Source organism: Enterobacter cloacae complex sp. SHL020, from assembly GCF_049236945.1.
In the GTDB taxonomy this organism is placed as follows: domain Bacteria; phylum Pseudomonadota; class Gammaproteobacteria; order Enterobacterales; family Enterobacteriaceae; genus Enterobacter; species Enterobacter dykesii.
The window spans coordinates 57,672-167,437 of the sequence record NZ_JBMKJF010000008.1 but is presented as its reverse complement, the minus strand read 5'-3'; the positions used below and the strand labels follow the sequence as shown (position 1 = coordinate 167,437).

Annotated in this window: 105 protein-coding genes (1 of these 105 only partly in view); 51 read left to right on the top strand and 54 right to left on the bottom strand. The window is 57.3% G+C overall.

What is annotated here, in order from left to right:
* The 9 genes from ACOTZB_RS18415 to fkpA all read right to left on the bottom strand — a co-directional run.
* Positions 1–629 (bottom strand): GTP-binding protein (locus tag ACOTZB_RS18415; protein ID WP_421628068.1); only part of this gene is annotated, 629 nt, incomplete at its 3' end.
* 69 nt (positions 630–698) lie between these two features.
* The gene (gene fusA / locus ACOTZB_RS18410) at positions 699–2,813 is read right to left on the bottom strand and encodes an elongation factor G (RefSeq protein ID WP_033146789.1); all 2,115 of its coding nucleotides are present in this window, start codon (positions 2,811–2,813) and stop codon (positions 699–701) included.
* A 96-nt stretch (positions 2,814–2,909) separates the two neighbouring features.
* The gene (rpsG, locus tag ACOTZB_RS18405) at positions 2,910–3,380 is read right to left on the bottom strand and encodes a 30S ribosomal protein S7 (protein ID WP_004106370.1); all 471 of its coding nucleotides are present in this window, start codon (positions 3,378–3,380) and stop codon (positions 2,910–2,912) included.
* A gap of 96 nt (positions 3,381–3,476) precedes the next feature.
* A complete protein-coding gene (rpsL, locus tag ACOTZB_RS18400) occupies positions 3,477–3,851 on the bottom strand; it encodes a 30S ribosomal protein S12 (protein WP_000246815.1) in 375 nt (124 codons plus the stop codon).
* A 124-nt stretch (positions 3,852–3,975) separates the two neighbouring features.
* The gene (tusB, locus tag ACOTZB_RS18395; protein WP_024907951.1) at positions 3,976–4,263 is read right to left on the bottom strand and encodes a sulfurtransferase complex subunit TusB; all 288 of its coding nucleotides are present in this window, start codon (positions 4,261–4,263) and stop codon (positions 3,976–3,978) included.
* A 1-nt stretch (position 4,264) separates the two neighbouring features.
* Complete coding sequence (gene tusC / locus ACOTZB_RS18390) at positions 4,265–4,630, bottom strand: sulfurtransferase complex subunit TusC (protein ID WP_421628066.1); 366 nt, start codon at positions 4,628–4,630, stop codon at positions 4,265–4,267.
* A complete protein-coding gene (tusD, locus tag ACOTZB_RS18385) occupies positions 4,630–5,016 on the bottom strand; it encodes a sulfurtransferase complex subunit TusD (protein ID WP_033146792.1) in 387 nt (128 codons plus the stop codon). The genes tusC and tusD overlap by 1 nt, the downstream gene beginning before the upstream one ends.
* Entirely contained in the window at positions 5,016–5,738 is a 723-nt protein-coding gene (locus ACOTZB_RS18380; protein WP_014171909.1) for a helix-turn-helix transcriptional regulator, read from the bottom strand. Before ACOTZB_RS18380 ends, tusD begins: the two co-directional genes overlap by 1 nt.
* Positions 5,739–5,905: 167 nt before the next feature.
* Positions 5,906–6,724, bottom strand: a complete 819-nt coding sequence (gene fkpA, locus ACOTZB_RS18375; RefSeq protein WP_023309460.1) for an FKBP-type peptidyl-prolyl cis-trans isomerase — start codon at positions 6,722–6,724, stop codon at positions 5,906–5,908.
* A 238-nt stretch (positions 6,725–6,962) separates the two neighbouring features.
* Between fkpA and ACOTZB_RS18370 the strand changes: the two genes are divergently transcribed.
* Positions 6,963–7,181 carry a protein SlyX gene (locus tag ACOTZB_RS18370; protein ID WP_023309461.1) on the top strand — a complete coding sequence of 73 codons (219 nt, stop codon included), beginning with the start codon at positions 6,963–6,965 and terminating at the stop codon, positions 7,179–7,181.
* 55 nt (positions 7,182–7,236) lie between these two features.
* On the opposite strand, the gene slyD is transcribed toward ACOTZB_RS18370, so the two are convergent.
* The 4 genes from slyD to kefG all read right to left on the bottom strand — a co-directional run bounded on the left by slyD (position 7,237) and on the right by kefG (position 10,495).
* Positions 7,237–7,827 carry a peptidylprolyl isomerase gene (gene slyD / locus ACOTZB_RS18365; RefSeq protein ID WP_014833521.1) on the bottom strand — a complete coding sequence of 197 codons (591 nt, stop codon included), beginning with the start codon at positions 7,825–7,827 and terminating at the stop codon, positions 7,237–7,239.
* 94 nt (positions 7,828–7,921) lie between these two features.
* Positions 7,922–8,122: a YheV family putative zinc ribbon protein gene (locus ACOTZB_RS18360; RefSeq protein ID WP_421628063.1), complete on the bottom strand. Its 201-nt coding sequence runs from the start codon at positions 8,120–8,122 to the stop codon at positions 7,922–7,924.
* A gap of 13 nt (positions 8,123–8,135) precedes the next feature.
* A complete protein-coding gene (kefB, locus tag ACOTZB_RS18355) occupies positions 8,136–9,941 on the bottom strand; it encodes a glutathione-regulated potassium-efflux system protein KefB (protein ID WP_421628061.1) in 1,806 nt (601 codons plus the stop codon).
* Entirely contained in the window at positions 9,941–10,495 is a 555-nt protein-coding gene (kefG, locus tag ACOTZB_RS18350) for a glutathione-regulated potassium-efflux system ancillary protein KefG (RefSeq protein WP_021242220.1), read from the bottom strand. The genes kefB and kefG overlap by 1 nt, the downstream gene beginning before the upstream one ends.
* 135 nt (positions 10,496–10,630) lie before the next feature.
* Here kefG and ACOTZB_RS18345 point away from each other — a divergent pair, with 135 nt between their 5' ends.
* From ACOTZB_RS18345 to ACOTZB_RS18330, 4 genes are all read left to right on the top strand, one after another.
* A complete protein-coding gene (locus ACOTZB_RS18345) occupies positions 10,631–12,535 on the top strand; it encodes an ABC transporter ATP-binding protein (protein ID WP_421628058.1) in 1,905 nt (634 codons plus the stop codon).
* Between the two features lie 112 nt (positions 12,536–12,647).
* Entirely contained in the window at positions 12,648–13,670 is a 1,023-nt protein-coding gene (locus ACOTZB_RS18340) for a hydrolase (protein ID WP_198886793.1), read from the top strand.
* Positions 13,667–13,885 (top strand): YheU family protein, encoded by a 219-nt coding sequence (locus ACOTZB_RS18335; RefSeq protein WP_047652866.1) that lies wholly within the window; start codon positions 13,667–13,669, stop codon positions 13,883–13,885. The genes ACOTZB_RS18340 and ACOTZB_RS18335 overlap by 4 nt, the downstream gene beginning before the upstream one ends.
* A gap of 30 nt (positions 13,886–13,915) precedes the next feature.
* Positions 13,916–14,785 carry a phosphoribulokinase gene (locus ACOTZB_RS18330; protein WP_023309465.1) on the top strand — a complete coding sequence of 290 codons (870 nt, stop codon included), beginning with the start codon at positions 13,916–13,918 and terminating at the stop codon, positions 14,783–14,785.
* 66 nt (positions 14,786–14,851) lie between these two features.
* Here ACOTZB_RS18330 and ACOTZB_RS18325 read toward each other — a convergent pair whose 3' ends face one another.
* Positions 14,852–15,256, bottom strand: a complete 405-nt coding sequence (locus tag ACOTZB_RS18325) for an OsmC family protein (RefSeq protein WP_023309466.1) — start codon at positions 15,254–15,256, stop codon at positions 14,852–14,854.
* A 310-nt stretch (positions 15,257–15,566) separates the two neighbouring features.
* Here ACOTZB_RS18325 and crp point away from each other — a divergent pair, with 310 nt between their 5' ends.
* Both crp and ACOTZB_RS18315 read left to right on the top strand, forming a co-directional pair.
* Positions 15,567–16,199: a cAMP-activated global transcriptional regulator CRP gene (gene crp, locus ACOTZB_RS18320; RefSeq protein WP_000242758.1), complete on the top strand. Its 633-nt coding sequence runs from the start codon at positions 15,567–15,569 to the stop codon at positions 16,197–16,199.
* Positions 16,200–16,256: 57 nt separating this feature from the next.
* Positions 16,257–18,344, top strand: a complete 2,088-nt coding sequence (locus tag ACOTZB_RS18315) for a YccS/YhfK family putative transporter (protein ID WP_421628083.1) — start codon at positions 16,257–16,259, stop codon at positions 18,342–18,344.
* Here the strand turns inward: ACOTZB_RS18315 and argD are convergent.
* From argD to ppiA, 4 genes are all read right to left on the bottom strand, one after another.
* Positions 18,341–19,561 (bottom strand): bifunctional acetylornithine/succinyldiaminopimelate transaminase, encoded by a 1,221-nt coding sequence (gene argD, locus ACOTZB_RS18310; RefSeq protein WP_187360836.1) that lies wholly within the window; start codon positions 19,559–19,561, stop codon positions 18,341–18,343. The genes ACOTZB_RS18315 and argD overlap by 4 nt on opposite strands.
* Before the next feature lie 87 nt (positions 19,562–19,648).
* The gene (pabA, locus tag ACOTZB_RS18305) at positions 19,649–20,212 is read right to left on the bottom strand and encodes an aminodeoxychorismate synthase component 2 (protein WP_421628055.1); all 564 of its coding nucleotides are present in this window, start codon (positions 20,210–20,212) and stop codon (positions 19,649–19,651) included.
* Between the two features lie 30 nt (positions 20,213–20,242).
* Entirely contained in the window at positions 20,243–20,827 is a 585-nt protein-coding gene (locus ACOTZB_RS18300; RefSeq protein WP_421628053.1) for a putative adenosine monophosphate-protein transferase Fic, read from the bottom strand.
* Between the two features lie 106 nt (positions 20,828–20,933).
* Positions 20,934–21,506 carry a peptidylprolyl isomerase A gene (ppiA, locus tag ACOTZB_RS18295; RefSeq protein WP_014885514.1) on the bottom strand — a complete coding sequence of 191 codons (573 nt, stop codon included), beginning with the start codon at positions 21,504–21,506 and terminating at the stop codon, positions 20,934–20,936.
* 278 nt (positions 21,507–21,784) lie between these two features.
* Between ppiA and tsgA the strand changes: the two genes are divergently transcribed.
* Positions 21,785–22,969 carry an MFS transporter TsgA gene (gene tsgA / locus ACOTZB_RS18290; protein ID WP_421628051.1) on the top strand — a complete coding sequence of 395 codons (1,185 nt, stop codon included), beginning with the start codon at positions 21,785–21,787 and terminating at the stop codon, positions 22,967–22,969.
* A gap of 3 nt (positions 22,970–22,972) precedes the next feature.
* Here the strand turns inward: tsgA and ACOTZB_RS18285 are convergent, their stop codons facing one another.
* Complete coding sequence (locus ACOTZB_RS18285; protein WP_421628049.1) at positions 22,973–24,289, bottom strand: cytosine deaminase; 1,317 nt, start codon at positions 24,287–24,289, stop codon at positions 22,973–22,975.
* Positions 24,290–24,528: 239 nt separating this feature from the next.
* Between ACOTZB_RS18285 and nirB the strand changes: the two genes are divergently transcribed.
* The 4 genes from nirB to ACOTZB_RS18265 all read left to right on the top strand — a co-directional run bounded on the left by nirB (position 24,529) and on the right by ACOTZB_RS18265 (position 29,218).
* Entirely contained in the window at positions 24,529–27,072 is a 2,544-nt protein-coding gene (gene nirB / locus ACOTZB_RS18280; protein WP_421628048.1) for a nitrite reductase large subunit NirB, read from the top strand.
* A complete protein-coding gene (gene nirD, locus ACOTZB_RS18275; RefSeq protein ID WP_023309475.1) occupies positions 27,069–27,395 on the top strand; it encodes a nitrite reductase small subunit NirD in 327 nt (108 codons plus the stop codon). The genes nirB and nirD overlap by 4 nt, the downstream gene beginning before the upstream one ends.
* A gap of 135 nt (positions 27,396–27,530) precedes the next feature.
* The gene (gene cysG, locus ACOTZB_RS18270) at positions 27,531–28,904 is read left to right on the top strand and encodes a siroheme synthase CysG (protein ID WP_421628046.1); all 1,374 of its coding nucleotides are present in this window, start codon (positions 27,531–27,533) and stop codon (positions 28,902–28,904) included.
* A gap of 143 nt (positions 28,905–29,047) precedes the next feature.
* Complete coding sequence (locus ACOTZB_RS18265) at positions 29,048–29,218, top strand: YhfL family protein (RefSeq protein WP_047646835.1); 171 nt, start codon at positions 29,048–29,050, stop codon at positions 29,216–29,218.
* A 101-nt stretch (positions 29,219–29,319) separates the two neighbouring features.
* Here the strand turns inward: ACOTZB_RS18265 and trpS are convergent, their stop codons facing one another.
* From trpS to ACOTZB_RS18205, 12 genes are all read right to left on the bottom strand, one after another.
* Positions 29,320–30,324 carry a tryptophan--tRNA ligase gene (gene trpS / locus ACOTZB_RS18260; protein WP_121426113.1) on the bottom strand — a complete coding sequence of 335 codons (1,005 nt, stop codon included), beginning with the start codon at positions 30,322–30,324 and terminating at the stop codon, positions 29,320–29,322.
* Positions 30,317–31,078, bottom strand: a complete 762-nt coding sequence (gene gph, locus ACOTZB_RS18255) for a phosphoglycolate phosphatase (protein ID WP_024907924.1) — start codon at positions 31,076–31,078, stop codon at positions 30,317–30,319. The genes trpS and gph overlap by 8 nt, the downstream gene beginning before the upstream one ends.
* The gene (gene rpe, locus ACOTZB_RS18250) at positions 31,071–31,748 is read right to left on the bottom strand and encodes a ribulose-phosphate 3-epimerase (protein WP_024907923.1); all 678 of its coding nucleotides are present in this window, start codon (positions 31,746–31,748) and stop codon (positions 31,071–31,073) included. The genes gph and rpe overlap by 8 nt, the downstream gene beginning before the upstream one ends.
* 41 nt (positions 31,749–31,789) lie before the next feature.
* Positions 31,790–32,602 carry an adenine-specific DNA-methyltransferase gene (gene dam / locus ACOTZB_RS18245; protein ID WP_033146808.1) on the bottom strand — a complete coding sequence of 271 codons (813 nt, stop codon included), beginning with the start codon at positions 32,600–32,602 and terminating at the stop codon, positions 31,790–31,792.
* 67 nt (positions 32,603–32,669) lie between these two features.
* Complete coding sequence (damX, locus tag ACOTZB_RS18240) at positions 32,670–33,968, bottom strand: cell division protein DamX (RefSeq protein WP_421628043.1); 1,299 nt, start codon at positions 33,966–33,968, stop codon at positions 32,670–32,672.
* Between the two features lie 92 nt (positions 33,969–34,060).
* Positions 34,061–35,149: a 3-dehydroquinate synthase gene (gene aroB, locus ACOTZB_RS18235; RefSeq protein WP_193805227.1), complete on the bottom strand. Its 1,089-nt coding sequence runs from the start codon at positions 35,147–35,149 to the stop codon at positions 34,061–34,063.
* A 57-nt stretch (positions 35,150–35,206) separates the two neighbouring features.
* Positions 35,207–35,728 (bottom strand): shikimate kinase AroK, encoded by a 522-nt coding sequence (gene aroK, locus ACOTZB_RS18230; protein WP_003861630.1) that lies wholly within the window; start codon positions 35,726–35,728, stop codon positions 35,207–35,209.
* 286 nt (positions 35,729–36,014) lie between these two features.
* Positions 36,015–37,238 (bottom strand): DNA uptake porin HofQ, encoded by a 1,224-nt coding sequence (gene hofQ / locus ACOTZB_RS18225; RefSeq protein WP_421628082.1) that lies wholly within the window; start codon positions 37,236–37,238, stop codon positions 36,015–36,017.
* Positions 37,168–37,569 (bottom strand): HofP DNA utilization family protein, encoded by a 402-nt coding sequence (locus ACOTZB_RS18220; protein WP_421628041.1) that lies wholly within the window; start codon positions 37,567–37,569, stop codon positions 37,168–37,170. Before ACOTZB_RS18220 ends, hofQ begins: the two co-directional genes overlap by 71 nt.
* Positions 37,559–38,014 carry a HofO gene (locus ACOTZB_RS18215; protein ID WP_421628040.1) on the bottom strand — a complete coding sequence of 152 codons (456 nt, stop codon included), beginning with the start codon at positions 38,012–38,014 and terminating at the stop codon, positions 37,559–37,561. The genes ACOTZB_RS18220 and ACOTZB_RS18215 overlap by 11 nt, the downstream gene beginning before the upstream one ends.
* Before the next feature lie 3 nt (positions 38,015–38,017).
* Positions 38,018–38,512: a PilN domain-containing protein gene (locus tag ACOTZB_RS18210; protein WP_421628038.1), complete on the bottom strand. Its 495-nt coding sequence runs from the start codon at positions 38,510–38,512 to the stop codon at positions 38,018–38,020.
* Positions 38,509–39,285, bottom strand: a complete 777-nt coding sequence (locus ACOTZB_RS18205) for a DNA utilization protein HofM (RefSeq protein ID WP_421628037.1) — start codon at positions 39,283–39,285, stop codon at positions 38,509–38,511. The genes ACOTZB_RS18210 and ACOTZB_RS18205 overlap by 4 nt, the downstream gene beginning before the upstream one ends.
* Before the next feature lie 120 nt (positions 39,286–39,405).
* Here ACOTZB_RS18205 and mrcA point away from each other — a divergent pair, with 120 nt between their 5' ends.
* A complete protein-coding gene (gene mrcA, locus ACOTZB_RS18200; RefSeq protein WP_045357640.1) occupies positions 39,406–41,958 on the top strand; it encodes a peptidoglycan glycosyltransferase/peptidoglycan DD-transpeptidase MrcA in 2,553 nt (850 codons plus the stop codon).
* A gap of 87 nt (positions 41,959–42,045) precedes the next feature.
* Here the strand turns inward: mrcA and nudE are convergent, their stop codons facing one another.
* On the bottom strand, positions 42,046–42,606 hold the full coding sequence (gene nudE, locus ACOTZB_RS18195) for an ADP compounds hydrolase NudE (protein WP_421628036.1): 561 nt from the start codon (positions 42,604–42,606) through the stop codon (positions 42,046–42,048).
* Between the two features lie 449 nt (positions 42,607–43,055).
* On the opposite strand from nudE, the gene ACOTZB_RS18190 reads away from it, so the two are divergent.
* From ACOTZB_RS18190 to pckA, 5 genes are all read left to right on the top strand, one after another.
* Positions 43,056–45,191: an intracellular growth attenuator family protein gene (locus tag ACOTZB_RS18190; RefSeq protein WP_337281198.1), complete on the top strand. Its 2,136-nt coding sequence runs from the start codon at positions 43,056–43,058 to the stop codon at positions 45,189–45,191.
* A gap of 67 nt (positions 45,192–45,258) precedes the next feature.
* Positions 45,259–45,942 (top strand): GMP/IMP nucleotidase, encoded by a 684-nt coding sequence (yrfG, locus tag ACOTZB_RS18185; RefSeq protein ID WP_421628034.1) that lies wholly within the window; start codon positions 45,259–45,261, stop codon positions 45,940–45,942.
* The gene (hslR, locus tag ACOTZB_RS18180; RefSeq protein ID WP_029740483.1) at positions 45,939–46,340 is read left to right on the top strand and encodes a ribosome-associated heat shock protein Hsp15; all 402 of its coding nucleotides are present in this window, start codon (positions 45,939–45,941) and stop codon (positions 46,338–46,340) included. Before yrfG ends, hslR begins: the two co-directional genes overlap by 4 nt.
* 17 nt (positions 46,341–46,357) lie before the next feature.
* A complete protein-coding gene (gene hslO, locus ACOTZB_RS18175) occupies positions 46,358–47,242 on the top strand; it encodes an Hsp33 family molecular chaperone HslO (RefSeq protein ID WP_161495995.1) in 885 nt (294 codons plus the stop codon).
* A gap of 357 nt (positions 47,243–47,599) precedes the next feature.
* A complete protein-coding gene (pckA, locus tag ACOTZB_RS18170) occupies positions 47,600–49,219 on the top strand; it encodes a phosphoenolpyruvate carboxykinase (ATP) (protein WP_047652888.1) in 1,620 nt (539 codons plus the stop codon).
* A 90-nt stretch (positions 49,220–49,309) separates the two neighbouring features.
* Here the strand turns inward: pckA and envZ are convergent, their stop codons facing one another.
* Positions 49,310–50,656, bottom strand: coding sequence for a two-component system sensor histidine kinase EnvZ (gene envZ / locus ACOTZB_RS18165; RefSeq protein ID WP_010436407.1), 1,347 nt, complete (start codon positions 50,654–50,656; stop codon positions 49,310–49,312).
* Positions 50,653–51,372 (bottom strand): two-component system response regulator OmpR, encoded by a 720-nt coding sequence (ompR, locus tag ACOTZB_RS18160; protein ID WP_001157751.1) that lies wholly within the window; start codon positions 51,370–51,372, stop codon positions 50,653–50,655. Before ompR ends, envZ begins: the two co-directional genes overlap by 4 nt.
* Before the next feature lie 232 nt (positions 51,373–51,604).
* Here ompR and greB point away from each other — a divergent pair, with 232 nt between their 5' ends.
* From greB to feoC, 5 genes are all read left to right on the top strand, one after another.
* Positions 51,605–52,078, top strand: coding sequence for a transcription elongation factor GreB (gene greB / locus ACOTZB_RS18155; protein WP_023309495.1), 474 nt, complete (start codon positions 51,605–51,607; stop codon positions 52,076–52,078).
* A gap of 89 nt (positions 52,079–52,167) precedes the next feature.
* Complete coding sequence (locus tag ACOTZB_RS18150; protein ID WP_421628031.1) at positions 52,168–54,498, top strand: Tex family protein; 2,331 nt, start codon at positions 52,168–52,170, stop codon at positions 54,496–54,498.
* Between the two features lie 275 nt (positions 54,499–54,773).
* A complete protein-coding gene (feoA, locus tag ACOTZB_RS18145) occupies positions 54,774–55,001 on the top strand; it encodes a ferrous iron transporter A (protein ID WP_008503050.1) in 228 nt (75 codons plus the stop codon).
* Positions 55,002–55,031: 30 nt separating this feature from the next.
* Complete coding sequence (gene feoB, locus ACOTZB_RS18140; protein WP_421628030.1) at positions 55,032–57,350, top strand: Fe(2+) transporter permease subunit FeoB; 2,319 nt, start codon at positions 55,032–55,034, stop codon at positions 57,348–57,350.
* Positions 57,351–57,360: 10 nt separating this feature from the next.
* A complete protein-coding gene (gene feoC / locus ACOTZB_RS18135) occupies positions 57,361–57,597 on the top strand; it encodes a [Fe-S]-dependent transcriptional repressor FeoC (protein ID WP_041911908.1) in 237 nt (78 codons plus the stop codon).
* Between the two features lie 33 nt (positions 57,598–57,630).
* Here feoC and ACOTZB_RS18130 read toward each other — a convergent pair whose 3' ends face one another.
* Both ACOTZB_RS18130 and bioH read right to left on the bottom strand, forming a co-directional pair.
* Positions 57,631–57,900 (bottom strand): YdgH/BhsA/McbA-like domain containing protein, encoded by a 270-nt coding sequence (locus ACOTZB_RS18130; RefSeq protein WP_023309499.1) that lies wholly within the window; start codon positions 57,898–57,900, stop codon positions 57,631–57,633.
* 111 nt (positions 57,901–58,011) lie between these two features.
* Positions 58,012–58,785: a pimeloyl-ACP methyl ester esterase BioH gene (gene bioH / locus ACOTZB_RS18125; RefSeq protein WP_047652891.1), complete on the bottom strand. Its 774-nt coding sequence runs from the start codon at positions 58,783–58,785 to the stop codon at positions 58,012–58,014.
* 36 nt (positions 58,786–58,821) lie between these two features.
* On the opposite strand from bioH, the gene gntX reads away from it, so the two are divergent.
* The 3 genes from gntX to gntT all read left to right on the top strand — a co-directional run bounded on the left by gntX (position 58,822) and on the right by gntT (position 61,786).
* Positions 58,822–59,505, top strand: a complete 684-nt coding sequence (gntX, locus tag ACOTZB_RS18120) for a DNA utilization protein GntX (RefSeq protein ID WP_421628027.1) — start codon at positions 58,822–58,824, stop codon at positions 59,503–59,505.
* 61 nt (positions 59,506–59,566) lie between these two features.
* Positions 59,567–60,142, top strand: coding sequence for a Fe-S biogenesis protein NfuA (nfuA, locus tag ACOTZB_RS18115; protein ID WP_008503055.1), 576 nt, complete (start codon positions 59,567–59,569; stop codon positions 60,140–60,142).
* A gap of 327 nt (positions 60,143–60,469) precedes the next feature.
* Complete coding sequence (gene gntT, locus ACOTZB_RS18110; protein ID WP_024907902.1) at positions 60,470–61,786, top strand: gluconate transporter; 1,317 nt, start codon at positions 60,470–60,472, stop codon at positions 61,784–61,786.
* A gap of 47 nt (positions 61,787–61,833) precedes the next feature.
* Here gntT and malQ read toward each other — a convergent pair whose 3' ends face one another.
* The gene (gene malQ / locus ACOTZB_RS18105; RefSeq protein ID WP_421628024.1) at positions 61,834–63,909 is read right to left on the bottom strand and encodes a 4-alpha-glucanotransferase; all 2,076 of its coding nucleotides are present in this window, start codon (positions 63,907–63,909) and stop codon (positions 61,834–61,836) included.
* A 9-nt stretch (positions 63,910–63,918) separates the two neighbouring features.
* Positions 63,919–66,312: a maltodextrin phosphorylase gene (gene malP / locus ACOTZB_RS18100; RefSeq protein ID WP_421628022.1), complete on the bottom strand. Its 2,394-nt coding sequence runs from the start codon at positions 66,310–66,312 to the stop codon at positions 63,919–63,921.
* A 586-nt stretch (positions 66,313–66,898) separates the two neighbouring features.
* On the opposite strand from malP, the gene malT reads away from it, so the two are divergent.
* Complete coding sequence (malT, locus tag ACOTZB_RS18095; RefSeq protein WP_421628021.1) at positions 66,899–69,604, top strand: HTH-type transcriptional regulator MalT; 2,706 nt, start codon at positions 66,899–66,901, stop codon at positions 69,602–69,604.
* Positions 69,605–69,654: 50 nt separating this feature from the next.
* Here the strand turns inward: malT and ACOTZB_RS18090 are convergent, their stop codons facing one another.
* From ACOTZB_RS18090 to glpE, 3 genes are read right to left on the bottom strand one after another with little or no spacing between them, the layout of a single operon-like run.
* Complete coding sequence (locus tag ACOTZB_RS18090; RefSeq protein ID WP_008503060.1) at positions 69,655–70,413, bottom strand: DeoR/GlpR family transcriptional regulator; 759 nt, start codon at positions 70,411–70,413, stop codon at positions 69,655–69,657.
* A gap of 16 nt (positions 70,414–70,429) precedes the next feature.
* The gene (gene glpG / locus ACOTZB_RS18085) at positions 70,430–71,260 is read right to left on the bottom strand and encodes a rhomboid family intramembrane serine protease GlpG (RefSeq protein ID WP_023309506.1); all 831 of its coding nucleotides are present in this window, start codon (positions 71,258–71,260) and stop codon (positions 70,430–70,432) included.
* 47 nt (positions 71,261–71,307) lie between these two features.
* Complete coding sequence (gene glpE, locus ACOTZB_RS18080; RefSeq protein ID WP_006177908.1) at positions 71,308–71,640, bottom strand: thiosulfate sulfurtransferase GlpE; 333 nt, start codon at positions 71,638–71,640, stop codon at positions 71,308–71,310.
* 188 nt (positions 71,641–71,828) lie between these two features.
* Here glpE and glpD point away from each other — a divergent pair, with 188 nt between their 5' ends.
* On the top strand, positions 71,829–73,337 hold the full coding sequence (gene glpD, locus ACOTZB_RS18075) for a glycerol-3-phosphate dehydrogenase (RefSeq protein ID WP_421628018.1): 1,509 nt from the start codon (positions 71,829–71,831) through the stop codon (positions 73,335–73,337).
* Positions 73,338–73,432: 95 nt separating this feature from the next.
* Here the strand turns inward: glpD and glgP are convergent, their stop codons facing one another.
* The 6 genes from glgP to asd form a co-directional block, all read right to left on the bottom strand.
* Positions 73,433–75,880 (bottom strand): glycogen phosphorylase, encoded by a 2,448-nt coding sequence (gene glgP, locus ACOTZB_RS18070; protein WP_047652897.1) that lies wholly within the window; start codon positions 75,878–75,880, stop codon positions 73,433–73,435.
* Positions 75,881–75,898: 18 nt separating this feature from the next.
* Complete coding sequence (gene glgA, locus ACOTZB_RS18065) at positions 75,899–77,332, bottom strand: glycogen synthase GlgA (RefSeq protein ID WP_023309509.1); 1,434 nt, start codon at positions 77,330–77,332, stop codon at positions 75,899–75,901.
* Positions 77,332–78,627 carry a glucose-1-phosphate adenylyltransferase gene (glgC, locus tag ACOTZB_RS18060; RefSeq protein WP_023333724.1) on the bottom strand — a complete coding sequence of 432 codons (1,296 nt, stop codon included), beginning with the start codon at positions 78,625–78,627 and terminating at the stop codon, positions 77,332–77,334. Before glgC ends, glgA begins: the two co-directional genes overlap by 1 nt.
* 17 nt (positions 78,628–78,644) lie before the next feature.
* Complete coding sequence (glgX, locus tag ACOTZB_RS18055) at positions 78,645–80,618, bottom strand: glycogen debranching protein GlgX (protein ID WP_421628016.1); 1,974 nt, start codon at positions 80,616–80,618, stop codon at positions 78,645–78,647.
* Entirely contained in the window at positions 80,615–82,801 is a 2,187-nt protein-coding gene (gene glgB / locus ACOTZB_RS18050) for a 1,4-alpha-glucan branching enzyme (protein ID WP_029740652.1), read from the bottom strand. Before glgB ends, glgX begins: the two co-directional genes overlap by 4 nt.
* A 249-nt stretch (positions 82,802–83,050) precedes the next feature.
* Positions 83,051–84,154: an aspartate-semialdehyde dehydrogenase gene (asd, locus tag ACOTZB_RS18045; protein ID WP_024908885.1), complete on the bottom strand. Its 1,104-nt coding sequence runs from the start codon at positions 84,152–84,154 to the stop codon at positions 83,051–83,053.
* Between the two features lie 177 nt (positions 84,155–84,331).
* Here asd and yhgN point away from each other — a divergent pair, with 177 nt between their 5' ends.
* Complete coding sequence (gene yhgN / locus ACOTZB_RS18040; RefSeq protein WP_003861574.1) at positions 84,332–84,925, top strand: NAAT family transporter YhgN; 594 nt, start codon at positions 84,332–84,334, stop codon at positions 84,923–84,925.
* 62 nt (positions 84,926–84,987) lie between these two features.
* Here the strand turns inward: yhgN and tusA are convergent, their stop codons facing one another.
* A complete protein-coding gene (tusA, locus tag ACOTZB_RS18035; RefSeq protein ID WP_008503071.1) occupies positions 84,988–85,230 on the bottom strand; it encodes a sulfurtransferase TusA in 243 nt (80 codons plus the stop codon).
* A 167-nt stretch (positions 85,231–85,397) separates the two neighbouring features.
* Here tusA and ACOTZB_RS18030 point away from each other — a divergent pair, with 167 nt between their 5' ends.
* Together ACOTZB_RS18030 and ACOTZB_RS18025 are read left to right on the top strand one after the other, a co-directional pair.
* Positions 85,398–86,063 carry a 7-cyano-7-deazaguanine/7-aminomethyl-7-deazaguanine transporter gene (locus ACOTZB_RS18030; RefSeq protein ID WP_032648297.1) on the top strand — a complete coding sequence of 222 codons (666 nt, stop codon included), beginning with the start codon at positions 85,398–85,400 and terminating at the stop codon, positions 86,061–86,063.
* 72 nt (positions 86,064–86,135) lie between these two features.
* On the top strand, positions 86,136–86,693 hold the full coding sequence (locus ACOTZB_RS18025; protein ID WP_023309515.1) for a DcrB family lipoprotein: 558 nt from the start codon (positions 86,136–86,138) through the stop codon (positions 86,691–86,693).
* Between the two features lie 4 nt (positions 86,694–86,697).
* Here ACOTZB_RS18025 and ACOTZB_RS18020 read toward each other — a convergent pair whose 3' ends face one another.
* The gene (locus ACOTZB_RS18020; protein ID WP_421628014.1) at positions 86,698–87,915 is read right to left on the bottom strand and encodes an MFS transporter; all 1,218 of its coding nucleotides are present in this window, start codon (positions 87,913–87,915) and stop codon (positions 86,698–86,700) included.
* A 145-nt stretch (positions 87,916–88,060) separates the two neighbouring features.
* On the opposite strand from ACOTZB_RS18020, the gene ACOTZB_RS18015 reads away from it, so the two are divergent.
* From ACOTZB_RS18015 to acpT, 20 genes are all read left to right on the top strand, one after another.
* Entirely contained in the window at positions 88,061–89,110 is a 1,050-nt protein-coding gene (locus ACOTZB_RS18015) for an AI-2E family transporter (RefSeq protein ID WP_045909021.1), read from the top strand.
* 335 nt (positions 89,111–89,445) lie between these two features.
* Complete coding sequence (locus tag ACOTZB_RS18010) at positions 89,446–89,835, top strand: hypothetical protein (protein WP_126330612.1); 390 nt, start codon at positions 89,446–89,448, stop codon at positions 89,833–89,835.
* Positions 89,836–89,902: 67 nt separating this feature from the next.
* Positions 89,903–91,006, top strand: coding sequence for a methyltransferase (locus ACOTZB_RS18005; protein ID WP_421628012.1), 1,104 nt, complete (start codon positions 89,903–89,905; stop codon positions 91,004–91,006).
* A gap of 28 nt (positions 91,007–91,034) precedes the next feature.
* Complete coding sequence (locus ACOTZB_RS18000) at positions 91,035–91,757, top strand: beta-ketoacyl synthase chain length factor (protein ID WP_421628010.1); 723 nt, start codon at positions 91,035–91,037, stop codon at positions 91,755–91,757.
* Complete coding sequence (locus ACOTZB_RS17995) at positions 91,754–92,569, top strand: lysophospholipid acyltransferase family protein (RefSeq protein ID WP_032662215.1); 816 nt, start codon at positions 91,754–91,756, stop codon at positions 92,567–92,569. The genes ACOTZB_RS18000 and ACOTZB_RS17995 overlap by 4 nt, the downstream gene beginning before the upstream one ends.
* Entirely contained in the window at positions 92,550–92,807 is a 258-nt protein-coding gene (locus ACOTZB_RS17990; protein WP_008503081.1) for a phosphopantetheine-binding protein, read from the top strand. Before ACOTZB_RS17995 ends, ACOTZB_RS17990 begins: the two co-directional genes overlap by 20 nt.
* A gap of 10 nt (positions 92,808–92,817) precedes the next feature.
* The gene (locus tag ACOTZB_RS17985) at positions 92,818–93,069 is read left to right on the top strand and encodes an acyl carrier protein (protein WP_008503082.1); all 252 of its coding nucleotides are present in this window, start codon (positions 92,818–92,820) and stop codon (positions 93,067–93,069) included.
* A 6-nt stretch (positions 93,070–93,075) separates the two neighbouring features.
* Complete coding sequence (locus ACOTZB_RS17980) at positions 93,076–93,663, top strand: hypothetical protein (protein WP_421628080.1); 588 nt, start codon at positions 93,076–93,078, stop codon at positions 93,661–93,663.
* Positions 93,656–95,017 carry an AMP-binding protein gene (locus ACOTZB_RS17975; protein ID WP_421628007.1) on the top strand — a complete coding sequence of 454 codons (1,362 nt, stop codon included), beginning with the start codon at positions 93,656–93,658 and terminating at the stop codon, positions 95,015–95,017. Before ACOTZB_RS17980 ends, ACOTZB_RS17975 begins: the two co-directional genes overlap by 8 nt.
* Entirely contained in the window at positions 95,004–95,357 is a 354-nt protein-coding gene (locus tag ACOTZB_RS17970) for a hydroxymyristoyl-ACP dehydratase (protein WP_421628005.1), read from the top strand. The genes ACOTZB_RS17975 and ACOTZB_RS17970 overlap by 14 nt, the downstream gene beginning before the upstream one ends.
* Complete coding sequence (locus ACOTZB_RS17965; RefSeq protein ID WP_421628004.1) at positions 95,348–97,039, top strand: glycosyltransferase family 2 protein; 1,692 nt, start codon at positions 95,348–95,350, stop codon at positions 97,037–97,039. The genes ACOTZB_RS17970 and ACOTZB_RS17965 overlap by 10 nt, the downstream gene beginning before the upstream one ends.
* Positions 97,040–97,042: 3 nt before the next feature.
* Positions 97,043–97,465, top strand: a complete 423-nt coding sequence (locus ACOTZB_RS17960) for an acyl-CoA thioesterase (RefSeq protein ID WP_023309526.1) — start codon at positions 97,043–97,045, stop codon at positions 97,463–97,465.
* Positions 97,462–98,067: an outer membrane lipoprotein carrier protein LolA gene (locus ACOTZB_RS17955; protein ID WP_023309527.1), complete on the top strand. Its 606-nt coding sequence runs from the start codon at positions 97,462–97,464 to the stop codon at positions 98,065–98,067. Before ACOTZB_RS17960 ends, ACOTZB_RS17955 begins: the two co-directional genes overlap by 4 nt.
* Positions 98,036–100,360, top strand: coding sequence for an MMPL family transporter (locus ACOTZB_RS17950; protein ID WP_421628002.1), 2,325 nt, complete (start codon positions 98,036–98,038; stop codon positions 100,358–100,360). Before ACOTZB_RS17955 ends, ACOTZB_RS17950 begins: the two co-directional genes overlap by 32 nt.
* Positions 100,357–100,935, top strand: coding sequence for a DUF3261 domain-containing protein (locus tag ACOTZB_RS17945; protein WP_421628001.1), 579 nt, complete (start codon positions 100,357–100,359; stop codon positions 100,933–100,935). Before ACOTZB_RS17950 ends, ACOTZB_RS17945 begins: the two co-directional genes overlap by 4 nt.
* 1 nt (position 100,936) lies before the next feature.
* The gene (locus tag ACOTZB_RS17940) at positions 100,937–102,106 is read left to right on the top strand and encodes a beta-ketoacyl-[acyl-carrier-protein] synthase family protein (RefSeq protein ID WP_421628000.1); all 1,170 of its coding nucleotides are present in this window, start codon (positions 100,937–100,939) and stop codon (positions 102,104–102,106) included.
* On the top strand, positions 102,103–102,576 hold the full coding sequence (locus ACOTZB_RS17935) for a dehydratase (RefSeq protein ID WP_023309531.1): 474 nt from the start codon (positions 102,103–102,105) through the stop codon (positions 102,574–102,576). The genes ACOTZB_RS17940 and ACOTZB_RS17935 overlap by 4 nt, the downstream gene beginning before the upstream one ends.
* A complete protein-coding gene (locus ACOTZB_RS17930; protein ID WP_032662188.1) occupies positions 102,573–103,304 on the top strand; it encodes a 3-ketoacyl-ACP reductase FabG2 in 732 nt (243 codons plus the stop codon). The genes ACOTZB_RS17935 and ACOTZB_RS17930 overlap by 4 nt, the downstream gene beginning before the upstream one ends.
* Positions 103,301–104,530 (top strand): beta-ketoacyl-ACP synthase, encoded by a 1,230-nt coding sequence (locus tag ACOTZB_RS17925; RefSeq protein WP_214577454.1) that lies wholly within the window; start codon positions 103,301–103,303, stop codon positions 104,528–104,530. Before ACOTZB_RS17930 ends, ACOTZB_RS17925 begins: the two co-directional genes overlap by 4 nt.
* 2 nt (positions 104,531–104,532) lie before the next feature.
* Positions 104,533–105,150, top strand: a complete 618-nt coding sequence (acpT, locus tag ACOTZB_RS17920; RefSeq protein ID WP_421627998.1) for a 4'-phosphopantetheinyl transferase AcpT — start codon at positions 104,533–104,535, stop codon at positions 105,148–105,150.
* Here acpT and arnF read toward each other — a convergent pair.
* The 5 genes in view from arnF to arnA are tightly spaced (each overlapping or abutting the next) and all read right to left on the bottom strand, a layout consistent with a single transcriptional unit that may run on beyond the window.
* Positions 105,098–105,487, bottom strand: a complete 390-nt coding sequence (arnF, locus tag ACOTZB_RS17915; protein ID WP_421627996.1) for a 4-amino-4-deoxy-L-arabinose-phosphoundecaprenol flippase subunit ArnF — start codon at positions 105,485–105,487, stop codon at positions 105,098–105,100. The genes acpT and arnF overlap by 53 nt on opposite strands.
* Positions 105,484–105,822, bottom strand: coding sequence for a 4-amino-4-deoxy-L-arabinose-phosphoundecaprenol flippase subunit ArnE (arnE, locus tag ACOTZB_RS17910; protein ID WP_421627995.1), 339 nt, complete (start codon positions 105,820–105,822; stop codon positions 105,484–105,486). The genes arnF and arnE overlap by 4 nt, the downstream gene beginning before the upstream one ends.
* Positions 105,819–107,474 (bottom strand): lipid IV(A) 4-amino-4-deoxy-L-arabinosyltransferase, encoded by a 1,656-nt coding sequence (gene arnT, locus ACOTZB_RS17905; RefSeq protein ID WP_421627994.1) that lies wholly within the window; start codon positions 107,472–107,474, stop codon positions 105,819–105,821. The genes arnE and arnT overlap by 4 nt, the downstream gene beginning before the upstream one ends.
* A complete protein-coding gene (arnD, locus tag ACOTZB_RS17900) occupies positions 107,471–108,373 on the bottom strand; it encodes a 4-deoxy-4-formamido-L-arabinose-phosphoundecaprenol deformylase (protein ID WP_421627992.1) in 903 nt (300 codons plus the stop codon). The genes arnT and arnD overlap by 4 nt, the downstream gene beginning before the upstream one ends.
* Positions 108,370–109,766, bottom strand: partial view of a bifunctional UDP-4-amino-4-deoxy-L-arabinose formyltransferase/UDP-glucuronic acid oxidase ArnA gene (arnA, locus tag ACOTZB_RS17895; RefSeq protein WP_421627991.1) — the 3' portion only. It continues 586 nt past the right edge of the window; the window shows 1,397 of its 1,983 coding nt (coding positions 587–1,983); the start codon falls outside the window, past its right edge — the gene reads right to left on this strand; it ends in the stop codon at positions 108,370–108,372. The genes arnD and arnA overlap by 4 nt, the downstream gene beginning before the upstream one ends.

Here is a 109,766-nt window from a genome sequence, read left to right as displayed (position 1 = left end):
GGCTTGTCAATCGCACGCTCTGGTTCTGGGATGTAAGAATCCAGGAAGCCAGCCAGTTCGATGATTTTCGCTTCCCACTCTGCTTCGCCTTCCAGCGCTTTCAGAGCAGAACCACGAACGAGTGGGGTATCGTCGCCCGGGAAATCGTACTGAGACAGCAGTTCACGAACTTCCATCTCTACCAGTTCCAGCAGCTCTTCGTCATCAACCATGTCGCATTTGTTCAGGAACACGATGATGAAAGGAACGCCTACCTGACGACCCAGCAGGATGTGCTCACGAGTCTGAGGCATTGGGCCGTCAGTCGCAGCAACAACCAGGATCGCGCCGTCCATCTGCGCAGCACCGGTGATCATGTTTTTAACATAGTCGGCGTGGCCTGGGCAGTCTACGTGTGCGTAGTGGCGAGTCGGGGTGTCATATTCAACGTGGGAAGTGTTGATGGTGATACCACGAGCTTTTTCTTCTGGTGCGTTATCGATCTGGTCGAATGCACGAGCAGAACCACCGTAGGTTTTTGCCAGAACGGTAGTGATTGCAGCAGTCAGGGTAGTTTTACCATGGTCAACGTGGCCGATAGTACCAACGTTGACGTGCGGTTTTGTACGTTCAAATTTTTCTTTAGACACGGCTATATTCCTTACTATAGTGCTCTCCCCTGTGGAGAGAGCACGGGACTTAGGTTTTAATCCTGTGGATTACTTACCACGGGCTTCAATAACGGCCTGAGCAACGTTGTTAGGCGCATCATCATACTTCAGGAATTCCATGGTGTATGATGCACGACCTTTGGTCAGAGAACGCAGCTGAGTTGCATATCCGAACATTTCAGACAGCGGAACTTCAGCGTGGATCTTAACGCCAGTTACTTCGGATTCCTGACCACGCAGCATACCGCGACGACGGCTCAAGTCACCGATAACGTCACCGGTGTTCTCTTCAGGAGTTTCTACTTCAACCTTCATGATTGGCTCAAGCAGAACTGGTTTTGCTTTCTTAAAGCCTTCTTTAAAGGCAATAGACGCAGCCAGTTTAAACGCCAGTTCAGAGGAGTCAACGTCGTGGTAAGAACCGAAGTGCAGACGAACACCCATGTCAACAACCGGATAGCCAGCCAGAGGGCCCGCTTTCAGCTGTTCCTGGATGCCTTTATCAACGGCTGGGATGTATTCGCCAGGAATTACACCACCTTTGATGTCGTTGATGAACTCGTAACCTTTCGGGTTAGAGCCCGGCTCCAGTGGGTACATGTCGATCACAACGTGACCGTACTGACCGCGACCACCAGACTGCTTAGCGTGTTTACCTTCAACATCGGTAACTTTCGCGCGAATCGCTTCGCGGTAAGCAACCTGAGGTTTACCCACGTTCGCTTCAACGTTGAATTCACGCTTCATACGGTCAACGATGATGTCCAGGTGCAGTTCACCCATACCAGCGATGATGGTCTGGTTAGATTCTTCATCAGTCCATACGCGGAATGATGGGTCTTCTTTCGCCAGACGGCCCAGAGCCAGACCCATTTTTTCCTGGTCAGCTTTGGTTTTTGGTTCAACTGCGATGGAGATTACCGGCTCAGGGAATTCCATACGCTCCAGAATGATCGGGTGATCCGGGTCACACAGGGTGTCACCAGTGGTCACATCTTTCAGACCGATAGCTGCAGCGATGTCGCCCGCGCGAACTTCTTTGATCTCTTCACGTTTGTTAGCGTGCATCTGTACGATACGGCCAAAACGTTCACGCGCCGCTTTCACGGAGTTCAGGATGGTGTCACCGGAGTTAACCACACCAGAGTAAACGCGGAAGAAGGTCAGGTTACCCACGAATGGGTCGGTAGCAATTTTGAACGCCAGTGCAGAGAATGGCTCTTCGTCGCTTGCGTGACGCTCAGCCGGAGTATCTTTACCGTCGTCCAGGATGCCGTTGATTGCAGGAACGTCAACCGGGGATGGCAGGTAGTCAACTACCGCATCCAGCATCGCCTGAACACCTTTGTTCTTGAACGCAGAACCACAGGTTACCAGGATGATTTCGTTGTTCAGAACGCGCTGACGCAGAGCTTTTTTGATCTCTTCTTCAGTCAGTTCTTCACCACCCAGGTATTTCTCCATCAGCTCTTCAGAAGCTTCAGCAGCGGATTCGATCAGGTTCTGGTGCCATTCGTCAGCCAGGTCCTGCATTGCAGCTGGGATATCTTCGTATTCGAAGGTAACGCCCTGGTCTGCATCGTTCCAGTTGATGGCTTTCATTTTCACCAGGTCGATAACGCCGGTGAAGCCTTCTTCAGCACCAATTGCCAGCTGCAGCGGAACAGGGTTCGCGCCCAGACGGGTTTTGATCTGGCCAACAACTTTCAGGAAGTTAGCACCCATACGGTCCATTTTGTTAACGAACGCGATGCGTGGAACTTTATATTTGTTCGCCTGACGCCATACGGTTTCAGACTGTGGCTGAACACCACCAACTGCGCAATAAACCATTACCGCGCCGTCAAGAACACGCATGGAACGTTCTACTTCGATGGTGAAGTCAACGTGCCCTGGGGTGTCGATGATGTTTACGCGATGCGGTTCGTACTGCTTAGCCATACCTGACCAGAATGCAGTAGTCGCTGCGGAGGTGATAGTGATACCACGCTCCTGCTCCTGTTCCATCCAGTCCATGGTGGCAGCGCCGTCATGAACTTCACCGATTTTATGGTTTACACCGGTGTAGAACAGAATACGTTCGGTAGTAGTGGTTTTACCGGCGTCGATGTGCGCACTGATACCGATGTTACGGTAGCGTGCGATGGGTGTTGTACGAGCCATTTGATTCCTCGTTTATATCTTTAGGCGTTCAGTTAAGTTACCCAGAGCGGGCGGCTTCTCTGAAGCGCCCGCCTGGTGACTAAGACTCCGAAGGGATTACCAACGGTAGTGTGCGAACGCCTTGTTGGCTTCTGCCATACGGTGAACGTCTTCACGTTTCTTAACTGCAGTACCTTTGTTGTCTGCAGCATCAGAAAGTTCGTTCGCCAGACGCAGAGCCATGGATTTATCACCGCGTTTACGAGCAGCTTCAACGATCCAACGCATTGCCAGGGCATTACGACGAACCGGACGAACTTCAACTGGAACCTGATAAGTAGAACCACCAACGCGGCGGGACTTAACTTCTACGGTTGGGCGAACGTTGTCGAGAGCGACTTCGAAAGCTTCCAGTTCATTTTTACCAGAACGCTGAGCCAGGGTCTCAAGCGCGCTGTATACGATTGCTTCTGCAGTAGATTTTTTACCATCTACCATCAGGATATTTACAAATTTTGCCAGCAGTTCTGATCCGAATTTCGGATCTGGAAGAATTTTACGCTGACCAATGACGCGACGACGTGGCATGGGAATACTCCGTTGTTAATTCAGGATTGTCCAAAACTCAAAGAGTTTAGTGTGACATTAAGATAAATCAGTTTGGCCTTACTTAACGGAGAACCATTAAGCCTTAGGACGCTTCACGCCGTACTTGGAGCGAGCCTGCTTACGGTCTTTAACACCTGAGCAGTCCAGCGCACCACGAACGGTGTGGTAACGAACACCCGGAAGGTCTTTAACACGACCGCCACGGATCAGGATCACGGAGTGCTCCTGCAGGTTGTGACCTTCACCACCGATGTAGGAAGTCACTTCGAAACCGTTAGTCAAACGCACACGGCATACTTTACGCAGTGCGGAGTTTGGTTTTTTAGGAGTGGTGGTATATACACGAGTACATACGCCACGTTTCTGCGGGCAGGCTTCCAGCGCAGGCACGTTGCTTTTCGCAACTTTGCGTGCACGTGGTTTGCGTACCAGCTGGTTAACTGTTGCCATTAAATAGCTCCTGGTTTTAGCTTTTGCTTCGTAAACACGTAATAAAACGACCTCATACAATATGAGGACGCGAAATTTTAGGGCTACGTCGAAAAGGTGTCAAGAAATATACAGCGATCTCAAATCACCAGTTCATTTGACTGGCGTGCGTCACAGTAAGATTGACGAAATCAGTATAGCCAACCACGTCAATTTTGGCTGAAATTTGACCAGAAAGACCCCGCGCATCCAGATCGTCCTTCAGCGCAGAGACTGTTATGGGGGCATTCGTGAGAATTTCAACGAAACGACTGCCTTCCAGTGCGGCAAGCACGCCATCCTGAATCAGCAGCAGATCATCACCTTCGCGCAGCATACTCAGTAACGCGTCGATATCACATTGCCACGGTGAATGGCTCAGAGTATGGAGCATGTCAGCCTCCGAAAGTCAGAACGGTGTCGTAGTGGGAAAGGTGCTCGCGCAATGCAGCAGGAGAGAGGACAGTCACATCCAGCACGAAAGGCGTTGCCTCGTTTAAACCGCGCGCGGCCAGGGAGTCGGCACAGACATAGAAGGTTTCGATATCGTAAAGCGGTAATACTTTGAACGTCGCGATGTAATCACGCGCCAGAATGGCCTGAGGCTGTTGCCCCGCCAGAAGCTGGAATACGCCGTCGCTCAAAAAGAAGACACCGATATCTTCGGTCAATGCTGAGGTCGCGAGCAGCGCATCCAGCCCTTCTCTGCCGGACGCATTGCCGTGCGGTGCGGAGGAAAAAACAAACGCGACACGCTTCATTAGAATTGCACCACTCTGTCGCAGGTTAACGCCGCCTGTGCCAGCGCGCCCAGGCCACTCAACGAAAAGCCGGGCTGCAGGTTAGAACCCGATAAACCAAGACGCGCGGCTTCGGTTGCATCGGTCACGCCGCGGCGCAGTGCCGCCGCCACGCAGATGTGCAGTTCTACGCCCTGCTTTTCGTTTAATGCCTGCCAGGCGCGCACCAGATCGAACTCGTCGCTCGCCGGTGACGTAAACTGATTCGCGTTATACACCCCTTCCCGATAGAAGAAGACGCTCGCCAGCTCGTGTCCGGCCGCCAGTAGCGCATGCGCAAACTGCAGCGCGCTGCTGGCCTGCTGAGTGCCGTACGCCGGGCCTGTCACCATTAACGCAAAACGCATTACTTGTCTTGACCCTGGAAATCGCCGCTTTTGAACTGGCGAATATAGAGGTAGACCGTGTGCTTGGAGATGTTCAGACGATCGGCCACCTGGTTGATGGCGTCTTTAATATCAAAAATCCCTTTTTCATAAAGATTGAGCACGATCTGACGATTCTTGGCGTTGTTTGAGACGTTGCGATCGGCATTCACCTCTTCAATCGTAAACTCAAGCGTCTGCGTCACCAGATCTTCAACGGAGGAGGCAAAGTTAACAGAAGAGCCAACGTCCGGCGTTTCTGGCGGAATAAAAGTGCTCATGATTTGCGAGAATGGCACATCAAGGTTCATGTTGATGCACAGCAGCCCAATCACGCGATGCTCGCGGTTTCGAATCGCGATGGTTTCTGACTTCATCAGCACGCCGCTTTTGGCGCGGGTGAAATAGCATTTGGAGACGCTGCTGTCCGCGCCGGTCATGTCATGCAGCATACGCAATGCAAGGTCGGTAATTGGCGAACCAATTTTACGGCCAGTATGCTCACCATTCGCAATGCGGATGGCGGAACACTTCAGATCTTGCAGGGAGTGCAATACGATTTCGCAGTGGGAGCCAATGAGCATCGCTAACCCGTCCACTACCGCTTCGTAGGATTTCAGAATATCGAAGTCGGTCTGATCGAAAGGACGTTGATCCAGCAAATCAAGTTCACTGGTTTCGTTGGTTAAAAGCGACCTGGACATGAAAAAAACACTCCTTTTCAGGAGCCTGTCGTTAGGTTTTCAGGGCAGGCTCATTATCTACACGGACAACTAAATTAATACAGCGTGCGTAGCGCTTTCCAGTGTTAATTATATCTGCCCCACAATAAAAAAACCGCCGCCTGAAAGGCGGCGGTTTTTTTTCAACATTACTTCTTAGCAGCAGCGGCTTTATCGTCAGCCGGTGCGTCTGCTTTCGCATCCGCTTTCGGTGCCGGTTTGATATCCAGCAGCTCTACGTCAAAGACCAGCGTAGAGTTAGCAGGGATACCCGGAACGCCGGTTTTGCCATAGGCCAGATCCGGCGGGATAACCATCTTGATCTTGCCGCCTTTCTTGATGTTTTTCAGGCCTTCAGTCCAGCCAGGGATCACACCATCCAGACGGAAAGAGAGCGGCTCACCGCGGGTGTAAGAGTTATCGAACTCTTTACCGTCGATCAGCGTACCTTTGTAGTTCACGACCACGGTGTCGCTGTCTTTAGGCGCATCGCCGGTGCCTTCTTTCTCAACTTTGTACACCAGGCCGGTAGAAGAGGTTTTCACACCCTTCTCTTTGGCAAAAGTATCGCGGTAGGCTTTGCCTTTCGCTTCGTTGTCTTTAGCGTCCGCGTCCATCTTGGTCTGCGCGGCACCCTTCACGCGCGCCTCGAACGCCTGCAGAGTCTGTTCAATTTCCTGGTCAGACAGCTTGCTCTTATCTGCAAATGCGTCCTGAACGCCCGCGATCAGCTGAGCTTTATCCAGTTTGATGCCCAGTTTCTCTTGTTCTTTCAGAGAGTTTTCCATGTAACGACCCAGAGATGCGCCCAGTGCATAGGCGGATTTCTGGTCGTCATTTTTGAACGCCGCTTTGCTGTCTGCAGTGGCAGCAGGCTTCGCAGCAGTATCAGCAGCGAATGACAGCGGCGCGTTCAGCGCAACAGCCATCGTCGTCGCCAGCAGCGTTACTTTAAACAGTGATTTCATCCATATCTCCAGGGCCTGGGGACTCTCACCCCAGCGTTAAACGTAAATGAGTTACGTACTATAAAACGTTGCGGAAGAAATCTACAGACAGACACTTCCAATTCTCGCCACTTTTCAGACTATTTTTGTTTAAATAAGTTTCCTGCCAAAGGGATGCAGACTGTACTTAAGGATAAACTCAGTTAAACTGCGCCGCCGCAGGGCCATTATGGCGAATCTGAAACAAACGAGGTGAATGATGAAGGATACAGCAATAGAAGCGAGAATGGCTGAGCTGGAAAGCCGCCTGGCTTTTCAGGACATCACCATCGAAGAGCTAAACCAGACCGTGACCGCACATGAGCTCGAAATGGCAAAGCTACGGGATCATATGCGCCTGCTGACGGAAAAGCTGAAGGCCACGCAGCCGTCAAACATTGCCTCTCAGTCAGAAGAGACGCCACCTCCTCATTATTGAGGCGTAAAAAAAAGCGGGATTATTATCCCGCATTTTTATTTTCCGTATGACGGAATTAGTGGCAACCGCAGCCGCCGTTACCGCAACCACCTTTACCGTGGTCGTGACCATGGTCGTGATCGTGGCCATGACCACCGCAGCAGCCGTCGTGGCCGTGATCGTGGTCATGGTCGTGACCGTGCGCACCGTGAACGTGGCCATGAGCCAGCTCTTCTTCGGTTGCTTCACGGATCGCAACGACTTCTACGTTGAACTTCAGGTTCTGGCCAGCCAGCATGTGGTTACCGTCAACCACGACGTGGTCATCTTCCACTTCGGTGATTTCAACAGGAACCGGACCCTGGTCAGTTTCAGCCAGGAAGCGCATGCCAACCTGCAGTTCGTCAACGCCCATGAACACGTCTTTAGGAACGCGCTGAACCAGGTTGTCGTCATACTGACCGTAAGCGTCGTTCGCGCCTACAGCAACGTCAAATTTGTCGCCAACTTCATGACCTTCCAGCGCGTTTTCCAGGCCGGAAATCAGGGAACCGTGACCATGCAGGTAGTCAAGCGGCGCACTCACCGGAGACTCATCAACCAACACACCGTCTTCTGTACGTACCTGATAGGCCAGGCTGACCACCAGGTCTTTTGCTACTTTCATGATATCTCCTGAGCGTGGGAAAATTGCTGGCGCAGATTGTAGCGGAAATCTGCACCCGTGTACCCTTTAGCTTAAAAAAACTCAGGGCATATCGCTAGTCCGGATGAAAAATCCCGATAACTTGCTCTTCTTTGCGAACGTGATCGCGGGCCTCTTTATCGGCCTCACGCATCTGGTGACCGCACTTAACACACTCAACAACATCAACATTATTTTCGCGCCACATCGCCAGGGTATCTTGCGCCTGGCAGGTCGGGCATTTTGCACCCGAGATAAAGCGTTTACGTACAGCCATCTTTCTTTACCCTTTATTCAAATTCATCCCAGCCATCAAGCTGGCGCCGTTCCTGTTGCATCTCTCGCTGGAAGATCTCCTCCAGCTCGCGACGCGCTTCCCGCACGCGGGAGATCTGCGCCGTATCGGTATGTACCGGCATCAGCTCGCGCAACATCCGCATATCCAGCCGGCGGAAGTGCATCTGGGCGCGCTGCGCCTGATGCGGATGCATGCCGAGCGAGATCAGCGCCTTACGGCCCAGCTCCAGCGCACTGGAGAACGTCTCACGAGAGAAGTGTTTCACACCCGCCTGCAACAATTCGTGAGCTTCAACACGTCCCCGCGCACGCGCCAGAATATGCAGATGCGGGAAATGCTGCTGGCACAGATCCACCAGCTTCATCGTGTCTTCCGGATCGTTACAGGTAATCACGATGGACTCTGCCGCTTCGGCCCCCGCCGATCGCAGCAGCTCGAGCTGGGTCGCATCGCCGTAGTAAACCTTATAGCCATATTTGCGCATCAGGTTGACCGCGCTGATATCACGCTCCAGTACCGTAATGCGCATTTTGTTCGCCATTAGCAAACGCCCGATAACCTGTCCGAATCGGCCAAAGCCCACCACAATCACCTGCGGCTTGTCGTCTTCCACCCACGGCGCTTCGTCTTCATCGTCATTTGGATTCAGGCGGCGCGACAGCAGTTTATCCACTAGCTTCATCAGCAGCGGCGTGGTCATCATAGACAGCGTGACCGTCACCAGCAAAAGCGCCATCTGATCGTCTTTAAACAGCTTCTGAGAGGAGGCGGTAGAGAACAGCACAAACGCGAACTCGCCCCCCTGACTTAACACGCTGGCAAACTGCATGCGTTCCGAACTGCGCAGCCCGTAGATACGCGCCATGACGTACAGCACCAGCATCTTCACCGCCACCAGGATGGCGACGCTCACTATCACCCACAGCAGATGGGTATAGAGCACACCGAGGTTAAGCGCCATCCCCACCGAAATAAAGAACAGGCCTAACAGCAGCCCTTTGAAGGGATCGATGGCAATTTCCAGCTCGTGCCGATACTCGCTCTCCGCCAGCAGTACCCCGGCGATAAAGGTCCCCAGCGCCATCGACAGCCCCAGCGCGTCCATAAACAACGCCGATCCCAGCACCAGCAGCAGTGTCGCGGCGGTAAACACCTCGCGAACGCCCGACGCGGCTATAAAGCGGAACACGGGACGCAGCAGGAAACGCCCGCCAATCAGCATGCCCGCGAAGGCCAGCACCTTCATGGCGATTTTAGCCCAGTCGAAGTGATCGTCCCCGGAGCCCGCCAGCAGCGGCACCAGCGCCAGCGCCGGGATCACCGCCAAATCCTGGAACAGCAGCACCGAGAAACCCAGCTGACCGGCTTCGTTACGGTTCATCCCCTTATCGCGCATCAGCTGCAGCGCCATTGCCGTCGACGACATCGCAAGGCCGATTCCGCCTATCACCGCCGCTTGCCAGGAGAAATTCGTCAGCATTAACAGGCCACCCAGAATCGCGGCGCTGAACACCACCTGCGCGGCGCCCACGCCAAAGATAGAGCGTCTAAGCTGCCATAATTTCGAAGGATTCAGCTCAAGGCCGATGATGAACATCAGGAACACCACGCCCAGCTCGGAGAAATGGAGAATCTCATCGACATCGCTGATGAATCCCAGCCCCCAGGGGCCAATCGCGATCCCCGCCAGCAGATACCCCAGCACCGCGCCGATACCAATACGGGCTGCAAGCGGCACCGCAACGACGGCCGCAAATAAAAACAGCACCCCGGCGAGGAGTAAATTCGATCCTTCCATTAACGACCTCCTGCCGGAATGGGTGACGCCAGCCATTCACCGTAGGCTCTGGCGTGGCTTGCCAGTTCTTTCGGATCCTGACGCCGCGCCCAGTAGACAATAATCGGGCTCATCCAGTGCATACGGCACATCGCCGCCGTCAGCTCGAAAGGCCGCAGGATGTCGCTCATCGGATAACGGTTCAGCCCGTCGTGACGGTAAGCGCTTTCAGGTTCACCGGTCGTAATCACACTACGCCAGTACTTTCCCGCCAGCTGGTTGCCCCCCACCCCGCTGGAGAAGCCCCGGCTCAGCACGCGGTCCAGCCACTCTTTCAGCAGCGCCGGACAGCTATAGGTATAAAGCGGATGCTGGAACACAATCACGTCATGCTGACGCAGCAGCTCCTGCTCGTAAGGGATATCAATAAAGAAATCAGGATAGTGCGCGTAGAGATCGTGCACCGTTACGTTACTAAGCTGTGTGGCCGGCTTAAGCAGCACCCGGTTTGCCACCGAGTCCTGAGATTCCGGATGGGCATACAGCAGCAGCACTTTTGCTGTCTGAGACATCATTCCCCTCCCGGTCTTGTTTCTGTTTTTGTGTATCGTCGTTGTTTTGGGCTACCATGGCGGCCCGGTGCGGAAAATGGCCCACACCTTACATTATCATAATGACAAATTAACATAGTCGGAACATACGGCGCTTCTATGATTGTTTTCTCCTCGTTACAAATTCGTCGCGGCGTGCGCGTCCTGCTGGATAACGCCACTGCTACCATCAACCCAGGCCAAAAAGTGGGTCTGGTCGGCAAAAACGGCTGCGGTAAATCCACCCTGCTGGCGCTGCTGAAAAACGAGATTAGCGCGGATGGCGGTAACTTTACCTTCCCGGGAAACTGGCAGCTCGCCTGGGTAAACCAGGAGACGCCGGCGCTGAGCGAACCGGCACTCGACTATGTTATCGACGGCGACCGTGAATACCGCAAGCTCGAAGCGGAACTTCATGCTGCTAACGAGCGCAACGACGGTCACGCCATCGCCACCGTTCACGGCAAGCTGGACGCCATCGACGCGTGGACCATTCGCTCCCGCGCCTCCAGCCTGCTGCACGGTCTCGGCTTCAGCAACGAACAGCTGGAACGCCCGGTCAGCGACTTCTCCGGCGGCTGGCGTATGCGTCTTAACCTGGCGCAGGCGCTGATCTGCCGCTCTGACCTGCTGTTGCTTGACGAACCGACCAACCACCTCGATCTCGATGCGGTTATTTGGCTGGAGAAGTGGCTCAAGAGCTATCAGGGCACTCTGATTCTGATCTCCCACGACCGCGACTTCCTTGACCCGGTAGTGGATAAAATCATTCATATCGAACAGCAAACGATGTTCGAGTACACCGGCAACTACAGCTCCTTCGAGCGCCAGCGCGCGACGCGTCTCGCCCAGCAGCAGTCCATGTACGAAAGCCAGCAGCAGCGCGTGGCGCACCTGCAGAGCTTCGTGGATCGCTTTAAGGCCAAAGCTTCAAAAGCCAAGCAGGCCCAGAGCCGCATCAAGATGCTGGAACGCATGGAGATGATTGCCCCGGCGCACGTGGACAACCCGTTCCACTTCAGCTTCCGCGAGCCGGAAAGCCTGCCAAACCCGCTGCTGAAGATGGAAAAGGTCAGCGCGGGCTATGCCGACCGCATTATTCTCGATTCCATCAAGCTCAACCTGGTGCCGGGTTCCCGTATCGGTTTACTTGGGCGCAACGGTGCCGGTAAATCGACGCTGATCAAACTGCTGGCGGGCGAGCTTAACCCGGCCAGCGGTGAAATTGGCCTGGCGAAGGGCATCAAGCTGGGTTACTTCGCCCAGCATCAGCTGGAATTTTTACGCGCGGATGAATCGCCGATTCAACACCTCGCGCGTCTTGCGCCGCAGGAGATGGAGCAGAAGCTGCGCGACTATCTCGGCGGCTTCGGCTTCCAGGGCGATAAGGTGACGGAAAACACCGAGCGCTTCTCCGGCGGCGAAAAGGCCCGTCTGGTGCTGGCGCTGATCGTCTGGCAGCGCCCGAACCTGCTGCTGCTCGATGAACCGACCAACCACCTGGATCTCGACATGCGCCAGGCGCTGACTGAAGCGCTGATCGAGTTCGAAGGTGCGCTGGTTGTGGTTTCGCACGATCGTCACCTGATCCGCTCCACCACGGACGATCTCTACCTAGTGCACGGCGGCAAAGTCGAACCGTTCGACGGCGATCTGGAGGACTACCAGCAGTGGCTGACGGACGTGCAGAAGCAGGAAAACCAGCCGGAAGAGTCAGCAAAAGACAACGCCAACAGCGCGCAGGCGCGTAAAGACCAGAAGCGTCGTGAAGCGGAACTGCGCACCCAGACGCAGCCGCTGCGTAAAGAGATTACCCGTCTCGAAAAAGAGATGGAAAAACTCAACGCCACGCTGGCTGTCGTTGAAGAGAAGCTCGGCGACAGCGGCCTGTATGACCAGAGCCGCAAGGCTGAGCTGACGGACTGCCTGCAAACCCAGGCGAAGACCAAATCCAGCCTCGAAGAGTGCGAAATGGCGTGGCTGGACGCGCAGGAACAGCTGGAAGCGATGCTGCAGGCTGACTGACCTGTTTACCCCGTTTGAAGAACAGAATCCGTACCGGGTTCGGAAATCCAGCTTAAACGGGGTACAATTCGGAAAGTATCGTAAATTTCCGACAAGAATCAGCATCGCGCTTATGACCCAAATCATTCCATCAGACTTCGACATTGCGGCCGAAGACAGCACTGAGTTCGTGCCTATGCGCGGCGTGGCCAATCCCCATTTGCAGACCATGCTGCCGCGACTGATCCGCCGCAAGGTTCAGTTCACCCCGCACTGGCAACGGCTTGACCTGCCAGACGGTGATTTTCTGGATCTCGCCTGGAGCGAAGCGCCGGAACAGGCTCGCCATAAGCCGCGTCTGGTGGTTTTCCACGGTCTGGAAGGCAGCCTGCACAGCCCGTATGCGCATGGGCTAATTGAGGCGGCAAAAGCGCGCGGCTGGCTCGGCGTGGTGATGCATTTTCGCGGCTGCAGCGGCGAACCGAATCGTCAGAAACGCATTTATCACTCGGGTGAAACCGAAGACGGGACGTGGTTTTTACACTGGCTGCGGGAAAATTATGGCACCGTGCCAACGGCCGCCGTGGGCTACTCGCTGGGCGGCAACATGCTGGCCTGTCTGCTGGCCAAAGAGGGTGAAAGCGTCCCGCTGGATGCCGCCGTCATTGTCTCCGCGCCGTTTATGCTCGAGCAGTGCAGCTACCACATGGATAAGGGCTTTTCCCGCGTCTATCAGCGCTACCTGCTCAACCTTTTGAAGGCCAACGCGGCGCGTAAGCTGAAGGCCTACCCGGATACCCTGCCGGTCAGCCTGCGCCAGCTGAAAAAGGTGCGCCGCATTCGCGAATTCGACGACCTGATCACCGCGAAAATCCACGGCTTCGCCGATGCGATTGACTATTATCGTCAGTGCAGCGCCATGCCGCTGCTCAGCAAGATCACGCAGCCGACGCTGATTATTCATGCCAAAGATGACCCGTTTATGGATCATCACTCGATCCCCGCTCAGGAGTTCCTGCCCGACAACGTTCACTATCAGTTGACCGAGCACGGCGGCCACGTCGGGTTTATCGGCGGCACGCTGCGCCGCCCGAAAATGTGGCTTGAGGCGCGTATTCCTGACTGGCTGACCCCTTATCTGGAGGGTGTAAAATGATTATTCCCTGGCAGGATCTGGCGCCCATTACGCTCGATAATCTGATTGAAAGCTTTGTATTACGCGAAGGCACCGATTATGGTGAACAGGAACGCTCGCTTGAGCAAAAGGTCAACGATGTTAAGCGCCAGCTGAAAAGCGGCGACGTGGTGCTGGTGTGGTCAGAACTGCATGAGACGGTCAATATCATGCCCCGCAACGCGTTTCACGGCTGATCTTCCACCCTTTTCAGTCAGGGAGTTGCTATGTCTGCCAGACATCCGGTTATTGCCGTTACGGGGTCGAGTGGTGCGGGAACCACCACCACCAGCCTCGCATTTCGCAAGATTTTCGCCCAGCTGAATCTCCGTGCGGCGGAGGTCGAAGGCGACAGCTTTCACCGCTACACGCGTCCGGAGATGGACATGGCCATTCGTAAGGCGCGCGATTCGGGTAAACACATCAGCTACTTCGGCCCGGAAGCCAATGACTTCGGCCTGCTGGAACAAACCTTTATAGAGTACGGCAAGAGCGGCAAAGGGCAGTCCCGCAAGTATCTGCACACCTATGATGAAGCCGTACCCTGGAATCAGGTGCCGGGCACCTTTACCCCCTGGCAGCCGCTGCCGGAACCTACCGACGTCCTGTTTTACGAAGGATTGCACGGCGGTGTGGTCACCCCTCAACACGACGTGGCGCGCCACGTGGATCTGCTGGTCGGCGTGGTCCCTATCGTTAACCTGGAGTGGATCCAGAAGCTGACGCGCGACATGAGCGAGCGCGGCCATTCGCGAGAGGCGGTGATGGACTCGGTGGTGCGCTCCATGGAGGATTACATTAACTTCCTGACGCCGCAGTTCTCCCGCACCCATATCAACTTCCAGCGCGTGCCGACGGTGGACACCTCCAACCCGTTCGCGGCCAAAAGCATCCCGTCGCTGGATGAGAGCTTTGTGGTGATCCATTTCCGCAATCTCGAAGGCATTGATTACCCGTGGCTGCTGGCAATGCTGCAGGGCTCGTTTATTTCGCACATGAATACGTTAGTGGTGCCGGGCGGGAAAATGGGGCTGGCGATGGAGCTCATCATGACGCCGCTGGTGGAGCGACTGATGGAAGGGAAGCAGATAGCGTGAGCATGTTCCCTCTCCCAGTGGGAGAGGGTTAGGGTGAGGGCATCAACACGCACGATGCCCCATCAATCACGCCTCGATCACTTCATACGAATGGGTGATTTTTACCGCTTTCTCCAGCATTAACGCCACAGAACAGTACTTCTCCGCAGACAGGTCCACCGCACGTGAGACCGCCGCGTCTTTCAGCTCTTTACCGGTGACCACAAAGTGCAGGTTAATATGGGTGAACAGGCGTGGCGCCTCATCGCGACGCTCTGATGTGAGTTTAACCTCACAATCCGTCACGTCATGACGTCCTTTTTGCAGAATCGACACCACGTCAATGGCGCTGCATCCGCCTGCCGCCATCAGCACCATTTCCATTGGGCTGGGAGCTTTATCGCCGGAGTTACCGTCCATCAAAATCTGGTGTCCTGACGCGGACTCGCCCAGGAACGTTAAACCTTCAACCCACTTCACGCGCGCTTGCATATTATTAACTCCAACGTTGCATTTTTGGTGACAGATTACGCGTGCGTTACATTTCTCGCAATGGAAGGCGACCTGCATCATGCTGAAGCGAGACACCAGGAGACACGCGGCGAAAGCTATGCTAAAACACTCAGGATGCTACAGTAATACATTGACGTTACACGTGTATGCAGAGGACATCAAACTTTACTGGCTGCGAAACGTTACGGTAGCCGACTTCCCAGGGTATGGGTAAGAATTCGATTGCAACCCCAGAGTCCGGATGCATCTGATGACTCTGGTGACAGCTTATAACAGAGGATAACAGCGCATGGTGCTTGGCAAACCGCAAACAGACCCGACTCTCGAATGGTTCTTGTCTCATTGCCACATTCATAAGTACCCATCGAAGAGCACGCTGATTCACCAGGGTGAAAAAGCGGAAACGTTGTATTACATCGTTAAAGGCTCGGTGGCAGTGCTGATCAAAGATGAAGAAGGGAAAGAGATGATCCTTTCTTATCTGAACCAGGGCGATTTCATCGGTGAACTGGGCCTGTTTGAAGAGGGCCAGGAACGTAGCGCCTGGGTTCGTGCAAAGACAGCATGTGAAGTGGCTGAAATTTCTTACAAGAAGTTCCGTCAGCTGATTCAGGTTAACCCTGACATCCTGATGCGTCTTTCTTCCCAGATGGCGCGCCGTCTGCAGGTAACGTCAGAGAAAGTGGGTAACCTCGCCTTCCTGGACGTTACCGGCCGTATCGCACAAACCCTGTTGAACCTGGCGAAACAGCCAGACGCTATGACCCACCCGGACGGCATGCAAATTAAAATTACCCGTCAGGAAATTGGTCAGATCGTCGGTTGCTCCCGTGAAACAGTGGGCCGTATCCTGAAAATGCTGGAAGATCAAAACCTGATCTCCGCCCACGGTAAAACCATCGTGGTCTACGGAACGCGTTAATTCCGCTTAAACGGCGTGCCATCGCAAGGTGTCACGCCGTTTTTGTCTCTACTCCCCATGTGGCGCAGGCTGATCTATCACCCGGAAGTTAACTACGCACTGCGGCAAACGCTGGTGTTGTGTCTTCCTGTGGCCATAGGCCTGATCCTCGGACATCTTCAGCAAGGCCTGCTGTTTTCCCTCGTGCCCGCCTGCTGCAACATCGCCGGTCTGGACACGCCGCATAAGCGCTTTTTCAAACGCCTGATTATCGGTGGCTGCCTGTTTGCCGGCTGTAGCCTCGCCGTGCAGCTTCTGCTTGCCCGGGATATCCCGCTGCCGCTGATCCTGACCGTGCTGGCGATGACGCTCGGCGTCACGGCGGAAATCAGTTCGCTGCACGCCCGCCTGCTTCCCGCCTCGCTGATTGCGGCCATTTTCACGCTGAGCCTCGCCGGGAACATGCCGGTGTGGGAGCCGCTGCTGATCTACGCCCTGGGGACATTGTGGTACGGGCTGTTTAACTGGTTTTGGTTCTGGCTGTGGCGCGAACAGCCGCTGCGTGAATCCCTGAGCCTGCTCTATGTGCAGCTTGCGGATTACTGCGAAGCCAAATATACCCTGCTCACCCAGCATACCGATCCGGAAAAATCCTTACCGCCGCTGCTGACGCGTCAGCAGAAGGTGGTGGACCTGATAAGCCAGTGCTATCAGCAGCTGCATATGCTCGCCGCCAACAAGAACCACGAATACAAACGGCTGCTGCGCACCTTCCAGGTCGGGCTGGATCTGCAGGAGCACATCTCTGTAAGCCTTCACCACCCGCAGGAGGTGCAAAAGCTGGTCGAGCGCAGCCACGCCGAAGCGGTGATCCGCTGGAACGCGCAAACTGTGTCCGCGCGTCTGCGCGTGCTGGCCGATGATATTCTCTATCACCGTTACCCGACGCGCTTTAACATGGAAAAACAGCTGGGCGCGCTGGAGAAAATCGCTCGTCAGCATCCCGATAACCCGGTCGGCCAGTTTGCCGCCTGGCACTTCAGCCGCATCGCCCGCGTGTTGCGCACGCAGCGCCCGCTTTATTCCCGCGACCTGATGGCGGATAAGCAAAAACGGCTTCCGTTATTGCCCGCGCTCAAAAGCTATCTTTCTCTTAAATCGTCCGCCCTGCGCAACGCCGCAAGGATTAGCGTGATGCTCAGTACCGCTAGCCTGATGGGCATGGCGCTGCACCTGCCGAAACCGTACTGGATCTTAATGACCGTGCTGTTTGTCACCCAGAACGGCTACGGCGCCACGCGGGTGCGTATTCTGCATCGGGCTGGCGGAACGCTGGCCGGGCTGATCATTGCAGGCGTGACGCTGCACTTCCACGTGCCGGAAGGCTATACCCTGGCAGGGATGCTGGCGATTACGCTGGTGAGCTACCTGATTATCCGCAAAAACTACGGCTGGGCGATGGTGGGCTTTACGGTGACGGCGGTATATACCCTGCAGCTGCTCACGCTCAATGGCGAACAGTTTATTGTCGCCAGGCTGATTGATACCCTGATCGGCTGCCTGATTGCCTTTGGCGGAATGGTCTGGCTGTGGCCGCAGTGGCAGAGCGGGCTGCTGAGGCAGAACGCCCACGACGCGCTCGAAGCCGACCAGCAGGCCATTCGCCTGATCCTGAGCGATGACCCTCAGCCCTCCCCGCTGGCCTATCAGCGAATGAAGGTCAACCAGACGCACAACGCCCTGTTTAACTCGCTCAACCAGGCGATGCAGGAGCCGGGCTTTAACTCGCACTATCTGGCAGACATGAAGCTCTGGGTGACGCACAGCCAGTTTATCGTCGAGCACATTAACGCCATGACCACGCTGGCGCGCGAGCACACGATGCTGACGCCGGATCTGGCGCAGCGCTATTTGCAGTCTTGTGAAATTGCGTTGCAGAGGTGTCAGCAGCGTCTGGAGTATGACGCGCCGGGCGAGTCGGGCGACTCAAACATTCTGGAAGCGCCGGAAACGTTAACCCACGGGCCAATGAGCACCCTGGAGCAGCATTTGCAGCGCGTACTCGGCCATCTGAACACCATGCACACCATTTCGTCGGTGGCATGGCGTCAGCGTCCGCATCACGGGATTTGGCTAACCCGCAGGTTAAAGCGAACCGAGTATTAGCCTTTAACGATCTTCGCGACCGCGGCGGCAAAGCGGGTTAACCCGTCTTCGATGTCTTTGTCTTCTACCACCAGCGACGGCGCAAAGCGCATCACGTCAGGCCCGGCGTTGAGCACCATCACACCTTCGTGCGCGGCGGCGTGCAGGAAATCACGCGCCCGGCCTTTGTACTGCGGCTTCAGCTCGGCACCAATCAGCAGCCCCATCCCGCGGATCTCGCTGAACACGTCGTACTGCTCATCAATCTTCTGCAGGTGTTTTACGAACAGCTCGCGCTTCGCGCTCACGGCGTTCAACACCTCCGGCGTGTTGATAATGTCGAACGCAGCACCCGCCACGGCGCTCGCCAGCGGGTTACCGCCGTAGGTTGAGCCGTGAGAACCGACGTGGAACGCGGAGGCGATCTCCTGAGTCGTCAGGACCGCACTCACCGGGAAACCACCGCCAAGCGCTTTGGCGCTGGTCAGAATATCCGGCGTCACGCCGTAATGCATATACGCGAACAGATCGCCGGTACGCCCCATCCCGCACTGCACTTCATCAAAGACCAGCAGCGCCTGATGCTCATCGCACAGCGCGCGCAGCCCTTTCAGGAATTCCGGTGTTGCCGCGGTCACGCCGCCTTCCCCCTGAATCGGCTCGACCACCACCGCGCAGGTGTGGTCGTCCATCACCGCTTTCACCGCGTGCAGATCGTTAAACGGCACGTGGACGATGTCGGCCGGTTTCGGGCCAAACCCGTCGGAATACTTCGGCTGGCCGCCAACGGAGACGGTAAAGAAGGAGCGTCCGTGGAAGGCATTGTGGAAGGCGATGATTTTGGTTTTGTACGGGCTGTGGCGCGTTGTCGCGTAGTAGCGCGCCAGCTTAAACGCAGTTTCGTTGGCTTCGGTGCCGGAGTTCATAAACAGCACGCGCTCGGCAAAGGTCGCATCAATGATCTTGCGGCCCAGGCGCAGCGCCGGTTCGTTGGTGAACACGTTGCTGGTATGCCACAGGGTTTCGCCCTGGGTTTTCAGCGCCTCCACCAGCGCGGGATGGCAATGACCCAGCGCCGTGACCGCAATACCGCCCGCGAAATCCACATACTCTTTACCCTGCTGATCCCAGACGCGGCTGCCTTTCCCCTTCACCGGGATAAACTCAGCCGGTGCATAAATCGGCAGGATCACTTCATCAAATGTCGCGCGGGTAATTGCTGGTTGTTCAGTTGCCATGTCATGACCATCCATTTTTATGTCACAGTGATTGTGAAAATATAATCACAAAATATGCATAAAAAATCACAGCAAGGCAACAGATATTCAGCGATTGAGGAAATTTGCCAGCAGCGCGTGCCCCTGCTCGCTGAGGATGCTTTCCGGATGGAACTGCACGCCTTCGAGATCCCATTCGCGGTGGCGAATCCCCATGATCTCCTGCGTATCGCTCCAGGCGGTCACCTCAAAGCAGTCGGGCAGCGTAGACGGGTCAATCACCAGGGAATGGTATCGCGTCACGGTTAACGGATTATTGAGCCCCGTGAATACCCCGGTACCGGTGTGGGTTACCAGAGAAGTTTTACCGTGCATCACTTTCGCGGCGCGCACGATGGTGGCATCAAACGCCTGGGCAATAGCCTGATGGCCCAGACAGACGCCGAGGATTGGCAACTTGCCGGCATAGCGCTGGATAACATCCAGAGAAATACCCGATTCCGACGGCGTACACGGCCCCGGAGAAATCACGATTTTCTGCGGAGCCAGTGTCCCGATATCGTCCAGTCCGATCTCGTCGTTACGGCGGACAACCACCTCTGCACCCAGTTCACAAAAATACTGGTAAAGGTTCCAGGTGAAGGAATCGTAGTTATCAATCAGCAGAATCATGGCGGCTCCCGAAAAAAATGCCGCCCTATTCTACTCAGATTCCCGCGCTTCGCTCACTACTTTGGCAAAGATAGCGTTTAGCGCGGTTAAATCTCCCGTTGCGCCGCTTCGGTTAGCCGCCACCCACTGGTCGGGATCGATATCGCGCCAGTCCAGCGAGTAGCCCGCGTGGAGCGCCAGCTGCTCGAAGAAAACGCGTTGGGCAATACCGTTGCCGCGCATAAACGGATGCAGCATGTTGATTTCGCAGTAATAGTGGCTAACCCGGTCAACAAACGCCGCTTTCTCAAGACCCACGAGATACTTTTCGCTTTCCAGCGCCGCCATCAGCTCGTTGCCCATCTTCTCGATGTATTCGAAATGACAGAAAGGAATGTCGCCCTTAAAAATATCGTCGGTACGTAACTCGCCTGCCCGCTTCATCTCGCTGCGGTACAAATGGCGATGAATAAGGCACAGATGGGGCAACCCGGGCGCGGAAGGCCCAAGCTCCAGCGTCTCAATACGGGGCTCTGAGGGACCATTACCTTTTTCAAGGAGACAACTGGCCTGTAAATTGACGTTACGCTGCTGCTCCCAGAGACGGGATTTTTGCTTGTCGGTGAGTTTTTTCACTTAACGCCTCCCTGAATAGTCCGTTTGCCACAAGTATAAGCAGCAAAACGCGCTTTCGCAGGGAGGGTCATATGACGCGGGCAGGAGAAGCCCGCGTTGAGAAGAATTACGGCAGAACTTTTGCGGAGAGGATCACGACAGGTTTTGACGGCACATTCTGATACGGACCGACGTCGTGAGTAGGCACCTGAGAAATCTTATCGGCCACGTCCATTCCTTTGACGATTTTACCGAAAACGGCATAGCCAAAGTCACGCTGACCGTGGTCGAGGAAGGCGTTATCCGCCACGTTCAGGAAGAACTGGCTGGTCGCGCTGTCTTTGTCTGCGGTACGCGCCATGGAGATGGTGCCGCGCTTGTTCAGCAGGCCGTTGTCCGCTTCGTTTTTAATAGGCGGGTTCGGCTGTTTCTGCTGCATCTGCTCGTTGAAGCCACCACCCTGAATCATGAAGCCTGGGATCACGCGGTGGAAAGTGGTGTTGTTATAGAAACCACTGTTCACGTAGTCGAGGAAGTTTTTCACGGAAACAGGGGCTTTCTGGCTATTCAGTTCCAGCTCAATATTCCCGGCAGAGGTGGTCAGCAGTACGTGAGGGTCCCCTTTGGCTGCCAGCGCAGCAGGGGAAACGGCAGAAAGAGCAAACACAGCTGCGACAGCCGCCAGTGTTGATTTGAGCATGAGAATTCCTTAACAAAGCGCAGTATAAAAAGCGAATGGCTTGATTCTAAAGAGCAGTATGAACGGAGACCAGCCTTTTACCTAATTTTACGAAGTTGAAACAATTATTACTACGCAAACGATTGGTTACGCCGCCAATTAATGTGATTTAGATCACACTAAAACCTGCAATGACGTAATCATTGCCCTTAAAAGATAGGAATAGATCACTTTACCGACTAAAATCTGCCCGCTCTCAGCGCCCCCTGGGCGCTTTTCTTTTTCTGAACAGGCCAGACATGACTAACAGCAATCGCATCAAGCTCACATGGATCAGCTTCTTCTCCTACGCCCTGACCGGCGCGTTGGTGATCGTCACCGGGATGGTGATGGGAAATATCGCAGACTACTTCCAGCTGCCCGTTTCCAGCATGAGTAACACCTTCACCTTCCTCAACGCGGGGATCCTGATCTCTATCTTCCTGAACGCCTGGCTGATGGAAATCGTCCCACTGAAAACCCAGCTGCGCTTTGGCTTTGTGCTGATGGTTGCCGCCGTGGCGGGCCTGATGCTGAGCCACAGCATCGCCCTGTTCTCCGCAGCCATGTTCGTGCTCGGTCTGGTCAGCGGGATCACTATGTCGATCGGTACGTTCCTGATTACCCATATGTATGAAGGCCGCCAGCGCGGCGCGCGTCTGCTGTTTACCGACTCCTTCTTCAGCATGGCCGGTATGATTTTCCCGATGGTCGCGGCGGTTCTGCTGGCGCGCAGCATCGAGTGGTACTGGGTCTATGCCTGCATCGGCCTGGTCTACGTGGCGATCTTTATTCTGACCTTCGGCTGTGAGTTCCCGGTGCTGGGCAAGAAAGCGCAAACCACCGCAGAGCCCGTTGTGAAAGAAAAGTGGGGCATCGGCGTGCTGTTCCTCTCCATCGCCGCGCTGTGCTACATCCTGGGCCAGCTGGGCTTTATCTCCTGGGTACCGGAGTACGCGAAAGGTCTGGGCATGAGCCTGAACGACGCGGGTAAACTGGTGAGCGATTTCTGGATGTCTTACATGTTCGGCATGTGGGCGTTTAGCGTCATCCTGCGCTTCTTCGACCTGCAGCGCATTCTGACCGTGCTGGCGGGGCTGGCGACCGTGCTGATGTACCTGTTCATCAACGGTTCACCGGAGCATATGCCGTGGTTCATTCTGACCCTGGGCTTCTTCTCCAGCGCCATTTATACCTCGATCATCACCCTGGGCTCCCTGCAGACCAAAGTGGCCTCGCCGAAGCTGGTTAACTTCGTCCTGACCTGCGGCACCATCGGCACCATGCTCACCTTCGTGGTCACCGGCCCGATCGTCGCCCACAGCGGTCCGCTGGCGGCGCTGCACACCGCGAACGGTCTGTATGCCGTGGTGTTCATCATGTGCTTCGTTCTGGGCTTCGTGACCCGCCACCGCCAGCACAACGCGGCAGCAGCGTCTCACTAACCCCTACGCCCCTTTGCGCTCGGCAGAGGGGCTGTTTCTGGCAAAACTTACCTCTTCTCCTCCGATATCCATCTGGATCCACGTCTGCGCCAGCTGCGTCGTGGCGATCACTCGTCCCTGACGAATCGACCAGCGCACCGGCACCTGGCAGCGCACCGCTTCAAACCCGCTCTCGGCAGGCAGGATAATCAGGTTCGCCGGGTTCCCCGTGGCAATACCGTAATCGCTCAGGCCGAAGGTCCGGGCGCTGTTATGGGTGATGAGACTCAGGCCGCTGTCGATTTGCGGATAGCCCATCATCTGACAGACGTGCAGACCCATATGCAGCACCTGCAGCATGTTGCTGGTGCCGAGCGGGTACCACGGGTCGAAGACGTCGTCATGGCCGAAGCAGACGTTAATGCCCGCTTCCTGGAGCTCTCTCACCCGGGTGATGCCGCGGCGCTTCGGATAGTCATCAAAGCGTCCCTGCAGATGGATATTGACCAGCGGGTTAGCGACGAAGTTAATCCCCGACATCTTCAACAGGCGGAAGAGCCGCGAGGTGTAAGCGCCGTTGTAGGAGTGCATGGCGGTGGTGTGGCTGGCCGTCACGCGCGGGCCGATGCCGGCCTCATACGCCAGCGCTGCCACCGTCTCGACAAACCGCGACTGCTCGTCGTCGATTTCATCGCAGTGGATATCCAGCGGACGGTCATACTTCTTCGCCAGTTCAAAAGCGATATGCAGCGACTGCACGCCATACTCGCGGGTGAACTCGAAGTGTGGGATCGCCCCCACTACGTCGGCCCCCAGCCTTAACGCCTCTTCCAGCAGCGCCGCGCCGTTCGGGTAAGAGAGAATACCTTCCTGCGGGAACGCGACGATTTGCAGCGTCACCCACGGGGCAACCTCCTGCTTCACCTCCAGCATCGCCTTCAGGGCGGTAAGCGTCGGGTCGGAGACATCCACATGGGTGCGGACAAACTGGATGCCGTTGGCAATTTGCCACTTCAGCGTTTTCCAGGCGCGCGCTTTGACATCCTCATGGCTGAGCAACGCCTTGCGCTCCGCCCAGCGCTCAATGCCCTCAAACAGCGTGCCGGACTGGTTCCAGTTCGGCTCACCCGCGGTCTGGGTCGTATCAAGATGGATATGCGGCTCAATGAACGGCGGGATAGCCAGCCCGCCGCGCGCGTTCAATACTTCATAACTTTCGGCGTGGGTGTCGTCCATCGGGGTGATGTCACCAAATCGCCCGTTCTCAATGGCGAGCTGCCACAGCCCTTCCTGACCCGGTAAACGAACATTCTGAACAAGCCATAACGGTGTCGTAGACATACCCTTCCCCTAAAAAACGCCGCTGATATTCAGGCGTATCGATTTTGGCAAAACCGCCCCTGATTTGTACACAAATTCAACGAGCGCGAAAAGCCTGCGATTTCCGCCACTTATAAAAATCCTGACAAATCAGTCGCATACCACCTAAGGAGTAGGCGAAGACGTATTTGATTTGCATCAATAAGCGCCCCTGCTGAATCGTTAAGGTAGGCAATAATAGAAAAGAAATCGAGGCAATAATGAGCAAAGTCAGACTCGCTATCATCGGTAACGGCATGGTCGGCCACCGCTTTATCGAGGATCTTCTCGATAAGGCCGATGCTGAGCAGTTCGATATTACCGTGTTCTGTGAAGAACCCCGCAAGGCGTACGACCGTGTGCACCTGTCTTCCTACTTCTCCCATCATACCGCCGAAGAGCTCTCTCTGGTGCGCGAAGGTTTCTACGAGAAGCATGGCGTAAAAGTGCTGGTGGGCGAACGCGCTATCACCATCAACCGTCAGGAAAAAGTGATCCACTCCAGCGCCGGGCGTACGGTTTTTTACGACAAGCTGATCATGGCGACGGGCTCCTATCCGTGGATCCCGCCGATCAAAGGCTCGGAAACTCAGGATTGCTTCGTCTACCGTACCATTGAAGACCTCAACGCCATTGAGTCCTGCGCACGCAGAAGCAAACGCGGTGCGGTTGTCGGCGGCGGTCTGCTGGGTCTGGAAGCGGCAGGCGCGCTGAAAAACCTCGGCGTTGAAACCCACGTCATCGAATTTGCCCCGATGCTGATGGCCGAACAGCTGGACCACATGGGCGGTGACCAGCTGCGTCGTAAAATCGAAAGCATGGGCGTGAAGGTTCACACCAGCAAAAACACCAAAGAGATCGTTCAGGAAGGTACTGAAGCGCGCAAAACCATGCGCTTTGCCGACGGCAGCGAGCTGGAAGTGGACTTCATCGTCTTCTCCACCGGTATTCGTCCGCGCGACAAGCTGGCGACCCAGTGCGGTCTGGCCGTGGCGCAGCGCGGCGGGATCATGATCAACGACACCTGCCAGACCTCCGATCCGGATATCTACGCGATTGGCGAATGCGCCAGCTGGAACAACCGCGTATACGGCCTGGTGGCGCCGGGCTACAAAATGGCGCAGGTCGCCGTGGACCATATCCTCGGCAGCGAAAACGCGTTTACCGGTGCAGACATGAGCGCCAAGCTGAAGCTGCTGGGCGTGGACGTGGGCGGTATTGGCGATGCGCATGGCCGCACCCCGAATTCCCGCAGCTATGTCTATCTCGACGAAAGCAAAGAAGTCTACAAACGTCTTATCGTCAGCCAGGATAACAAAACCCTGCTCGGCGCGGTGCTGGTGGGCGATACCAGCGATTTCGGCAACCTGCTCCAGCTGGTGCTGAACGCCATCGAACTGCCGGAAAACCCGGACGCGCTGATCCTCCCGGCGCACGCCGCCAGCGGCAAGCCGTCTATCGGCGTGGATAAACTGCCGGACAGCGCGCAGATTTGCTCCTGCTTCGACGTCACCAAAGGCATGCTGATCTCCGCCATCAACAAAGGCTGCCACACAGTTGCAGCCCTGAAAGCCGAAACCAAAGCCGGTACCGGCTGCGGCGGCTGTATTCCACTGGTCACTCAGGTGCTGAACGCCGAACTGGCGAAACAGGGCATCGAAGTGAACAACAACCTGTGCGAGCACTTCGCGTATTCTCGCCAGGAGCTGTATCACCTGATCCGCGTGGAAGGCATCAAGTCCTTTGACGAGCTGCTGGCGAAGCACGGCCAGGGCTATGGCTGCGAAGTGTGTAAACCGACCGTCGGCTCCCTGCTGGCCTCCTGCTGGAACGAGTACGTGCTCAAGCCCGAGCATACGCCGCTGCAGGACACCAACGACAACTTCCTGGCCAACATCCAGAAAGACGGTACCTATTCCGTTATCCCACGTTCTGCCGGGGGCGAAATCACGCCGGAAGGGCTGGTGGCCGTGGGCCGTATCGCCCGTGAATTTAACCTGTACACCAAAATCACCGGCTCCCAGCGTATCGGCCTGTTCGGCGCGCAAAAGGATGACCTGCCGGAAATCTGGCGTCAGCTGATTGAAGCTGGCTTCGAAACCGGCCATGCATACGCCAAAGCGCTGCGTATGGCGAAAACCTGCGTGGGCAGCACCTGGTGCCGTTACGGCGTCGGCGACAGCGTGGGCTTCGGCGTGGAGCTGGAAAACCGCTACAAAGGCATCCGTACCCCGCACAAGATGAAGTTCGGCGTCTCCGGCTGTACCCGAGAATGTGCGGAAGCGCAGGGTAAAGACGTGGGGATCATCGCCACCGAGAAGGGCTGGAACCTGTACGTCTGCGGCAACGGCGGGATGAAACCACGCCACGCGGACCTGCTGGCGGCGGATCTCGATCGCGACACGCTGATTCAGTATCTCGACCGCTTCATGATGTTCTACATCCGCACCGCCGATAAGCTGACCCGTACCGCCTCCTGGCTCGATAACCAGGAAGGCGGCATCGACTACCTGAAAGCGGTGATCATCGACGACAAGCTGGGCCTGAACGAGCATCTGGAAGCGGAGATGGCGCGCCTGCGCGAGGCGGTGATCTGCGAATGGGCGGAAACCGTCAACACCCCGGCGGCTCAGACGCGCTTCAAACACTTTATCAATAGCACCCAGCGCGACCCGAACGTACAGGTCGTGCCGGAGCGTGAACAGCATCGTCCGGCGACACCGTATGAACGTATTCCGGTCACGCTGGTGGAGGAAAACGCATGAGCCAGTGGATAAACATTTGCGATATTAACGACATCATCCCGGCCACCGGCGTATGCGCGCTGCTGGGCAGCGAGCAGGTTGCGATTTTCCGCCCTCGCCACGATGAACAGGTTTTTGCCATCAGCAATATCGACCCGTTCTTCGAGGCCAGCGTGCTCTCCCGCGGACTAATTGCCGAGCATCAGGGCGAACTGTGGGTCGCCAGCCCGCTGAAAAAACAGCGTTTCCGCTTAAGCGACGGCTACTGCATGGAAGATGAGAGTCATTCAGTGAAGCACTATGACGTTCGCGTGAAGGACGGCAAGGTGCAGCTGAAAGGCTAATCCCCCGCCTTTTCAATACGAAAAGCTTATGACCCCTTATGGGTAACGGCAGGAAAAACCGTATGTTTTGTACGATTCCTGCTGTTATCCTGACGTCAATTCTTACCCCCTCCATGAATGCTGCGAGGTAACGTCGTGGATCACCTGCCGATTTTTTGTCAATTACGCAACCGCGACTGCCTGCTCGTGGGCGGCGGCGATGTGGCTGAACGCAAAGCGCGCCTGCTGTTAGAGGCTGGCGCCCGACTGACCGTTAACGCCATTGCCTTCGCCCCACAGTTTGAGGTCTGGGCTCAGGAAGGGATGCTCACGCTGGAACAGGGAGAATTTAATGAGTCCCTGCTGGATACCTGCTGGCTGACCATTGCCGCGACGGATGACGATGAAGTGAACCAGCGCGTGAGCGATGCCTGCGAAGCGCGCCGTATCTTTTGCAACGTGGTCGATGCGCCGAAAGAGGCCAGCTTTATCATGCCGTCGATTATTGACCGCTCGCCGCTGATGATTGCGGTATCGTCCGGCGGACGCTCGCCGGTTCTCGCCCGCCTGCTGCGGGAAAAACTGGAGGCCGTGCTGCCGCAGCACCTTGGTCAGATTGCGCATTACGCCGGGCAGCTCCGCTCCCGCGTGAAGCAAACCTTCTCGACCGTTGGCGAGCGTCGTCGCTTCTGGGAAAAATTCTTTGTGAACGACAGGCTGGCGCAGTCGCTGGCGAATCAGGACACCAAAGCCGTTGAAGAGACGACCGAACAGCTGCTGAGCGAGCCGCTGGACCATCGCGGCGAAGTGGTGCTGGTGGGCGCAGGCCCCGGCGATGCGGGCTTGCTGACGCTGAAAGGGCTACAGCAGATCCAGCAGGCCGATACCGTGGTTTACGATCGCCTGGTCTCTGATGACATCATGAACCTGGTACGCCGCGATGCCGACCGCGTCTTCGTGGGTAAACGGGCGGGCTACCACTGCGTGCCGCAGGAGGAGATTAACCAGATCCTGCTGCGCGAGGCGCAGAAAGGTAAGCGCGTGGTGCGCCTTAAGGGTGGCGATCCGTTTATCTTTGGTCGCGGCGGCGAGGAGCTGGAAACGCTGTGTGACGCGGGGATCCCGTTCTCCGTGGTGCCGGGCATTACGGCGGCATCCGGCTGTTCGGCTTACTCTGGCATTCCGCTGACCCACCGCGACTATGCCCAGAGCGTGCGTCTGGTGACGGGCCATCTGAAAACCGGCTGCGAGCTGGACTGGCAAAATCTGGCCGCGGAAAAGCAGACGCTGGTCTTCTACATGGGGCTGAACCAGGCCGCGACGATTCAGGCGAAGCTGCTGGAGCACGGCATGGAGGCTGATATGCCGGTTGCGCTGGTGGAAAACGGTACGTCCATCAAGCAACGCGTGGTGAATGGTGTACTGACGCAGCTCGGCGAGCTGGCGCAGCAGGTCGAAAGCCCGGCGCTGATTGTGGTAGGTCGCGTGGTTGAGCTGCGCGATAAGCTGAACTGGTTCTCGAATCACTAACGCATATTCTTCCTTTGCGGAGTAGTCCTTATGCGGACTACTCCCCTCTTACCGCTGTCGATAACATACCGCCCCGAAGTGGAATTTCTCCCTTTATTCCCTTGAGTTACATCCAACTTTCGTTTTTAAGACAAGGAATGCGTATGTTCAAACTGGCAAAAGCAGCCGTTCTGGTTGGCCTGTTATCGACTCTGACTGCCTGTACCGGTCATGTACAGAACACCAAAAATAACTGCAGCTACGATTACCTGCTGCACCCGGCGATCTCCATTTCGAAGATCATCGGTGGCTGCGGCCCGGCGGCGGAGCAGTAAGCGTTTTTCAGGCGTAAAAAAAACCGGGATATCCCGGTTTTTTAGTTTTGGAGAGTGTGGTTTTTAGTCGGGTGGCGCTAACGCTTACCCGGCAAGCAGACTCAAGGCTTCGCAACAAACCCAATCGCTTCGTACACCGCTTTCAGGGTTTCGGACGCGCGCGCGCTGGCTTTTTCCGCGCCGTCTTTCATCACCTTCTGCAGGAAAGCTTCGTCGTTACGGTAGCGGTGATAACGCTCCTGAAGCTCGGTCAGCATGCCGGAAACGGCATCTGCCACTTCACCTTTCAGGTGGCCGTACATCTTGCCTTCGAAGTGCTGTTCCAGCTCAGGGATGCTCTGGCCGGTCACGCCGGAGAGGATATCCAGCAGGTTGGAAACGCCCGCTTTGTTCTGCACGTCGTAGCGCACCACAGGCGGCTCGTCGGAGTCGGTGACCGCGCGCTTGAGCTTTTTGACGACGGATTTCGGATCTTCCAGCAGGCCGATAACGTTGTTGCGGTTATCGTCAGACTTGGACATCTTCTTGGTCGGCTCCAGCAGCGACATCACGCGCGCGCCGGACTTCGGAATGAACGGCTCCGGCACTTTGAACACATCGCCGTAAATCGCGTTAAAGCGCTGGGCGATATCGCGGCTCAACTCCAGATGCTGCTTCTGGTCTTCACCTACCGGCACCTGGTTGGTTTGATACAACAGAATGTCCGCCGCCATCAGCACCGGATAGTCGAACAGACCGGCGTTGATGTTTTCAGAGTAGCGCGCGGATTTATCCTTGAACTGGGTCATGCGGCTCAGCTCGCCGAAATAGGTGTAGCAGTTCAGCGCCCAGCCCAGCTGCGCGTGCTCCGGCACGTGAGACTGAACGAAAATGGTGCTCTTCTCAGGATCGATGCCGCAGGCCAGGTACAGCGCCAGGGTGTCCAGGGTGGCTTTACGCAGCTTCTCAGGATCCTGACGCGCGGTAATCGCGTGGAGATCGACGATGCAGTAAATGCAATGGTAGTCATCCTGCATGCTGACCCACTGACGTAACGCACCCATGTAGTTACCAATGGTCAATTCACCTGAAGGCTGTGCGCCACTAAAAACGATGGGCTTAGTCATTATTCAATTCCTGATGTTCACTGTGTGAAAGCCCGAGTGCGGGCAACAAATCTTTGAAGTGGTCGAAGACCACATCCGGCTCACTTAATGTGATGGCTTCACCGTAGTTGTAGCCATAGGTTAATCCGACGGAAGGACACCCAGCCGCTCGGGCAGCCAGAATATCATTGCGCGAATCCCCGACAAAGAGCAGCTCTGCAGGCGTTAAGGATAATTTTCCTGCCACCAGCAACAGCGGTTCCGGATGCGGCTTTTTGTTCTGCACATCGTCGCCGCCCACAATCACGGAGAAATACTTCGCGATATCAAGCGCTTCGAGCAGCGGTGCAACGAACGGCGTGGGTTTGTTGGTCACCAGCCCCAGCGGGATGCCCTTCGCGTGCAGCGCGCTCAGCGTTTCCTGAACGTCCGGGAACAGGAAACTGCCCTCCTCGACGGTCTCTTCATAGAAACGATCGAACAGTTTGCGCAGAATCCGTAGCTGCTCATCCTTAGGGATATCAGCGTGGTCAACGCTCGGTTTCCCCTGCGCGGAACGCTGCGACGCGCGCTCCTGACGCGCCCACGTCAACGCGCGCTCCATCAGGACATCGGCGCCGTTGCCAATCCACGTTACCACGCGCTCTTCCCCCGCAACGGGGAGTTCAAGTGCATACAGCGCCTGGTCTACAGCGCTCGTTAAGCCCGGCGCGCTGTCAACCAGCGTACCGTCGAGGTCGAATGCCACACCCCGAATTGCCTGCAATTTATCCATGACTTACCTTCGCCAGCTCACGGCGCATTTCATCAATGACTTTTTTGTAATCCGGTTGGTCGAAAATTGCCGAACCTGCAACGAACATATCCGCGCCGGCTGCCGCAATTTCACCAATGTTATTCACTTTCACACCGCCGTCCACTTCCAGGCGAATATCATAACCTGACTCATCAATGCGACGGCGCACTTCTCGCAGCTTATCCAGCGTGTGGGGAATGAAAGACTGACCGCCGAAGCCCGGGTTAACGGACATCAGCAGAATCACGTCCAGCTTGTCCATCACGTAATCGAGATAGCTCAGCGGCGTGGCCGGGTTAAACACCAGGCCCGCCTTACAGCCGTTCTCTTTGATCAGCTGCAGCGTGCGGTCCACGTGTTCAGAGGCTTCCGGATGGAAAGTGATGATGCTGGCACCCGCTGCGGCGAAGTCAGGCACGATGCGATCAACAGGCTTCACCATCAGGTGAACGTCGATCGGCGCGGTAATGCCATAGTTACGTAATGCCTTGAGCACCATTGGGCCAATGGTCAGGTTAGGGACGTAGTGGTTGTCCATAACGTCGAAATGGACGACATCTGCGCCAGCCGCGAGAGCTTTGGCGGTGTCTTCACCCAGGCGGGCAAAATCGGCCGACAGAATTGAGGGAGCAATCAAAAACTGTTTCATCCGCTTCTCCTTGAAATGTGTTTACCGGCGGGCAAAACGGCTCAGGGGCGATAAAGAGCCAGAAGTTCGTCCACCTTTTTACGTGTGCCGCCGTTGCTGCTAATGCTACGCCGCACTTTGACCTGAAAATGCTTCGCGGCTTTGTACCATTCGCGCGTATCAGGCGTGTCGTGATTCGAAATTAACACCGGAATTCTTTTGCTGACCAGCTTTTCCGCCATCTCCGCCAGACGGGCCTGTTCGGCCGGGCTGAAGCTGTTGGTGTGATAAGCGGTGAAATTCGCCGTTGCAGACAGTGGTGCGTAAGGCGGGTCACAGTAAACCACCGAGTTTACGCCTGCCAGCTCCATACACTCTTCATAGGAGAGGCAATGAAACTCTGCGTTCTGCGCTTTTTCGGCAAAGTGATACAGCTCGTCCTGCGGGAAATACGGACGCTTATAGCGACCAAACGGTACGTTAAATTCCCCGCGCAGGTTATAGCGGCACAGGCCGTTGTAACCATGTCGGTTGAGATAGAGGAACAGCAGCGCTCTGCGGAACGGATCCTGACTCTGATTAAACTCAGTGCGAAACTGGTAGTAAACGTCCGGCTGATTATTCTCCGGCGTAAACAGTTTGCGCGCCTCTGCAACATACTCTTCGGTACGCAGCTTAACGATGTTATAGAGGCTGATAAGGTCGTTGTTGATATCCGCCAGGATATAACGTGAAAAATCGGTGTTCAGGAACACCGATCCTGCGCCCACGAAAGGCTCGATTAGACACTCGCCTTTTGGCAGGTGCTTTTTAATATCATCGAGCAGGGGGTATTTCCCCCCTGCCCATTTCAGAAAAGCGCGATTTTTTTTCATGCTGACTAACTGATTACACCTTCTCCGGCTGTGGAGAAAGCTCCGACAGCATCCTGCGCTTTAAACATTACTTCAGATCGGCCTGAACCTGATGAATCGGCTTCGCCCAGGGATTTTTTGCCTGAACATCCGCTGGCAGTGCCGCTACGGCACGTTTCGCTTCATCTTTGGACGAATAAACGCCGCTGACCAGCACATACCACGGTTGACCATTACGGGTCGTCTGATAAACAACATAGTCTTTCAGATTTGATTTCTTCGCCCAACCGTTGAGGTTGTCATAGTTAGACGAACTGCTCAGCTGCAGCGTGTAGTTGCTGGATGGCGCAGACTTCATCGAGCCAACGTTACCTGCAGTTTTACCTGCGGCGCTGCTGGAGGCTGTTGCCGTGGCTGCTGGAGCCGTTGCTGCAGGTGCCGCTGTGGTCGCCGTTGCTTTCGGCGCAGTCTGCGTGACTGGCGCTTTAGCAGGCTCGCTCACCGCAGCCGTTTCGGTGTGTTTCGGCTGTGCCTGTACGGCTTTCACTTCAGGCGCTTTTACGACTGCCTGAGGTTTGGTTTCACGCTTAGGCTCAATCACCGCCTGCTTACGTTCAGGACGCGTCGCAGTTTGCGTCTGGCGCGGTTTGGTTTCTGTCGCAGCCGTTTGTGGCTGAGCGTTACCACCGCGAATCGGCGCAACGGTTGCCGGCTCAGTTGGCAGCGTGGAGTTAACCACGACGTTATCAACCTGCTGCTGGTTCTGCGGCTGCGTCAGCGCATTGTTCAGATCTCCCTGAACTTCTACGCGCTGCTGGCCTTCAGGCGTAGCAGGTGCCTGACCCTGAGCAGGGGTTGAAGAAACGGGCGGCAGAGAAACATCCTGCGGCGCTGTAGTGTTACCTGCGGTCTGCTCTGCGGAAGTCGCACCCGGTGCAGGCTGTGCGCCATTCGCCTGATTGGTCGCATCGTTAGCGGACAGGTTGATGCTCTTCTCAGGGGAAGCTGTTTGCTCGGTTGAGTTCGTTGACGGTGCTTTGAGCGCGGAGCCAATGCCGACAATCAGCAGCACAAGCACCAGAACGCCCAGGCCCATCATGATGTACTGGCGGGAAGCCGGTTTCGGCGCAGCGGCTTTTTTACGTTTACGCGGGCGACGCTCTACAGGCTGTTCGTCCATTGAATCTTCTTCGGACTCATAATCCTCTTCTGCTCGCTCTTCGTGCGCGTTGCGGCTGCGCGAAGGGCGACGATCGTCTGCATCCAGATCAACATCGTCAAAGTTGATCTGCGGCTCGTTATCACGTTCTGAAGATTGACGAGAACGACCAGTACGACGATCGCTGGGATCGGGTTTCAGCTCGTCTTCTGGTTTGAATTCATCCATTTAACACCCCACTCAAAGGCTTATGCTAACGACTTTGCATTTCACCTGAAGCTAAACGACCACCTGCGACAGTGGCCTGACCTTTCTAGTTGTTACGCCTGCTGACAATCAGCGATAGCGCCAAGAACGACATCGTGCGGCACTCCGCCGCGCACTTCACTCTTCCCTATTGCAAGCGGGAGTACAAGACGCATCTCACCTGCCAATACTTTTTTATCGCGCATCATGTGGGGTAAATACGCTTGCGCCGACATCTCCTGCGGCCCGGTTACCGGCAAACCTGCACGTTCAAGCAGCGCAATGATGCGCGCCGTCTCTTCAGGTTTAAACTGCCCCAGACGTTCAGAGGTGCGCGCTGCCATGACCATACCAGCCGCGACGGCTTCACCGTGCAGCCAGTTGCCGTAACCCATCTCGGCTTCAATGGCGTGGCCAAACGTATGCCCAAGATTCAGTAAAGCACGTAAGCCCGTTTCACGCTCGTCTGCTGCGACAACTTCTGCTTTCAGCTCACAGCAACGACGAATGCAGTATGCCAGTTTAGCCTCATCCAGGCACAGCAGCGCATCCATATTCTCTTCAAGCCAGTTAAAGAACTCGCCATCAAGAATAATGCCGTATTTGATCACTTCCGCCAGACCCGAAGCCAGTTCGCGCTTCGGCAGGGTTTTCAGACAGTCGAGATCCACCACCACCGATGCGGGCTGGTAGAACGCGCCAATCATGTTTTTGCCGAGCGGATGGTTGACTGCCGTTTTGCCACCCACAGAGGAGTCGACCTGGGACAGCAGCGTGGTTGGGATTTGAATAAAACGGACGCCACGCTGATAGCTTGCGGCCGCAAAGCCGGTCAGATCGCCCACAACACCGCCGCCCAGGGCAAGCAGTGTTGTATCGCGACCATGCGGTTTTTGCAGCAATGCGGTAAAGACGGTATCCAGTACCTTCAGGCTTTTATACTGCTCGCCATCGGGGAGAATCACACTGTCGACTTTTACGCCCGCCTGCTCAAGCAGGTGGCGTACGCGGTCGAGATAAAGCGGAGCCAGCGTCTCATTGGTGACCAGCATCGCCTGATCACCCGCTTTCAGTGGTAAAAAGGAAGCTGGGTCGTTAAACAAACCAGCCGCGATGGTGATAGGGTAACTACGTTCCCCGAGAGTAACTGTAATCCTCTCCATGACGCGACATCCACCTTTAATGCTTTTACCCGCAGGCGAGTGTATATAAAGCCAGAATCAGTTGCTTTCCAGCATATGAATAATCTGGTTTGCAACCACTTTAGCGCTCTGGTCGTCAGTACGAATGGTCACATCGGCAATCTCTTCATACAGCGGATTGCGTTCATCGGCCAACGCTTCCAGAACTTCGCGTGGTGGCGTTTCAACCTGCAGCAGCGGGCGCTTTTTATCGCGCTGCGTACGTGCGAGCTGTTTCTCGATGGTCGTCTCAAGATAGACCACTACGCCACGGGCGGAGAGACGGTTGCGGGTTTCGCGAGATTTCACAGAGCCGCCGCCTGTTGCCAGAACGATGCCCTGCTTTTCCGTGAGTTCGTTGATCACTTTTTCTTCTCGGTCACGGAAACCTTCTTCGCCTTCTACATCGAAAACCCAGCCCACATCAGCTCCGGTTCGTTTCTCAATCTCTTGATCAGAATCGTAAAATTCCATATTGAGTTGTTGAGCTAACTGACGCCCAATAGTGCTTTTGCCGGCACCCATAGGCCCAACCAGAAAGATATTGCGTTTCTCTGCCATTTTATCGGTACTACTAAGACTATTCGTTAATGGTAATTCCCGCTTCGCAGACACCCAGCGTAGCAGGACATGAACTGAAACCTCATATGCAATAGAGCGAGAGTCAGACTAAAAATTATCTCAATACTCCGGCTTGTTTGGCAACTGATTAAATCACCGCGCCGGGCGCATAAGGTAATAAGACGTAAGTCCAACTCAAATCGGTACTCCTTGTATGCTAATTCATGCCCCACGTCAAACATCTGCAACAAACTGAATGCAAAATCATTGCGGGGATCGTTACCCGTCAGCGAATACCGACCAGACGTGGTGTAATAAACACCACTAGCTCGCGCCGTTCATTATCCTTACCATCGTGGCGAAAAAGCTGTCCAAGCCAGGGGATTTTTCCCAGCCCCGGCACGCTGTCACTGCCGGTTTTATTCTTCTGCGAAAAAATTCCGCCCAACGCCAGCGTTTCTCCACTTTTTACCTCCACCTGGGTTTCTATCTCCTGTTTATCGATCGCCAGCGTTTCGCCGTCAGCCTGCTGCAGAACCTGTCCCGGCATATTTTCACTGATGTGCAATTTCAGGCGCACGCGTCCTCCCGGTAAGACCACCGGTGTGACCTCCATTCCTAATACCGCCTCTTTAAACTCAACGGAGGTGGCGCCGCTTTCACCGCTTGAGACCTGATACGGTATTTCACTCCCCTGCTTGATGCTGGCCGGTTGCATATGCGAGGCCAGCAGCCGCGGGCTGGCGATGATATCGACCTGCTGTTTTTGCTCCAGCGCAGAGAGCTCCAGATCCAGTAGCCGACCATTGATCCGTCCGATGTTAAAACCCACGTGGCTGGTGGCGCTGGCGACGGAAAGATCGCTGCCCAGCGTGGTGAGCTGTCCAACCTTGCCCGCGTCGGCGGCGTCGGCGAGACTCCACTTCACCCCCAGCTCACGCAGGCTTTTTTCATTAATGGTCACAATATGCGCCGCCAGCTCGACCTGTTCGACGGGTATATCCATCTGAGCGGCCCAACGCTGCAGCGTCTCCACCACCGTCTGGTTATCCCGAATCAGCAGCCGGTTAGTGCGTTTGTCGAGAGACAAACTTCCCTTTGGGCTCAGGAGCTTTTCCGCGTCTTTTTGCAGCTCTCCGGCATCGGCATAGGACAAAGCGATGCTGTGAGACACCAGCGGCGCATCAAGCTGTCGACGCGTTCGCTCCTGTTCTGAACGTTCCTGCTGCTCACGCTGCCAGGCCGCGGTATGCACATAAAAAATGCCGCCCTCCTCTCGCAAAACAAGGCCAGCGCTGGTGACAACCGTCTGTAACGCTTGACGCCAGGGGACGCGCGTCAGGTTGAGCGAAAGCGTGCCGCCGACGTCAGGCGATACCACCAGATTTCGGTTCTCCTGTGCAACCAGGCTCTGCAGCACCTGGACTACAGGCACGTCATCAACCACCAGCGTGACCGGTTTTGGCGCGGCGGCCCACAGCGGATGGCTGAACGCCAGCAGCCACAGCATTATCCGTAAGTTCATTCTTATTCGTTCCTTCTCGTTGCCACGTCCATATTCCTGGTTCACATGTGTCACCCACATCAACAACCAGTTCCGTTTCATTGATGGCTGTTATCGTCCAGCCTGCCGGGAAGCGCTCATGCATTTTCAGGCGGTACCAGCGCTTTTGCCCATCCTGTAAAATGCCGATAGCCTGCTGTCCTCCCACCATGCCGCGGTAGCGCCACTGCGCCAGCTCGCCTATGGCGCAGGGATCGTCCGGCGGGCGAAACGGATCGCGCATGCCGGTCAATAGCAGCGCTGAGCAAACCAGCAAATATCGCGCGCTATTTCGCATGTTCCAGCTCCAGCCGCAGGCGCAACGCTGTACCTTGTGGTGCAATCGCGAAAGCGGCGATCTGCACATCCCGCTGCGCCAGCTGGGAAAAAAGCGCCGGGAGAGCCTGCCACTCCACCTCCAGCATCAGTTCCCCTCCGTTCTGCAGCGGCTTCCAGTGAACCAGCGTCGCGTTATCGCCCTGAAAATCGAGCGGAGAAAACGCCGTCAGCGCCAGTGTGTCCGTTGTTTCCGGACGAAACGGCACCTTTCTGACGGCAGGCCATAACGCCGCGTTCGTCCTTGCGTCCTGAATCAGCTGTCGCTGTCGTTCAGCACACTGCCTGTCTAGCGGTCTGAGCAAGGTGCCCCACGCGGCCAGTCCTGCCAGGAGACTCCCCAGACACCAAAAAAGCACCCGATACCAGGGACGGCTTTCGCACCAGCGTTCTAACAGGGTATCCATGCGTTACCCCTCGCTTTTAAGATGGAGGGTGAACATCCACCGCCCCTGGCTGTCCTGCCGAAGCTCACCCGCCGTTCCGGGCGTAAAACCCGCTATTTGGCCCAGCGCATCGCGCAGAGCAGACAGGGCTGACAGGGTTATGGCATACCCGCTCAGCGTCAGAGCAGGAGGCTGATAGCGAAGCTCTGTCAGCCAGACCTGTGAAGGAGTGGCGCGGGAAAGGGACTCCAGCACCGGTTGCCATGCGCGTCGTTGAAGGGTCTGCGCTGGCTTCTGCGCCTGTGAGGCGAGTGTCTGCCGGGAGGCAAGCGCGTGCTGCACGGTCTGCGTTCCCGTCAGCTCCGTTTGCAGCGCGTGCAGCCTCATAAGAGGGTTTATCCGCAGGCAGAAAATGACCGCGAACATCAACAGCACGGTGCCGACACACATTGCCCCCCAGAAACGCAGGCATCGTGCGCGCCGCTGCTGTCGCCAGGGCAGAAAGTTCATGATGCTCATCCGGGCACCTCGCTCATGGCCAACGCCAGCGCAACGGTATAATCAGCGCCGCTGTCCGGTAGCGGGGCATGGCAGCGCTCCAGGATTTCCCACGGGTCACGTCGGCTATCAAACAGCGCGATGTCATCCGGACCAAGCGCCAGCAGCGCCGCCAGCTCGGCCACGCTTTCGGCTTCTGTGGTAAAGCGGCGTCCCCACTGGTGACGCATCGCCCACAGCCACTGCCGATCGTCGCGCCAGGCGACGCACGTCGCTGGCGCCACGGCAGTAAGAAGATTCGCCAGCGCGCTGGCATCCGGCGTAATGGCCACCAGCCGCAAACGCAGCGTTTTCGCCAGCGCCAGTAGGGTGTCGACCTCGTTGTGTTGCGCGGCGGTCACCTGAAAGGTATTGCTGAAGGTATCCTGCGCGTAATCGAAACAGAGCGTATCGGCAGACATCTCCAGTTCGCGCGCGAGCGCCGCGCCAAGCCATGAGAGCTGCTCGCTGTCGCGCAGCGCAACGGTCGGACGGGGGAGCGACCGTTGCAGAGTGCGTGCTGCCGGGAAAGAGAGGAACACCCGATGGTAGTGCGGCAGCGTTTTCCGCCAGTCACGTAACGCATCAACCAGCTGTTCTGGCTGACAAATTTTGCCGTCACGACTGATGCCCTCGTCCAGAGGAATCGCCCACCAGCGGCGCAAGCACCAGCCCGACTTCTCCCGGGCCAGGGCGACGATCAGCACCCTATCCTGTTGAATATGAACGCCCGTTTGCCATCTTTTGAAAGCCATGCTTTACGATCTCCTTATCGCCCGTCGCCTTGACGGCTATATCAATGAATCAGGCTTGCCTTTATACTACCGCGCGATTGTTTAGAAACTGCCCAAGTGAAACCAAATGGGAAATCTCCGGTGAAGTTCGTAAAGTATTTATTCATCCTTGCAGTCTGTTGCATTCTGCTGGGAGCAGGCTCGATTTACGGTTTGTACAAATATATTGAGCCACAGCTACCTGATGTCGCCACGCTTCGCGATGTGCGCCTCCAGATCCCGATGCAAGTCTATAGCGCCGATGGCGAGCTGATGGCGCAGTATGGCGAGAAGCGTCGTATTCCGCTGACCTTAAACCAAATTCCACCCGTGATGGTAAAAGCCTTTATCGCCACGGAGGACAGCCGTTTTTACGAGCACCACGGTGTCGATCCGGTGGGGATTTTCCGTGCCGCGAGCATTGCGTTGTTCTCTGGTCACGCCTCTCAGGGGGCAAGTACCATCACGCAGCAGCTGGCGCGTAACTTCTTCCTCAGCCCTGAAAAGACGCTGATACGTAAGATCAAAGAGGTGTTCCTCGCGATCCGTATTGAGCAGCTGCTGAGCAAAGACGAAATCCTTGAGCTGTACCTCAACAAAATCTACCTGGGTTACCGCGCCTATGGTGTGGGGGCTGCCGCACAGGTGTATTTCGGTAAGCCTGTTGAGCAGCTGACCTTAAGCGAAATGGCAACCATCGCCGGTCTGCCGAAAGCGCCGTCCACGTTTAACCCGCTCTACTCGCTCGATCGCGCCACCGCGCGCCGTAACGTCGTTCTGTCACGTATGCTGAGCGAAGGCTACATCAGCCAGAGCGAGTACGACCAGGCGCGTAACGATGTGATTGACGCTAACTACCACGCCCCTGAAATCGCCTTCGCATCCCCTTACCTGACCGAAATGGTTCGTCAGGAGATGGTGAATCGCTATGGTGACAAGGCCTATGAAGATGGCTATCGCGTGTACACCACCGTCACCCGTAAGGTCCAGCAGGCGGCTCAGGAAGCGGTGCGGAACAACGTGATGGACTACGATATGCGTCACGGCTATCGCGGCCCGTCAAACGTGCTCTGGAAAGTGGGCGAAAGCGCGTGGGACAGTAAAAAAATCACCAGTACGCTGAAGGCGCTGCCAACCTATGGTCCGCTCCTTCCTGCCGTGGTGACGCAGGCCGATCCTCAGGAAGCCGTTGCGACGCTCGCGGACGGTACTTCCGTCTCGCTGCGTATGGACGGTATCCGCTGGGCGCGTCCTTACCGCTCGGATACCCTGCAGGGCGCAACGCCGCGTAAAGTGACCGATGCCGTGCAGACCGGGCAGCAAATCTGGGTGCGTAAGGTAGGCGAATCCTGGTGGCTGGCACAGGTGCCGGACGTTAACTCGGCCCTGGTCTCTATCAATCCACAGAACGGTGCCATCCTGGCCCTGGTCGGCGGGTTTGATTTCAACCAGAGCAAATTTAACCGCGCCACCCAGGCGCTGCGTCAGGTCGGTTCCAATATCAAACCGTTCCTCTACACGGCAGCGATGGATAAAGGCTTGACCCTCGCCAGCATCCTTAACGACGTGCCAATCTCCCGCTGGGATGCCGGTGCCGGTTCCGACTGGCAGCCGAAGAACTCCCCTGCGGAGTATGCCGGCCCAATTCGTCTCCGTCAGGGCTTGGGACAGTCGAAAAACGTAGTGATGGTGCGCGCCATGCGCGCGATGGGCGTCGACTATGCTGCAGAGTATCTGCAGCGCTTCGGTTTCCCGGCGCAGAACATCGTTCGCACCGAGTCGCTGGCGTTAGGCTCCGCCTCGTTTACGCCGCTTCAGGTCGCACGCGGGTACTCGGTGATGGCCAACGGCGGCTTCCTGATTGACCCGTACTTCATCAGCAAGATTGAAAACGATCAGGGCGGCGTGCTGTTCGAAGCGAAGCCGAAGATTGCCTGCCCTGACTGCGATATTCCGGTCATTTATGGCAATACGCCGAAATCCGACGTGCTTGAAAACAAGGACATGGAAGACCCTGCCGTGTCTCAGGAGCAGCAGAACGGCGTCGTGCCGCAGCCGCAGCTCGAGCAGGCTAACCAGTCTCTGGTGGCACAGACCGGCGCGCCGGAGTATGCCCCGCATGTGATCAACACGCCGCTGTCCTTCCTGATCAAAAGCGCGCTGAACACCAACATCTTCGGTGAACCGGGCTGGCAGGGCACAGGCTGGCGCGCAGGGCGTGATTTGCAGCGCCATGATATCGGCGGTAAAACGGGGACAACCAACAGCTCGAAAGATGCGTGGTTCTCCGGCTACGGTCCTGGCGTGGTAACGTCGGTCTGGATCGGTTTCGACGATCACCGCCGTGACTTAGGTCGTACAACGGCCTCCGGCGCGATTAAGGATCAGATTTCCGGCTACGAAGGCGGTGCGAAGAGCGCGCAGCCGGCCTGGGACGCCTACATGAAGTCCGTTCTTGAAGGCGTGCCGGAGCAGCCGTTAACGCCACCGCCGGGCGTGGTGACGGTTAATATCGACCGCAGCACCGGTCAGCTCGCCAACGGCGGTAATAGCCGCGAAGAGTATTTCATCGAGGGCACGCAGCCAACCACGCAGGCGGTGCACGAGGTGGGGACAGAGATTATTGATAACGGCGAGACGCACGAGCTGTTCTGACAACAAAGCAAAACGGCAACCTCTGGTTGCCGTTTTTGTGTTTGCTCCCTCTCCCGTGGGAGAGGGTTGGGGTGAGGCATCAGGCCACTACAGTCGCCCCTGCCCCTTCAACCATTCCCGTACCAGGAACAGCGCGCTCACGTTGCGAGCCTCATTAAAGTCAGGGTCTTCCAGCAGATCCATCAGGTGCGCTAGGGGCCAGCGAACCTGCGGCAGCGGCTCCGGCTCATCCCCTTCCAGCGATTCAGGATAGAGGTCTTCAGCCACCACGATATTCATTTTGCTGGAAAAATAGGACGGCGCCATGCTCAGCTTTTTCAGGAATGAAAGCTCATTCGCACCAAAGCCCACCTCTTCTTTTAGCTCGCGGTTTGCCGCTTCAAAGACGGTTTCACCCGGGTCGATAAGCCCTTTCGAGAACCCAAGCTCGTAAGATTCCGTTCCCACAGCGTATTCGCGGATCAAAATCAGATGATCGTCGACAATCGGCACAATCATCACCGCTTCGCGCGAAGAGGGGCGCATACGTTCATAAACGCGACGCACACCGTTGCTGAACTCCAGGTCCACACTTTCGACATTAAACAGGCGCGATCTGGCGACAGTTTCAACATTCAGAATGGTGGGTTTTTGTAGTGGTTTGCTCATCTTGATGGGTCTTAGCAGTGAGAACTGGCGTTATTGTGCGATACGCCGCACGGTTTCGGCAATGTCAATTGTTCTTTATTTACATTTATGCAACGTATTTGGGATCAATCCTCAATTCAAAACAAATGTCAAGAGGTTGAAATGTTTCCAGGAATTTGCTGATATCGCGCCATAACAGGCTTTGCTATCATCACCGGTCACTGGGATGCGCTTCAGAATGCTCAAGTTCGACTCCATACTTGCCGATAGCCAGCCACAGACTCTCATTCAATGTAAAGGTGCTACTGACTTTACCCTAAATAAATCGAGTTGTATGAAGGCGGCGACGCAGCGAATCCTCAGGAGCGTACATTAGTACGTGACTGAGGTGAGCGAGGAAAGCCAACGCACAGACAACTCGAAGTATGACGGGTATACACCTGTAAGAAGATAAGTAAGATGGGGAAAGCATGAGCACCATTTTGATTGTTCTCGCTGCTATGCTGGCCGGCGCGTTGGTTGCAGGGTGGTTGTACAGGCGCCGCGTACAGCGCCGTTATCGTCTGCCCTTTTTAAATGCATTTGCGGGTGCGAGCACGCGTAAACTTACGCAAGACGAGCGCGATGCGGTTGAAAACTATCTCGAAATCCTGAACCGTACTCAGCTAACGCCTGGGCCAACGGGAGCTACCGCTGCGCCCGTCGCGCTCAAGCTTAATGCGCAAAGTGATACCGTGCTCTGCGTGACTCGCTCCATCACGCGCTACGGCATCACCACTGATGACCCCAACAAATGGCGCTATTATCTTGATTCCGTCGAAGTGCATCTGCCCCCGTCCTGGGAGCAATACATTAATGACGAAAACAGCGTTGAGCTGATTCACACCGATTCGTTACCCCTGGTTATCTCGCTTAACGGCCATACGCTGAATGATTACCTTCAGGAAGCCCCGCGTTTTGCGCTGGAACGCGCAAGTTCAACGCAGGCGTCCATTCGTGGCGAAGAGACAGAGCAGATCGAACTGCTGAACATTCGCCAGGAAACGCATGAAGAGTATGCCCTGAGCCGCCCGGACGGCATTCGTGAAGCCATTCTGATCGTTGCTGCCTTCCTGCTCTTTTTTATCTGCCTGCTCACGCCGGATGTGTTTGTCCCCTGGCTGGCTGGCGGCGCGCTGCTGCTGCTGGCCGGCGGGCTTTGGGGTCTCTTTGCTCCACCGGCTAAAACCTCGTTGCGCGAAATCCACTGCCTGCGCGGGACGCCAAAGCGCTGGGGCCTGTTCGGTGAAAACGATCAGGAACATCTCAACAATATTTCGCTCGGTATTATCGACCTGATCTACCCGCGCCACTGGCAGCCGTGGATCGCACAGGATTTAGGGCAGAAAACCGATATTGATATCTACCTTGACCGCCACGTTGTGCGTCAGGGGCGCTTCCTGTCTCTGCATGATGAAGTGAAAAATTTCCCGCTTCAGCACTGGCTACGCAGTACGGTCATTGCCGGCGGCGCCGCGCTGGTCTTAGCCATGCTGCTGCTTTTCGTGCCGCTGGATATGCCCATTAAATTCACCCTGTCGTGGATCAAAGGGGCGCAAACCATTGAAGCGACCAGCGTCAACAAACTGGATGAAGCCGGTGTTCGCGTGGGGGACACGCTGCGCCTGAAGGGTACCGGGATGTGTAATATTCACACCCCGGGGGCGTGGAACACACGTCAGAGCTCGCCGTTCATGCCGTTCGATTGTTCGCAAATTATCTGGAACGACGCGCCGCCGCTGCCGCTGCCGGAATCCGAAGTGGTGAATAAGGCCACGGCTCTCACCCAGACGGTTAACCGCCAGCTGCATCCGAAACCGGACGATGATTCGCGCGTCAGCCCCGCGCTGCGCTCGGCCATTCAGAAATCAGGCATGGTTCTGCTGGATGATTTTGGTGACATCGTCCTGAAAACACAGGATTTATGCTCCTCTCAGGATGAGTGCATACGCCTTAAAAACGCCCTGGTAAACCTGGGGAACAGTAAAGACTGGGACTCGCTGGTTAAACGCGCCGAAGCGGGACGGCTGGACGGCGTTAACGTGCTGCTGCGTCCGGTGAGCGCTGAATCTCTGGATAACCTGGTCGCCACCTCGACGTCGCCGTTCATGATGCGCGAGACTACCCGTGCGGCTCAGGCGCTGAACAGCCCGGCTCCGGGCGGCTTTGTGATAGCAAGCGATGAAGGCAGCGACCTGGTCGATCAGCCCTACCCGCAGGTCGCGCTTTATGATTACCCAGCGCAGGAACAGTGGAGCCAGTTCCAGCGCCTGGCGCAGATGCTGATGCAAACGCCGTTTAGCGCCGAAGGGATTGTCACGAGTATTTATACTGATGCCAACGGCACTCGCCATATCGGCCTGCACCGAATGCCGGACAGCGCAGGACTGTGGCGCTACATCGGCACCTCTCTGCTGATGACCGCGATGCTTGCCGCCATTTTCTGGAACGGCTTTATGGCCCTGCGCCGCTACCAGCGCTCGCGCACCCGGCTTGCCGACATTCAGCAGTATTATGAAAACTGCCTTAATCCAAAGCTGATCCCCTCGTCTGAGAGCCTGATCTGATAACGTCGTCGCGCGACAAGATGTGCTACCCTGTCGCGCACGTTTCTTCTGGCTGGAGTTCCCCCTTATGCATCTTGATATCGCCTGGCAGGAGGTAGATACCGTTCTGCTGGATATGGACGGCACGCTGCTCGATCTCGCCTTTGATAACTATTTCTGGCAAACGCTGGTTCCAGAAACCTATGGCGAGCAGCAGGGGATCTCCCCGGCAGAAGCGCAGGCATTCATTCGTTCGCAATATAGCGCGGTGCAACATACGCTAAACTGGTACTGTCTTGACTACTGGAGCGAGCGCCTCGGTTTGGATATATGTGCCATGACCACCGCCCAGGGCCCGCGCGCCGTTCTGCGCGAGGATACCGTGCCCTTTCTGGATGCGCTGAAAGCCAGCGGCAAGCGCCGTATTTTGCTGACCAACGCGCATCCACATAATCTGGCGGTGAAGCTGGAGCATACGGGCCTGGCGTCGCACCTTGATTTATTACTTTCCACCCACACATTTGGTTATCCGAAAGAGGATCAGCGGTTGTGGCATGCGGTGAAGGAAGAGACGGGTTTGCAGCCAGAACGTACGCTGTTCATTGATGACAGCGAGCCCATTCTGGATTCTGCCGCAAGGTTTGGCATTCGCTACTGTCTGGGCGTGACCAATCCTGACTCTGGCCTGGCTGAAAAAAGCTATCTGCGCCACCCGGGACTGAACGACTACCGCCAGATGATCCCCTCACTGACCGTGAAGGAGGCGCCATGAAAGAAAAACCCTCTGACGGGGTAAGACTGGATAAATGGCTGTGGGCAGCGCGTTTTTATAAAACACGCGCCCTTGCCCGCGAGATGGTTGACGGCGGAAAAGTGCATTACAACGGCCAGCGCAGCAAACCGAGCAAGCTGGTTGAGCTGAATGCCACCTTAACGCTGCGTCAGGGCAACGATGAACGTACGGTAGTGATCAAAGCCATTACCGAACAGCGTCGACCTGCAGCGGAAGCCGTACTGCTTTATGAAGAGACAGCGGAGAGCATTGAAAAGCGCGAGAAGACCGCGCTGGCGCGCAAAATGAACGCGCTGACGATGCCCCACCCGGACCGGCGACCGGATAAAAAAGAGCGCCGCGATCTGATGAAATTTAAACACGGTGAGACTGATTAACCTCACCCGCACGAGAGATGAAAATGGCCCAACACGACCAATTACACCGCTATCTGTTTGAACAATTCGCCGTGCGCGGCGAGCTGGTCACCGTATCCGAAACCTGGAAACAGATTCTGGAAAACCACAATTACCCGCTGCCGGTGAAGACCCTGTTGGGCGAACTGCTGGTTGCCACCAGCCTGCTGACGGCGACGCTGAAGTTTGCCGGTGATATCACCGTGCAGCTGCAGGGTGACGGCCCGATGACGCTGGCGGTGATCAACGGCAATAACCAGCAGCAGATGCGCGGCGTGGCGCGCGTTCAGGGCGACGTGCCTGAAAATGCGGACCTCAAAACGCTGGTGGGTAATGGCTACCTGGTGATCACCATCTCCCCTGAGGAAGGTGAGCGCTATCAAGGCGTGGTGGGTCTGGAAGGCGATACCCTTGCAGCCTGCCTGGAAGATTACTTCATGCGTTCTGAACAGCTGCCGACGCGCCTTTTCATCCGCACTGGTGAAGTGGACGGTCAGCCTGCTGCGGGCGGCATGCTGCTGCAGGTTCTGCCTGCGCAGGACGCGCAGACCAATGACTTTGAGCACCTGGCGACGCTGACCGAAACCATTAAAGCGGAAGAGCTGTTCAACCTGTCGGCGACCGACGTGCTGTGGCGTCTGTACCACGAAGAAGAAGTGACGGTTTACGATCCGCAGTCCGTGGAATTTAAGTGCACCTGCTCCCGCGAGCGCTGCGCTGGCGCGCTGAAAACCCTGCCGGATGAAGAGATCGACAGCATCATGGCGGAAGACGGCGAAATTGATATGCACTGTGACTACTGCGGTACGCACTACGTGTTCAATTCGATGGATATCGCTGAGATCCGCAATAACGCCTCCCCGGCGGATCCGCAGGTTCACTAAACCTCTTTCCCCTCACCCTAACCCTCTCCCCTTTGGGAGAGGCTGGTGTGAGGGGCAAAAACCCCCGCTTAAGCTGAATCGTTTTCCTTATGTAACTCTTACGTAATTTTCTTACGTGTATGCGATTACATTCACATTCCTTCCGATAAAATCACCACTCTTTAACCTTTTCGGAACATTTTCCCCAACCAAAAAGCGATTCCTGCGATAATCCGCCTGCGCTGTGACTGGAGTCGCAGCGTTTTCCGTTAGTAAGGGTTTTGTCCAGATGCGTAAATCTATGAGCCCCGTCGCGGTTAACAACCTCAGAAAAACCCTACAATTTCAGGCAGTACATATTGGCTAAGGAGCAGTGATATGCGTGTTACTGGTTTAACCCCGCAAGATCTCAAGGCTTATGGTATTCACGACGTCCAGGAAATCGTCTACAACCCCGACTACGATACGCTGTATCAGGAAGAGCTCAATCCAGCACTGGAAGGATACGAGCGTGGTGTGTTGACGAATCTTGGTGCTATCGCCGTCGATACCGGTATTTTTACCGGTCGTTCGCCGAAAGATAAGTATATCGTCCGAGACGAAACCACCCGCGATACGCTGTGGTGGGCTGATAAGGGCAAAGGGAAGAACGACAACAAACCGCTCTCTCCGGAAACCTGGCAGCACCTGAAAGGGCTCGTCACCCAACAACTTTCCGGCAAGCGTCTGTTCATTGTCGACGCTTTCTGCGGCGCAAACGCCGATACCCGTCTCTCCGTACGTTTTATCACCGAAGTGGCCTGGCAGGCGCATTTCGTGAAAAACATGTTCATTCGTCCAACCGACGAAGAGCTGCAGGACTTCACCCCTGATTTCATCGTGATGAACGGTGCGAAATGCACCAACCCACAGTGGAAAGAGCAGGGTCTGAACTCCGAAAACTTTGTGGCCTTCAACCTGACCGAGCGTATCCAGCTGATCGGCGGTACCTGGTACGGCGGCGAAATGAAGAAAGGGATGTTCTCGGTCATGAACTACCTGCTGCCGCTGCGCGGTATCGCCTCCATGCACTGCTCGGCTAACGTCGGTGAAAAAGGCGACGTGGCGGTATTCTTCGGCCTGTCCGGCACCGGGAAAACCACCCTGTCTACCGATCCAAAACGTCGCCTGATTGGTGATGACGAACACGGCTGGGATGACGACGGCGTATTCAACTTTGAAGGCGGCTGCTACGCGAAGACCATTCGCCTGTCTGAAGAGGCCGAGCCGGATATCTTCCACGCGATCCGTCGCGATGCGCTGCTGGAAAACGTCACCGTGCGTGCCGACGGCTCCATCGACTTCGACGATGCGTCGAAAACGGAAAACACCCGCGTCTCTTACCCGATCTACCACATCGACAATATCGTGAAGCCGGTGTCAAAAGCGGGTCATGCCACGAAGGTCATTTTCCTGACGGCGGATGCGTTCGGCGTGCTGCCTCCGGTGTCTCGCCTGACGGCCAGCCAGACGCAGTACCATTTCCTCTCCGGCTTCACCGCCAAGCTGGCGGGTACCGAGCGCGGCGTGACGGAGCCAACCCCAACCTTCTCCGCCTGCTTCGGCGCGGCTTTCCTGTCGCTGCACCCGACGCAGTACGCTGAAGTGCTGGTGAAACGCATGCAGGCATCCGGCGCGCAGGCCTACCTGGTGAACACCGGCTGGAACGGTACCGGCAAACGTATCTCCATCAAAGATACCCGTGCCATTATCGACGCCATTCTGGATGGTTCTCTGGACGACGCCGAAACCTTCACGCTGCCGATGTTTGACCTGGCGATCCCAACGTCGCTGCCGGGCGTGGATACGCATATCCTCGACCCGCGCAACACGTACGGTTCTCCGGAGCAGTGGCGCGAGAAAGCGGAATCGCTGGCGAAGCTGTTTATTGAGAACTTCGAGAAGTATACCGATACCCCGGCGGGTGCTGCGCTGGTGAGCGCGGGACCGAAGCTGTAGGTAAAAGCAAAAAGGCAACGAAAGTTGCCTTTTTTAATGTTTTCTCCCTCTCCCCGTGGGAGAGGGTCGGGGTGAGGGCATCAGACCGCACTATCCCTCTTTCACCTGCCCCCGCGTCACCGGTACCGGCAGCCAGGCGCGAATGCTCAGCCCACCCCGCTCGCTGGTGCCAATCTCCAGCAGTCCGTTGTGGTTATCGATAATACGCTGAACAATCGCCAGGCCTAAGCCCGTGCCGCTGGTGCTGCGCGCGCTGTCGCCGCGCACAAACGGCTGGAACAGATGCTTACGCTGCTCGGGCTTGATGCCCGGACCGTCGTCTTCCACCTGGAACCAGGCGCGGTTGAGTTCAGACCCGCTGCTGACTTTAATCCAGCCATTGCCGTAGCGCGCCGCGTTGACCACCATGTTCGCCACTGCACGTTTGATGGAGAGTGGGTGCATACGAACCTGAATTTCACCCGCCTGCAGGTCGGTATCAATTTCACGCTCGTAGCCGCTTTCCGCCGCCACCACTTCGCCCAGGACCGCGTTCAGATCGGCCATCTCCATCGGCATCTCCTGCCCGGTGCGCAGGTAGTCAATAAACTGCTCGATGATGGCGTTACACTCTTCGATGTCCTTGTTGATGGACTCGGCAAGGTAACCGTCCTCTTCCCCCATCATCTCCGTCGCCAGGCGAATACGCGTTAGCGGCGTGCGCAGGTCATGGCTAACGCCCGCCATCAGCAGCGTACGGTCATCCGCCAGCTGCTTCACGCCTGCCGCCATATGGTTAAACGCGCGCGTCACCGAACGGACTTCCGAGGCGCCATACTCGCGCAGCGGAGGAGGAATTATCCCTTTACCGACCTGCAGCGCAGCGTGCTCCAGGTCGACCAACGGTCGGTTCTGTATACGGATAAATAGCCACGCGCCACCTATCGCCAGCAGCATAATCGCCAGGGTGTAGCGGAACAGCGGCGAGAAATCGCCCTGATGGATTTCGGTCAGCGGAACGCGCACCCAGATGTTGGGTGACAGCCAGGTTTTCAGCCAGACGACGGGCGAGCTTTTGTTGACCTCAACGCGCACTTCCGTTGGGCCGCCCAGCTGCTGCGCCATCTGCTGGCTGAGGAATTCGTAGTGCTGCGCCCAGCGCAGGCCAGCGTCTTCCGCCGCCTCGTTGGAGTAGAGCGAAATGCCCAGTTCACGGTAGATTTCACGGCGAAACGCCGGGGGAACGACGAGCTGCGTGCCGTCCTCCAGCTGCAGTTTATCGGTCATCAGCATACGGACTTCGTAGGCCAGGACCTTATTAAACTGCTGGAGGCTCGGCAGGATCGCAAAGTTCAGCACCACCAGATAGGTCGTCACCAGGCTGACGAACAGCAGGGTGACGATCAGCAACAGGGTGCGGGCAAACGAGCTACGCGGCGAGAAGCGCATTCGCCTCATGCTTTAGAGCCGTCCGGGACAAACACGTAGCCCAGACCCCAAACGGTCTGAATATAACGAGGATGCGCAGGATCTTCTTCCACCATGCGGCGCAGGCGGGAGATCTGCACGTCAATAGAGCGTTCCATTGCGGAGTATTCGCGACCGCGCGCCAGGTTCATCAGCTTGTCGCGGGAAAGCGGTTCACGCGGGTGGCTGACCAGCGCTTTAAGAACCGCAAACTCGCCGCTGGTGAGCGGCATTGGCTCATCTTCACGGAACATCTCGCGCGTGCCGAGGTTCAGCTTGAACTTGCCGAAGGCGATGACGGCTTCTTCCTGAGAGGGCGCGCCAGGCAGTTCGTTCGCCTGACGGCGGAGAACAGCGCGAATACGCGCCAGCAGTTCACGCGGGTTAAACGGTTTTGGAATGTAGTCGTCCGCGCCGATTTCGAGGCCCACGATACGGTCAACTTCTTCGCCCTTCGCCGTCACCATGATGATCGGCATCGGGTTGCTCTGGCTGCGCAGACGGCGGCAAATAGAAAGCCCGTCTTCGCCAGGCAGCATCAGGTCGAGAACCATCAGGTGGAAAGATTCACGGGTCAGCAGACGGTCCATCTGCTCAGCGTTCGCGACGCTACGAACCTGGAAGCCCTGCTCGGTCAGATAACGTTCCAGCAGCGCGCGCAGGCGCATGTCGTCATCCACGACCAGAATTTTATAGTTCTCTTGCATTGTGTGTACTCCCAAAGGTTCGGATAGTCTTTGTAACAGCGTATTCTAAAAAAGTGCACGTATTCGACCAGTTAATTCTGGTATAAATTCTAGTCGAAATTGTTACAAAGCATATTTAACAGCAGCTTATCTGCTCATTTCATCACATAAATCATTATTAATCCTGTCTGTTACACTGTGTGGTACGTATTGTGCGCAAGACAGTTAACCGGCAGGCAGCAAAGGCTTTACCATGAAAACGCCCCTGATCACCCGCGAAGGGTACGAAAAGCTCAAAAAAGAGATGGATTACCTCTGGCGCGAAGAGCGTCCTGAAGTCACCAAAAAGGTGACCTGGGCGGCAAGCCTGGGCGATCGCAGCGAAAACGCTGACTACCAGTACAACAAAAAGCGGCTGCGCGAAATTGACCGCCGGGTTCGCTATCTGACGAAGTGCCTCGAGAATCTCAAAATTGTCGATTACTCCCCGCAGCAGGAGGGCAAAGTGTTCTTCGGCGCGTGGGTGGAGATTGAAAACGACGATGGCGACACTCTGCGCTTTCGCATTGTCGGCTACGATGAAATTTTTGGTCGTAAGGATTACATCTCCATCGACTCCCCAATGGCTCGCGCGCTGCTGAAAAAGGAAGTGGGCGATCTGGCCGTCGTTCAGACCCCTGGTGGTGAAGCAAGCTGGTACGTCAATGAGATCGTCTACGTAAAATAGTCCGAGAGCGCCCTCCCCGGCTGGCATTTTGCCGTGTCAGCCCGTATAACTATCCCCTGATTTTTTTCGACTCAACAGATGATAAAGCCATGATGAAAGATTCGCTCTGCCGCATTATTGCGGGTGATATTCAGGCCAGAGCCGAACAGGTAGAAGCTGCCGTTCGCCTGCTTGATGAAGGGAACACCGTGCCGTTTATTGCACGCTATCGTAAGGAAGTCACCGGCGGTCTGGATGACACACAGCTGCGTAACCTGGAGACCCGTCTGGGCTATCTGCGCGAACTGGAAGAACGTCGTCAGGCGATCCTCAAATCCATCGGCGAACAGGGCAAGCTAACCAGCGAGCTTGAAAGCGCCATCAACGGCACCCTGAGCAAAACCGAACTCGAAGATCTCTATCTGCCGTACAAGCCGAAGCGCCGCACGCGCGGGCAGATTGCGATTGAAGCGGGTCTTGAGCCGCTGGCCGACCTGCTGTGGAACGAACCGTCCCACGATCCGGAAACCGAAGCGGCGAAATTTATCGACGCTGACAAAGGCGTAGCGGACACCAAGGCCGCCCTCGACGGCGCACGCTACATTCTGATGGAGCGCTTTGCCGAAGACGCCGCCCTGCTGGCTAAAGTGCGTGATTACCTGTGGAAGAATGCCCACATCGTCTCTACCGTCGTCGCGGGTAAAGAGGAAGAAGGCGCAAAATTCCGCGACTACTTCGATCACCACGAACCGATTTCCACCACCCCTTCGCACCGCGCGCTGGCGATGTTCCGCGGCCGCAACGAAGGCGTGCTCCAGCTCTCCCTGAACGCCGACCCGCAGTTTGACGAGCCGCCGAAGGAGAGCCACTGCGAGCAGATCATTATCGACCATCTCGGCCTGCGCCTGAACAACGCCCCGGCGGACAGCTGGCGCAAAGGCGTGGTGAGCTGGACCTGGCGCATCAAGGTGCTGATGCACCTCGAAACCGAGCTGATGGGCACCGTGCGCGAGCGCGCCGAAGATGAAGCGATTAACGTCTTCGCCCGTAACCTGCACGACCTGCTGATGGCCGCTCCTGCCGGCCTGCGCGCGACCATGGGTCTCGATCCGGGTCTGCGTACCGGCGTGAAGGTCGCTGTCGTTGACGGCACCGGCAAGCTGGTCGCCACCGACACTATCTACCCGCACACCGGCCAGGCAGCGAAAGCGGCCGTCGTGGTGGCGGCGCTGTGCGAAAAATACAACGTTGAGCTGGTTGCCATCGGCAACGGTACGGCGTCCCGTGAAACCGAGCGTTTCTATCTCGACGTGCAGAAGCAGTTCCCGAAAGTAACGGCGCAGAAAGTGATCGTCAGCGAAGCGGGGGCATCCGTTTATTCCGCGTCCGAGCTGGCGGCCCAGGAGTTCCCGGACCTGGACGTTTCCCTGCGCGGCGCGGTCTCTATCGCTCGCCGCCTGCAGGATCCGCTGGCGGAGCTGGTGAAGATCGACCCGAAATCCATCGGCGTGGGCCAGTACCAGCACGACGTGAGCCAGACTCAGCTGGCGCGCAAGCTGGATGCGGTGGTGGAAGACTGCGTAAACGCCGTCGGCGTTGACCTGAACACCGCCTCCGTTCCCCTGCTGACCCGCGTGGCGGGCTTAACCCGCATGATGGCGCAGAACATCGTCGCCTGGCGTGATGAGAACGGCCAGTTCCAGAACCGTCAGCAGTTGCTGAAGGTGAGCCGCCTGGGGCCAAAAGCCTTTGAGCAGTGCGCGGGCTTCCTGCGCATCAACCACGGCGATAATCCGCTCGATGCCTCTACCGTTCACCCGGAAGCGTACCCGGTTGTGGAGCGCATTCTGGCTGCCACCCAGCAGGCACTGAAAGACCTTATGGGCGACAACAGCGCCCTGCGCAACCTGAAAGCCGTTGATTTCACCGACGACAAATTTGGTGTGCCAACCGTCACCGACATTATCAAAGAGCTGGAAAAGCCGGGCCGCGATCCGCGTCCTGAGTTCAAAACGGCGACCTTTGCTGACGGTGTGGAAACCATGAACGACCTGCTGCCCGGCATGGTGCTGGAAGGCGCGGTGACCAACGTCACCAACTTCGGTGCGTTTGTCGATATCGGCGTGCATCAGGATGGTCTGGTGCATATCTCATCCCTTGCCGACAAGTTCGTTGAAGACCCGCACACCGTGGTCAAAGCGGGCGACATCGTGAAGGTCAAAGTGCTGGAAGTGGATCTGCAGCGCAAGCGTATCGCGCTAACCATGCGTCTGGACGAGCAGCCGGGCGACGCCAACGCGCGCCGTGGCGGCAATGGCGGAGGCCGCGAACAGCAGCGTCCGGCCGCGAAAGCGGCAAAACCGCGCGGACGTGATGCTCAGCCTGCTGGCAACAGCGCGATGATGGATGCGCTGGCGGCCGCGATGGGTAAAAAACGCTAAACCCTAACCCTCTCCCCACAGGGGAGAGGGAAGAATATCGTGCCGTAATATATGAAACCGATTGCACATCCATATTTAAACCACGAATTATCACCCCGTTAACAAATACTCTTCTTTTCGTTTTCCAGGCCATTCAGCAAATATTGAGCCAGGTCAAACAGGCCGTAAATTAATACCGCAAACAACATTCCGTCACAGTTTTAATATTGCTGATAAAAACTATTCTCATTATCATCCCATAGTAGATTATTTAACCTTTCGTGGAATCAGGCGTTATGCAATTCACTCCAGACAGTGCATGGAAAATTACCGGTTTTACCCGCGAAATTAGCCCGGCCTATCGGCAAAAGCTGCTGTCGCTGGGCATGCTGCCCGGCTCGTCATTTCAGGTCGTGCGCGTGGCGCCGCTGGGCGATCCGGTTCATATCGAAACCCGCCGCGTGAATCTTGTACTGCGTAAGAAAGATCTCGCGTTAATAGAAGTTGAAGCCTTATCCCGATAACAAGCCAGCGGTTTCAGTGAGTCTAAAAAAATGAAAAAGTTAACTATTGGCTTAATTGGCAATCCTAATTCCGGCAAGACTACGCTTTTTAACCAGCTGACCGGAGCACGCCAGCGCGTGGGTAACTGGGCGGGCGTGACGGTTGAGCGTAAAGAGGGCCAGTTCACGACAACGGACAACCAGGTGACGCTGGTTGACCTTCCAGGCACCTACTCCTTAACCACCATTTCGTCGCAAACCTCGCTCGATGAGCAGATTGCCTGCCACTATATTCTTGGCGGCGACGCGGACCTGCTGATCAACGTGGTCGACGCTTCCAATCTCGAGCGTAACCTTTATCTGACGCTGCAGCTGCTGGAGCTGGGTATCCCCTGCATCGTGGCGCTCAACATGCTCGACATTGCGGAGAAACAAAAGCTGCGCATCGACGTTGATGCCCTCTCCGCACGTCTCGGGTGCCCGGTCGTTCCGCTGGTCTCGACGCGCGCTCGCGGTATTGATGCACTGAAGCTGGCCATTGACCGTCACGCGGGTAATCGCGACATTGAGCTGGTCCATTACGCGCAGCCTCTCCTGCGCGAAGCCAATTTACTGGCACAGGAGATGGACAACAGCATGCCTGCAAAACAGCGTCTGTGGCTCGGCCTGCAGATGCTGGAAGGGGATATCTACAGCCGCGCCTACGCCGGGCATGCGGCAGATAAGCTGGACGCGACGTTGGCCCGTCTTAGCGACGAGCTGGACGACCCGGCGCTGCACATTGCCGATGCGCGTTATCAGGCCATCGCCTCGATTTGCGACGTTGTCAGCAACGCCCTCACGGCGGAGCCCAGCCGCTTTACGGCGGCGGTGGATAAAGTTGTGCTTAACCGCTTCCTCGGTTTGCCCATCTTCCTGCTGGTCATGTACGTGATGTTCCTGCTCGCCATTAACATCGGCGGCGCCCTCCAGCCCATTTTCGACGCCGGTTCCGTCGCGGTCTTCGTCCACGGGATTCAGTGGGTAGGTTACACCCTGCACTTCCCGGAATGGTTAACCATCTTCCTCGCACAGGGGATCGGCGGCGGTATCAACACCGTTCTGCCGCTGGTGCCGCAGATCGGCATGATGTACCTGTTCCTTTCGTTCCTGGAAGATTCCGGCTACATGGCGCGCGCGGCGTTCGTGATGGATCGTCTGATGCAGGCGCTGGGCCTGCCGGGTAAATCCTTCGTCCCGCTGATTGTCGGCTTCGGCTGTAACGTACCGTCGGTAATGGGCGCACGCACCCTGGATGCGCCGCGTGAACGTCTGATGACCATTATGATGGCGCCGTTTATGTCCTGCGGTGCCCGTCTGGCCATCTTTGCGGTCTTTGCCGCAGCCTTCTTTGGTCAGCAGGGCGCGCTGGCGGTCTTTTCGCTGTATGTGCTGGGCATCGTGATGGCTATTCTTACCGGTTTGATGCTGAAGCACACCATCATGCGCGGTGAAGCGTCGCCGTTTGTGATGGAGCTGCCGGTGTATCACGTGCCGCATCTGAAAAGCCTGACGATCCAGACCTGGCAGCGCCTGAAGGGCTTTGTGCTGCGCGCCGGTAAGGTGATTGTCATCGTCAGCATTTTCCTGAGCGCGCTGAACAGCTTCACCCTCAGCGGACAGGCGGCAGATAACATCAACGACTCTGCCCTCGCCTCCGTCAGCCGCGTCATCACGCCGGTTTTCAAACCGATTGGCGTGCATGAGGATAACTGGCAGGCGACCGTCGGGCTGTTCACCGGCGCGATGGCGAAAGAGGTGGTTGTCGGCACCCTGAACACGCTTTACACCGCCGAGAACATTCAGGAGCAGGAATTTAATCCGGCAGAGTTTCATCTCGGCCATGAGCTGCTGGGTGCCGTAGAGGAGACCTGGCAGAGCCTGAAAGATACCTTCAGCCTGAGCGTGCTGGCGAACCCGATTGAAGCGAGCAAAGGCGACGGCGAAATGGCGACGGGTGCCATAGGCGTGATGGGCGAGAAATTTGGCAGCGCGTCCGCGGCCTACAGCTACCTCATCTTTGTTCTGCTCTACATTCCGTGCATCTCCGTGATGGGGGCGATTGCCCGCGAGTCCAGCCGCGGCTGGATGGGCTTCTCTGTCCTGTGGGGGCTGAATATCGCTTACTCGCTGGCGACGCTGTTTTATCAAACCGTCAATTTCAGCCAGCACCCGCGCTACAGCCTGGTCTGTATTCTCGCGGTTGTGCTGTTTAACGCGATCGTGCTCGGTCTGCTGCGGCGGGCGCGCAGCCGCGTCGACATCGACCTGCTGGCAAACCGTAAAACTGCCGCGACCTGCTGCAACAGCCCGGCGGGCGACTGTCACTAAGGAGCAAACCATGGCATCGTTGATTCAGGTTCGTGACCTGCTGGCACTGCAAGGGCGAATGGAGGCGAAACAGCTGAGCCTCAGCCTGCATACGCCGCAGCCGATGATCGATGCCATGCTGGAAAGACTGGAAGCCATGGGGAAAGCCGTGCGGATTCAGGAAGAAGCGGAGGGTTGTCTCTCCGGCAGTTGTAAAAGCTGTCCGGAAGGAAAGGCCTGCCTCAGGGAGTGGTGGGCGCTGCGTTAACAAAGCCGGGCATCGCTGCCCGGCTTTATCGTATTACTTGTAGACGTCCGCCGTAGCGCGTACGTTTTTGGTCTGTTTTTCTGCGCTGGTGACGACGTAGTACGTTCCGCCCAGCTCATCCGCTTTCTTCGAAAGCTCTTTTCTCGCGTCCATCGGCGCGGTGGTGTCAGACGTAGAAATCTCACCAATTTTCGTCAGATTCATGCCGGCAACTTTATCTTTTTCCAGCTCTTTTGCCGCAAAGACGCCAAATGACAGTGACCCAATAACCAGAGAAGTGACAATACCTGTAACAAGTTTCATAGCCTGACTCTCCATAGGATTGTTGTTTTGATTATCGTAGGCAGAACAACCGCAACGACATCTGGAGTATGGTTGCGGTGTGTTATTTTTTCCAGGCAGGATAGAAAATAATCAGTCGAAACGTTGACTTAACGCAATCAGCGCTGAACAAAATTCCGTCGGATGAGAGATAAACGGGGCATGTGCGGCTTTGGCAATGATCTGCGATTCACTCTCCGGCCAGAGTGAATCCAGCAGCGGAACCACTTTGCGCGGCACAATTCCGTCGAGGTAGCCATAGATACGCAGGTGCGGCATCGTCAGGGCGGCCAGCGGCTCGCGCAGGTCAACCGTTTTCAGGAGCTCAAGACCGCCGTTAAGCACCTCAACCTCCGGCATCGGCAGCGAAAGCACGGTCTGCTTGAGCGTTCGGGCATCCTTACGCGCGGTGTCAGTGCCCATTGTCTGCAATGCCAGGAACCGCTCTACGGTCCGCTGGAAATCTTCGCTCAGCTGCTGCTGGAAGCCCGCCAGCACGTCAGGCTTGATCCCCGGCCACTCTTCCTGCGCGCTAAAACAGGGCGATGACGCCACCGTTACCAGCGCTTTTACGCGGTCAGGCTGCGACAGCGCAATCTGGCTCGCCACCAGCCCGCCCAGGCTCCAGCCCAGCCAGACCGCGTTTTGCGGCGCAGCGTCCAGAACCTGCTGCGCCATCTCATCAAGCGACAACGCGCCATACCCGCGGCTGCGGCCAAAGCCGGGTAAATCCACCAGATGCAGTGTGAAATGCGAGGCAAGTTCCTCACGTATGCAATGCCATATCTCCGCATTCAGGCCCCATCCGTGCAGCAGCACAAGATGGCAATTTCCTGTCCCTACGGTCTGCCACCACAGCGTCTTCATCAGTTACTGTTCTCTTTTTTCACATGGAGGTTGCACATGCTAACAGTACCCGGCTTGTGCTGGCTATGCCAAATGCCGCTGGCGCTCAGCGGGTGGGGCGTCTGCTCCGTCTGCACGCGATCGCTGCAATGGCGTATCGGGATCTGTCCACAATGTGGTTTACCGGCCACAAACCCCTCGTTGCCCTGTGGCCGCTGCCTGAAAAAATCCCCGCCGTGGAGCGCGCTGGTGGCGGTGGATGATTATGTCCCCCCGCTGAACAGGCTGATCCACGCGCTGAAGTTTTCCGGGCAGAGCTCGCTGGCACAGCCCCTTGCCCGCCTGCTGTTGCTGGCGGTTTTGCAGGCGCGACGTCAGCGGGCACTGCCGAGAATCGACATGGTGGTGAATGTCCCCCTTTACCAACGTCGTCACTGGCGGCGCGGCTATAACCAGAGTGACCTGATCTGCCGTCCCCTCGCGCGGTGGCTCGGCTGCCGGTATGAGGCCCGCGCGCTGACACGCGTTCATGCCACCGCCATCCAGCATCAGCTCAGCGCCCGGCTTCGCAAAAGAAACCTCAAAAACGCCTTTCGCCTTGAATTGCCGGTCGACGGTCTCCATATCGCGATTGTGGATGATGTCGTCACCACGGGCAGTACCGTTGCTGAACTTTCCCGACTGCTTTTGCGAAGCGGCGCCGCGTCGGTTCAGGTATGGTGTCTGTGCCGTACCTTGTAGCCCTTCTTCAATGGGCGTATGATTATACCCAGGTAATTTAGTCAACTATTAGGCCAAAGCTATGATCCGTATTTCCGATTCTGCACAAGCGCACTTTGCCAAACTGCTGGCAAATCAGGAAGAAGGGACGCAGATCCGCGTGTTTGTGATTAATCCAGGCACTCCGAATGCAGAATGTGGTGTTTCTTATTGTCCTCCGGACGCTGTGGAAGCGACTGACACTGCCCTTAAATTTGAACAGCTCACCGCGTACGTTGATGAGCTGAGCGCACCGTATCTTGAAGATGCGGAGATCGACTTCGTCACCGACCAGCTGGGTTCTCAGCTGACCCTGAAAGCGCCGAACGCGAAAATGCGTAAAGTGTCTGACGATGCCCCGCTGATGGAGCGCGTTGAGTATCTGCTGCAATCCCAGATCAACCCACAGCTGGCGGGCCACGGCGGTCGTGTTTCCCTGATGGAAATCACCGACGAAGGTTTTGCCATTCTGCAGTTTGGCGGCGGCTGTAACGGCTGTTCAATGGTCGATGTGACGCTTAAAGAAGGGATCGAGAAGCAGCTGCTGAACGAATTCCCGGAACTGAAAGGCGTGCGTGACCTGACCGAGCACCAGCGCGGCGAGCACTCTTACTACTAATTCAGCATCCGTCGCTATGCCCTCTCCCACGGGAGAGGGTGAAAACATCAAAAACGGTAACCTCATGGTTACCGTTTTGCGTTTACCTGCCATATGTTGACCTGCGTCTCATAATTCAAATTTACCCTCCCAGGGTGATTCTCAATCGCGCCATGTTACCCGTATCATTCTCGTGGGCACTCAGCACCCTTATAACAGCCGACTAAACTTAATGGTTTCGCAGGCATCAGTATGAGTGCCGTTACTTCTCTGTTCCCAGTTGGGACAATCGGAATTTGTCGTTGAAACAATGACGTTACCCATAACAATTAAAAGGCCAGGTCAATCATGCCATTAGTCATCGTTGCTATCGGTGTTGTGTTATTACTGCTCTTGATGATCCGTTTCAAAATGAACGGATTTATCGCTCTGGTTCTGGTGGCACTTGCAGTCGGTCTGATGCAGGGTATGCCGCTGGTTAAAGTTATCAGTTCCATCAAAGCGGGCGTCGGCGGCACGCTCGGCAGCCTGGCATTGATCATGGGCTTCGGCGCCATGCTCGGTAAAATGCTGGCGGACTGCGGTGGCGCCCAGCGTATTGCCACCACGCTTATCGACAAATTCGGTAAGAAGAACATCCAGTGGGCGGTGGTGTTAACCGGCTTTACCGTCGGCTTCGCGCTGTTCTATGAAGTGGGCTTCGTGCTGATGCTGCCGCTGGTGTTCACCATCGCAGCTGCGGCAAGCATCCCGCTGCTGTATGTCGGTGTGCCGATGGCTGCGGCGCTGTCCGTAACTCACGGCTTCCTGCCGCCACACCCGGGTCCAACCGCTATCGCGACCATCTTCCACGCGGATATGGGTAAAACCCTGCTGTTCGGTACGATTCTGGCGATCCCGACGGTGATTCTGGCCGGCCCGGTTTATGCCCGCTTCCTGAAAGGCATTGATAAGCCGATTCCGGAAGGTCTGTACAGCGCCAAAACCTTCACCGAAGAAGAGATGCCGGGCTTTGGCGTCAGCGTCTGGACCTCTCTGGTACCTGTGATCCTGATGGCGATGCGCGCCGTGGCGGAGATGATCCTGCCGAAAGGTCATGCGTTCCTGTCCGTGGCGGAATTCCTGGGTGACCCGGTGATGGCAACGCTGATTGCGGTGCTGATCGCGATGTTCACCTTCGGCCTGAACCGCGGCCGTTCAATGGATCAGATCAACGATACGCTGACCTCTTCCATCAAAATCATTGCCATGATGCTCCTGATCATCGGCGGCGGCGGTGCATTCAAGCAGGTTCTGGTCGACAGCGGCGTGGACAAATACATCGCTGCCATGATGCATGAAACCAACGTATCGCCGCTCCTGATGGCCTGGTCTATTGCCGCCGTTCTGCGTATTGCGCTGGGTTCTGCGACCGTTGCGGCAATCACCGCGGGCGGTATCGTTGCCCCGCTGATTGCGACCACGGGCGTAAGCCCTGAACTGATGGTTATCGCCGTCGGTTCCGGTAGCGTGATTTTCTCTCACGTTAACGACCCTGGCTTCTGGCTGTTCAAGGAGTACTTCAACCTGACTATCGGTGAAACCATCAAGTCCTGGTCCGCGCTGGAAACTATTATTTCGGTGTGTGGTCTGGTCGGGGTACTGCTGTTGAATATGGTGGTTTGACGCCACCAGGCAATAAAAAACCCGCCTCCTGGCGGGTTTTTTTATTACTACTTCCCGGCAGCTTTTCGTCGCTTGTCCAGATCCTTAATCAGCTTGTTCACCCCATCATCGGCAAACATCTTCTCAAGCGTTGTGGACAGCTTGCGACGCCAGTTCTTGTACTGATAGCTGGTGCCCGGGATGTTCACCGGCTCCGCCATATCAATCCAGTCTTCCGGCTGCAGGCCCAGCAGAGCGCTGTTGCTGTCGGCAATATAGCGCTGCAAACCACGATTGAGGGTCGCGGTCATCGACATCAATGACGCCTTATGTCCGGCACGTTTCGGCAGACACCCCTGCTTATGCAGCGCATCCAGCAGCCCCTGTTTGGAGAGCTCGCGATCCTGATACAGCCCGCGCAGAACCTCTTCATCAGGATACAGACCCAGCGTTTTACCGAGCGTCAGATCGCCGCTTTCCCAATAGCCACGAAGCGTAGGAAGGTCATGCGTCGTCGCGACTGCCATTGACTGTTCAGGGTACGCTTTCGGCGCGCGGAAGGTTTTCTCATGGTCGTTTTCAAAATAGAGCACTTTATAGGAGTAGACGCCGCTGTCGCGGAGCTTGCTGACAATTTCCACCGGCACGGTACCGAGATCTTCACCGATCACCATGCACTGATGACGCTTGCTTTCCAGGGCCAGGATCGACAGCAGATCGTCAACCGGGTACTGTACGTACGCCCCGCGATCGGCCGTTTCACCGTACGGGATCCACCACAGACGCAGCACGGACATCACGTGGTCGATACGCAGCGCGCCGCAGTTCTGCATGTTAGCGCGCAGCAGGTCGATAAACGGCTCGTACGCGCGCGCCGCCATGACGTGCGGATCCATCGGCGGCAGTCCCCAGTTCTGGCCGAGCGGGCCAAGGATATCCGGTGGCGCACCCACGGAGGCCTTCAGGCAGTAAAGCTCGCGGTCGCACCAGGTTTCCGCGCCGCCCTCTGCCACGCCGACGGCCAGATCGCGATACAGGCCGATCGGCATCTTATAGCCCTGGCTCACCTGCCAGCAGGCGGCAAACTGGCTGTACGCCAGCCACTGCAGCCACAAGAAGAAATCCACTTCATCGGCATTTTTTTTACAAAACGCTTTTACTTCAGGCGTGTCGACGGACTGATACGCTTCAGGCCAGACCGGCCAGCCCCAGCGCATTTCGTCCTCCTTCACCTGATACGCGTGCAGCGCATCAAACGCCGCCTGCCAGTACAGGCTCTCACCCTCCTGCGTCACAAACTGGCGGAACGCGGCCATCTGCTCATCGTCACGCTGCGAAAAGCCTTTCCACGCCAGGCGCAGCGCGGCCATTTTCAGCGCCGTGACGGTGGAATAATCCACCCACTCTGCGTCGCGCGCCTGCTTCAGGGCCTGCTGCGTGGTGCTGAGTTTCCACCACGCCTGCGCCTCTTTGCTGTTTTTGAAGTCATCTAACGCGTTAACGTCGATATAAATCACGTTCAGCCAGCGACGGGACGACGGGCTGTACGGGCTGGCGCTCTCCGGGTTGGCCGGGTAGAGGGCGTGGATCGGGTTGAGGCCGATAAACGCGCCGCCGCGCTCGCCCACATCCACTAGCATCTTTTTCAGATCGCCAAAATCACCGATGCCCCAGTTGCTGTCGGAACGCAGCGTGTAGAGCTGCACGCAGGCGCCCCACAGCTTTTTACCTTCGAGCAACGCCTGCGGCTCGTAGCAGCGTTTCGGCGCGACGATCACCCGGCAGTGGAAACGCAGGTCATCCTGGGTGAGCGTGAGGGTGTGATACCCCTCCGGCAGCTTCGCCGGAAGGTTTAACGTTTTGCCGCCGGTGGCGTGGCCTTTGTGCTGATGCCCCTCTTCGGTGGTAAGCAGCCAGCAAAACTCGCCGTGCCCCTCCACTGCCAGCGGCATCTTTTTGCCTGCGGTGAATACCTTCACGTTCGGCACCGGCGCAACCGACGCTTTCGCGTCGGTTTTGTGCATGGCGTCCAGCAAACGTCTTTTGGTGTCGGCGCCAATAGACTGCGGTTTGCCGTGAGCATTAATGTAACTGAGGCTGATCCCCGCCGCCTGCGCGGCGCTGTCCAGACGTTTACTCTCCATCGCGCTTCCTTAGCGTTTTGCCTGCCATATACGGGCCTGATAATCACGGATTGAACGGTCAGAGCTGAACATACCGCAGCGCGCAGTGTTCAGAATGCACGCGCGGGTCCACGCCTCCTGGTCGCGATACAGCACGTCGACCTGCTTTTGCGCTTCTACATAGGCCGTGAAGTCCGCCATCACCAGATACGGGTCACCGCCGTGTTTGTCCATGCTGTGCAGCATCTGGTCAAACGCGTGCTTGTCGCCGTCGCTGTATTTACCGCTTTCCAGCTCCTTCAGCACAGCGTCGAGCACTTTGTCTTTCTTACGCCATTTCACCGGGTCATAGCCTTTAGCCTTGATGGCTTTCACCTCTTCCACGGTGTGGCCGAAAATAAAGATGTTCTCTTCACCCACCTTCTCGGCGATTTCGACGTTGGCCCCGTCGAGCGTGCCGACGGTCAGCGCGCCGTTCAGCGCCAGCTTCATGTTGCCGGTACCGGAGGCTTCTTTCCCTGCGGTTGAGATCTGCTCGGAGATATCTGCCGCCGGGATCAGCATTTCAGCCGCCGAGACGCAGTAATCCGGCAGGAACACCACCTTCAGCTTGTCGCCCACTTTCGGATCGCTGTTGATCGCCGCCGCCACTTTATTGATGGCGAGGATGATGTTTTTCGCCAGATAGTAGCCCGGGGCCGCTTTCGCACCGAACAGGAACACGCGCGGGATGCGATCGGCCTGCGGGTTCTCGCGGATCTCTTTGTACAGCGCCAGAATGTGCAGCAGGTTCAGGTGCTGGCGTTTGTACTCGTGCAGACGCTTGATCTGAATATCGAAAATCGCATTCGGGTTGATCTCAATCCCGGTACGCATTTTCACAAACTCCGCCAGGCGAACCTTGTTCTCCAGCTTGATCGCGCGGTACTGCTCGCGGAACTTCGCGTCGTCAGCCTGTTTTTCCAGGTTGATGAGCTGGTCCAGATCGTTGGCCCACTCTTTCTTCAGGGTCTTGTCCAGCAGGCCCGCCAGCAGCGGGTTGCACTGCTTGATCCAGCGACGCGGCGTGATGCCGTTGGTCACGTTGTGGAATTTGGTCGGCCACAGCTGGTGGTATTCCGGGAACAGATCTTTCACCACCAGATCCGAGTGCAGCGCCGCCACGCCGTTCACCGCAAAGCCGCTGACCACGCACATGTTCGCCATGCGCACCTGCTTATCGTGAACCACCGCCAGCTTCGCCCAGACCGCCTTGTTGCCCGGCCAGGTTTTATCCACCAGGATTTTAAACTGGTCGTTAATCTTGTTGATGATCTGCATGTGGCGCGGCAGCAGCGTTTTCACCAGCTTCTCATCCCAGCACTCGAGCGCTTCTGGCATCAGGGTGTGGTTGGTGTAGGCAAAGGTACGGCTGGTGATGGCCCAGGCGTCATCCCAGCTCAGCTGATGCTCGTCGATCAGCACGCGCAGCAGTTCCGGGATCGCAATCGTCGGGTGCGTGTCGTTGAGCTGAATCACTTCGAAGTCCGGCAGCTGCGCCAGCTTGCGGCCCGCCAGATGATGGCGACGCAGAATGTCCGCCACGGAGCAGGCGCACTGGAAGTACTGCTGCATCAGGCGCAGCTTTTTACCGGCCAGGTGGTTGTCGTTCGGGTAGAGGACTTTGGTCAGCTTCTCGGCGTCGATGCCCTGCTGCTCGGCGCGCAGGAAATCGCCGTCGTTGAATTTGGTCAGGTTAAACGGATGGGCGTGCTTCGCCTGCCACAGACGCAGCGGCTGCGCCACGCCGTTACGGTAGCCGAGCACCGGCAGATCCCAGGCTTCACCGGTAATGGTGAACGCCGGTTCCCAGAGCCCCTGCTTTGTCACTTTCCCGCCAATGCCAACCTGGACATCCAGCTGCGCGTTGTGGCGGAACCACGGATAGGTATTGCGATGCCAGTCGTCCGGCGCTTCCATCTGATGGCCATCGGCAAACGACTGACGGAACAGGCCGTACTGATAGTTCAGACCGTAGCCAATCGCCGACTGGCCGACGGTTGCCATGGAGTCGAGGAAACAGGCCGCCAGACGTCCCAGGCCGCCGTTGCCCAGCGCGGGGTCAATCTCTTCTTCCAGCAGGTCGGTCAGGTTAATATCGTGTTCTTTAAGGACGTCACCAACGTCCTGATACCAGCCAAGGTTCAACAGGTTGTTGCCCGTCAGACGGCCAATCAGGAATTCCATCGAGATATAGTTCACGTGACGCTGGCCCTTAACAGGCTTTGCCACCGGTTGAGCATCCAGCTGCTCTGCGAGCGCACCGCTCACGGCCTGCCACCACTGGTGAGGCGTCATCTCGTTTGCAGCATGAAGGCCAAAACGCTGCCACTGACGCGTCAGGGCAGCCTGGAATTGAGCTTTGTTGAAGGTAGGCTGTGACATAGGGGATCGGCATCCTTTAGAAAGAAAACACAAGTTGGCGCTAGTGTGCCTGGCTCATTTCCCCTCTTCCTCCTCCCGTGGGGGATTAGACAGGGAGGAGTAGCGGGGATGAGCAGAAAAGTGTGATCGAGGCCACTCTCAGAGCATAGTTCGAGTGTGCCCGGAAGATAAAAAACTAACCGGGGAGAATGTCAAAGAAATGAAATGCAGTTTCGGGTGAAATTAATCCGTTCTGAAATGATTACTTACGTAGAATAATAAATTAGCCATCGGGTTACCTCTCAGGAGACTATTACTCTCACTCAACTTTACCCGCACTTTATTAAATTTGACGTCACTATACCTTTATGAAACCAGTTTCAGCGCAGCGGCAATGTATACAGACAAGCCAGCAGTGACGCGGCGTTACGGCCATTTCGAGAAAGTTCCAACATTTGCCTGAATGTTTTGTGACAGAGTGCAAATTCAGAACCACAAAACCCAGACATAACTTGCAATAGTTCTCTTTCTGTTCGACCTTATATCGTATTAATTACGAAGCCCAAAAAAAATAAAATCTCTCGTTCCCCACAGTGAAGTGAAACCTATGTTGATTCCGTCTAAATTAAGTCGCCCGGTTCGTCTTGACCATACAGTGGTCCGCGAGCGTCTGTTGGCTAAACTTTCCGGCGCGCATAATTTCCGACTGGCGCTGGTTACGAGCCCTGCAGGCTATGGAAAAACAACGCTCATTTCGCAATGGGCCGCAGGTAAGAGCGATCTTGGCTGGTACTCCCTCGACGAGGGCGATAACCAGCAAGAGCGTTTTGCCAGCTATCTGATTGCCGCCATACAGCAAGCCACCCATGGACACTGCGTCGCCAGTGAGGTGATGGTTCAAAAGCGCCAGTACGCCAGCCTGTCCTCCCTTTTCTCTCAGCTGTTTATCGAACTGGCCGAATGGCATCGCCCGCTTTACGTGGTGATTGATGATTACCATCTCATCACTAACCCGGTGATTCATGAATCGATGCGTTTCTTCCTGCGCCATCAGCCGGAAAACCTGACTTTAGTGGTGCTGTCACGCAACCTGCCGCAGCTGGGTATCGCCAACCTGCGCGTGCGCGATCAGCTCCTGGAAGTGGGCAGCCAGCAGCTGGCCTTTACCCACCAGGAAGCGAAACAGTTCTTTGACTGTCGCCTGACATCACCGATTGAGGCCGCCGAGAGCAGTCGGCTGTGCGACGACGTCGCGGGCTGGGCCACGGCGCTGCAGCTTATCGCGCTCTCTGCCCGGCAAAACAACAGTCCGGCGCATCAGTCTGCGCGACGCCTGGCGGGCATCAACGCCAGTCACCTTTCTGACTATCTGGTGGATGAGGTGCTGGACAGCGTCGATCCCTCGACGCGTAATTTCCTGCTGAAAAGCTCTCTGCTGCGTTCTATGAACGATGCGCTCATCGTGCGCGTGACGGGCTGTGAAAACGGTCAGCTGCAGCTCGAAGAGATTGAACGTCAGGGCCTTTTCCTGACGCGCATGGACGATCCGGGCGAGTGGTTTAGCTATCATCCGCTGTTTGGTAGCTTCCTGCGCCAGCGCTGTCAGTGGGAACTGGCGGTTGAACTGCCGGAGATCCACCGCGCCGCTGCCGAAAGCTGGATGGCGCAAGGCTTCCCGAGCGAGGCAATCCACCACGCGCTGGCCGCCGGTGATGCCAGCATGCTGCGCGATATCCTTCTCAACCATGCGTGGGGCCTGTTTAACCACAGCGAGCTGACGCTGCTGGAAGAGTCTCTCAAAGCCCTGCCGTGGGAAAGCCTGCTGGAGAACCCGCGTCTGGTGCTGCTGCAGGCCTGGCTGATGCAGAGCCAGCACCGCTACAGCGAAGTGAACACCCTGCTGGCGCGCGCCGAGCAGGAGATGGAAAGCGAAATGGATAGCACCCTGCACGGCGAATTTAACGCGCTGCGCGCTCAGGTGGCGATTAACGACGGTGACCCGGAGGAAGCCGAACGTCTGGCGATGGTCGCGCTGGATGAACTGCCGCTGGCTAATTTCTACAGCCGCATCGTTGCGACCTCGGTGCACGGCGAAGTGCTGCACTGCAAAGGCGACCTCACGCGTTCGCTCTCACTGATGCAGCAAACCGAACAGATGGCGCGTCGTCATGATGTCTGGCATTACGCGCTGTGGAGCCTGATCCAACAGAGCGAGATTTTATTCGCGCAGGGGTTCCTGCAGGCCGCCTGGGAGAACCAGGAAAAAGCGTTCCAGCTGATTCGTGAACAGCATCTGGAACAGCTGCCGATGCACGAGTTCCTGTTGCGTATTCGCGCTCAGCTGCTGTGGGCATGGTCGCGTCTGGATGAAGCGGAAAGCTGCGCCCGGCAGGGTGTGGATGTCCTTTCCAGCTTCCAGCCTCAGCAGCAGCTGCAGTGCCTGGCGCTGCTGGTGCAGTGCTCGCTGGCACGCGGCGATCTCGATAACGCCCGCAACCATCTTAACCGCCTGGAGAACCTGCTCGGCAACGGTCAGTATCACAGCGACTGGGTTTCAAACGCCGATAAGGTCCGGGTGATTTACTGGCAGATGACCGGCGATAAAAAATCCGCCGCCAACTGGCTGCGCCAGACGCCAAAACCGGAATTTGCTAACAACCACTTCCTGCAGAGCCAGTGGCGCAACATTGCCCGCGCGCAGATCCTGCTCGGTGAAGTAGAGCCCGCAGAGATTGTGCTGGAAGAGCTGAACGAGAACGCGCGCAGCCTGCGTCTGATGAGCGACCTGAACCGCAACCTGCTGCTGCAAAACCAGCTCTACTGGCAGGCGGGTCGTAAAAACGATGCCCAGCGCGTGCTGCTGGAAGCGCTGCAGCTGGCTAACCGCACCGGTTTTATCAGCCACTTTGTGATTGAAGGTGAAGTGATGGCGCAGCAGCTGCGCCAGCTTATTCAGCTCAACACGCTGCCGGAGCTGGATCAGCATCGCGCCCAGCGTATTCTGCGCGAGATAAACCAGCATCATCGGCACAAGTTTGCGCATTTTGATGAGAACTTTGTTGAACGTCTGCTGAACCACCCGGAAGTGCCGGAACTTATCCGCACCAGCCCGCTCACTCAGCGCGAGTGGCAGGTTCTGGGGCTGATTTATTCAGGCTACAGCAACGAGCAAATTGCCGGCGAGCTGGCGGTGGCGGCGACCACCATCAAAACGCACATCCGCAATCTGTATCAAAAGCTGGGCGTGGCGCATCGTCAGGATGCGGTGCAGCATGCGCAGCAGCTGTTGAAGATGATGGGGTACGGGGTTTAGGTTTAATGCGGCCTGATGCCCTCTCCCACAGGGAGAGGGGGAACGGCTTTTCAACACAACTCTAACTGCAAATTATTATCCTTAATCACCTGCATCACGCCCGCCGGCGGCATCACGTCGGTGTAGACCGCGTCCACCATGCTGATGCTGCCCATGTTCACCATCGCGTTACGACCAAACTTCGAATGGTCTACCACCAGCATCACGTGACGTGAGTTTTCAATAATCGCGCGCTTGGTGCGCACCTCGTGATAATCAAACTCCAGCAGCGAGCCGTCGCTGTCGATGCCGCTGATCCCGAGAATGCCAAAGTCGAGGCGGAACTGAGAGATAAAATCGAGGGTCGCTTCGCCGATAATCCCGCCGTCGCGGCTGCGCAGTTCGCCGCCCGCGAGGATGATGCGGAAGTCATCTTTCTGCATCAGGGTATTGGCCACGTTCAGGTTGTTGGTGACCACGCGCAGGTTCTCGTGATCCAGCAGCGCATGAGCGACCGCTTCCGGCGTGGTGCCGATATCAATAAACAGCGTCGCCCCGTTCGGGATCTGGCTGGCGACCTTGCGGGCAATGCGCTCTTTCTCTGCCGTCTGCGTCGCCTTACGGTCATGCCATGAGGTATTGACCGAACTGGACGGCAGCGCCGCCCCGCCGTGGTGGCGAAGAATACGGTTCTGATCGGCCAGGTCGTTCAGGTCACGACGGATGGTTTGTGGGCTGACGGCAAACTGCTCCACCAGCTCTTCGGTGCTGACGTATCCCTGTTTTTTTACCAGTTCGATAATAGCGTCATGACGTTGTGTTTGTTTCATCAATTATCCCTGAGAATTATGTTCGTTTTCGCGCATGGAGCGTGTCGGCAAAGGCCATTGCCAGCCCCACGGCCAGCCCGGCGACGTGCGCACCGTTGGCGATAGACATACCAAACAGATCAAACCATCCGGCAATTAGCCATATTAACGCAAAGGTTATTAATCCGCGCTGCAGATAGATGCCGCTTTCCGGATCGCGCTCCCCGCGAAGCCAGACGTAGCCCATCAGGGCATACACGACGCCCGACAGCCCGCCAAACCACGGCCCGCTAAACTTGTGCTGCACATAGCCGCTCAGCAGGGCGCTGATAAGAGTGATAACGATCAGCTTGCCGCTGCCCAGGCGCTTTTCAACGGCACCGCCGAGATACCACCACCAGAGCAGGTTAAAGAGAATATGCATCACCGAGAAGTGCATCAGCGCGTGGCTAAAGTAGCGCCAGACGTCAAACTCAAGAGACGGGTCATAGGGCCAGGCCAGGGCAATCATCACGCTCTGGTCGCCCACCACGTTCATAATAATGAAGACGATAATGCAGGCCGCCATCAGCAGCAGCGTAAACGGGCCGGCGCGTTCGCGGATGGTGGCGAGGAAGGGAAAACGGCTGTAGTGCAATCCGCTGTCGGTCTGCCCGGACTGCCAGCTGGCCGCCAGATAGCGCGGGTCGCCAGGGTTCTCAAGAAAACGCGCCAGCTCTTCATTTACGCGCGCGGCCTGGCTCTCATCGGCCAGCCAGACGTCGGTCTGGTTATGTTGCTGAATGGTCAGAATAACGCCCTGCGTCGCCATATAGTCGACAAACGCCTGGGCGACGCGCGGGTTGGTAAAAGAAGTGATCATCAACATGGGCAGCGGTCGCTTATTTCCACACAAAAGGGGACAGTATAGCGGGATCAGCGCTCAAAAGCGTATTCCACTTCTGCCGGGAAATGACGATGCCAGGCATCGAAGCCGCCGTCGACGCTGTACACCGCGTCGTAGCCCTGCTGAAGCAGATACTGCGCCGCGCCTTTGCTGCTGTTGCCGTGGTAGCACATGACCATGACCGGCGTCTCAAAGTCGTTATCGCGCATAAACGCGCCCAGCGTGTCGTTGGTGAGATGGAACGCGCCCGGCGTGTGGCCCATCGCAAAACTCTGCGGATCGCGGATGTCCACCAGCACCGCTTTTCCCTGGTGCATCTTCTGGTGGGCTTCTTCTACGTTAATACATTCAAACTGATCCATGGTGTTCTCTTTACAGTGGTCAACGACAAGATTTTACCCCGTAGTGTACGTCCTGGCGGCGGGTAAACGCCATTATGTTATCCATATCACTCTAAATTGTTTTTTTGATGTTACCAAAAGCGCGTTCCTTTGCTATTATGAGCGATATCGAACATTTCTGGGCTTTAACGAAAGTGCATGAGGGTGTTATGGAAACCAAAGATCTGATTGTGATAGGCGGTGGCATTAACGGTGCCGGTATTGCGGTCGACGCCGCAGGACGCGGTTTATCCGTGCTGATGCTGGAAGCTAACGATCTCGCCTGCGCGACGTCGTCCGCCAGCTCCAAACTGATTCACGGTGGCCTGCGCTACCTGGAACACTACGAATTCCGCCTGGTCAGTGAAGCGCTGGCCGAACGTGAAGTGCTGCTGAAAATGGCCCCGCATCTGGCGATTCCGATGCGCTTCCGCCTGCCCCATCGCCCGCATCTGCGTCCGGCGTGGATGATTCGAATCGGTCTGTTTATGTACGATCATCTGGGTAAACGCACCAGTCTCCCGGGTTCGAAAGGTTTGCGTTTTGGCTCAGAATCGGTCCTTAAGCCTGAAATCGTGCGCGGTTTCGAATATTCCGACTGCTGGGTGGACGATGCGCGTCTGGTGCTGGCGAATGCCCAGATGGTTGAGAAGAAAGGTGGCGAGGTGAAAACCCGCACCCGCGCGACCTCTGCCCGTCGTGAAAACGGCCTGTGGATTGTGGAAGCGGAAGACATCGATACCGGCGAGAAATTCAGCTGGAAAGCGCGCGGACTGGTGAACGCTACCGGTCCGTGGGTGAAGCAGTTCTTCGACGACGGCATGCATCTGCCTTCGCCGTACGGCATTCGCCTGATCAAGGGCAGCCACATTGTGGTGCCGCGCGTGCATACCCAGAAGCAGGCCTACATTCTGCAGAACGAAGACAAGCGCATCGTGTTTGTGATCCCGTGGATGGACGAATTCTCGATCATCGGCACCACCGACGTGGAGTACAAAGGCGATCCGAAGAACGTCGAGATTGACGAGAGCGAAGTGAGCTACCTGCTCAACGTGTATAACGCGCACTTTAAGAAACAGCTGTCGCGCGACGACGTGGTCTGGACCTACTCCGGCGTGCGTCCGCTGTGCGATGACGAATCTGACTCACCGCAGGCCATCACCCGCGACTATACGCTCGATATTCACGACGTAGACGGCCAGGCGCCGCTGCTTTCCGTGTTTGGCGGCAAGCTGACCACCTACCGCAAGCTGGCCGAGCACGCGCTGGAAAAACTGGCGCCGTACTATAAAGGCATTGGCCCGGCATGGACCAAAGGCGCGGTACTGCCCGGCGGTGATATCGGCGATAATCGCGATGATTACGCCGCGAAGCTGCGCCGTCGCTTCCCGTTCATCACCGAAGGGATGGCGCGCCACTATGCCCGCACCTACGGCAGCAATACCGAACTGTTCCTGGCCGACGCGAAGGACATTGCGGATCTGGGCGAGCATTTCGGCCACGAGCTGTACGAAGCCGAGCTGCGCTACCTGGTTGAGCACGAGTGGGTTCGTCGTCTGGATGATGCTATCTGGCGTCGTACCAAAGAAGGGATGTGGCTCAACGCCGAGCAACAGTCTCGCGTGGCGCAGTGGTTACAGCAAAATGCGGGGAAGCGTGAGCTGTCGCTGGCGTCGTAATACGATCGGTGCGGGCTGATGCCCTCACCCTGCCCCTCTCCCACAGGGAGAGGGAACAAACGCTAAAAACGGCAACCGGGGTTGCCGTTTTGCTTTTACAACCTCACCGGATCAATATGCCAGATCGTCTCGGCATACTCCTTGATGGTCCTGTCGGACGAGAAATACCCCATATTGGCGATGTTATGCATCGCGACACTGGTCCACTTCTCCTGCTGACGATACAGTTCGTCCACCCTGTCCTGACAATCCACGTAGCTGCGATAATCCGCCAGCACCTGGTAGTGATCGCCAAAGTTAATCAGCGAATCCACCAGATCGCGATAGCGGCTCGGTTCATCCGGGCTAAACACGCCGGTCGCGATCTGCGTCAGCACCTGGCGTAACTCTTCATCCTCTTCGTAATATTGACGTGGCGAGTAGCCTTTCCTGCGCAGCGCTTCCACCTCTTCCGTCGTATTACCGAAGATAAAGATATTTTCTTCGCCCACGTGCTCCAGCATCTCGACATTCGCCCCGTCAAGCGTACCGATGGTCAGCGCGCCGTTAAGAGCAAACTTCATGTTACTGGTGCCGGATGCTTCCGTACCCGCCGTAGAAATCTGCTCAGAGAGATCCGCCGCCGGGATGATCATCTGCGCCAGGCTTACGCTGTAGTTCGGAATGAACACCACCTTCAGCTTGTCGCCAATATCTGGATCCTGGTTAACCACCTTCGCCACATCGTTGATGAGATGAATGATGTGCTTCGCCATGTAGTAGGCAGAGGCCGCCTTACCGGCGAAGATCTTCACGCGCGGTACCCATTCGGCCGTTGGATCGGCCTTGATGCGGTTGTAATGGGTGATCACGTGCAGCACGTTCATCAGCTGACGCTTGTATTCGTGGATGCGTTTGATCTGAACGTCGAACAGCGCTTTCGGGTTGGCCACCACGTTGAGGTGCATCGCCAGCCAGACCGCCAGACGCTTTTTGTTCAGCAGCTTGGCTTCGCGCACGGCTTTGTTCACCGTCGGGAAATCAATATGCTGTTCCAGCTCGCTCAGCTGGCTCAAATCGGTACGCCAGGTACGACCAATATTCTCGTCCAGCACCTCAGAGAGCGGCTGGTTGGCCAGCGCCAGCCAGCGGCGCGGCGTGACCCCGTTGGTCACGTTACAGAACCGCGTCGGGAAGATTTTCGCGAAGTCCGCAAACAGCGACTGCACCATCAGGTTCGAGTGGAGCTCGGACACGCCGTTGACCTTGTGGCTGATGACGACCGCCAGCCAGGCCATGCGCACGCGGCGCCCGTTCGACTCATCAATGATGGACGCGCGGCTCAGCAGCCCGGTATCGTTCGGGTACTGCTCCTGCAGGGTCTTAAGGAAGTAGTCGTTAATCTCAAAGATAATCTGCAGATGGCGCGGCAGAATTTTGCCGAGCATGTCCACCGGCCACGTTTCCAGCGCTTCGCTCATCAGCGTGTGGTTGGTGTAGGAGAACACCTGACAGGTCACTTCAAACGCGTCATCCCAGCTGAACTTATGCTCGTCGATCAGCAGGCGCATTAGCTCCGGAATAGAGAGCACCGGGTGGGTGTCGTTAAGGTGGATCGCGGTTTTCTCCGCCAGGTTGGCGTAGGTTTTGTGCAGCTGATGGTGGCGGCTGAGGATATCCTGAATCGTCGAGGAGACGAGGAAATACTCCTGACGCAGGCGCAGTTCGCGGCCGGAGTAGGTCGAGTCATCCGGGTACAGCACGCGGGACACGTTCTCGGAGTGGTTTTTGTCTTCCACCGCCGCAAAGTAGTCACCCTGGTTAAATTTACCGAGGTTGATTTCGCTACTGGCCTGGGCGCTCCACAGGCGCAGCGTGTTGGTGGCATCGGTGTCATAGCCGGGGATAATCTGGTCGTAGGCCACGGCCAGGATCTCTTCCGTTTCGACCCAGCGGGATTTTTTGCCTTCCTGCTGAATACGTCCGCCAAATCGCACCTTGTAGCGCGTATTGTGGCGCTTAAACTCCCACGGGTTGCCGTACTCCAGCCAGTAGTCCGGGGACTCTTTCTGACGCCCGTCGACGATGTTCTGTTTGAACATACCGTAGTCGTAGCGAATACCGTAGCCGCGGCCCGGCAGCGCCAGCGTCGCCAGCGAGTCGAGGAAGCAGGCGGCGAGACGCCCCAGACCGCCGTTGCCGAGGCCCGGGTCGTTCTCTTCGTCTATCAGCTCTTCTAAATCTAACCCCATCTCTTCCAGGGCGGTTTTGACGTCGTCATAAATACCGAGCGACAACAGCGCGTTGGAAAGCGTGCGGCCAATCAAAAATTCCATCGACAGGTAGTAAACCTGACGCGTTTCCTGCGAGAGCTGGGCGCGGTTTGAGCGCAGCCAGCGTTCAACTAAGCGGTCACGCACCGCAAACAGGGTGGCGTTCAGCCACTCGTGTTTGTTGGCGATAACCGGATCTTTCCCGATGGTGAACATCAGCTTGTAGGCGATGGAGTGCTTTAACGCCTCAACGCTGAGCGTGGGTGAAGAGTAGCTAAATGGAGCGTTCATATCAGTAACTTCGCCTCGTTACATCAAGCGTTGATAGAGATCGCGGTATGACTGCGCCGCGACGTGCCAGCTAAAGTCCATGGACATCGCCTGACGCTGAACGTAACGCCAGAGCGATGGACGGGACCACAAGACGAAAGCACGCCGAATCGCCCGAAGCAGCGACCAGGCATTACTGTCCTCAAAGACAAACCCGCTGGCGATACCGTCCGCCAGGTTTTCCAGAGAGCTATCGGATACGGTATCCGCCAGTCCGCCCGTGCGGCGCACCAGCGGCAGCGTGCCGTATTTCAGGCCGTAAAGCTGCGTCAGGCCGCAGGGTTCGAAACGGCTCGGCACCAGGATGACGTCCGCGCCGCCCATGATGCGGTGCGAGAACGCTTCGTGGTAGCCAATCTGCACGCCCACCTGTCCCGGATGTTCCGCGGCGGCGGCAAGGAAACCTTCCTGCAGCACCGGGTCGCCCGCGCCGAGCAGCGCCAGCTGTCCGCCCTGCTCCAGTAAACCGGGCAGCGCCTCCAGCACCAGATCCAGCCCTTTCTGGCTGGTCAGGCGGCTGACCACCGCGAAGAGCGGCACTTTGTCGTTAACCTTCAGGCCCATCGCAATCTGCAGCTGGCGTTTGTTTTCCGCTTTATCTTCCACGGAATCACGGCCATAGCGCGCCGCCAGCAGGAGATCGGTTTCCGGGCTCCAGATTTGTTCATCCACGCCGTTCAGAATGCCCGACAGGCGGCCTTCGCGGTGGCGCTGTTGCAGCAACCCTTCCATGCCGTAGCCAAACTCCGGCTGGGTGATCTCACGCGCGTAGGTTGGGCTCACCGCCGTGATGTGATCGGCGTAGTACAGCCCGGCTTTCAGGAACGAGATCTGCCCGTTAAATTCCAGTCCGTGCATGTTATAGAACGATAATGGCAGATCGATTTCACTCATGTGATGGGCATAGTACATCCCCTGATACGCCAGGTTATGCACGGTAAAGACCGATTTCGCCGGGTGGCCGCGCGCGGCGAGATACGCCGGGGCAAGCCCGGCGTGCCAGTCGTGCGCGTGCACCACATCCGGACGCCAGAACGGATCCAGCCCCGTCGCCATTTCTGCTCCAACCCAGCCGAGGAGCGCAAAGCGCAGCACGTTGTCGGTATAGGCGAACAGGTTCGTATCGTGATACGGGCTGCCCGGTCGATCGTATAAGTGCGGCGCGTCGATCAGGTAAATCCCTACGCCATTGTAATGTCCAAACAGCAGGGTAATGCGTCCGGCAAACGTTTCACGGCGGGTCACCACTTTTGCATCAGGTATACCGCGCCGGATATCCGGAAAGGCGGGCAGCAGGACTCGGGTATCCACGCCTCCGGCGATTTGCGCTGCCGGTAATGCACCCAGAACATCTGCCAGACCGCCCGTTTTTAACAACGGGAACATCTCAGAACATACATGTAAAACCTGCATCATCGCTCCTGTTTGATCTGCAGCTTCCGCAACATTTCCCGTGTGACTAACACGATCCCCTCTTCCGAACGATAGAAACGACGCGCGTCTTCTTCCGCGTTCTCACCAATCACCATCCCTTCTGGAATGACGCAGGCGCGATCGATAACGCAGCGGCGCAGACGGCACGAGCGCCCTACCCAGACATCAGGCAGTAAGACTGCCGAATCGATATTACAGAATGAATTTATCCGCACGCGGGGGAACAGCACCGACTGCACCACCACCGAGCCTGAAATAATGCACCCGCCGGACACCAGCGAGTTCAGCGTCATGCCGTGGCTGCCGGAGCGGTCCTGAACAAATTTGGCCGGCGGCAGCGACTCCATATGGGTACGAATCGGCCAGTTCTGGTCGTACATATCCAGCTCAGGCGTGACCGACGCCAGGTCGAGGTTCGCTTTCCAGTACGCTTCCAGGGTTCCCACATCGCGCCAGTAGGGTTCCGCATTCGGGTCGGACTGCACGCAGGACAGCGGGAAAGGATGTGCATACGCCATGCCAGCTTTCGTGATTTTCGGAATGATGTCTTTACCGAAGTCGTGGCTGGAGTTTTCGTCTTTGTCATCTTCTTCCAGCAGCTCATAAAGATAATCTGCGTCAAAGACATAGATCCCCATACTGGCGAGCGATTTGGTGTCATCGCCGGGCATGGTTGGCGGGTTCGCCGGTTTTTCAACAAAGTCGATAATTTTGTCGTCGGCGTCCACGTGCATCACGCCAAAGGCCGTCGCTTCAGCAACGGGCACGGGCAGACACGCCACGGTGCAGCGCGCCCCTTTTTCGACGTGGTCGATGAGCATGTGGGAGTAATCTTGCTTGTAGATATGGTCCCCGGCGAGGATCACGATGTATTCCGCGCTGTAGCGACGAATGATGTCGAGGTTCTGCGTCACCGCATCCGCCGTCCCGCGGTACCAGTTCTCGCCGTGAACGCGCTGCTGAGCAGGAAGGAGATCGACAAACTCGTTCATCTCTTCGCTGAAGAATGACCAGCCGCGCTGAATATGCTGAACCAGCGTGTGCGACTGATACTGCGTAATGACGCCGATGCGGCGAATGCCCGAGTTCAGGCAGTTGGAGAGCGCAAAGTCGATGATACGGAACTTACCACCAAAGTGAACAGCCGGTTTGGCGCGCTTGATGGTCAAATCTTTCAGACGTGTACCACGCCCACCCGCAAGAATCAGGGCAACCGTTTTTAATGGTAGCTGGCGTGCCAACATTAAGGGATCGTTCTTCTCTAATCTAACCATGACTAACTCCTTTTTTATCATCTTTGGAATACGCACACTCCGTGCGCAGGCCCGTGCCAGACAGCCATTACTACCGGATTATCCGCTCCGGCAAAGGGGGGAACAGCTCGCCATTCCCCTTCAGGTAAAACAATCTCTGCGACGTCATTCGTCGCGTTCAGCGTGACCAGCCACTTATCCGAGAGCAGGATTTGCAGGCGTGGTACGCCGTGTTGCCACTCTTGCGCGCTTAACGGTTGCGCGTCTTTATTCAACCAGCGAACGTTGCCGTCACCCTCTTCCCACCAGCGGTCGGCGGTCAGCGCGGGGATCTGCTGGCGAAGATGGATCAGCGCAGCGGTAAAATGAATCAGCCCGCTGTTGGCTTCACCCCAGTCGAGCCAGGTTAAGGTGTTGTCCTGGCAATACGCATTGTTGTTACCGTGCTGGCTATGGCCGTGTTCATCGCCTGCCAGCAGCATCGGCGTGCCCTGCGACAATAAAAGCGTTGTCAGCAGCGCGTGAACGCTGGCGCGTCGCCGCTCGATGACGTCCAGGCTTCCGCCTAACCCTTCTATACCATGATTAAAGCTATGGTTATTGTTAGTACCATCGCGATTCTCTTCGCCGTTTGCCTCATTATGTTTCTGATTGAAACAAACGCAGTCCCTGAGCGTAAAACCGTCATGCGCCGTCAACAGATTGACGGTGGCCGACGGGCGTTTGCCGTCGCGCTTAAAGAGATCGCTCGACGCGGCAAAGCATCCGGCGAACTCCCCCAGCGACAGATTGCGTTCCAGCCAGAAGCGGCGTACGGCGTCGCGGTAGTGATCGTTCCACTCGGCAAACAGCGGCGGGAAATTCCCGACCTGATAACCGCCTTCGCCGATGTCCCACGGCTCGGCAATCAGCTTCACCTGCGAGAGCACCGGACAGTTTTTTATCGCCTCAAACAGCGGAGCCTGCTGGCTGAACGCTGGCGTGCGTCCCATCACGGGCGCCAGATCGAAACGAAAACCGTCGACGTGGAACGTCTCCACCCAGTATTTCAGGCATTCATAAGCAAAATGCGTGACCGCCGGATGGCTGAGGTTGAGCGTGTTACCGCAGCCGGTCCAGTTCTCATAATCGCCATCCTGCCTGATCCAATAATAGCTACGGTTATCAATTCCGCGCATAGAGAGCGTCGGACCGTCGAGATCGCTTTCGGCACTGTGGTTGAGCACCACGTCCAGAACGACCTCAATGCCCGCCGCGTGGAACGCCTTTACCGCATCGCGGAACTCGTCCCGCGCCTTTTCCGGATGGACGGCATAGCGCGGTTCGAGCGCGAACATCGCCAGCGGGTTGTAGCCCCAGTAGTTGCTCAGCCCCAGCCGCTGCAGACGCGGCTCGCTGGCAAAATGGGCGACGGGAAGCAGTTCCAGGGCGGTGATGCCGAGGTGTTTCAGGTAGGCGATCATGGTGGGATGCCCGAGCGCCTTATAGGTGCCGCGCATCTCTTTGGGGATCGACGGGTGCAGGTACGTCAGCCCTTTGACGTGGGCTTCATAAATGACGGTATTGCCCCACGGCGTCTGCGGCGGGGCATCGTCTTCCCAGTCATAAAGATCGTTTACCACCACGCTTTTTGGCGCGACGGGCGCGCTGTCGCGGTGGTCGGGCTCGCCGTAGCCCACGTGGAACAGCGGGTCGTCTTTAAATTCGCCATCCACGCGGTGCGCGCACGGGTCAATCAACAGCTTCGCCGGGTTGAACCAGTGGCCCTGCGCCGGATCCCACGGACCGTGTACGCGAAAGCCGTAGTGCATGCCTGGCCGTCCTCCGGCCAGGTAGCCGTGCCAGGTATCCCCCGTGCGCGCGGGTAAATCGTAACGGTGCTCGTTACCTTCCCCATCAAACACGCACAGTTCTACCCGCTCAGCGTGAGCGGAAAAGAGGGTGAAATTGACACCCTTTCCGTCAAAACGCGCCCCGAGCGGTTCGGGTTTACCTGCCGTAAGCTGCGTCATTCGCCCTCCCGCATCAGCCAGATGGTGCCAAGCGGCGGCAGCGTCAGGCTCAGGGAGTTGGGTCGCCCGTGGCTTTCAATGGCGTCGCTCTGTACCAGCCCGCCGTTACCGGCGTTGCTGCCGTGATAGTGCATGGAGTCGGTATTCAGGATCTCGCGCCATTTGCCCGGCTGGTTAATGCCGAAGCGGTAGTGTTCGCGCGGCACCGGCGTGAAGTTGCTGGCGACGATGATTTCGTTACCCGCCTTGTCACGACGCACAAAGACAAACACCGAGCGCTCGTGGTCGTCCACCACCAGCCACTCAAAGCCGTACGGATCGAAGTCGAGCTCGTGCAGTGCTTTGTGGTGGCGATAGGTCAGGTTCAGGTCGCGCACCAGACGCTGCACCCCGTGGTGCCAGTTGTCGCCGCCTTCCAGCAGGTGCCAGTCGAGGCTGGCGTCGTGGTTCCACTCGCGGCCCTGGGCGAACTCATTGCCCATAAACAGCAGTTTCTTGCCCGGGAAGGCAAACATCCAGCCGTAGTAGGCGCGCAGGTTGGCAAACTTCTGCCACGCGTCGCCCGGCATGCGGTCGAGAATCGATTTTTTGCCGTGCACCACTTCATCGTGCGACAGCGGCAGCATGAAGTTTTCCGTGTAGTTGTAGAGCATCCCGAACGTCAGCTTATCGTGATGGTACTTGCGGTGAACCGGGTCCAGCTTCATGTAGTCGAGCGTGTCGTGCATCCAGCCCAGGTTCCACTTATACCAGAACCCCAGGCCGCCCAATGACGGCGGACGGGAGACGCCCGCAAAGTCGGTCGACTCTTCCGCCATGGTCACGGCACCGTCCACCTGCTCGCCGATAATGCGGTTGGTATTGCGCAGGAATTCAATCGCTTCCAGGTTTTCACGGCCGCCAAACTCGTTCGGGATCCATTCGCCCTCTTTGCGGCTGTAGTCGCGGTAGATCATCGACGCCACCGCATCGACGCGCAGGGCATCAATGCCAAACCGCTCGATCCAGTACAGGGCATTCCCGACCAGGTAGTTTGCGACCTCACGGCGACCGTAGTTGTAGATCAGCGTGTTCCAGTCCTGGTGATAGCCTTCGCGCGGGTCGCTGTGCTCATACAGCTTCGTGCCGTCAAACTCTGCCAGCGCAAAGTCATCCGACGGGAAATGGCCCGGCACCCAGTCGAGGATGACGTTCAGCCCGGCGGCGTGCGCGGCATCAATGAAATAGCGGAAGTCATCGCGCGTGCCGAAGCGGCGCGTTGGCGCATACAGCCCGGTAGGCTGATAGCCCCAGCTGCCGTCGAACGGGTGCTCGTTGACCGGCAGCAGCTCAAGGTGGGTAAAGCCCATCCATTTGGCGTACGGCACCAGCTGGTCGGCAAGCTCACGGTAGCTCAGCCAGAAGTTGTTATCGGTGTGGCGACGCCAGGAGCCAAGGTGTACCTCATAGACGGAGATCGGCGCATCAAAGCGGTTGGCCTGTTTGCGCTCCTCCGTCTGGACGACCTTCTCCGGCAGGCCGCAAATCAGCGACGCGGTATCCGGGCGCATCTGCGCTTCGAAGGCATACGGGTCGGCTTTAATGCGCAGCTTGCCGTTGGCGTCGATCATCTCGAATTTATAAAGCTGCCCGGGATGCGCCCCGGGAATAAACAGCTCCCAGATGCCGGTTTCCCGGCGCAGGCGCATCGGATGGCGGCGACCGTCCCAGTAGTTGAACTGGCCGACAACGGAGACGCGCTGGGCGTTAGGCGCCCACACGGAGAACCGCGTGCCGGTAATGCCGTCCATGGTATCGGCATGGGCACCCAGGGTTTCATAAGGGCGAAGATGCGTTCCTTCGGAGAGCAGCCAGGCATCCATCTCTTTAAGCAGAGGGCCAAAGCTGTAAGGATCGTCAATCAGGTTTTGCTGACCGTGCCAGAGAACGGCGAGCTGATAGCGAAAAGGGTTTTTACGGCGGGGCATTACGCCCGAGAAGAAGCCACGGGAATCGAGGCATTCAAGATTACCGACCTTGCGGCCGGTTTTGGGTTCAATCACCCAGACTTCTGTGGCATCCGGTAACAGTGCCCTAACTTCAAGGCCATCCTCAGTTTGATGCATCCCAAGCACAGAAAAGGGGTCAGCAAAATGACCCGCAATAAGCGCATTAATCACGTCTCTATCCACACGATCGGACATGGTATTCATCCTGTTTTTTATGTCGTCCTTTTTAAGCGCTCCGGGACGACTTTTAATGTGACCTGAACGGGACAGCACAAAAATGTGCATCCATTCTGCTCCGTTCGAACCTCAGGTAAGAAATGACTCTTCCTTAAAGCATAGCCAACGCTCTAGATGACTCCTGATAAAAAATAAGACATACGCGTGTTACTCCATGTAGTACGCAAAAAAAGGGGGTGAAAATCACCCCCGGTAGTTAACAAATTATTACGCCAGCTGGCGCAGCATGCGGCGCAGCGGCTCGGCGGCGCCCCACAGGAGCTGGTCGCCGACGGTGAACGCGGAGAGATACTCCGGCCCCATGTTCAGCTTGCGCAGACGGCCAACCGGCGTGGTCAGCGTGCCGGTAACGGCAGCCGGGGTCAGCTCGCGCATGGTGATATCGCGATCGTTTGGCACCACTTTCGCCCACGGGTTGTGCGCGGCCAGCAGCTCTTCCACGGTCGGAATAGACACATCTTTTTTCAGTTTAATGGTGAAGGCCTGGCTGTGGCAGCGCAGCGCGCCGATACGCACGCACAGACCGTCAACCGGAATGGTGTTCGCGGTATTGAGGATTTTGTTGGTCTCGGCCTGGCCCTTCCACTCTTCGCGGGTCTGGCCGTTATCCAGCTGTTTGTCGATCCACGGGATCAGGCCACCGGCCAGCGGTACGCCGAAGTTATCCACCGGCAGCTCGCCGCTGCGGGTCAGCTGAGTCACTTTACGTTCAATATCGAGGATCGCGGACGCCGGGTTTGCCAGCTCGGTCGCGACGCTCTGGTGCAGCTGGCCCATCTGGGTCAGCAGCTCGCGCATGTGACGCGCGCCGCCGCCGGACGCCGCCTGGTAGGTCGCCACGGAGACCCACTCCACCAGATCCTGCGCGAACAGGCCGCCGAGGGACATCAGCATCAGGCTGACGGTGCAGTTACCGCCGACAAAGGTTTTCACGCCGTTGTTCAGGCCGTCGGTGATGACGCCCTGGTTCACCGGGTCAAGAATAATGATGGCATCGTCTTTCATGCGCAGAGAAGAGGCTGCGTCAATCCAGTAGCCCTGCCAGCCGCTTTCACGCAGCTTTGGATAGATTTCGTTGGTATAATCGCCGCCCTGGCACGTCACAATAATGTCGAGTGCCTTCAGCGCTTCCAGATCGTAAGCATCCTGCAACGTGCCTGTGGTACCACCAAAGGACGGAGCAGCCTGGCCGAGCTGGGAAGTGGAGAAGAAGACCGGGCGGATAGCGTCGAAATCGCGCTCTTCAACCATGCGTTGCATGAGTACAGAGCCGACCATACCGCGCCAGCCGATAAAACCAACGTTTTTCATAGCATTTTTTTCCTGCTGAGGGTGTGTGCTGATTGTGCAAGCCAGTATTGAACTGGGATATGCTTCACATTACAAAATGCTGCCAAAGTCGCAAGCGAAATTAATCGATGATTGCCCGGCAATCAGAAATACAGCTAATTATCATAATAACCTTAGAGAACCTCAGGGATAAGTTACATGAGTGAAATCATTTCCGCAGCGGTTTTATTGATTCTGATAATGGATCCACTGGGTAACCTGCCGATCTTCATGTCGGTGCTGAAGCACACCGAGCCGAAGCGCCGCCGGGCGATCATGATCCGCGAGCTGCTCATCGCCCTGCTGGTGATGTTTATCTTCCTGTTTGCGGGTGAAAAAATTCTCGCGTTCCTGAACCTGCGCGCCGAAACCGTGTCGATTTCCGGCGGGATTATTCTGTTCCTGATTGCCATTAAGATGATTTTCCCGAGCGCGGAAGGCAGCAGCAGCGGCCTGCCCGCGGGTGAAGAGCCGTTTATCGTGCCGCTGGCAATTCCACTCGTCGCCGGGCCGACCATTCTGGCCACGCTGATGCTGCTGTCGCATCAGTATCCGAACCAGATGAGCCATCTGGTCATTGCCCTGCTGATCGCCTGGGGCGGGACGTTTATTATCCTGCTGCAGTCGTCGCTGTTCCTGCGCCTGCTGGGAGAAAAAGGGGTGAACGCGCTGGAGCGCCTGATGGGGCTGATTCTGGTTATGATGGCAACCCAGATGTTCCTGGACGGGATCAGGGCGTGGATGAAGGGATGACTTTCTCCCTCTCCCCGCGGGAGAGGGCCGGGGTGAGGACATCAGGCCGCAGAGGCGCCCACCTACCCCTTACGAATCAAATACCGGTACGGCAGCGCCTCGGTCTGCTGTGCTACCAGCTCATGTTCCATAAAGGTACAAAAGCCGGGAATATCGCGGGTCGTGGCCGGGTCGTCGGCAATAATCAGCAGCGTTTCACCGGTCTGCATGTTGCGCACGGTCTTACGTACCATCATTACCGGCTCCGGGCAGCGAAGGCCCTGGGCATCAAGAGTGTGGTCTGGGCTGGAAAACAGGTCGGTCATGGTCTTCTCGGTCTGGTAAAAACGGCTGTAGTTTACGCCCGGTTGCGATCAATGCAAACCAGGTTAACGATTGCGTAAAAACTAACCATTGCAATGTCCTGACAAAGCAGTATCATGCTGCGGTTTTTATTGGGTTCCCTCACCCCAACGTATAAAAAGGTCACAATATGACGTCGTTTTCTGAATCTCAGCGCGTAAAAGCGTTGTTCTGGCTTTCTCTTTTTCACCTGCTGGTGATCACCTCCAGCAACTATCTGGTGCAGCTCCCGATCTCCATCTTTGGTTTTCATACCACCTGGGGCGCGTTCAGCTTCCCGTTTATTTTCCTCGCGACGGATTTGACCGTGCGTATCTTTGGCGCACCGCTGGCTCGCCGTATTATTTTTTCGGTCATGCTCCCGGCGCTATTCATCTCTTACGTGATTTCGTCTCTGTTTTATATGGGAAGCTGGCAGGGCTTTGAGGCGTTAACCCACTTCAACCTGTTCGTTGCCCGTATCGCCGCCGCAAGCTTTATGGCCTACGCGCTGGGGCAGATCCTCGACGTGCATGTGTTTAACCGCCTGCGTCAGAATCATCGCTGGTGGATGGCGCCAACCGCCTCCACGCTGTTCGGTAACGTGAGCGATACGCTGGCCTTCTTCTTTATCGCCTTCTGGCGCAGCCCGGATGCGTTCATGGCTGAACACTGGATGGAAATCGCGCTGGTGGACTACTGCTTCAAGGTCCTTATCAGCATTGTTTTCTTCCTGCCGATGTACGGCGTGCTGCTCAATATGCTGCTGAAAAGGCTGGCAGATAAATCTGAAATCACGGCATTGCAGGCTGGTTAAGGGTTCGCTTTATCAGTTGTGATAAGATGAGCGAATGAGCCGTTATGGCCGTTTATCGAAAGGAAGAAGTCAATGCGCAATCTGGTTAAATATGTCGGGATTGGCCTGCTGGTTGTGGGTCTTGCAGCCTGTGATAACAGCGACACGAAAACGCCTGCTCAGGGCGCATCCGCAGAGAGCAACGCGACCGGCCAGCCGGTGAATCTGATGGATGGCAAACTCAGCTTCTCTCTGCCAGCCGATATGACTGACCAGAGCGGCAAGCTGGGCACTCAGGCGAACAATATGCACGTTTACTCCGACGCAACCGGGCAGAAAGCGGTCATTGTGATTGTGGGCGACGACACCAGCGAAGACCTGGCCGTCCTGTCCAAACGTCTGGAAGATCAGCAGCGCGGCCGCGATCCGCAGTTGCAGGTCGTGACCAATAAATCCATCGAGCTGAAAGGCCACACGCTGCAACAGCTCGACAGCATCATCTCCGCAAAAGGCCAGACCGCATACTCTTCTGTGGTGCTGGGCAAGGTCGATAACAAACTGCTGACCCTGCAGATCACCCTGCCAGCGGAAGATCAGCAGAAAGCGCAGACGGCTGCTGAAAACATCATTAACACCATCGTGATCCAGTAACGCTTCACGACGATGACGTGGCCTCCGGTGCCTGCACCGGGGGCCATTTTTTTAGCCGCCACGTCAGCAGCAGCGCAATCACCACCAGCCCCGCCGCGGCAAGATAGATCACTGGAACCCCTGCCCAGGCCATCACCAGCCCCGCCAGCGGGCCGGTAATACCTAAAGACATATCCATAAATACCGTATAGGTCGCCAGCGCCGCCCCCTGATTCTGCTGCGGCACGGCTTTTACCGCCACCACGCCCAGCGCCGGGAAGACCAGGGAAAAGCCAGCCCCCGCGAGGAACACGCCCACTTTCGCGACCCAGGGCACCATCGCAATTCCGGTCAGCAGCAGTCCGACAATCTCTATCGCAAAGCAGATCATCGCCACGTTCAGCCCACCCAGACGGTTGATGCCGTTAGGGAAAAGCAGGCGGGCGCCAACAAACGCACAGCTAAACAGGGTTAACGCAAAGGCCGCACCGTCCCAGCCTTTGGCATCGTAGAACAGGGTAATGAAGGTCGCGATTACGCCGAAGCCGGTGGTCGCCAGCGCCAGGGCCATTCCGTACGGCCAGACGCGTCCCAGCACCGCCCGAAACGGCAGCGGCTTGCCTTTGCTGGCCTTCACTTTCGGGCGCGGCAGCGCAAAGAGAATTGCCAGCAGCGCGACCGCCATAATGGTGATGGCCAGCCCATACAGCCCGCCCAGCGCATAGCAGGCCACGCCGAGCGGCGCACCGAGCGCCATCGCACCGTAGGTGACAATCCCGTTCCAGGAGATCACCCGACCAATGTGCGGCGCGCCTACCACCCCCACGCCCCACAGCGTCGAGCCGGTTCCCGCCAGACTTTGCCCGATGCCAAGAATGACGCGGCCCAGACAGAGCAGCGCCAGGCTGACCAGCGGCCAGTGGCTGGTTGCGGCAGCCAGCAGATAGCTCAGGCCACTGAGGAAACAGCCGCACAGTCCCACCACCACGATGCTTTTTGGACCGAACGTATCCGCGTAGCGCCCGGCATGCGGGCGGCTGAGGAGCGTGGCGAAATATTGCAGGCTTATCACCAGCCCCGCCCAGAAGGCGCTGAAGCCCATCACGTCATGGACATAGCCCGGCAGGACCGCCAGCGGCAGGCCAATGGTCAGATAGCTGGCAAAGTTGAAAATCACAACGGAAACGATGCGCAGATTGAGGCGCAGTCCGCTCAGTGCCGGTTCAGCGGCAGGTTCGGGCATGGGGTTCTACCTGGATTTTTTACAACAGTGTTTCACTATTACCACGGCGCAATAAGAAAATCAGCCCCGACTTTCAGATTAACGGTGCCAGACGAAGCGAAGCCCGGGCACTACACTTATCGGGTCATCATATTAAGGAACACGCATGATCGCTAACCCGTCCGACAAAGCTGGACTCCACATCTTATTAAAACTCGCCTGTCTGGTGGTTATCCTTGCGGGTATCCATGCTGCCGCCGACATTATTGTTCAGCTCCTGCTGGCGCTCTTTTTTGCCATTGTGCTAAATCCGCTGGTCACCTGGTTTTTACGCCGGGGCGTCAGCCGTCCGGTAGCCATCACCATCGTCGTCATCGTGATGCTGATTGCCCTGACGGCGCTTTTCGGCGTGCTGGCGGCATCGCTGAGCGAATTCTCCACCATGCTGCCGCAGTACAACAAAGAGCTGACGCGTAAAATTGTCGCGCTGCAGGAGATGGTCCCCTTCCTTAATCTGCATATCTCACCCGAACGGATGCTGCGCAGGATGGACTCCGAGAAGGTCATGACCTACGCCACCACCTTGATGACGGGGCTTTCCGGCGCGATGGCCAGCATTCTGCTGCTGGTCATGACGGTGGTGTTTATGCTGTTCGAAGTTCGTCACGTCCCCTATAAGCTGCGCTTTGCGCTGAACAACCCACAAATTCACATTGCCGGCTTACACCGGGCACTGAAGGGCGTCTCCAAATATCTGGCGCTGAAAACGCTCCTGAGCGTCTGGACCGGGGTGATTGTCTGGCTGGGGCTGATGCTGATGGACGTGCAGTTCGCCCTGATGTGGGGCGTGCTGGCCTTTCTGCTGAACTACGTACCCAATATTGGCGCGGTGCTTTCCGCCGTGCCGCCGATGATTCAGGCGTTTCTGTTTAACGGCTTCTACGAATGCATGCTGGTCGGCGCGCTGTTCCTCGTCGTGCATATGGTGCTGGGCAATATTCTTGAGCCGCGCATGATGGGGCACCGGCTGGGCATGTCGACGCTGGTGGTATTTTTATCCTTACTGATTTGGGGATGGCTGCTGGGCCCGGTCGGTATGCTGCTGTCGGTTCCCCTGACCAGCGTATGTAAAATCTGGATGGAAACCACCAAAGGCGGCAGCAAGCTGGCGATCCTGCTCGGTCCGGGGAGGCCGAAAAGCCGATTACCCGGATAACCGACCTACCTTTACAGGTAGGTTTAAACCGTCAGTAATACACCGTAAATTACCGCGTCCTTAATCCGTCGCGGTATTTTATTTGCGTTAAGGCGATATTCATCCTCTTTTTATTTACGTCGTGCGCATTACGCTCAATCGCAATTCATGATTTAACGCAAATTATAAAAATTGAAATAGTTATTTATTTTCCATGTTATTATTTCCGTCTTCGCTGCAACGTAATGCAAACATTAATATTGATTAAAAATACGCCTGGCGCCAACGGAAAGCCGGACGGATATTATTTGTGAAAACCACCACCCTTAATTGTTAATATTGATATGGAGTTGTTGATGAAAAAGATCGTTAAATGGTGTGCTGCTGCCGTATTCGTTGGCGCACTGGCAGGCTGTGCGCGTACCGCCCCAATCGCTCAGGTTCACTCTATTGTAAGCGCGGGCCATACTGCCGATCAGGTAAAAACGGCAATTTTGAAAGCAGGCCAAAAGCGTGACTGGATCATGACAGAAGCGGGCCCGGGAATGATTAAGGGCCGTCTGCAGTCACGCGATCACTCGGTCCAGGTGAGTATTCCATACACGGCCACAAGCTATTCAATCAACTATGAAAACAGCCTTAACCTGAAAGCGGCAGACGGTAAAATTCACAAAAATTATAACCGCTGGGTGAATAACCTCGACCACGATATTCAGCTGAACCTCTCCGCGGGCGCCGCGCTGTAATATTTTTCTAAAGTCGGGCCGCATATGGCCCGATAACCTTTTTTTTAGCCTCAAAGGTTACGCAGGAATGTACGAAAAGGACACACTCAGCGCACTGGATGCCATTACCGAAGCGCAACGCATCGCCTTTGCCCCGATGTTATTCCAGACTGCGCTTTGTCTGCGTAACTCAGGCGTTCTCGCCTGGCTTGATAAACAAGGTAAAGAGGGGGCAAGCCTTGAGGAAATAACCGAACACAGCACGCTCGGCAGCTATGGCGTCAGCGTACTGCTGGATATGGGATTAAGCGGTCGAATCGTTACCCAACAGAATGGACGTTATTTTCTGGCGAAAGTGGGCCATTTTTTACTGCACGACGAAATGACCCGCGTAAATATGGATTTCACCCAGGACGTTTGTTACCAGGGGCTATTTCACCTGGCGGACGCCCTGCAGGAGGAAAAACCGGCCGGATTAGCCGTGTTTGGCAACTGGCCAACCATCTACCCGGCGTTATCCCAATTACCTGCTCCGGCGAAAGAGAGTTGGTTCGCCTTCGATCATTACTATTCTGACGCCGCTTTTGACGCTGCGTTGCCATATATATTCGCAAGCTCGCCGACAAAATTGTACGATGTGGGCGGAAATACGGGTAAATGGTCGTTACGCTGCTGCCGCTATGACGAAAATGTTGCCGTGACGATCCTCGATCTGCCGCAACAGATAGCGCTGGCGCAGGAAAACATCGCAAAAGCAGGTTTTTCTCATCGTATTGCATTCCATGCTGTCGATATGCTTAGCCCAGCAACATTGCCGGATGACGCCGACGTCTGGTGGATGAGCCAGTTCCTGGATTGTTTCTCTCCGGATCAGATTGTCGCCATGCTGACGCGCGTCGCACAGGCCATGAAGCCAGGCGCACGTTTGTGCATCATGGAGCTTTTCTGGGATGCACAGAAATTTGAAGCAGCCTCTTTCAGCCTGAATGCCACCTCGCTCTATTTCACCTGTATGGCGAATGGCAATAGCCGGTTTTACAGCGTAGAGAAGTTCTATCGCTACCTGGAGAGCGCAGGTTTCAGCGTTGAACAGCGGCTGGACAACCTTGGGGTCGGTCATACCCTGCTGATATGCACCAAACGTGAACAACAGAGCAGCGTAGCTGCCCGGGTGGCCCAGCCTGCCCTTTGAATACGGTTTTTTTCGCGGACGCGCGTAGATGAAATTTTCACTGAACATTATCGACTGGCAGGCGAGAGCGCCAGGACTCAGCGATGCCACAGAGTGGCAGGCGTGGTCGCGCCTGCAGCCGGCCGTTGACCCAGCGGCCCCGCTTCCCCGCCTGACCGCTTTACCCATGATGACCGCGCGCCGCCTCAATTCAGGCAGTAAGCTGGCGGTGGATATTGGTCTTACCATGCTGCAAAACCACGCCGTTGATGCCGTCGTCTATTCCAGCCGCCACGGCGAGCTGGAGCGCAACTACCGTATTCTGCATGCTCTGGCGACCGGGCAGTCCGTTTCGCCGACCGACTTCGCGATGTCCGTGCACAATTCCGCGGTGGGTAATCTCACGATCACCGCACGCCAGGCCATCGTCTCGTCATCCATTTCTGCCGGACTGGACACCTTCCAGCAGGCCTTATGTGAAGTGCTGAGCCTGCTGCAGGCGGGCTATTCCCGCGTCCTGCTGGTCGATTTTGACGGCGCGCTGCCGGAATTTTACCATCCGGCGCTACCGCCGCAGATGCCCACCTGGCCCTACGCGCTGGCGCTGGTGATTGAATCCGGCAAAGGATTGCAGTGTGAAACCCGCAGCGGCAGCACGGGTGAAGAACCCGCCCTGCCGCAAAGCCTGATGTTCCTGCAGCGCTATCTCAGCGAGGAACGTCAGTTCGTGGTGCCCGGCGAACGTTTGCTGTGGCAATGGACGCGCGCATGAACCGCCTGGCTGCCCGAATTAACTGGCTATGGCGCCTGGCGATGACCGGCTTCTGCTTCGCGCTGTTTGGCGTGGGCGGGCTGCTGTTGTCGCTGGTCTGGTTCAACCTGCTGCTCATCGTCCAGCGCGACCGCGCCAGCCGTCGTCGCCTGGCGCGTCGCAGCATTGCGGCCAGCTTCCGCTTCTTCCTGACCGTAGCGCGCGGCCTCGGCGTACTGGACTATCGCATTCACAATCTTGACGCGCTGCGCAGCGATCGGGGTTGTCTGGTGGTGGCTAACCACCCTACGTTAATTGACTACGTGATTCTGGCGTCGGTGATGCCCGAAACTGACTGTCTGGTGAAAAGCGCGCTGCTGCGCAATCCCTTTGTCAGCGGCGTTATCCGCGCGGCGGATTATCTGATTAACAGTGAAGCCGAGCCCCTGCTCGCGGCCAGCCAGCAGCGTCTGGCTCAGGGCGACACGCTGTTAATCTTCCCGGAAGGCACGCGTACCCGGTTTGGCGAGGCTATCTCCCTCCAGCGCGGCGCGGCAAATATCGCCGTGCGCTGTAACAGCGATCTGCGGGTGGTGCTGATCCACTGTAGCGAACACCTGCTGGATAAAAAAAGCCGCTGGTATGATGTACCGCCAGAAAAACCTGTTTTCACCGTGGATGTCCGCGACCGCGTGAACATCGACGAATTTTACGATGCAAATGAACAAGAACCGGCGCTGGCGGCAAGGCAGTTAAACCGGCATCTGCAGCATCGATTAACATCAGGCCTTCAATCTTTGTCAGGAATTAATGATGCAAGCGCTTTATCTTGAAATTAAGAATCTCATTATCACCACGCTGAATCTGGACGAGCTTACCGCAGAGGATATTGATACCGATGCCGCGCTGTTTGGCGATGGGCTGGGTCTGGACTCCATTGACGCGCTGGAACTGGGTCTGGCCGTGAAAAACCAGTATGGCGTGGTGCTTTCTGCCGAAAGCGAAGAGATGCGCCAGCACTTTTTTTCCGTCGCCACGCTGGCGTCCTTTATCAACGCTCAACGCGCCTGAGATGTGAACGATGACTGAACAAGAAACCATTTATCAGGAAGTCTGCGGCCTTCTGACCAGGCTCTTTGAAATCGACCCGCAGGACATTACGCCCGAAGCCCGTCTTTACGAAGACCTGGAGCTGGACAGCATTGACGCGGTGGACATGATTGTTCATCTGCAGAAGAAAACGGGCAAGAAAATCAAGCCGGAAACCTTTAAATCGGTTCGTACCGTTCAGGATGTGGTAGACGCCGTCGAACAGCTTCTGCGCGAAGAGTAAGACGTGTTGCGTGGTGGACGGACGTTCCCGGTCATCCCACTGCTGACGGGGCTGATGCTGCTGGCGTGGCCCTTCCTGATTGGATTTGGGCTAACGCACAACAGCCTGCAGTGGCTGTTGCCGGTGATGGCGCTGGTATTGCTGCTGCGGCTGCGCCAGGCGCGGCGGAACGCTGGCCCGATGCGGTATGTGGTGCAGTGCGTGGCGCTCGCGGGCATCGCGCTCTGCGCGGCAAGCTACCTGCTGAAAACCCACCAGTGGCTGCTGTTCTACCCGGTGGTCGTCAACCTTGTGATGCTGGCCGTGTTCGGCGGTTCGCTGTGGACCGCGATGCCGCTGGTCGAACGGCTGGCGCGCTTGCGCGAGCCGAATTTGCCCCCGGAGGGCGTGCGCTATACCCGCAGGGTGACCCTCGTCTGGTGCGGCTTTTTCATCGGAAACGGCGCGATGGCGCTGTTCACCGTGCTCCACGGCGACATGCATCTGTGGACGCTGTGGAACGGTATGGTGGCCTACATCCTGATGGGAACGCTGATGGCAACCGAGTGGCTGGTGCGCCAGCGGGTGATAAAAAAAGAGATGCACAATGACTAACCCCCTTCCGCTGGGCCAGTGGTTAAACGCGCCCCGCCCTGACGACATGCCCGTTGCCTGGCTTGACGATCGTACCTGGACGCTGGGCCAGCTGCGCCACGACGTGACCTTACTGGTCGACACTCTACGTCAGCAGGATGGCGAGCGCTGGGCGCTGTGCTTTGAAAACAGCTACCTGTTTATCGTTGCGCTTCTGGCCTCGCTGCATGCCGGTAAAACGCCGGTCATTCCCGGCCATAGCCGCGTTTCGCAGCTTGAAGAACAGCAGTCGTTGTTTAGCGGCGTCCTGAGCGACAGGACTCTCGATTTCCATGGCAAGCTGATCGTGGTGGCCTCCAGTCATCAGACCGTTCGCCACTGGACGCCCCTGCCGGCCATTGACGAAAGCCGCTTCGTTGAACTGTTCACCTCCGGCTCCACGGGTACCCCGCGCCGGGTAATTAAGCACATCGTCAGCCTGGATCGCGAAGCCCGTCTGCTGGCTGACCGCTTCGGCGAGCGTCTGGCCGGCTGTAGCGTTGTCGCCTCGGTCGTACCGCAACATCTGTATGGCCTGACCTTCCGCATCGTCTTGCCGATGGCGCTGGGCCTGCCGCTGCATGCCTCGATGCTCTACTACGCAGAGCAGCTGGCCGCCCTTCCTCATGACAGGCATTACCTGTTCATCAGCAGCCCGGCGTTTCTGAAGCGCCTGGATACGGAGCTGCCCGCGCCGCCCGTCAGAATGCTGATTTCAGCAGGCGGAATGCTGCCGTGGTGCGACGTCGCCACCACTGCTGGCTGGCTTAACATCTGGCCGGACGAAATTTATGGCAGTACCGAAACCGGGATCCTCGCCTGGCGCCATCGCCAGCAGGATAACGTGCCGTGGCAACCCTTCCCCGGCGTTATTTTCCATCAGGAAGATGACGCCTGTCGCGTCACGTCGCCGCTGATCCACGAGGCTGAAGGACTCCAGCTGGACGATATCCTCCACTTCGACAGCGAGGGGCTGTTCAGCATCGCCGGTCGTCGCGGGCGGGTGGTCAAAATTGAAGAAAAGCGCATCTCGCTTAACGAGATTGAACGTCGCCTGCTGGAACTCGACGGCATTTGCGAAGCGGCTGCACTGCCGGTCACGCGCGGGGGCCGTCAGGGGATTGGCGTCCTGCTGGTTCTGGACGAAGCGGTTCGCCAGCGCGGCTATATGCAGGATAAAAAAGCGCAGGAGTTCGCCTGGCGTCGCGCCCTGCTGCCCTGGCTTGAGCCGGTCGCCGTTCCACGCTACTGGCGTATTGTCGATGAAATGCCGGTAAACAGTATGAACAAGCGTGTCTATGCGCAGTTAGAGGAGTTATTTCATGAAAATTCCTGAAATTGAGCGCCACCAGACACAGCCGGAGAAGCTGGAAATCATTTTGCATCTCGACGCGGCGCTGTTCTGGTTTCAGGGCCATTTTGCCGTACAGCCGCTGCTGCCCGGCGTTGCGCAGCTTGACTGGGTGATGCACTACGCCACGACCTTACTGGCACCGGGCTACCGCTTTCACAGCATTCAAAACGTAAAATTCCAGGCGCCTCTGCTGCCGGAAACCACGGTCACGCTGGTGCTTGAGTGGCATGCCGAACGTCAGATGCTGACCTTCAGCTACCAGCGTCATGCAGGGGCTGAACGCCATACCACCAGCAGCGGGAAAATTCGGCTATGTCAGTAACCTTCCGCCCCTGCGTGCTGATCCCGTGCTACAACCACGGCGCCATGATCGCCAGCGTGCTGTCGCGTCTCGCACCGTTCGGCCTGCCGTGCCTGGTGGTGGATGACGGCAGCGAAGCGAGCACCCGACAGGAGCTCGAACGCCTTGCGGCGGAGCAGCCGCAGATGACGCTGCTCCGTCTGGCGCAAAACGCCGGGAAAGGTGCAGCGGTCATCAGGGGGCTGGAGGAGTGCGCGCGCGCGGGCTATACCCACGCCGTGCAGGTGGACGCGGACGGTCAACACGCGATCGAAGATATACCCAAACTGCTGGCGCTGGCGGAGCGCCACCCGGACGCGCTGATTTCCGGCCAGCCCATTTACGATGATTCCATTCCACGCTCGCGGCTCTACGGGCGCTGGGTAACCCACGTCTGGGTGTGGATTGAGACCTTATCCCTGCAGCTTAAAGACAGCATGTGCGGCTTTCGGGTCTATCCGGTCTCGCCCACGCTGCGGCTGGCAGCGCGTGAAACGCTCGGCAAACGGATGGACTTTGACACCGAAGTGATGGTCCGTCTCTACTGGCAGGGCAACACCAGCATCTTTCTGCCCACCCGCGTCACCTACCCGCAGGACGGGTTGTCCCACTTCGACGCGTTAAAAGATAACGTGCGGATCTCCCTGATGCATACCCGGCTGTTCTTCGGCATGCTGCCCCGCATGCCCGGCCTGCTTTTCCGTCGACGCCGCCAGCACTGGGCGCAGCAGGACGAGGTCAAAGGCCTGTGGGGCATGCGCCTGATGCTGCGCGTCTGGGAACTGCTGGGTCGGCGGGCCTTTACCGTGCTGCTGTGGCCGGTGATCGGCGTGTACTGGCTTATTGCGCGTCCGGCGCGGCAGGCCTCGCGGCAGTGGGTTGAGAGAGTGAAGCACGAGCTGCGTCAGCGAAACATGCCCGTTCCCCCGCGGCTCAACAGCTTTTTCCATTTCATGCGCTTCGGCAACGCGATGCTGGATAAGGTCGCCAGCTGGCGCGGTGAGCTGCAGTTTGATCGCGACGTGGTCTTTGCCCCCGGTGCGAGCGAAACGCTTAATATCGCGGCGCCGCAGGGCAAGCTGCTGCTGGCCTCGCATCTTGGCGACGTAGAGGCCTGCCGGGCGCTGGCCCAGCTGGACGGCAGCAAAACTATCACCGCCCTGGTCTTCAGCGAAAACGCCCAGCGCTTTAAGCAAATCATGAGCGAAATGGCACCCCAGGCGGGCGTGAATTTGATGTCGGTTACCGACATCGGCCCGGACACCGCGATTGCCATCAAAGAGAAGCTTGAGCGGGGAGAATGGGTCGCGATTGTGGGCGACCGCATCGCGGTGAATCCGCAGCGTGGCGGCGAGTGGCGGGTGATCTGGAGTCCGTTCATGGGCCAGCCAGCGCCGTTCCCACAGGGGCCGTTTATTCTGGCCTCCATCCTGCGCTGCCCGGTGGTGCTGATTTTTGCCCTGCGCCAGCAGGGTAAGCTCGTCCTGCACAGCGAACCGTTTGCCGACCCGCTGCGCCTGCCGCGCGGTGAACGCCAGCAGGCGCTGCAGGAGACCGTCGATCGCTACGCGCAGCGGCTGGAGCATTACGCCCTCCTGTCGCCGCTCGACTGGTTTAATTTTTTCGATTTCTGGCATCTGCCAGAGTCCAGAGAGAAGGAGTAAAGGGTGCTGACCGATCCCCGCTTTACGACTGAAGTTGAGATCACCGTTCCGTTCCACGACGTCGATATGATGGGCGTGGTCTGGCACGGTAACTATTTCCGCTACTTTGAGATCGCCCGCGAGGCGCTGCTCAATCAGTTTGACTATGGCTATCGCCAGATGAAGGCCTCCGGCTACGTCTGGCCCGTCGTCGATACCCGGGTGAAATACCGCGATGCGGTGACCTTTGAGCAGCGTATTCGCGTCCGCGCGCACGTTGAAGAGTATGAAAACCGCCTGCGCATTGCCTATCAAATTTTCGATGCGCAGACCGGCAAACGCACCACCACCGGTTACACCATCCAGGTGGCGGTGGAAGAAGCCACCCGCGAAATGTGCTTTGTGAGCCCGGCAATACTGTTTGAACGAATGGGAGTGACGCCATGAAATGGTTGCCTTTGCTGGCGCTGATCGTCAGCCCGCTGGTCAGCGCCGTGACGCTGGATGAACTGCAGCAGCGCTTTACCGGGCAGCCCGTCGTGCGCGCGCACTTCGAACAGGTTCGCACCATAAAAGATATGCCGCAGCCGCTGCGCTCGCAGGGCGAGATGCTGATCGCCCGCGACAGCGGCCTGCTGTGGGATCAAAAAGCGCCGTTTCCGATGACGCTCCTGCTGGACGACAAGCGGATGGTGCAGGCCATTAACGGCCAGCCGCCGCAGACCGTCACCGCCGACAATAATCCGCAGATGTTCCAGTTCAACCATCTTCTGCGGGCCCTGTTCCAGGCCGACCGCAGGGTGCTTGAAGAGAACTTCCGCATCGATTTTAAAGACCTGGGAGCCGGCCGCTGGTCGCTGGTGCTTACGCCAAAAACGACGCCGCTGGACAAGATTTTCGCCACCCTCGATCTGGGCGGCGCGACCTATCTGGAGACGATTCGTCTCAACGATAAACAGGGCGACCGTACCGATATCGCCCTTTCACGCCACCAACTGACGCCCGCCAGCCTGACCGATGACGAACGCCAACGCTTTGCCGCACCGTAAATCCCTGCGCCCGGCGCTGCTGTGGGCCACGCTATGCCTGATTCTGCTGGGCGTGCTGCTGTCGCTGCTGCCCGGCGCGCGTCTGAACAGCAGCGTGCTGGCCATGCTGCCGAAGCAGACGCTGGGGGCGATCCCGCCGGCGCTCAACGACGGGTTTATGCAGCGTCTCGACCGCCAGCTGGTCTGGCTGGTCAGCCCCGGCAAAGAGCCCGATCCGCGCGTGGCGCAGCAGTGGCTGACGCTGCTACAAAGCAGCGATTCGCTCAGCGAGGTCAAAGGCCCGATGGACGCCGCCGGGCAAAAGGCCTGGGGAGAGTTCTTATGGCAGCACCGAAATGGCCTGATCGATCCCGCCACCCGCGCCCGCCTGCAAAACGGCGGAGAAGCGCAGGCGCAGTGGATTTTATCTCAGCTCTATTCGGCCTTTTCCGGCGTCAGCGGCAAAGAGCTGCAAAACGATCCCCTGATGCTGATGCGCGGCTCCCAGCTCGCTCTGGCGCAAAACGGCCAGAAGCTGCGGCTGATGGACGGCTGGCTGGTCACACAAGATGAGGCGGGAAATTACTGGTATCTGCTGCACGGCGAGCTGGCGGGCTCGTCATTTGATATGCAGCAGACCCACCGGCTCGTGACGACGCTTAACGCGCTGCAGGAAAGGCTAAAAGCGCGTTACCCGCAGGCGCAGCTGCTTTCGCGCGGGACCGTGTTCTACAGCGATTACGCCAGCCAGCAGGCCAAACGCGACGTTTCGACGCTGGGCATCGCCACCCTGCTTGGCGTGTTCCTGCTCATCGTCGCGGTGTTCCGCTCTTTGCGTCCGCTGCTGCTGAGCGTGCTCTCGATTGCCATCGGCGCGCTGGCGGGCACGGTGGTGACGCTGCTGCTCTTTGGCGAGCTGCATCTGATGACGCTGGTGATGAGCATGAGCATCATCGGTATTTCAGCCGACTACACGCTCTACTACCTGACCGAACGGATGGTGCACGGCGCGGAGCACTCCCCCTGGCAAAGCCTGGCTAAAGTACGCAATGCGCTCCTGCTGGCGCTGCTGACGACCGTTGCCGCCTACCTGATTATGATGCTGGCCCCCTTCCCCGGGATCCGCCAGATGGCGGTGTTCGCCGCCGTGGGGCTGAGCGCCTCCTGCCTGACGGTGATTTTCTGGCATCCGTGGCTGTGTCGGGGTTTACCGGTGCGCCCGGTTCCGCTGATGGTTATCATGCTGCGCTGGCTGGCCGCGTGGCGGCGCAGTAAAAAACTGTCCGTTGGTTTGCCCGTCGCGCTGGCGCTGCTCTCCGCCGTGGGGATGAGCACCCTGAGGGTGGACGACGACATCGCCCAGCTGCAGGCGCTGCCGAAAGATATTCTGGCGCAGGAGAAGGCCATTACCGCCCTGACCGGACAGAGCGTCGATCAGAAATGGTTTGTGGTTCATGGCGCCTCGCCTCAGCAAACGCTGGAGCGGCTGGAAGCCTTTACCCCGGCGCTGGTGCAGGCGCAAAAAGCCGGAGAGATCGCCCGCTGGCGCACCCTGCCGCTGAACTCGTTGGCCCGCCAGAAAAGCGACCTGAAGCTGCTGCGCGACGCTGCCCCTGCGGTAACGAACGTGCTGAAAAGCGCCGGGCTCAACGCCGTATCCCCGAACCTCGACGCCATGCCGGTCAGCGTGGACGCGTGGCTTGAAAGCCCGGCCAGCGAAGGCTGGCGTCTGCTCTGGCTGACCCTGCCCGGCGGGGAAAGCGGCGTGCTCGTGCCGGTGGACGGCGCGAAAAACAGCGCGTATCTCGGTGAACTGGCCGCGCGCCATGACGGCGTCGTCTGGGTCGATCGCAAAGCCAGCTTTGACAGCCTGTTTGCTCTCTACCGCACGCTGCTGACGGGGCTACTGTTTGCCGCGCTGGCAGTGATTGCCTGCGGGGCGATGCTGCGCCTCGGCTGGCGTAAAGGGCTGATAAGCCTGGTGCCGTCCGTACTGTCGCTGAGCTGCGGGCTGGCGGTGCTGGCCGGAACGGGCCACCCGGTGAATCTGTTCTCACTGCTGGCGCTGGTGCTGGTGCTCGGCATTGGCATTAACTACACGCTGTTTTTCAGCAACCCGCGCGGTACGCCGCTGACCTCAATGCTGGCGATTACGCTAGCCATGATGACCACGCTGCTCACGCTGGGCATGCTCGTCTTCAGCGCCACCCAGGCCATCAGCAGCTTTGGTATCGTGCTGGTAAGCGGTATTTTTACCGCCTTCCTGCTGGCGCCGCTGGCGATGCCGGATAAGAAAGAGAGAAAACGTAAATGAACGCTTTTTACCGCGCGCTCGCGCTGGCCGCGGCGCTGCTGCTGGCAGGCTGCAGCCATTCGACCGATACCAAAGAGACGCGGCCTCAGGCCTGGCTCCAGCCGGGCACCAAAGTTACGCTGCCGCCGCCCGGCATCAGCCCGGCGGTAAGCTCCCAGCAGCTGCTGACCGGCAGCTTTAACGGACAAACGCAGTCCCTGCTGGTGATGCTCAACGCGGATGCGCATAAGGTGACGCTGGCCGGGCTCTCTTCCGTGGGCATTCGTCTGTTCCTGGCAACGTACGATGAGACCGGTATTCATACCGAGCAGTCGATCGTGGTGCCGCAGCTGCCGCCCGCCAGCCAGGTGCTGGCGGACGTGATGCTCAGCCACTGGCCGATAAGCGCCTGGCAGCCGCAGTTGCCGAAGGGCTGGACGCTAACGGACAATGGCGATCGACGCGAGCTGCGTAACGCCAGCGGCAAGCTGGTGACGGAGATTGTCTACCTGCAGCGCAAAGGCAAGCGCGAGCCGATCAGCATCGAGCAACACGTATTCAAATACCACATCACCATTCAATATCTGGGTGACTGAGATGATCTATATTTCCGCTGTTGGCATGGTCAACGCGCTGGGCAACTCGCCCGATGAGATTGCCGCGAATCTGGTGGCAGGCGTCGCGCCGGGTATGCACGCCCGGACCGGCTGGCTGCAGAATTTACCCGAAGCCGTTCTGGGCGGCGTGGAAGGCGAACTGCCGCCCATCCCGGACGCCTTCTCCGCACACCGCACCCGCAATAACCAGCTGCTGCTGGCCGCGCTGGCGCAGATTCAGCCCGCCGTTGACGAGGCCATCGCCCGCGTCGGTCGTGACCGCGTGGCCGTGGTGCTGGGGACCAGCACCTCCGGGCTGGATGAGGGCGATGAGCACGTCAGGCGCATGACCGACGGCGAGGCCAGCACGCGCTGGCAGTATCCGCAGCAGGAGCTTGGCGATCCGTCCCGCTTCCTCGCCAACTGGCTTCAGCTCGAAGGCCCGGCCTACACGATCTCCACAGCCTGCTCCTCCAGCGCGCGGGCGATGATCGGCGGCAAACGTCTGATTGAAGCCGGGCTGGTGGACATCGCCATTGTCGGCGGGGCCGATACCCTGAGCCGGATGCCCGTCAACGGTTTTAACAGCCTTGAATCCTTCTCCCCCACGCTCTGCGAGCCGTTTGGTCGCGACCGCCGGGGGATCACCATCGGTGAAGCCGCCGCGCTGATGGTATTGAGCCGGGAGCCCGCCGACGTGGCGCTGCTCGGGACGGGCGAATCCAGCGATGCGTACCATATTTCCGCTCCGCATCCGCAGGGCGAAGGGGCGATAAGGGCTATTACTCAGGCGCTTAACGAAGCGGGCATGCGGCCGCAAGATATCGGCTACATCAACCTGCACGGCACGGCCACGCCGCTCAACGATCAGATTGAATCGCAGGTAGTTCACGATCTCTTCGGGGAGAGCGTGCCGTGCAGCTCAACCAAACACCTTACCGGCCATACGCTGGGCGCCGCCGGTATTACCGAAGCGGCCCTGAGCTGGCTGATGCTGACGCGCGATCTGCCGTTGCCGCCGCAGGACTTCGCCCGCTACGCGCCGGACGACACGCTGGCGTCGTGCGGCCTGCTGCACCAGCGCACCGCTCTGAAAAAGCCGGTCATTTTGTCTAACTCGTTCGCGTTTGGCGGCAATAACGCCAGCATCCTGCTGGGGAGAGCCTCATGAGCTACTTATCACCCGAAGCCTATTTGCCGCACGAGGCGCCAATGATGCTGCTGGGGTCCGTTGAGAACGTTACGGACGACACGGCGGTCTGCCGCGTTGCCGTCAACGGGCAAAGCGTGCTGGCGCCGTTTCTCAATGCCGATGGCGACCTGCCGGGCTGGTACGCGCTCGAGCTGATGGCGCAGACCGTCGGCGTCTGGTCGGGCTGGCATCGCCAGCAGCAGGGGCAGGAACATATCGCGCTGGGCATGGTGCTCGGCGCGCGCGAGCTGGTCTGCGCCAGCGGGCATTTCGCCGCAGGCCTGACGCTGGACATCACCGTTAAGCTGCTGATGCAGGACGAACGCTTCGGCAGCTTTGAATGCGCGATTTCCGCTAATGAAGAGACGCTGGCCACGGGCCGGGTCAATACCTTCCAGCCGAGCGCAGAAGAATTAACATCGCTATTTAATCAGGGATCTAACGCATGAGTCGTTCCGTACTGGTCACAGGGGCCAGCAAAGGCATAGGGCGCGCCATTGCCCGCCAGCTTGCCGCCGACGGGTTTACCGTAGGCGTGCATTACCATCGTGATGCCGCAGGCGCGCAGGAGACGCTGGACGCCATCACGCAGGCGGGTGGCAACGGTCGTTTACTCGCCTTTGATGTGGGCAACCGCGAACAGTGCCGCGAGGTGCTGGAGCAGGAGATTGAAGCCCATGGCGCATGGTATGGCGTGGTCAGCAACGCCGGAATTACCCGCGACGGCGCCTTTCCGGCGCTGAGCGAAGACGACTGGGACAGCGTGATCCACACCAATCTCGACAGTTTTTATAACGTCATTCACCCCTGCATTATGCCGATGATTGGCACCCGTAAAGGGGGGCGCATTATCACCTTATCGTCCGTGTCCGGCGTGATGGGCAATCGCGGGCAGGTGAACTACAGCGCGGCCAAAGCGGGCATTATCGGTGCCACCAAAGCCCTGGCGATTGAGCTGGCAAAACGCAAAATCACCGTCAACTGCATTGCCCCGGGCCTGATTGATACCGGCATGATTGAGATGGAAGAGGCCGCGCTGAAGGAAGCCATGTCCATCATCCCAATGAAACGTATGGGCCAGGCTGAGGAGGTCGCCGGGCTGGCAAGCTATCTGATGTCAGATATTGCGGGCTACGTTACCCGCCAGGTCATTTCCATTAACGGAGGCATGCTATGACGCGTCGCGTGGTGATTACGGGCATGGGCGGCGTGACCGCCTTTGGCGAAAGCTGGCAATCCGTTTCCAGCAGGCTGCTGGCGTATGAAAACGCGGTGCGTAAAATGCCGGAATGGCAGGTGTATGATGGCCTGCACACCCTGCTGGGCGCGCCGATCGACGATTTCACGCTGCCGGAACACTATACCCGCAAGCGTATTCGCGCCATGGGCCGGGTGTCGCTGATGTCGACCCGCGCCACCGAGCTGGCGCTGGAGCAGGCGGGGCTGATTGGCGAAGCGGTGCTCACCAACGGCCAAACCGGTATCGCCTACGGTTCTTCGACTGGCAGTACCGGTCCGGTCAGCGAATTCGCGACCATGCTCACCGAAAAGCACACCAATAACATCACCGGGACAACCTACGTCCAGATGATGCCGCACACCACGGCGGTGAATACCGGGCTGTTCTTTGGACTACGTGGCCGCGTCATCCCGACCTCAAGCGCCTGTACCTCCGGCAGCCAGGCGATTGGCTACGCCTGGGAGGCGATTCGCCACGGGTATCAGACCGTGATGGTCGCGGGGGGCGCGGAAGAATTATGTCCGTCTGAAGCGGCGGTGTTTGACACGCTGTTCGCCACCAGCCAGCGTAACGACGAACCCAAAACCACCCCTTCTCCGTTCGATACGCAGCGCGATGGTCTGGTGATTGGAGAAGGCGCAGGCACCCTGATTCTGGAAGAGCTGGAGCACGCCAGAGCGCGTGGGGCGACAATCTACGGTGAGATCGTGGGCTTTGCCACCAACTGCGACGCGGCCCATATCACCCAGCCTCAGCGTGACACCATGCAGATTTGCATGGAGCAGTCGCTGGCCATGGCGGGATTAAGCGCCCGGGATATGGGGTATATCTCCGCGCACGGTACCGCCACCGATCGCGGCGATATCGCCGAAAGCCTGGCCACCGCCGCTATCTACGGTGACAGCGTGCCGGTTTCCTCGCTGAAGAGCTATTTTGGCCATACGCTGGGTGCCTGCGGCGCGCTGGAAGCGTGGATGAGCCTGCAGATGATGCGTGAAGGCTGGTTTGCCCCGACGCTCAATTTAACGCAGCCGGATGAGCAATGCGGTGCTTTGGATTATATTATGGGAGAAGCCCGCCAGATTGACTGCGAGTATTTGCAGAGCAACAACTTCGCGTTTGGCGGTATCAACACCTCGATTATCATTAAACGCTGGGCGTAACTATGTACCAGTTTGTACTGGGAAAAATCTCCACCCTTTGCGCGGACCCGCTGGCGTCAGCGCTCGCAGACGGGGCGCCTCAGGGTGCCAGACAGGCCTCCTGGCTGGCCGGGAGGACGCTGCTCGCCAGAACGTTATCCCCTCGCCCGCTCCCCGACATCATTTACGGCGAGCAGGGGAAACCGGCCTTTGCGAAGGGTCATCCGCTGTGGTTCAACCTGAGCCACAGCGGTGACGATATCGCCCTGCTGATGAGCGATGAAGGTGAAGTCGGCTGCGATATCGAAGTGATTCGCCCGAGGAAGAACTGGCAGGCGCTGGCTAATGCGGTATTCAGCATGACGGAGCATGACGAGCTGGAGCGTGAAGCGCCCGAGGAACGGCTTTCCGCGTTCTGGCGTATCTGGACGCGGAAAGAAGCGATTGTGAAACAGCGTGGCGGCAGCGCCTGGCAGATTGTCAGCATCGACAGCACCGCGCAGACGCACGCGGTCAGTCAGCTACAGGTCGGCTCGCTGAGCCTTGCCGTCTGCACATCGACCCCTTACACCCTGACCCACGAGTCGATTATTCACGTTGGGTCGTTCGGGGCAGAAAAATCACCAGCACACCCAGAATAATAAACCCGACGCCCACCAGCCCGTGCCAGGAGAAGCGTTCTCCCCAGCCGGGCAGCAGGATCGCCGCGCCCCACACCAGAATATAGCTGAGGCTCAGCAGGGCATACGCTTTGCTGAGCGCCATGCGATACAGCGCCAGATACCAGCAGCCCATCGAGGCTACGTACCCCGTCAACCCCAGCAGCAGCGCACCCGTGCCGGACGAGAAGTGCCACAGCGCGGAAACAAACGCCAGGATTTCACTGACCGGTGGCAATGCCTGCATGGCATTGCGCAGCAACAGCTGCGCGGCGCTGACTAACAGCACGCTGCATAAGGCCCAGAATGCACCTTTCACAGGCTCCCTCCCAGGATAACAATCCCAATGATGATGAACCCCACTCCCAGCCAGTGATGCGCAGCAACGTGCTCACGCCAGAACGCCTTCGCCGCCAGCGTCACCCAGACAAAATTGAGGCTCAGCATAGGGTACGCGACGCCGACAGGCAGACGTTGCAGCACCACCAGCCAGACCAGCATCCCGCAGCCCAGCGCCAGCAGCGCCAGGCCAAGCCACAGCGCGATGTGCGTCCCGCGCCGTCCGGCTCTCGCCGGGCGGGTAGCCTGTTTCTGACACAGCTGCCCCGCGCAGCTGAGCAGGCTTGCCAGTATTAGCCAAATCCAGGTCATCACTTCGGCAGGTACTCCAGCAGGGCCAGACGCCCCTGGATATAGAGATTGTCCGGCTGCGGTAAATTCGCCCGTGAAATATCGTCGCGTTTTGAGAGCAGCATGACCAGCGACACGCGTCCCTGCTGACGATGCGTTGCCAGCCACTGCGCGAAGTCGTCCTCACTGACAAAACGATCTTTCACATCGGGATAATCCAGCCCGTAGCGCAACTCACCGCTCTGACCAAACAGCGTGATGTCATTGCGCTTCAGCTCCCACGCCAGGCCAGCCGCCACGCCCACGTTATTGGCCAGCACGAATCGGCTTTCCTGAAGCGGCTCGCGCACGGTATCAACCAGCGACTGCGGCTGTTTGGAATCCACCACCAGGTTCGGAATGGCAAAACCAATCAGCAGCGCCAGCCCCGCGGGGCACAGTGCCGCCAGCCACCAGCGCTGCTCGCTCTGTCTGAACGTAAACCAGCCTACCGCGGCCCAGATGAGGAACGCCACCACCGCACAGAAGACTTTATACAGTTCGACCGACGTCCAGACCGGATGCTTAGACAGCCCCCACGGCGAGACCACCAGCGCCGCCGCCACGCCGATAACGCCAAACGCCAGGTTAATCCCGCCGTTAATGCGTAACGCTCTGGCACCTTTTTCCGCCGCGAGGCAGGCATAGCGCGCCATCAGGATAGCCAGCGGGGCAAAGCACGGCAGGATATAGGTCGGCAGCTTGCCTTTGGCGATGCTGAAGAACAGCAGCGGCATCACCACCCAACCCAGCAAATAGAACCCGCCACCCGCGTTTTGTCTGTCATTCCAGCCGAGACGAAACGCGCCGGGCAAAAGCGCGAGCCACGGCAGGCTGCCCGCAATCAGGAACGGCACGTAGTACCAGAACGGGGCTTTGTGCTGCGCGTCGCTCTGGGCAAAACGCTGAATATGCTCAACCCAGAAGAAATAACGCCAGAAGTCAGGCTCACGCTGCGCAATAGCCAGCCCCCATGGCAGAACAATCAGCACGCAGCTCAGGATCGCGAGCCAGCCAAAAATCAGCACCTCTTTCCAGCGCTTCTGGGCGATCACCCACGGCAGCATGCCAATCACCGGTACCGCCAGCGCCAGGAAACCTTTGGTCATCACCCCCATCCCGCAGGCCAGCCCAAGCAGCACATAGCCGCCCGCTTTTCCGGCAACGGTTTGAGCCTGTGAGGCCAGCCAGAAGCTGCACATCGCCGCCACCAGCCACAGGGTGATGATAGGATCCAGCACCGCATACGTGCCGATGCCATACACCAGGAACAGGGTCAGGAAGATCAGGCCGGAGAACAAGGCAACACGTTTATCCCGCCAAAGACGCCAGGCCATCCAGATGACCAGCAGCGCGGCTAAGCCAGTAGAGAAGATAGACCCGGCGCGCACGGCAAAATTCGTGTGTCCGAACAGCAACTGCCCGATGCTGTTGATCCAGTAGCCGGCAATCGGCTTTTCAAAGTAACGCAGCCCCAGAAAATGCGGGACTACCCAGTCTCCGGATGCCAGCATTTCGCGGCTGATTTCCGCATAGCGCGTTTCATCTGGCTGCCAGAGCAGACGAATATCGACCGGAATGAGGTAGTAAACGATAAACAGTGCGAAAAGCGCTAAGCCATAACGGGCTGTTTTCATGGGGCCGGACTCACGGTTTGTTGATAGCCAAGCCAGCCTTCCCGGCCAGCCATTTCATTACGTACGACTTTGCCCACGGGCAGGGTGCTGAGATCGTCCGGCAGCAGCTCGCTCAGCGGGCAGAATTCAATGCCCTCCTGAGCGGCCATCGTCAGCAGTTCGTCGAAATCATGCTGATACGCAATCCCTTCCACTTCGGCATGGATGGTATACACCGGCGTGCCGGCGTCACGATGGATGCGGTCCAGAATGTAGCGATTGAACTCATCCGCCTTCACCTCGCGCCCGACCACTTCATCCCAGGTGGGAAGCGTAACCGGAATTTGCACCGTTCCGTAGCGATTTTCGCCTAACAGCGGCAAAAAGGGCCCGGTTCCGCGACAGTCGCTATTGTAGCGAAACGCAAAGGCTTCTTTGGCTTTAACGACGCGCTGATCCGCACGCCATCCCGCCACGGCGGAGCAGCGCACGGGCTGACCGGTAATGGCCTCCAGCTCCAGCATCCCACGCTCGACCTCACGGGACAGGCGCGGGATATCCCAGACGCCCGCCCAGGCTTGCCAGGCATGGTGGTCCCAGGCGTGCAGACCGACCTCATGATGCTGCGCCGCCTCGCGGATAACGGCTTCATTACCCGCGCCGATGCGTCTGCCGGGCCAGGCGGTGCCTGCCAGCAAAATATCCCAGCCGTAGAGGGATGCTGCGCGCGAGCGCAGCATTTTGAACAGAAATGCCGGTTTAATCAGACGCCATAAATGGCGTCCCATGTTGTCAGGCCCCACGCTGAAGAAAATGCTGGAACGCACATCGTGTTTGCTCAGCAGTTCCAGCAGTTTGGGTACGCCGTCACGCGTTCCCCTGAAGGTGTCGACATCAATGCGTAAACCGACTTTTTTCATGAGACCTGTTCCGACAGCTCCACGGTGCGCAGGAAGAAATCGAGCGTTTCATCAATGGTCTGCTCCATCTTGACCGTCGGCGTCCAGTTCAGGCAGCGCTTCGCGTTGCGAATGCTTGGCTTACGGTGCTCAACGTCCTGGTAGCCCTTACCATAGTAGCTGCTACTTTCCACTTCGCGGAAGCCGGCAAACGGCGGGAACTTGTCGCGCAGCGGATGGCGCTCAAAGCTGGCCAGCAGCATCTCGGCCAGCTCGCGAATGCTCGCTTCGTTTTCCGGGTTACCGATGTTGATGATTTCGCCGTTGCAGCGGTTATCTTTGTTTTCGATGATGCGGAACAGCGCTTCGATACCGTCGCTGATGTCCGTAAAGCAGCGTTTCTGTTTCCCGCCTTCGATAAGCTTAATTGGCGAGCCTTCCACCAGGTTCAGGATCAGCTGGGTGATCGCACGGGAGCTACCGATACGCGCCGCGTTCAGGTTATCCAGACGTGGCCCCATCCAGTTGAACGGACGGAACAGGGTAAAGCGCAGGCCCTCTTTCTCACCGTAGGCCCAAATCACGCGGTCCAGCAGCTGTTTGGAGACGGAGTAAATCCAGCGCTGTTTGTTGATCGGCCCGACCACCAGGTTGGAGGTGTCTTCATCGAAGTTCTTATCGGTACACATGCCGTACACTTCAGAGGTGGACGGGAAGATGATGCGCTTGTCGTATTTCACGCAGTCGCGGATGATCTTCAGATTCTCTTCGAAGTCCAGCTCGAACACGCGCAGCGGGTTACGGGTGTACTCGATTGGCGTGGCAATGGCGACCAGCGGCAGCACCACGTCGCATTTTTTAATGTGGTATTCAATCCACTCGGAATGGATGCTGATGTCCCCTTCCACGAAGTGGAAACGCGGGTTATCGAGGAAACGGCTGATGGCATCCGCGCCTATATCCAGACCGTAGATTTCGTAGTTATCGTCTTTAAGCAGACGTTCCGTCAGGTGGTTACCGATAAAGCCGTTCACGCCGAGGATCAGCACGCGGGTGCGGCGCTTGATGGCAACCACCGGCGCGCTGGTGATCAGCGCCCCGGCCACCAGGCCAAGAGACTGTGCCAGCTGCGTGCCCTGCACGTACAGGCCGTTGTCGGTTTGTCCGGTGACGATCTCCAGCGCCTGCTCGCCGCAGCTCACAATCAGCGGAGAGACAGAGACGACGGTGCCCGGTTTGGCAGCCGGAATATCGTCACGCACGCGGGATTTCCAGACGATAAATTTGCTTACGCCCGCAAAGCTGTACGCGCCCGGCCACGGGTCGGTCACGGCACGCACCAGGTTGTGCAGCTGGCGGGCAGGCTTGTTCCAGTCCAGACGACCATCTTCCGGCGCGCGGCGGCCAAAGCTGC

Excerpts from the sequence above, each read along its gene's own strand:
- fusA (WP_033146789.1), bottom strand. The coding sequence starts at position 2,813 with ATGGCTCGTACAACACCCATCGCACGCTACCGTAACATCGGTATCAGT.
- rpsG (WP_004106370.1), bottom strand. The coding sequence starts at position 3,380 with ATGCCACGTCGTCGCGTCATTGGTCAGCGTAAAATTCTTCCAGATCCG.
- rpsL (WP_000246815.1), bottom strand. The coding sequence starts at position 3,851 with ATGGCAACAGTTAACCAGCTGGTACGCAAACCACGTGCACGCAAAGTT.
- tusB (WP_024907951.1), bottom strand. The coding sequence starts at position 4,263 with ATGCTCCATACTCTGAGCCATTCACCGTGGCAATGTGATATCGACGCG.
- tusC (WP_421628066.1), bottom strand. The coding sequence starts at position 4,630 with ATGAAGCGTGTCGCGTTTGTTTTTTCCTCCGCACCGCACGGCAATGCG.
- tusD (WP_033146792.1), bottom strand. The coding sequence starts at position 5,016 with ATGCGTTTTGCGTTAATGGTGACAGGCCCGGCGTACGGCACTCAGCAG.
- ACOTZB_RS18380 (WP_014171909.1), bottom strand. The coding sequence starts at position 5,738 with ATGTCCAGGTCGCTTTTAACCAACGAAACCAGTGAACTTGATTTGCTG.
- fkpA (WP_023309460.1), bottom strand. The coding sequence starts at position 6,724 with ATGAAATCACTGTTTAAAGTAACGCTGCTGGCGACGACGATGGCTGTT.
- ACOTZB_RS18370 (WP_023309461.1), top strand. The coding sequence starts at position 6,963 with ATGAAGGATACAGCAATAGAAGCGAGAATGGCTGAGCTGGAAAGCCGC.
- slyD (WP_014833521.1), bottom strand. The coding sequence starts at position 7,827 with ATGAAAGTAGCAAAAGACCTGGTGGTCAGCCTGGCCTATCAGGTACGT.
- ACOTZB_RS18360 (WP_421628063.1), bottom strand. The coding sequence starts at position 8,122 with ATGGCTGTACGTAAACGCTTTATCTCGGGTGCAAAATGCCCGACCTGC.
- kefB (WP_421628061.1), bottom strand. The coding sequence starts at position 9,941 with ATGGAAGGATCGAATTTACTCCTCGCCGGGGTGCTGTTTTTATTTGCG.
- kefG (WP_021242220.1), bottom strand. The coding sequence starts at position 10,495 with ATGATGTCTCAGACAGCAAAAGTGCTGCTGCTGTATGCCCATCCGGAA.
- ACOTZB_RS18345 (WP_421628058.1), top strand. The coding sequence starts at position 10,631 with ATGATTGTTTTCTCCTCGTTACAAATTCGTCGCGGCGTGCGCGTCCTG.
- ACOTZB_RS18340 (WP_198886793.1), top strand. The coding sequence starts at position 12,648 with ATGACCCAAATCATTCCATCAGACTTCGACATTGCGGCCGAAGACAGC.
- ACOTZB_RS18335 (WP_047652866.1), top strand. The coding sequence starts at position 13,667 with ATGATTATTCCCTGGCAGGATCTGGCGCCCATTACGCTCGATAATCTG.
- ACOTZB_RS18330 (WP_023309465.1), top strand. The coding sequence starts at position 13,916 with ATGTCTGCCAGACATCCGGTTATTGCCGTTACGGGGTCGAGTGGTGCG.
- ACOTZB_RS18325 (WP_023309466.1), bottom strand. The coding sequence starts at position 15,256 with ATGCAAGCGCGCGTGAAGTGGGTTGAAGGTTTAACGTTCCTGGGCGAG.
- crp (WP_000242758.1), top strand. The coding sequence starts at position 15,567 with ATGGTGCTTGGCAAACCGCAAACAGACCCGACTCTCGAATGGTTCTTG.
- ACOTZB_RS18315 (WP_421628083.1), top strand. The coding sequence starts at position 16,257 with ATGTGGCGCAGGCTGATCTATCACCCGGAAGTTAACTACGCACTGCGG.
- argD (WP_187360836.1), bottom strand. The coding sequence starts at position 19,561 with ATGGCAACTGAACAACCAGCAATTACCCGCGCGACATTTGATGAAGTG.
- pabA (WP_421628055.1), bottom strand. The coding sequence starts at position 20,212 with ATGATTCTGCTGATTGATAACTACGATTCCTTCACCTGGAACCTTTAC.
- ppiA (WP_014885514.1), bottom strand. The coding sequence starts at position 21,506 with ATGCTCAAATCAACACTGGCGGCTGTCGCAGCTGTGTTTGCTCTTTCT.
- tsgA (WP_421628051.1), top strand. The coding sequence starts at position 21,785 with ATGACTAACAGCAATCGCATCAAGCTCACATGGATCAGCTTCTTCTCC.
- ACOTZB_RS18285 (WP_421628049.1), bottom strand. The coding sequence starts at position 24,289 with ATGTCTACGACACCGTTATGGCTTGTTCAGAATGTTCGTTTACCGGGT.
- nirB (WP_421628048.1), top strand. The coding sequence starts at position 24,529 with ATGAGCAAAGTCAGACTCGCTATCATCGGTAACGGCATGGTCGGCCAC.
- nirD (WP_023309475.1), top strand. The coding sequence starts at position 27,069 with ATGAGCCAGTGGATAAACATTTGCGATATTAACGACATCATCCCGGCC.
- ACOTZB_RS18265 (WP_047646835.1), top strand. The coding sequence starts at position 29,048 with ATGTTCAAACTGGCAAAAGCAGCCGTTCTGGTTGGCCTGTTATCGACT.
- trpS (WP_121426113.1), bottom strand. The coding sequence starts at position 30,324 with ATGACTAAGCCCATCGTTTTTAGTGGCGCACAGCCTTCAGGTGAATTG.
- gph (WP_024907924.1), bottom strand. The coding sequence starts at position 31,078 with ATGGATAAATTGCAGGCAATTCGGGGTGTGGCATTCGACCTCGACGGT.
- rpe (WP_024907923.1), bottom strand. The coding sequence starts at position 31,748 with ATGAAACAGTTTTTGATTGCTCCCTCAATTCTGTCGGCCGATTTTGCC.
- dam (WP_033146808.1), bottom strand. The coding sequence starts at position 32,602 with ATGAAAAAAAATCGCGCTTTTCTGAAATGGGCAGGGGGGAAATACCCC.
- damX (WP_421628043.1), bottom strand. The coding sequence starts at position 33,968 with ATGGATGAATTCAAACCAGAAGACGAGCTGAAACCCGATCCCAGCGAT.
- aroB (WP_193805227.1), bottom strand. The coding sequence starts at position 35,149 with ATGGAGAGGATTACAGTTACTCTCGGGGAACGTAGTTACCCTATCACC.
- aroK (WP_003861630.1), bottom strand. The coding sequence starts at position 35,728 with ATGGCAGAGAAACGCAATATCTTTCTGGTTGGGCCTATGGGTGCCGGC.
- hofQ (WP_421628082.1), bottom strand. The coding sequence starts at position 37,238 with ATGCTGTGGCTGCTGGCGTTCAGCCATCCGCTGTGGGCCGCCGCGCCA.
- ACOTZB_RS18220 (WP_421628041.1), bottom strand. The coding sequence starts at position 37,569 with ATGCGAAATAGCGCGCGATATTTGCTGGTTTGCTCAGCGCTGCTATTG.
- ACOTZB_RS18215 (WP_421628040.1), bottom strand. The coding sequence starts at position 38,014 with ATGGATACCCTGTTAGAACGCTGGTGCGAAAGCCGTCCCTGGTATCGG.
- ACOTZB_RS18210 (WP_421628038.1), bottom strand. The coding sequence starts at position 38,512 with ATGAGCATCATGAACTTTCTGCCCTGGCGACAGCAGCGGCGCGCACGA.
- ACOTZB_RS18205 (WP_421628037.1), bottom strand. The coding sequence starts at position 39,285 with ATGGCTTTCAAAAGATGGCAAACGGGCGTTCATATTCAACAGGATAGG.
- nudE (WP_421628036.1), bottom strand. The coding sequence starts at position 42,606 with ATGAGCAAACCACTACAAAAACCCACCATTCTGAATGTTGAAACTGTC.
- ACOTZB_RS18190 (WP_337281198.1), top strand. The coding sequence starts at position 43,056 with ATGAGCACCATTTTGATTGTTCTCGCTGCTATGCTGGCCGGCGCGTTG.
- yrfG (WP_421628034.1), top strand. The coding sequence starts at position 45,259 with ATGCATCTTGATATCGCCTGGCAGGAGGTAGATACCGTTCTGCTGGAT.
- hslR (WP_029740483.1), top strand. The coding sequence starts at position 45,939 with ATGAAAGAAAAACCCTCTGACGGGGTAAGACTGGATAAATGGCTGTGG.
- hslO (WP_161495995.1), top strand. The coding sequence starts at position 46,358 with ATGAAAATGGCCCAACACGACCAATTACACCGCTATCTGTTTGAACAA.
- pckA (WP_047652888.1), top strand. The coding sequence starts at position 47,600 with ATGCGTGTTACTGGTTTAACCCCGCAAGATCTCAAGGCTTATGGTATT.
- envZ (WP_010436407.1), bottom strand. The coding sequence starts at position 50,656 with ATGAGGCGAATGCGCTTCTCGCCGCGTAGCTCGTTTGCCCGCACCCTG.
- ompR (WP_001157751.1), bottom strand. The coding sequence starts at position 51,372 with ATGCAAGAGAACTATAAAATTCTGGTCGTGGATGACGACATGCGCCTG.
- greB (WP_023309495.1), top strand. The coding sequence starts at position 51,605 with ATGAAAACGCCCCTGATCACCCGCGAAGGGTACGAAAAGCTCAAAAAA.
- ACOTZB_RS18150 (WP_421628031.1), top strand. The coding sequence starts at position 52,168 with ATGATGAAAGATTCGCTCTGCCGCATTATTGCGGGTGATATTCAGGCC.
- feoA (WP_008503050.1), top strand. The coding sequence starts at position 54,774 with ATGCAATTCACTCCAGACAGTGCATGGAAAATTACCGGTTTTACCCGC.
- feoB (WP_421628030.1), top strand. The coding sequence starts at position 55,032 with ATGAAAAAGTTAACTATTGGCTTAATTGGCAATCCTAATTCCGGCAAG.
- feoC (WP_041911908.1), top strand. The coding sequence starts at position 57,361 with ATGGCATCGTTGATTCAGGTTCGTGACCTGCTGGCACTGCAAGGGCGA.
- ACOTZB_RS18130 (WP_023309499.1), bottom strand. The coding sequence starts at position 57,900 with ATGAAACTTGTTACAGGTATTGTCACTTCTCTGGTTATTGGGTCACTG.
- bioH (WP_047652891.1), bottom strand. The coding sequence starts at position 58,785 with ATGAAGACGCTGTGGTGGCAGACCGTAGGGACAGGAAATTGCCATCTT.
- gntX (WP_421628027.1), top strand. The coding sequence starts at position 58,822 with ATGCTAACAGTACCCGGCTTGTGCTGGCTATGCCAAATGCCGCTGGCG.
- nfuA (WP_008503055.1), top strand. The coding sequence starts at position 59,567 with ATGATCCGTATTTCCGATTCTGCACAAGCGCACTTTGCCAAACTGCTG.
- gntT (WP_024907902.1), top strand. The coding sequence starts at position 60,470 with ATGCCATTAGTCATCGTTGCTATCGGTGTTGTGTTATTACTGCTCTTG.
- malQ (WP_421628024.1), bottom strand. The coding sequence starts at position 63,909 with ATGGAGAGTAAACGTCTGGACAGCGCCGCGCAGGCGGCGGGGATCAGC.
- malP (WP_421628022.1), bottom strand. The coding sequence starts at position 66,312 with ATGTCACAGCCTACCTTCAACAAAGCTCAATTCCAGGCTGCCCTGACG.
- malT (WP_421628021.1), top strand. The coding sequence starts at position 66,899 with ATGTTGATTCCGTCTAAATTAAGTCGCCCGGTTCGTCTTGACCATACA.
- ACOTZB_RS18090 (WP_008503060.1), bottom strand. The coding sequence starts at position 70,413 with ATGAAACAAACACAACGTCATGACGCTATTATCGAACTGGTAAAAAAA.
- glpG (WP_023309506.1), bottom strand. The coding sequence starts at position 71,260 with ATGTTGATGATCACTTCTTTTACCAACCCGCGCGTCGCCCAGGCGTTT.
- glpE (WP_006177908.1), bottom strand. The coding sequence starts at position 71,640 with ATGGATCAGTTTGAATGTATTAACGTAGAAGAAGCCCACCAGAAGATG.
- glpD (WP_421628018.1), top strand. The coding sequence starts at position 71,829 with ATGGAAACCAAAGATCTGATTGTGATAGGCGGTGGCATTAACGGTGCC.
- glgP (WP_047652897.1), bottom strand. The coding sequence starts at position 75,880 with ATGAACGCTCCATTTAGCTACTCTTCACCCACGCTCAGCGTTGAGGCG.
- glgA (WP_023309509.1), bottom strand. The coding sequence starts at position 77,332 with ATGCAGGTTTTACATGTATGTTCTGAGATGTTCCCGTTGTTAAAAACG.
- glgC (WP_023333724.1), bottom strand. The coding sequence starts at position 78,627 with ATGGTTAGATTAGAGAAGAACGATCCCTTAATGTTGGCACGCCAGCTA.
- glgX (WP_421628016.1), bottom strand. The coding sequence starts at position 80,618 with ATGACGCAGCTTACGGCAGGTAAACCCGAACCGCTCGGGGCGCGTTTT.
- glgB (WP_029740652.1), bottom strand. The coding sequence starts at position 82,801 with ATGTCCGATCGTGTGGATAGAGACGTGATTAATGCGCTTATTGCGGGT.
- asd (WP_024908885.1), bottom strand. The coding sequence starts at position 84,154 with ATGAAAAACGTTGGTTTTATCGGCTGGCGCGGTATGGTCGGCTCTGTA.
- yhgN (WP_003861574.1), top strand. The coding sequence starts at position 84,332 with ATGAGTGAAATCATTTCCGCAGCGGTTTTATTGATTCTGATAATGGAT.
- tusA (WP_008503071.1), bottom strand. The coding sequence starts at position 85,230 with ATGACCGACCTGTTTTCCAGCCCAGACCACACTCTTGATGCCCAGGGC.
- ACOTZB_RS18030 (WP_032648297.1), top strand. The coding sequence starts at position 85,398 with ATGACGTCGTTTTCTGAATCTCAGCGCGTAAAAGCGTTGTTCTGGCTT.
- ACOTZB_RS18025 (WP_023309515.1), top strand. The coding sequence starts at position 86,136 with ATGCGCAATCTGGTTAAATATGTCGGGATTGGCCTGCTGGTTGTGGGT.
- ACOTZB_RS18020 (WP_421628014.1), bottom strand. The coding sequence starts at position 87,915 with ATGCCCGAACCTGCCGCTGAACCGGCACTGAGCGGACTGCGCCTCAAT.
- ACOTZB_RS18015 (WP_045909021.1), top strand. The coding sequence starts at position 88,061 with ATGATCGCTAACCCGTCCGACAAAGCTGGACTCCACATCTTATTAAAA.
- ACOTZB_RS18010 (WP_126330612.1), top strand. The coding sequence starts at position 89,446 with ATGAAAAAGATCGTTAAATGGTGTGCTGCTGCCGTATTCGTTGGCGCA.
- ACOTZB_RS18005 (WP_421628012.1), top strand. The coding sequence starts at position 89,903 with ATGTACGAAAAGGACACACTCAGCGCACTGGATGCCATTACCGAAGCG.
- ACOTZB_RS18000 (WP_421628010.1), top strand. The coding sequence starts at position 91,035 with ATGAAATTTTCACTGAACATTATCGACTGGCAGGCGAGAGCGCCAGGA.
- ACOTZB_RS17995 (WP_032662215.1), top strand. The coding sequence starts at position 91,754 with ATGAACCGCCTGGCTGCCCGAATTAACTGGCTATGGCGCCTGGCGATG.
- ACOTZB_RS17990 (WP_008503081.1), top strand. The coding sequence starts at position 92,550 with ATGCAAGCGCTTTATCTTGAAATTAAGAATCTCATTATCACCACGCTG.
- ACOTZB_RS17985 (WP_008503082.1), top strand. The coding sequence starts at position 92,818 with ATGACTGAACAAGAAACCATTTATCAGGAAGTCTGCGGCCTTCTGACC.
- ACOTZB_RS17975 (WP_421628007.1), top strand. The coding sequence starts at position 93,656 with ATGACTAACCCCCTTCCGCTGGGCCAGTGGTTAAACGCGCCCCGCCCT.
- ACOTZB_RS17970 (WP_421628005.1), top strand. The coding sequence starts at position 95,004 with ATGAAAATTCCTGAAATTGAGCGCCACCAGACACAGCCGGAGAAGCTG.
- ACOTZB_RS17965 (WP_421628004.1), top strand. The coding sequence starts at position 95,348 with ATGTCAGTAACCTTCCGCCCCTGCGTGCTGATCCCGTGCTACAACCAC.
- ACOTZB_RS17955 (WP_023309527.1), top strand. The coding sequence starts at position 97,462 with ATGAAATGGTTGCCTTTGCTGGCGCTGATCGTCAGCCCGCTGGTCAGC.
- ACOTZB_RS17950 (WP_421628002.1), top strand. The coding sequence starts at position 98,036 with ATGACGAACGCCAACGCTTTGCCGCACCGTAAATCCCTGCGCCCGGCG.
- ACOTZB_RS17945 (WP_421628001.1), top strand. The coding sequence starts at position 100,357 with ATGAACGCTTTTTACCGCGCGCTCGCGCTGGCCGCGGCGCTGCTGCTG.
- ACOTZB_RS17940 (WP_421628000.1), top strand. The coding sequence starts at position 100,937 with ATGATCTATATTTCCGCTGTTGGCATGGTCAACGCGCTGGGCAACTCG.
- ACOTZB_RS17935 (WP_023309531.1), top strand. The coding sequence starts at position 102,103 with ATGAGCTACTTATCACCCGAAGCCTATTTGCCGCACGAGGCGCCAATG.
- ACOTZB_RS17930 (WP_032662188.1), top strand. The coding sequence starts at position 102,573 with ATGAGTCGTTCCGTACTGGTCACAGGGGCCAGCAAAGGCATAGGGCGC.
- ACOTZB_RS17925 (WP_214577454.1), top strand. The coding sequence starts at position 103,301 with ATGACGCGTCGCGTGGTGATTACGGGCATGGGCGGCGTGACCGCCTTT.
- acpT (WP_421627998.1), top strand. The coding sequence starts at position 104,533 with ATGTACCAGTTTGTACTGGGAAAAATCTCCACCCTTTGCGCGGACCCG.
- arnT (WP_421627994.1), bottom strand. The coding sequence starts at position 107,474 with ATGAAAACAGCCCGTTATGGCTTAGCGCTTTTCGCACTGTTTATCGTT.
- arnD (WP_421627992.1), bottom strand. The coding sequence starts at position 108,373 with ATGAAAAAAGTCGGTTTACGCATTGATGTCGACACCTTCAGGGGAACG.